This window comes from Flavobacterium poyangense (assembly GCF_011751075.1).
Taxonomy (GTDB): domain Bacteria; phylum Bacteroidota; class Bacteroidia; order Flavobacteriales; family Flavobacteriaceae; genus Flavobacterium; species Flavobacterium poyangense.
This window is the reverse complement of the sequence record NZ_JAALLN010000007.1, coordinates 57,672-173,014: the sequence shown is the minus strand read 5'-3', so window position 1 is coordinate 173,014 and position 115,343 is coordinate 57,672. Positions and strand designations below refer to the sequence as shown.

Here is a 115,343-nt window from a genome sequence, read left to right as displayed (position 1 = left end):
AATTCAAACTTAATCTTGACAACAATTTATATTTAATCTAAGTCTATGTTGAATAAAAATATGCTATTAGTCAGGTTTTCTTTTCTAGTACTGCCACAGATAGATTGGCAATTTAAGAAATTTAGCTCCACTCCTTCTCTTATAGCATTTATAAATATTTATTCATCAAAATTATTAAAATAATGACCTACATTCATTTTATAGTTAACCCAATTTCCGGAAGCGGAAAACACAATATCTCAACTCCGTTTCTGAAAAGTTGTTTTGATGAATTAAACTATCGCATTGAAGTAGATTTTAGTAAACATAAAAAACATGCAATTGCTCTGACCAAAAAAATTGTAGAAAACAATCCGGATTATGTTGTAGCCTGTGGCGGAGACGGAACTATCAATGAAGTAGCTTCCTGTCTTGTGGGAACAACTATAAAACTGGGCATTATACCTGTGGGATCCGGCAACGGACTTGCTTCTAACTTAAATATCCCTCGCGACGTAAAAACTGCCATACAGATTATAAAAGCAGGAAAACATATGGCAATGGATGTCGGTAAGGTCAATAACCACTATTTTTTCAGCAATATGGGAATTGGTATTGACTCGATGATTATCAAGAAATACGAACAATCCGGCAATAGAACTTTATTGGCGTACATTAAGGCCTCCCTACTTTCAAGTCTTGAGTTTAAACCAAAGGAATCTGTATTGTCTTATAATAACAAAATAATCCATACAAAACCATTTATGCTTTTTGTTTCCAATTCCAATGAAATGGGATATAACATGAGCCTAACCCCTACGGCAAGCCTTACAGATGGCTGGCTCGATCTTGTCGTAATTCCACAATTATCCTTTTGGAATAAAATCGCATTAGGCATTAGCGTGTTGCGAAACAAGATTCAGAATTTCAAAAAAGCCGAACACCATTTAATCAAGGACCTTATTGTTAAAGTACCTGAATCCATATTCCTTGATGCTCAGATAGATGGCGAAAGTTATAATCTTAAAACGAATGTTCTTACAATTTCACTAGTCGAAAATGGCTTAACTGTTCTTGTAAGTTAATATTTTACTTATTAAAATTTTATTTCTGTATTTACGGGTTAAAGTTTTATTAATATTTGCTCTCAATAAATTTTGCTTCACAGCATTTTTAAAATACATTTGTCAAAACATTAAATTAATTTAATCTAAATAAAATAAATATGAATATCAAAAATTTAGTTTTACTAGGCTCTTTTTCAGCTTTAATGCTAACGGCAGTTTCTTGCTCAAATGATGATGATAACAACACGCCACAAGAACAGACCATTGCCCCTTACACTGTACCTGCGACCTATACTTTTACAAGAGAAGGTGCTACATCAGTTGATTACTCAGGACAAACAGCTCGTCTCTTAATGCTTGATGAATTAGGTAATTATATCAAAAATGCCGGAACAAATGGAACAGTAGCTGATAAAACAATCTTATCTGAGATGTATGCAAACAAGAATGCGCGTTTTGCAACAGCAAGTTTAAATACGTCAGGAAAACAATTAAAAGACAAAACAGCAGCGTCAAAAGATTATTTTGTGCTTAACCAAGGTGGTGGTTCAAGTGCAGAGCAAGTTGCTGTACGTGAGGTATTCGAAAATTCATTTATTGATGCTCAGGCAGGAACGCAAGGTACTACTGCTGCGCCGGGTGTTGCGGGAGTTTATCTAGACGGAACAAGTAAGAGAGTATTTGCTGCAAACGGTATGGAACCACAACAACTTTTACTAAAAGGAATGATGGGAGCTTGTCTTTTAGATCAGATTCTTAACAATTATTTGAGTACAAACAAATTAGACGAGGCTTCAAACAAAGACAACAATACCAAAAAAGTTTTAGAGGCGGGTACTAAATATACTACAATGGAGCATGCCTGGGATGAGGCTTACGGATATGTGTACGGTGCAGACAACCTTACGGTTACTCCAAATGTCTTTAAATACTGGAGTACTTATATCAATCAGGTGAATGCTGATACTGATTTCAACAAAACAAAAGCGGCTATTGAGTTGGCTTTCAGAACCGGTAGAGCTGCAATTCTTGCCAATGATTATGCTGTACGTGATGCACAGATTGCTATCATCAAAACCAATTTATCCCTAATTCCGGCTGTACGTGCAGTTTACTATCTTCAGGATGGAAAAGCAAAATTAGCTGCAGGAGATAAAGGAGCAAAAGCACTACACTCTTTGTCTGAAGGTTATGGTTTTATCATGTGTTTACGTTATACAAACAAACCGGGCACTAACAATCCTTATTTTACTAAAGCAGAAGTTGATGCTATGTTGGTAAAACTATTGAGCGGTACAAACGGTTTATGGGATATTGACGGTTTATCTCCGAAATTAGATGAGCTTTCAACTCAAATTGCGACAAAATTTGGTTTTACTGTAGCACAGGCTTCAAAAGTAAACTAATTTTACATAAATTTGACTTTCAGTAAAATAGCTTGTCTATTGAAAATTTACGATTATGAAAAAAATAATTTTAATTCTAGGTCTTATTGTTGGTATTTATGCCTGTTCATCAGGTAATGATAATAATGATACTGATACAGGAGGAGGAAATAACTTCGACAGAACCGCAATGTTGACAAACTGGGCAGATAATATTATTATTCCGAGTTATACTAATTATCAGACAAAAGTAGCGACATTACAGACCGCAGCGACAGCTTTTAATACAACTCCAACCGATGCAAACCTTAAAATAGTTCGTGCTGCATGGTTAGATGCCTACAAAGCGTATCAATATACTGCAATTTACAATTTTGGTAAAGCCCTTGATATTAATTTTAATGCCATGAGCAATACCTACCCTGCAGATGCCGCTGGTATAAATGCTAATATTACCGGAACCTACAACCTTGATTTACTTTCACAATACAGCAGACAAGGTTTTCCGGGCTTGGATTATCTATTAAACGGTTTAGCGGCCGATGATGCCGGCATTCTTGTTTTTTATACCACAAATGCAAATGCAGCCAAGTATAAAAAGTATTTATCGGATGTTATTACCAAGCTAAAACAAAACAGCGACACTGTTCTTGCTTCATGGAAATCAGGGTATCGTGAAAGTTATATCAAAAACAGCAGTACGGCAGTTGGTTCGTCTATAGCTGAAACTACCAATAATTTTGTAAAGAATTTTGAAAAAGATGTCAGAAGCGGAAAATTGGGTATTCCTGCCGGGAAATTCTCTAACGGAACAACCTTTCCTGAAAAAGTAGAAGCCTATTACAAAAATGATGTTTCCAGAGACTTACTGAACATTGGAGTAAAAGCTTCGCAAGATTTTTTTAACGGTAAATATTTTGCTTCTGAAACAACCGGCCCGTCTCTAAAAGCGTATTTAGATTATGTAAATGCAACACGCGATGGAAAAAAATTAAGTGACATTATCAATACGCAGTTTGCTACCATTTTCACAACTAATCAGACCTTAAGTAACAGCTTATCGCAACAGGTTGTAAATGATAATACAAAAATGTTAACTGCTTATGATGCCCTACAAAAAAATGTAATCTACACCAAGTTAGATATGATGCAGGCATTGAATATTACAATTGACTATGTAGATGGTGATGGAGATTAAGTATGAGTAATTATATCCAAAACTATATTAATACAACAACTCAGGCCACAACGCTAGCTTTTTTCAGGCTAGCGTTTGGTTTAATGATGCTTTTCAGTCTACTCCGTTTTATGAGTTATGGTTGGGTCGAAAAATTTTATATCGAACCCTTATTTCATTTTACTTATTATGGATTCGAATGGGTAAAGTCTTTTGGTAAATTGACTTATTTACTGTTCTTTGGTGCTATAGTATCTGCCGCTTTTGTAGCTGTAGGCTTTCTGTATCGCTTCTCGGCAGTAGTTTTCTTTTTAAGCTTTACTTATATTGAGTTTATGGATAAGACTACCTATCTCAATCATTATTATTTTATTTCGATCGTTAGTTTCGTTTTGATTTTTCTTCCTGCAAATGCTACTTTTTCGGTAGATGCTTTTAGGAACTCTAAATTAGCTTTTGAAAAAATTCCGCGTTGGACGACCGATATTTTAAAACTTTTACTCGGAATTGTGTATTTCTATGCCGGTTTGGCTAAACTCAATTCAGATTGGCTTTTTAAGGCAATGCCGCTAAAAATATGGTTGCCAACCAATCATAATCTGCCACTGATTGGCAGTTTCTTAAACGAGAATTGGGTGCACTTTACCTTTAGCTGGACCGGAATGTTATACGATCTAAGTATTCCGTTTTTATTATTGTACAAACGCACTCGTATTTTTGCTTTTGTATTGGTGGTGGTATTTCATGTTTTGACTAAAATTTTGTTTCCAATTGGAGTATTTCCTTATGTCATGATTATCAGTTCTCTTATCTTTTTTGAAAGTAATTTTCATAAAAGAGTACTGGTTTTTCTAACAGGACTTTTTAAACTAGATTATACCGCTTTCGAAAATGGGAAAGATCAAAAGCCAACACAATCTGTTCTCTATAAAACGAAACTTGCTTTTCTGACGACTTTCCTGATTTTTCAATTAACATTTCCTTTTCGGTACCTTTTTTATCCTGGAGAGCTATTCTGGACCGAGGAAGGATTCCGTTTCTCCTGGCGTGTAATGCTGATGGAAAAAGCAGGTTATACTCAATTTAGGGTCACTGACAGTCTCACAAAAAAAACAATCCTGATCAACAACAGTCATTTTTTAACGGCTTTTCAGGAAAAACAAATGGCATTTCAACCGGATTTTATACTCGAATATGCCCATTTTCTACACGATTATTATCAAAAACAAGGTATTGTTAATCCCGAAGTCAGAGTAGACAGTTACGTCGCGCTCAACGGAAGATTAAGCAAACAATACATTGATCCCAATACAGATCTCGCAAAAGAATATGAATCATTCCGTGCCAAAACATGGATTTTACCTTTCAACGATGAAATTAAAGGACTTTAGCCTTATTATTGTACTGTTTTTTACGATAAGTAGCTTTGCTCAAACACAAATAACAGGAACTGTGACCGATCAAAATGGTGAGAAATTGCCTTATGTAGAGGTTTTTACCAATGTTAGTACTCAAAAAGTATATACCAATAAACAAGGGGATTTTGCATTGACAGTGCCAAATCCCGGAGACTATACTCTTGTATTTTACAAAGAAGACTACGCTGCTTTGGATGAAACTTTTAGTGCCCCCACCACTGCTGTTAAAATTGTTCTTCAAAAAATGACCAATCTTTCAGAAGTAGTAATACAGAAAGAAAAAGATAAAGTTTTTGCCTTGCGCAAACTAAAAGATATTGAAGAAACCGCCATTTATGCCGGAAAAAAAACAGAAGTAGTCGTTCTGGATAAAATAATCGCAAATAAAGCGGCCAATAATCCTCGTCAGGTCTATGCGCAAGTAGTTGGTCTTACCATTAATGAAAGTTCAGATGGAGGTTTGCAATTAAGCATTGGTGGTCGTGGATTAAATCCAAATAGAACGGCGAACTTTAATACCCGTCAGAACGATTATGACATTAGCGCAGATGTTTTGGGCTATCCTGAAAGTTATTATGCAACACCGACCGAGGCTTTGCAGGAAATTCAGATTGTACGTGGTGCAGCCTCTTTGCAATACGGAACACAATTTGGAGGTCTGGTAAATTTTATCATGAAAAGTCCGAGTGAAAAACCAATTGAATTTGTTACCCGAAACACAATCGGGTCTTATGGTTTGTTTACCAATTTTACAAGTTTGAGTGGGACAACCGGAAAATTCAGCTATTATACCTTTTATAATTACAAACAAGGGAATGGTTTTAGGCCTAATTCAGATTTTGACAGTAAAAACTTTTTTGCCAATTTAAACTATCAGTTTACGGACAACACTTCTTTGCATTTTGACTATACTTATTTTACTTATCTGGCTCAACAAGCAGGTGGATTAACTGATAAAATGTTTGCCGAGGATCCTGTACAAAGTAACAGAGCCCGAAATTGGTTTGGAGTAAACTGGAACTTATTTGCCTTGCGTTTCAAACATCATTTTAAACATGATGCTGACTTCTCACTGCAATTATTTGGTTTAGATGCCAGTAGAAAAACAGTAGGATTCCGTCCGAATCGTGTTTCACAACCCGATAAAGAAGGAACTGTCCGTGATTTAATTAAAGGCGATTTTGTGAACTGGGGCGCAGAAGCAAGGTATCTTCAAAAATATGAGATCAGTGGCAACTCAAGTGCTTTTCTAATTGGAGCCAAATACTACCAGTCCAAAAATACCGGTATTCAAGGCCCGGGAAGCTCCGGCAGCGATGCTAATTTTAATCTGGCAACAGCTGAGTTTCCGCTTTATGGCAGCCAATCTGATTATCGTTTTCCAAATTTAAATTATTCCCTATTTGGAGAAAATATATTCCGAATCTCCCCTAGTTTTTCTATTACACCGGGATTTAGAATTGAAAAAATAAAAACACAAGCAATCGGATCGTATCGAAGAATAAATCTTGATCTTGCCGGGAATGTCCTTTTGGATGAAACCAAATATGAAGATAATGTCAAAAACAGGGATTTTGTTTTATTTGGTGTCGGTTTAAGTTATAAACCGAAGAACAGTATTGAATTCTATGGTAATCTATCACAAAACTATCGTTCTATTACCTTCAATGATATCAGAACAGTTAATGCGGGTCAGGTAATTTCTCCTAGTATTACTGACGAGAAAGGATATACTTCAGATATTGGTATTCGTGGTAAGTACAAAAACATACTTAATTTTGACTCCAGTATTTATGGTTTGTATTATAATGATAAAATTGGGGAATATCCTGCTGATGTAAATAATACATACCTTCGTGTTCGAGACAATATTGGAACCGCCTTTACTTATGGTTTTGAAACCATGACAGATTGGAATCTAGCCAATACATTCCTGAATGAGAATCCAAATTGGTCGTGGAATGTTTTTGCCAATGTAGCCGTGACAAATTCAAAATATCTGAAATCAGAAGTACCGGGAGTCAAAGGTAATTCGGTAGAATTTGTTCCTCTTTTTAATATTAAAAGCGGAAGTGGAATCGGATACAAAAATTTTAAATCCAGTGTACAGATCACTTATGTCACTTCACAGTATACAGATGCCTTAAATTTACCAACGGGAGAGAATAATATAGGTGACGGTATTTCAGGTGAGATACCAGCCTATTTCGTAGCCGATTTTTCAAGCTCTTACAAATGGAGAAACTGGAAACTGGAAGCAGGAGTTACAAATTTTACAGACAGTAAATATTTTACCCGTCGTGCCACAGGTTATCCGGGTCCCGGAATTATCCCATCAGATACGAGAACATTTTATACTACTTTAGAGTTTAGATTTTAATAGGTTCGACACAAAAAAGCATCCGCAAGATCAGTTTGATTTTGCGGATGCTTTTTTATATGTGAAATGTTATTTGTGAAATGTGAGATGTAACTCCGGAAAATGGCAAATTTTGGATAATTTGACTTTTACTTAGCGACTGCACTAGAATTTTATAGCGTTTCTTTTAATTAATTCAAGTTGTGAGTCTAAAAAGATAAAAAGTTACAGCCAAAAGCGAGAAATGTTGATTTTTTAGTTAATTTAAATCAATTGCCTCCAATTTTAATTGGAGGAAAAGAATAGATCAATAAAAAAGAGGTTTTAGCCAAATTCTTTGAAAATTCGGCTAAAACCTTTGTCTCTTTCTGAATAAACAATCTCCATTTAAAACTGGAGGCAATTCAAAAAAAAAATACATTATTTACATTCGGATTAAAAGAAAATAAAGCGATTAACTAGCAAATGGAATTAATGACTTATTTAAGACTATTTTTTTTTTATTCAATAAGCAACTGAATTGATTATTTTATTAGCCATAGACGAAGAATTAGTTACTACAAAAAGAAATTTCACATTTCACATATAACATTTCACATATAACATCTCACTTCTTCACATCAGTATTACAATGAATTAATAAAGCTGAGAAGGTTTTCTCTTTCTGTTGCACTCAATTTCTTATACTTCTCTTTGGCCTTTTGCCCTTCTCCACCGTGCCATAGAATAGCTTCTTCTACATTTTTGGCTCTTCCGTCATGCAAGAGGTTAGTGTGTCCGTTTACTATTTTAATCAATCCGATTCCCCATAATGGCGGAGTTCTCCATTCTGATCCTGAAGCTTTAAAATCTGTAGCATTATCTGCTAAACCAGCTCCCATATCATGCAATAACAGGTCGGTATATGGTCGGATGGTCTGATTGCGCAAAATGGTTATTGGATGCGTGGTTCCGGTCTGAATTTTCGGAATGTGACAACTCGTACATCCAATAGTTTCAAAAGTTTTCTTGCCTTTTAATACGTTTTGATCGGTATAATTCCTTCTTGCCGGAACCGCTAAAGTACTGGAATAAAAAGCCATTCTGTCTAAATTACTGTCTGTGATTTCGGGAGTTCCACCGTTTGGTATCGTTGTTAAATCAACTCCTTTCGGCCCACTTTCGTTAGGAAATAGGCCCGAAGTAATTCCCATATCTCCCGATAAAGCAGCAGCAACCTGTTGTTTTACATTGGGCTGATTGGCTTTCCATCCAAAGCGACCTAGCTTAGTTGAATTGCTTACAACATCGTGTACATAGTTGGGTTTGCCCGAGATTCCGTCTCCATTGCTATCATTTTCATCAGCAAAACCTATAACTGTACTTTCAGAAATGGCTTCAAGCAATCCGAGACCAATTATCTGATTGGCGATTCTCGGTGAGATCTGTACAGCAGCCAATGGACCATATCCTAAATTAGTAATAGTGTACAACGGTTTTTGTAAAGTAACTACCGTACCATCATCAAAAGTTTCTTTTATGGGCTGATAACTAATTGTAAACTGTCCTTCTACTGTCTGCCCTAGAATAGCATGATCCTGTAATTGCGAACCGTAAACCGGATCAGGAAAACCAAGTCCGTTAGCATCTTGCCCCACAACTGAAAGACGAAAAAGCAATCCGGCTCTATCCTCTCCATCAAACAATGGTGGCCTGCCTCGTCCGTCTTTAAAATGACAACTTGAACAGGAATGTGCATTAAAAAAAGGACCTAAACCATCTCTGGCTGTAGTAGAGGAAGGTGCTGTAACCCAGCTTTGTCTGAAAAAGGAATTTCCGACACCAAAATCTGTTTGCTGATCAAAGGTAAGCGTTGGCATAAAAAAGCCAAAAGCCTCCTCACTGGTGTTAAAAACGGTTCCGACACCACCCGACAATTGCTCTCCTTCTTCTGCTGTTAAAGGAATGTAACTTTCTTCATCATCATTGTTATTATCACTACAACTGTGGAGTATAACACACACAATAACAAACCAATAAACTCTTAAATTCTTCATCTTATTTACAAAAAAGTGTTCTACAAAGGAACACTTTTTGTTTTAATTAATCCTTAAAATTGATTATCCGTTAACGATTACACCAATTTTTGCGGCTCCTGCCAATAAATTACTACCTAAATTTTGTAGTTGCTGAGCAGCAGTTTTTACTTTTGCTCCTTCTACTGATGTTGGTCCACCTGAAATCGCTAAATCAAACGGGATCTGAATAGCTCCTACTTTTGTAACTGATGCTGTTATCGAAGCTGCAGTATCATCATAAACCTTAGTATCTGTCTGTTTAACCAAATCTTCTAATGAAGGTCCGTCAATAGCTCCGTATTTGCCTAGGTATACATTGATAACACCTTGTGTGTTTAAAGCAATATCTCTGTGTGTATTATCGCTAAAACAAGAATGTTCGTCTTCCTGACTTGCATTTTCAACAGCAACAATCATACGCTCTACAGGCAATTCGGCACTAACCAGTGTAGTAATCCCCAAGTAGATATTTTTGATTGCATCATTTTCCGGCAAAGCCAAAAATTTAGTTCTGTAAACACCTCCTACTTTCCATTGTTGTACTAAATAATCCAGATTATCTGTTAATAGATCAGCACAAAATTTTAAATAATCAGCTCTACGGCCTTGATTTGTTGCTGTACCTCCGGCACCACTAATATAATCTGTGTAAGGTCTCTGTCCTGGTAAATTTGCAGAAGGAGCAGTTAAATCTTGCCCCCATAATAGGAATTCTATCGCATGGTATCCTACACTTACATTTAATTCGTCTTCATCTAAAGCATTTTCATCAGCAAGAATCTTTTTAGATAAAACCGGAAAATCAGTTGTATTGTTTATAATTCCGGAAGTCGGAGCTCCATCTACATAATCAATAAAATTTTCGTCTAATGGCCATGAATTCAAAAGTCCTTCCGGTCCGTTATCATCCCCGTCAATTGGTCCGTTTGCAAAACGAAAAGCTTCTGTAGTCCCGTAGCTTTCTCTTGATGTTTTCCATGCTTCCTTTGCTGCCGTAAAATTCGCAGCTGTCGGAGTAGCTGTAAAAGTTGTAATGGCAGTTTCTAAAAGTACAGCATCATCATATGCTTTTTTATAGTTTGCATATGCAATATCCGCATAATTTGCAATCACTTGCTTCTTGGTTACTGCAGGCGGATTATTAGTTGTATCTTCATTCTTATCATCATTACTGCTACAGGCAAAAAAAGTCAATCCGGCCATTAAACCTAAAGCGACTTTAGGATATACATTTTTCATATATTTTTATTTAGAATAGTTAAAATTAAGCAAATGTAAAAATAATTTTTATATAAAGACGAGTGACCGAAACTTTCTTAAGATATGCTTAATATCAAAGATTTAAGAGAGAAACCAGTCTAGGGTAAAAATTCCAAAGTTTAAAATCTAAATGTCACCCTGAGCGAAGTCGAGGGGCAAAATCTACACTCTACAATCTACACTCTACAATCTAAAATTACATCACGATTCCATAAAATCAATATATTCTGCTTTAAACATACTGTCAAAAAAAGTACTCATGTTTTCAGCGCTTCCGTGTAAGGTCCAGGTCAGATGTATTTTTTCGCCATCGCGAACTTGTCGTACCAATTTGTATTTAATTTTGAGCCTTTTCATCTCTTGCTCACAAAGCATAACGGCATTCGACTCTCTATGGCTGCGGATATAAAAACTTCGGGACTGATTAAGACGGTCAATTCGCTTTTGCAAAGAAGGCAATACAGCCAATATAAATAGAATAGACAAACTTGCGCAGGCTGAGGCAAAATAATAACCTGCTCCTATTCCCATACCTACTGCAGCCACTGTCCAAATAGTGGCAGCGGTTGTAATACCGCTAATGCGATTGTTACCGCGAAAGATGACTCCCGCACCTAAAAACCCGATACCGGTTACAATATTTGATGCGATACGATCCGGATTTCCTGCCCCACCAACTGCAATTGACATAATGGTAAAAAAACAGGCTCCGAACGAAATCATAATGGTGGTACGGAATCCGGCTACTTTACCTCGATATTCGCGTTCTGCGCCTACGAGTCCACCCCAAAGCAGCGCAAGAAAAAAACGTATTAAAATCTCAGTATCTAGACTCATTCTTTTTTCTTTTTAGTGGTGTGAATAAATTATTTCGTTGTGTGAAAACTGGGCGTTTTTTTTAACGCGGATGACGCGGGTTTACTTCGTAAATACGCGGGTAGAAACGGATTTTTTTTATTTTTTATTTGAATTGGAGATACTAACCTTGTACTAGTCATTTTGAAGCGGAACTAGCTTAGATTTATTTAGTTGTTGATCATTGGGTCCAGAGCAGTGTCTTTATTGCGTAAGTCTAAGCCTCCTTCGTATACTGATTTTAGGTTGCACAGATAAAAGTGCCAACCATTGGAACAACCTAATCTTAAAAACTTTTTGGAGTTGTCATCAATTGGAATGTTGTGCTGTTTTAATTCAACTATCGTATAATCATTTAATTCGCTTAACTTGACGTCTACCAAACATGTTCCTTCGAAGGTAAATTGCAATTGATCTTTTCCATTCGCTGACTTTACAGTTCCTGTCATGCTGTCATCATAAAGATACCACAGCCAATTGTACGTATTACCTTCAGTTCCATTTCTGTTTTTTTCTAATGCCTCATTAGCTTCGTTGAAAAAATCAGCCTCTTTGAGAAACCATTTTTCCAATTCACCCGACTTTGTCCAGGCATCATAGATAGTCGCCAGATCAGCTTTTATAGCGATTCTTTTTGTAAATGAAGTCCAATCAAAATTTTCCATATTCAACAAAAGTGTTAGTTGACTTTATATCCTATAAATTTACATTGCATGTTGTATAAAATTAAGTCTTTTTTTTGATATTCAATAAAAGTGGGCACATAGAATTTAGCTCCATAACTAAATAACAGACAAACATTTAGCATTGACATGTTTCATAAGTAATTTAAGTTTATCGCTGAAACGATTTTACTTTTACCTGTCAATGATGCACATATACAATCAATCAATTTCTTCAAAAACGGTAATTATTAATCAACTAACATTATTAGTTTCTTCCCTTTTGTTTGATTGTTTTCCATTAGTTGATGTGCAGTTTGTACGGTCTCTACACTTAGATTTCCCACTATATTTATTGCTGTCGGACTAATATCATTGTCTGCGATTTTATCAAAAAGAGTTTTTAAAGTATGTCCGTAATATTCAAACTTTTCCGGGCCGCTTTTTAAAGCTGGAGCATAGTTGGCAATGTTAATGATTGTTGTTGCTTTGTCAAACAATAGTTCTTTAGCATTTTCTGTAGTAAGGAAAGTTACATCGATATAAGTTCCAAAAACTGCAACAAGTTCTGCACATACTTCAGACATTTTTCCTCCAACCAAATCTATTACATATTCAAAATATTCATTTTCGATTCTAGCTTTTAATGTTGTGATAACATCTTCTTTTTTATAATCAATGATGGCATTTTCTTTCAGTCCAATATGTATTAAATGATCAAAACTTTCCTTGTTTCCTGAGGTGGTGTAAATATTTTTATTTCCGTTTGCTAATAGCAGTTTAATAAGAATTGTTCCCACTCCTCCTGCTCCACCTGCGATAAAAATTGGTTTCTCCTGTGGTATCGAAACTCTGTTGAAACATTGCAGAGCAGTCATTCCAACCATAGGTATTGCAGCAGCTTCTTCTAAACTGATGCCAATAGGATTTTTGGCAATTAATTTACCGGGAACGCTTATAAATTCTGTATAGGTTCCGCTTGAGGCTAAACTTCCTACATAAGCCGATACTTCATCTCCAATCTGAAATGAATTTACATTTTTACCCAATTGTACAATTACTCCCGACAGTTCGCGCCCTAAAATTGGTGATTTCAACAACTTGCTTTCAGTACCGCCTTGTCGCATTTGATAATCAATAGGATTGAAAGCTACTGCTCTGATTCTGATGAGCACTTCATCTTCTTTGATTTGGGGTTGTTCGATTTCCTTAAGTTCAAAATTTTCAACTCCGCCAGTTTTCTTTAATAGGATTGCATTCAATTTGTAGTCATTTTAAAATTATCATTAAATAAGAAATCAGATCATTAGTATTCTGAATGATACTGTACACACTATAAAAATCCCTCACAACGTTGCATAAAGCCAAATCTTTAAAAAGTTTGGCTAAAGTCATTCATTATTTTTTAATTCTTGTCCTCCAATTAAAATTGGAGGCAATTGATTTAAAGAAATTTAAAAAAGAGATCTTACAATTTCCAAATATTCGGAAAACAAATTTACTGAACCACTGCTTTGTTTTTTGCTCTTTTCAAACTAGCAACTTGAATTAATTACTAAAAATAAATATTATTCTTAGATGAAGTAGCTGTAATTAAAAACAAAAAACCATTTCAGAATAAAATCCTGAAATGGTTTTTGTTATCATAAAGATGTGTTTCTTAGTTTACACGCTTTACAGAAAGCTTATCTAAACAGAAATACGCTGCAGTATTCATTCCATAGGTAGCATGAGAATCTGTTGAAGCCATTTGGAAAACAAGATATTTCACATTTCCTAAGCTTTGAAGATCTGTTGTATTTACATTGATCCAACCAGTTGGCATCACTAATGATCCTCCGGTATAATTGGCTAATGAATGTACGATTGGGCTTGAAATCACTCCACTTGCGTTAACTCCATAAATTAACAATTCAAAATGATCACCAGAAACAAAAGCTCTTGCAAAACCATCTCCATAAAGACAACCATAATATGGCCATGGGTGCATGTTGATTTTTAAACCTTTAACTTGATAAGTTGCTGTATTTCCAATTTTAATCCAGTTAGAGAAACTAGCTTCGCTAAAAGTTGTACCTGCCGGATTCTTAGGATCTGTATAACTAGACCAGTATGCCAGGATAAAAGGATCTCCTGTTGTACCCGGAGTTCCGGCAGCAATTGTAGAGGCTGTACCGGAACCGCTTCCTGCCATAGTTCCCCATTGATTGGCTACCCAACCATTTGATCCTCCTGAACCTGCTCCAGATCCAAAATTGGTAATGTTATTTACATTTGATACGATAAAACCATCCCAGTAATTGTACCCTGATGACACCGCAGTGTGCGCAAATGTAAAAATGTCTACATTAAGTTTCGTGTTTGATACGTAGGTATTCTCCCAATATTTACCACCACTTGTTGTTGTACCGTTGGTCAATAAAGCACTTGTAAGATTAAGAGTTGTTGTGGTTCCTATTGCAGGATCTGTTACCGCTTTCTTTGCAGTTGAACTTGTATTGTATTTTACAGCATTTGTGCTGTCATTAATTAAGGTATCCTCTTCGTTGTTACAAGAAGAAAGCCCTAAAAGCAATCCTACGGTCAAAAAATAAACTACTTTTTTCATTGTTTATAAAAATTAAGGTTAATATTCGTGGTTAATTGTTTGAAAGCCTCTTAATATGAGGCTTTTATTATTTAATTCAAGTTGCTGAATGCTTACTTTATTTACTTGTAATTCAAATGCAATTAATGTTGGTTTAGTTAATGGCAACTTGATAAAGGCACAAAGGTTTTACCTGAACCTTCAAAGAGTTTGGCTAAAGCCATTTATCACTAATCAATTCTTTATCTCCAGTTAAAACTGGAGGCAATTGATTTACTACTTTTCACATCTTGCATTTCACATCTTACATCTTACATCTTACATTTCACAACTAGCAACATAAATTATTTGCTTGTTGTAAAGTTCAAATCTTCTGCCTCTTTAAAAGAATTGGTCAGCAAATCTAAAGCTCCGATTTCTACTAATGTTGGTACATACACTTTTACAAAATCGATTCCAGGTAAGTGTACTTTATTTCCATTACTGTCAACAGCCCAGCTGATATCGATTGAAGGATCTTTAATACCACCGTAGCCCCATTCAAAAGTGCCAACGTTAAATGTTTTACCTGAACCGTCACTTACATCTTTTACAGGTAGTGCTACTTTTGTTCCTTTCACTGTATACGAGTCGCCCATCCATTGCGGATAGTAATTGTTATATTCCCATCTTGCTGTTTTTGTGATAGTACCCGTTGCATTTTTATTGTCACTCCATTTAAGATATTCTTTATCAAACTGCCAATCTAAATTGCCTGCAACCGGTGCTTTTTCGGGATTAGGTTTGTGATAGGTAACGGCGTAATTTTTTACTGTTGAAGACTTGTTGTATTCGCTTCCGGCAATTTCATACCATTCATTTTCATCTGCAATTCCATTTTTGTTTGCGTCGTAGGCTACGTATACACTTACGGGAGTGAATTTCAGAGTTGAACTGCTGTTCATCTGAATCTTGAAATCACGTTTGCCATAGTTATTTATGACAGTATGGTCAAAACCTACAGTAATATAACCTCCAAAAGTACCTAGCGGAATTTCAGATTCTTCCTTAAGTTCTTCACGTACTCTTTCCAGTACTTCTGCTTTTGTTGTAAACTCATAGTTATCCATGCTGTAATTAGGAGAAGGCAAATAATCTATAAGGGTCAATGCTTTAGAAGTATATGTTTTGCCCGTTTCTGAAACTGTAACTTTGGTTGAAGCCTGTTTAGTAACTTTGCCCACCGTTACAGTCAAATCAACCGTATAACTGTCTGCCAAAGGAGCAATAAAAAGAAGGTTTTTTGTATCGCCAACAACTAAATCTTTAGTGACACCGGCTTTATCTGTTACTTTTAATGTCCATTTATATTGTGGAGTTAGCCCGTTGCTGTTTTCAATTGTAACTTCGGGATTTACCTCCACTGCTTTGTATCTCTCTGTGGTATAATCTGCTTTTAAGCTTAGTTTGATTGTAGGATCCTGAACCGGTTTTGGTTCTGAAGTTACAGGATCTGATTTTGGATCGTCGTTACTACAGCTGCAAAAGGCACTGAAAACCAACACATACAAACTATATTTTATATACTTTTTCATATCCTTATTCTTTTGCTTTTTCTTTTACTTTCTTTAAATTGTATTTTTTTAACAGGTGTAGATCGCCTGCTCCCGAGAATTTAGTCGCCATAGAAGACTGTTGAATGCATAACCCCATTGGCTCGCTCACACAGTTTACTACTTTTATAAAATCTATACCAGGAAGATTTACTTTGTTTCCTTTTTTATCTACTGCCCAATCAATGTCAATATCCGGATTTACTGCATTTACATATCCCCATTCAGGAACTGTGAAATCCCATAAAGTAGTTTGTGTAGGACGTACAGGCTTAAAATCAACATTTAATTTAGTTCCTTCAAAAACAGTTGTACCCTCTGCAATCCAGCTTGGATAATATTCTTTTTTAGTTTTTGCTCTTGGCAGGTAGTACGAATCGTTCTGGTTATTTTCGCATAATAAATGTTCACGATCTAAAAAAGGATCATTCGCGCCACTTACTACTACAGGTTTTCCTGCTGCGGGTCTATGATACGTTATTTTAAAATTCTTGATGGTATTTTCTTTAGCATGGTTACTTCCTATGATTTCAAACCATTCGTCCTCATCCGGTTTACCGTTTTTGTTGGTATCATAAGCAACATAAATAAGCCCGGGTGCCGGTGGATTTCCTTTATCGGTCAGCACCCCGCCATAGACTCTAAAATCTTTTTGTCCCGAAACATTTACAACTGTATGATCAAATCCCACTACAATTGATCCTCCAAATCCGCCCAGGTCTATTTGATAACCGACATTGGTTTCATTTATTCTTCCTAATGCAATTCGCATTACATCTGTTTTAGAGAAACCGACTGTGTACAGATCATTTGCAAACATGCCCGGTGCCGGATTAAAATCATAAATAGCAGTTATATAAGGATTGTAATTTTTGACTTCATTACTTACAGTAACAATCGTTTTTTTGCTTCCTTTTTTATCTCCTTCCTTAACGTTTACCGTAAATTCATAAGCACCTGCGTATACTGCAATAAATCTTAGGTCCTTAGCATTTCCAACAATCGAATCTGTTTTTTGGTTCACAGGATTTTTTGTCATTACCCACTCATAAGTTGGAGCATTTCCTTTCGCAGAAGCGCTAATATTTAACACATTAAACGCAGCTACCTCGTACTTTTCCTGAAGTGTAATAGCTATCGGGTTTATAACCTCTGCTTCAGCTTTGTCATTATCATTGCTACATCCTATGCATAGGAATGCAAAGGCAAGTAATAATAAATGGCTACCATTTTTTTTCATAATTTCTGATATAATAATTTTGGTTTATACTTTTTAATTAAGGTCTGGTCGGGATATTCTCTCCTAAAAGATGCAAATCTGAGGCACCCATTAATTCAGTAGAAGTCTCCCCTAACCATCCTGCCTGCTGATTAAGACCATTGTAAACTTTGACGAAATCAATTCCGGGAAGCTGAAACTTATTTCCGTTTTTATCAATCGTCCAATCAATGTCTATTCCCGAATCATTATCATTATTTGGCGCATTATCTGCATAACCGTATAAAAAGGCGTATTGAACAAAATAATTTCCTTTACCACTTTCGTCAACGGCGTTATCCGGCAATCTTGTCCCTTTGAAAGTGATTGACTCCTGATTTCTTAGCCATTTTGGCCAATAATCTAAAGAATGATTGTGAGCATTGTTTTGCACGAGATAACCACTTTTTCCTTGATTGTCTTTCCATAATATATATTCCATGTCCACAAAACCTACCGTTCCTGTAGTACCGCCCGGTACAGGTATTTTGTTTGGATCTGGTCTGTAATAGGTGATTTCGTAATTGTGAATCGTCTTTTTCATTTTGTGGCCTGCTCCTTCTATTTCGTACCATTCATCATCAGGCAATCCGTTTTTATTTTTATCGTAAGAAACCATTATGACTCCGGCTTCACTGCTTCCGCCACGCATCGTAACATCCGGATTTGGATTAGCATCTGCCCAGAAGGCATTCCCTAATATTCTAAAGTCACGTTTGCCTTTTACATTTACAATAGTATGATCAAACCCAAAAACAATGTAACCACCGAATGCGCCAAGTGAGAGCAGATCTCCGTTTTTCTTCGCCAGATAACTGTTGGCTCTGCCTAAAATCTTTTCAAAAGTATCTCCGTCATTGGCAGCCGGCAAATCGTTTATAAACTGGCCCGGAGCGGGTTTAAAATCAAATACTTTGGCTATGTAAGTTTTAAGTTCTTTGATTTCTTTACTGACCTTTACCATGATTTTTTGAGTCTGTACGATTCCTTTGTCCGTTATACTTACTGTTAATTCATAAAGACCAACTTCCGTTGCTGCAAACAAAGCTTCTTTGGCTGTACTATTGGCTAAAGCATAATTTTCTGATGGGGCGTTTGTAACACTCCAGCTATAAGTAGCTTCTGCACTAACACTTCCTTTTGATGTTACCGCAACTATCGCTGCTCTTTGCACTGTATATGCTGTATCTTCTTGTCCTCCATTCCCATTCTCGCCATTTTCGTCGCTCCCGGAGCAATTTATAAGCAACAGTATTGCCGGTAAAAGCAATAGCAATCGGAATTGTTTTAAATCTATTTTATACATAATTTATTGGTTTAGTTTTTTAATATAAAAGCAATATGTGCCGGAATGTTTCCTGCAGTGGTTTTCCATTTTAGTTTGCCCTCCGGTGTAAAACAGTAGATATATCCTGTCACCACATAATTCTGAGCGTCGGAAATGTATATTTCTTTGGTTTCGGGATTTACCTGAATTCCGTAAGGAATCATAATCTTTTTATCTGTTCCGTCTGTGATGATCTTGTCGCTGATTATCTTTTTGGTTCTGGTATCTAATACTCCGTAAGTTACTTTGTTGCTATTGGTGAGATAACTCCATGATACGCTATAGAAATAGAGCAAATCGTCTACGATGCACATTCCTGAAACCGGAATATCCAATTGCATTTTTTTCTCATCTGTTTTGGTATCTATGACAAAAAGATTTGATGGTGTATTGTAATAATCGCCTCGGGAACTCACATAAATATCGCCTCGATTGTCTATTTGCATACTCGAAAGGTTTATGCCTACGTCTATTTTCTTTATTTCGGTAAACGTTTCAAGATCAATTACAGACACAGTTCTGTCGTAATTAGGTACGCGATAGCCACCTGAATTGGCAACATACAACTTACCGTTGTGTACCACCATTTGCTCAGGCTGATACCCCACCTTTACTTTTCTTTTTATTTCTAATGTGGTAGTATCAATCTCGGCTACAAATCCAATCTCGGCATTAGGATCAATAGCTACAGGGCCCGAATAAGAACTCACATAAGCTTTATTTTTATAAAAAGCCATATAACGGCAATTGGGTACATCGATTTTTTTGATGCGTTTTGCGGTCCATTTTTCTATAACTTCGATTTTATTCGAGCAGTTTATCACGGCATAAACTTTATTACCGTATATCTTTATGTCATTTCCAACGTCTCCCAATTCTTTTACAACAGTAGGATTTCGCTCGGAATAAATATCGGTTGTATAATTTCCTGTCCTATAGTTAAAGACATCTATACTTGCCCGGTTCATTCCCATATTTCCTTCATTAAGCAGATAAAAACCTTCTATTTTGCCATCATTTCTTGGTGCAGCAACATTTTTATCTGAGGATAAAAAAATGGTTTCGTCTTCTCTGCAGGAAGTAAAAGCAAGAGAAATAAATAAACCTAGTACTACTTTGGTGAGGATTTGTTTCATAGCGCAATACTTATTATAAATTTAAACGTGCGTCCCGGCATAGGATAATTGTAGATCACTTCATACTGCTGATTGAAAGCATTGTTAACTTCTACGGTTCCTTTTATTTGGTAATTTTTAACTTTGAAAGATTTCTGCACTGCTAAATCGTGAGTATACCAAGGTTGTACCTCATTGACTTTTATGTTGTTTACATTTCCGTTAAAACGTTTTCCTACATAAACATAACTGTAGTTAAAATTCCATGATTCGTAATTTACGTTTAGTATTCCCGATCCGCTGTGCCAAGGAGTGTAGGGTATCTGATCTCCGTAAGATGAGATCTCTAAACCGGCAAATTTGGTATAATCTCTGCTCTCAGAATACGTGTAGGTCAGATTAGCAACTAAACTTAATTTATTAAAATGCGTGCCCATATTAAGTACAGACTCAATTCCTTTGCCTTTAACCTGTCCGATATTGGTCATCATCCAACGGAATAAATTTCCGGTAGGTGCTGCAACAATTTTGTCTTTGGTATTGGTGTAGTAGCCGTCAACCTGGATCGAAAAGGTGTCAAAAAAACCTTTTCCCACTGGTAACTTATAGGTAAAACCAAGATCATACTGATTCATATACTCGGGTCTTAAAGTACTTGAACCGACCATGGTGTAATACAAATCATTAAAAGTCGGCATTCGAAAAATGCGTTTAGCAAATGCTCTTAGATTAAAATCATGGTCTTTAAATGGAGTGTAACCCAAAAATAACGCGGGTGTAAATTCTGTTTTGTCCGGAGCTTTTGCGTTGTAACGTACCTCCTCCTGTACATGCGTGCCTACTACGCTCCCCAAAACTTTAAGCCCTCCAAGTCGGTACGAACTGGCGAGAGAAAATAAGGCGGTATAACGTTGCGGATAAGAAAATAAGGTTTGTATCCCCTTTCTTGTGGCGTTTAACCTGTTGTATTGCAAATCTGTAGACAACGAAACGTCCCATGTTGGTGTTATGCTATACATGTTAACAGCCGAAAAGTATATTTCCTGTTGGTAGTAACTATCATCAGATTGAGCACCTTCGGTAACAATTTCTCCTAGTATACTGGTTGTATCTCTGGCGACATAATGCGTAAAATCGTAAGCGTATTTTGCTCTTGCCTGAAATTTGTATTTCTCGGATACTTCTTTAACTAAAAAAGCCTGAGCAAAGAAATTCTTATCGTACTGCCTGAAACCGTCCTTAAACTTATTTGCTACAATAGCGCCGGGGGCTCCCCTCTCTGAATCATAATAATATACTTTGGCATCCCAGGAACCGTTATTGATCTTTCCGTAAAGACCTGATTCCAGTCTGAAGGCTTCAATATCACTATTTCGTCTGACAGCTGTAGTATCGTAAGCTAAAGTACCGTCCTGATTGTTTCTTTTGTATCTGTATTTATACTCTCCGTTGGACTTAATATATTCAGAACTTACACTCAAACTTACCTTGTCGCTCAACTTCTGTTCCCATCTGAATGACGGATCATTGTAGTTGATCGACATCGTTTTGTAACGTACTAAGACATTTGTTTTTTTTGATCCTTCAAAAACAGGTCTTTTGGTTCTTAAATAAATGGTAGAGGCTGCGGCAAAGTCTTTTGCTGATTGAAATATTTCGCTTTTTTGTCCATTGTACATGGTCAGCGATTCCATATCATCTAACGAATATTTTCCTAAATCAGTAACTCCGTTTTGTGCATTGCCTAATTGAATTCCATCATAAAAAACACCGACATGATGTGTTCCCATATTACGTACATCAACCGTTTTGAGGCCTCCAAGTCCGCCATAATCTTTGATTTGAGTTCCTGCAAAATACCGCAATGCATCGGCAACGTTATGACTTGCCAGATTTTCGAGTAATTTTCCCGAAAGTGTTTGTACGGGAATTACCTCCTGATAAGGTTTTGATTTTAGGACTACTTCCTTTAAAACCCTTAAACTGTCTTTCTTTACCTGAGCTTGAAGTAAAAAAGGAACCGATACTATAAAAAAGAATAAAAGCGTTTTTTTGGTATTATGCATCACTGATTTTATTAAAATAAACTTTCAGAGATGTAAACAATAAGAAGCAATAAGACATATTCCGGCTATAAAAATAGCAGGGAATATTCTTGTTCTTCAACTTTATACCACGAAAGTCTTAAACTATGTGATTATGGCAGGTCTCCTGACTTATTCCATCTTTAAAACAACCTTCCCATTCGCACAGCAAACAGTGGCATTAGTAACGTTTAAAGACTTATATAGAACTTACAGTAGCGGGTCTGCTCAGGATTTACACCTGATTCCCTTTTAACTATTCTCCAAAAAAACTTCGAAAAACAGACCAAAATCTGCGGCAAATATACAATTATCTTTATAATATTAAGAACTATTTAATACAATTGCTCTTACTCTAATAAAATAAAAGTATATTGTGATAAAAAAACTTGCCGCTAATTGCACGAATTTCCACGAATTGAATTTAAAAACTTAGCAATAATCTGTTTAATTCCTTAATCTGTGGCTAAAAAAGGTTGCCACAGATTTCACAGATTTAAAGGATTTTTTCTTTTGATTTATTAATACTATTGAATAATTAGATTCAGGTTAGCTTCTAGTAGAATCGAACAAAAACAAAAAAGCCGGAAATTTTAGTTTCCGGCTTTTAAATTTTTAGATTTTCAATTATTGAAATTTGGAATTTCAAATTTCAAATAATTGGAATTTAGTATTTAACTCCTTTTATCTGGTCTGATAATCATTCTCAAAGACTGATCTCTGGCAAAATAAGCTACCATCCAGTTCCAGAATGTGTTTAGCCTGTTTCGGTATGTGATAAGAGATATTAAATGTATAAACAACCAAATGATCCACGCAAGGAAACCTTTGAAATGCCATTTTGGACTTGGCAAATCTACCACAGCTTTCTTCTTTCCTATAATCGCCATAGAACCTTTGTCTTTGTAACCAAAAGCCTTAAGTGGTTTATTGTGAACCATTGCTTTAAAGTTTTTGGCTAAATTCAGTCCTTGTTGAATGGCTACCTGAGCCACTTGCGGGTGTCCGTCAGGAAAGTTTTTATCTCCTGCTAAAATAGCGGTATCGCCTATTGCATATACGTTTTCAAGACCATTGACTTTATTGTATTGATCTGTAGCCATACGCCTGCCTCGACCGTAACTTTCTTTTGGAATCCCTTCAAAAAGTTTGGCAGAAACACCGGCCGCCCAAATTAGATTTTTAGTCTGGATGGTTTCTCCGTTTTCAAAATGTACGGTGTCGTTAATATAATCAGTAACACGGCTGTTTAGTTTCACTACAACTCCCAGCTTAGTCAGAGCGTCTAACGTATCGTTTTGAGAGGCTACGCTCATTGGAGCGAGCAAAGCATCTCCACCGTCTACTAAGTACACATTACTGGCAGAGGTCTCTAATTCCGGATATTCTTTGAGCAGAATGCTTTTGCGCATTTCAGCAAACATTCCTGAAACTTCAACTCCTGTAGGTCCGCCACCGGCTACTACAATAGTCAGCAATTTTCGACGTTTTCTAATATCTTTGGTTATGGCTGCTTTCTCGAGGTTTTTAAGCAGCGTATTTCGCATCTCGATGGCATCATTTAAGGTTTTCATCGGAATCGCGTTTTTCATCACGTTTTCCATGCCAAAATAGCTTGTTTCGGCGCCTGTGGCAAAAACCAGATAATCGTAGCTCAATTCGCCATTGTTTAAGATTACCTTATTCTCGCCGGGAACTACAGAAACCAGTTCTCCTAAACGAAACTGAAGATTCTTTTTGCCTGCAAAAAATTTTCTATAGGGGTAACTTATACTGGACGGTTCTAAAAAAGCCGTTGCAACCTGATATATAAGTGGTGGAAAAAAATTGTAATTGTTCTTATCTACAAGTGTCACTTGAATTTGAGGTTGATTTACAAGTTCCTTTGCGAGATTTATACCTGCAAACCCACCTCCAATAATAACTATTCTCATATATATTGTTTTACGAATAAGATTATTTTCTTTTAAAAATCACCTTAAAAGTACAACATAATTAAGCAGCTACAAAGTCAACCTATCTTACTTTTTGAATTTTTTAACAGGTTTTTCAACTACATCGATTTTGTTCTGCAAAACATAATTGGCCAGCAATTTTTCGATTAGTTCATCTTTAGTCAAATGATGAAAAACAGTCTTTACTTTTGTTTTTAATTCAGCCGAAAGATCGTGATTAGGCTTTGTTTTGAAAATTTGTTTTGCCCATAACAGCGTATTGTTTTCTTCTAAACTTACAGCTGTCGGTTTTTTAAATTCAGTGAATTTTAAATCTAATTCTCTTTCAAAATCGGCAATTTCTATCACTTCCTCCTCTTGTAAAACCGTTAAAGAAAGCCCCTTTGCTCCTGCTCTCGCTGTTCTTCCGCTTCTGTGAACATAGGCTTCGTAAGTATCCGGTAAATGATAGTTAACAACATACGAAATCTCTTTCACATCTATTCCTCTGGCAGCCAAATCTGTAGCAACCAGAATATTAATATGGCCTTCACGAAATTGCTCCATAATTCTGTCACGAATTCCTTGTGACAAGCTACCGTGAAGCGCTCCCGAAGAAAAACGATTGATAGCGAGATTTTTAGCCAGTTTGTTTACTGCTGCCTTGGTTTTACAGAAAATAATTCCGCGTTCTCCTTCTTTAGAATTTAAAAAATGCATCAGCACATCCAATTTTTCAATCGGATCAACCACTATGTATTCGTGATCAATTCCCTGGTTACCAATGGTCTCCATGCTGGCGCTAATCTGAACTACATTTTTATTTAAATAGTTCTGTACTAATTGTTTTATTGTTCCCGGTAAAGTAGCCGAAAATAATAAGGTACGGTGCTTTTTAGGCAATTCAGCAATGATTTCATCTAAGCTTTCTTTAAGAATAGAAACCATTTCATCTGCTTCATCTAAAACCAAATACTGTGTTTGTTTTAAATCAACAGCTTTGCGTTGAATCAGGTCAATTAAACGTCCCGGAGTTGCTACGATAATGTGTGTAGGCTGCGAAAGACGTTCGATTTGTGGTTTTATTGGAATTCCACCGCAGGTAGCTGCAACAGAAAGATTTGGAATATGTTTTCCAAAGTCTTCTAAATTCTTAAAAATCTGATGTCCAAGTTCTCTTGTGGGTACCAAAATAACAGCCTGAACAATTGGAGACGCTGCATCAATCAATTGTAGCAATGGCAAGCCAAAAGCTGCCGTTTTTCCTGTTCCGGTTTTAGCTAAACCAACCAAATCATGAGTTTCAGCCAAAAGAAGCGGAATTGTCTTTTGCTGAATTTCTGTTGGTTCAACAATACTCAATTCACCTAATGCTTTTAATAAGGGTGCTGAAATTCCTAATTCTGAGAATGATTTAGACATATCTTTTATTTTAGATTTTAATCCCGATAATAATCGTGATTGATTTTATATTTTTTACTGAGTTTAAAATAAAATTTTGAAACTCTTTTAAATTATGAACCATTAAGGTTCTTAGTTTCATTAAGTTTTGAGCTTAATTTCTAAGTGCCTTAATGGTTTATTTTTCTGTTGCTTATGAAGCTTAAAGCTCTCGCGTTGCGCTTCGACTTCGCTCAGCGGGACAAACCCGGAACTTTAAAGTGTGAGATGTTAAATGTGAAATGTAAGATGTAAAACGTAAGTCTTTATAACAATTTACATTTCACATTTCACAACTTACATCTTACATCTTACATTCCCCTATTCTCAATCCGGCTCGTTCATGATTTTCTCACGGTATTTTTTACCGATTAACAAAACCATTTTTTGCTTGTAATCGTCTACCAGCCATTCGCGGTAATTCTTACTACATTGACTCAAACATTTTGCGTAACGTTTGATACGGCAATCGATATCATCGTCTAATTCTTTACCAAGAGCTTTGGCTTCCTGTAAAGTTTCAGTGTTATCGACACACATTGCGGCGTGTTGCTCTAACGATTTGTCTAATACTACTTTTGAACGTAAATTCTGTTTGATGATTAGTTTGTGCTCTTCATCAACATCAAAAGTCACATCGGCAGTTTTACTGAATTTCGCACGTAATTCCGGAGGCATGCTGTATTTAAAATACATTTCGATCTCTGTATCATCACGAAGGTTTTCCAGATAAAACTCAGGTGATTTAAAGATATGTTGCCAGTTTACAGGCTCACTCCATAAACCAAAACGGGCAGCATTATTACCCAAATCGATTACTGTGAACTCGTCTTTACCAGGTAATTTACGTGATCCACGACCAATCATCTGATAATATAAAGTTAATGATTTTGTCGCTCTGTTTAAGATAATAGTCTCTACAGTAGGCTCATCAAAACCTGTGGTTAAAATTCCAACCGAAGTTAAGATCGCATCCGGAGTCTTTTTGAACCATTGCAGAATATCTTTACGTTCTTCAGAACTACTTGTGTTATCAAGGTGTCTGATATCGTAACCTGCTTCTCTAAAAGTTTCATACACGTATAATGAGGTATGAATACCGTTATTGAAAATCAAGGTCTTTTTCCCTAAGGAACGTTCTGTATAGGCATGCAGAAGCTTCTCCTGCATCATGGTATTGGTATACAAATCATCTGACGATTTTACTGTATAATCTCCGTTAATACCCACTTTCAGAGACGTCAATCCTACATCGTAGCTATACGTAGTAGCGCGTGCCAAAAAACCTTTGTCAATCAATGAACTGATAGTGTCACCCACAATAAGTTCATTATAACTTTGGTGCATTGGTAATTTTATATTCGAACTCAAAGGTGTTGCTGTTACTCCAAGAATAAAAGCATTTTTGAATGAATTTAACAGTTTACGGAACGAATTGTAGTGCGCCTCATCAATAATCACTAACCCAATGTTGTCAAGGTGTAGCTTTTCGTCATTGATACGGTTTTTTAAAGTTTCAACCATAGCCACAAAACAAGAAAAATCGTTTTGATCGGGTAATTCTTTTACTTTACTGTTGATGATTTTATTTGAAACACCAAAGCCTTTCAGCATTTTTGAAGTTTGTTTGCAAAGCTCGATACGGTGAGTCAACACAACCACTTTTTTATCATTATTAGCCAAATAACGACGAACAATTTCAGAAAAAATTACTGTTTTTCCTCCACCGGTCGGTAATTGGTATAATAAATGATGTCGAGCCGGAGCATTGTCTAAACGATCAAAAATGGCATCGATATCACCTTGTTGGTATGCATAAAGTTCTTTTTTCTCTTCTCTTTCTATTTCTAAGGTGTTTTGAGACATTGTAATTTTTTGGATTTTTGCAAAAGTACATCTAAAAAACAGTTTTTCGTCCTATTTTAACTTAAAATAAATGTTTCTTTTTAATAAGATTTTTTATAGGAAGTGTATTTATTGGCCGATTTTCTCCAAAACTATCTCAAATTCATGGCTATTTGTCCATTTTTGTTGCATTGTTTCTTGATGAATAGAAATAATTCTATTCTTAAATTCATTCAAAATGCCATTGGAAATTACAAAATGAACAGCCTGTTCAAAGGAATTGAACATACTTTTACAAAACAATTCCTGCTTCACGGGACTTTGAGATGAATAGGTTTGTGCAATTTCAATATTATAAAGCATTACGTCAGCAATTACAAACGGGTCAACTCCCAATGCTATAAAGTGCTTGATATACTTTTGCGCCACTGAACGACGCATTTTTGCTTTTGGACTTCTTCTTGCTTGTGGCTTTTTTACAGGAAAGTACTCGTGCGAAATCTTAAGCTTACATTCCTGTAAAAGTTTGTCTTCTTTGGGGTTAAAAGCAAAGTCATAATACACTTTAACCGGAGCGAATTTCTCGTACAATTCGATAATTTGCTCCTCGAGTTGCTCTTTATTTAATTCTCCTAAATATTTTTTTAAATCACGTTTACTCATTATCAAAGTTTAAGATTGTAAAAGTAAATTACTTTTGGGTTTCATACTCATAATGCCGACGATAATACTTAATTTTGCTCCTATTAAACTCAAAAAATAATTACATGCTCAAGATTTTTAAGGTTACCGCAATTTTAGAAGGAATCTCTTTCCTAGTATTATTACTTAATATGCTTGTTTTCAAAACAAATAACCCTGAACTGTATCATATGATCGTACGTCCTTTGGGAATGGCTCATGGTGTATTGTTTATCGGGTATGTTGTTTTGGCTTTTTTATTGAAAAAATCTCAAAATTGGGATTTAAAAACTTTCGCTATTATTTTACTTGCTTCTTTTATTCCTTTTGGAACTTTTTATATTGAGAAAAAATATTTAGAGAACAATGCATAAACTTTTAGATAAAATATTTAATTCTTTATATCCTATTTTTAGAGATTGGGGAATGAGTCGCAACTTTGCGTCTTATGTCAGCCTGATTTTTAATATAGTTATTCTAATTGCATTAGCCTACATTATTTATTATATCGCCAAATTTGTTTTAGTCACGTTAACTGCTGTTTTCGCTCAACGTACCAAAACAAAATTTGATGATTACCTCATTCAGAATAAAACAACGCGATATACCGCTTATCTGATCCCGTTTTTCTTCATTTACAAAGCAGTTCCCGTAATCCTGGACAAATACGAATACTGGGAATCTATTTTTGGAAAAATTGTTGGTGTTTACATCACCCTACTTGCCTTATGGATTGTTCGAACAATCTTTAATTCCTTGCGCGATTACCTGAAACAAAAACCAGAATACAGCGATAAGCCAATTGACAGTTTCGTTCAGGTAATTATGGTTATCCTTTGGATTTTTGGTGTTGCTATTATTATTTCAAAATTATTTGGCATAAAACAAGGCGAATTACTAACTATACTAGGAACGCTTTCGGCCATAATCATCTTGATTTTCAGAGATACTATTTTAGGATTTGTATCGAGTGTTCAGGTAGCTATAAACGATATGGTTCGAATTGGCGACTGGATTACAATGGAAAAATTTGGCGCTGACGGTGATGTTATCGAAATTAACCTGACCACAGTAAAAGTTCGAAATTTTGACAACACCATAACCACAATTCCAACTTATGCCTTGAGTTCAGATTCTTTTCAGAACTGGCGTGGGATGCAAAAATCAGATGGAAGACGTATCAAAAGGCATGTTTTAATAAAAAGCAGCAGTATTCGTTTTCTGAATAATGAAGATCTCAATCAGATGAAAAAAGTACAACTGATTAGCTCTTACATCGATAGCAGACAGTCCGAAATTGAAAAATACAACGAACTGCGTGGTGTAGACAAAACCTTAGCCTTAAACGGTCGAAACATGACAAATCTTGGATTGTTCCGAAAGTATATCATGCAGTATTTAGTTACCCATCCTGGGCTGAATAAAGATATGCATATGATGTGTCGTCAGTTACAATCGACCGCGCATGGAGTTCCGTTAGAGATATACGCGTTCTCAAGCGATAAACGCTGGTCTAATTACGAATATATCATGTCTGACATTTTTGATCATGTCATGGCTTCTGTGGAATATTTTGATCTTGAAATCTTTGAACTCCCTTCTAAAATTGGGCGTTTCGATTGATCTTTTTTTTAAACCATATAAGTTATATAAGTTCATTTTAAGCTTTGCGTATATTTTTTTAAGGCTTTGCTTTGTATGCACTTATATAACTTATATGGTTTATTTTTTCTATTCAGATTGTACTTCTTCAAAAACAAATTCTGAGTTGCTGTAATCGATAGGTACGTCAGGAACAAAACAGGGAAGATTGAGATAGGTTCCTACTACTCCACTTCCTAAAAATAGCTTACCGTCCTTTTTAAGGAGTGCTAAAGGAACTCTTTTCCAACTGCCGCCAAAAGTTATATAATGATAATCTCCTCTCAGGGTCTCTCCTTTAATATCACCTCTTACATCTCCCGAGTCCTTCCCTATATTATAATGCAAAATTTCATATCGCCCGTAAAATCTCTTATTGTTTATATTTAAATGCAAGAGAGCGGTGTCTTTGTTGTTTACAGCCCGATACAAAACGCTCCTGTAAATATCTTTTTTTTCTTTAGAATTACAGGAAAGAAAAACAAAAACAACGGTTATCAGAGAAACAATTCCAGAGATTTTTATCATTATTGCCTTTTTGTGTTACAAACGATCTTTTACGAACTCAATTTGTGTTTTTCCATGCGCTAACGGCTTTCCGTTTTCGTCCAGATTAACCATTGTTGTGCTGTCAATTGTAATAATGATTTCACGTGTCATCATATTTCGCACAGCACATTTTAGAACCAAAGAAGTGGTTCCGAATTTAACCACATCTATTCCGATTTCAACAATATCACCTTGTTTAGCTGAACTCTTAAAATTGATTTCAGACATATGTTTGGTAACAACTCTCTGATTCTCCAACTGGATAATACTGTACAGCGCAAGTTCTTCATCGATCCATGCTAATAATTGTCCGCCAAATAAAGTTCCGTTAGGATTTAGATCTTCGGGCTTAACCCATTTTCTGGTGTGAAATCTCATATTTTTATAGTATAATAACAAAAATAGGTTTTTACTACGGAATTTTTTCTTTAATTTTAAAGAAAAAAATGACAGACAGAGACACTTTTTTAAAAGAATTCAGAGGAGAAACTTTAGGAACGGTAAGTGCTCAGTCTTCAGCAGATGAGCTGTTCCAAAATCAGACCATCAGACCGGTTTTAAAACTGCAAAACGATCTTTTTGTGGCTGTTTTTATCAATTATGTGAATAAAAACAAAGCTGATTTTTATTCATATACCGTTGAAAAAAAATTACAGACAATCGAAAACTCTATTCAAAAAGACATAAAATTCAGAAATTCCCTCAAAGGAATGGTCATTGCTCTTTTTACAGTAGAGGAATACAATACCTATATTCAGAATTCTTCAAGTCTGAATAAAAGGATGATGAATTTACTGATTGACCGCTTAAAAAGTCAAGTACAACTCTTTGAATTGCAATCGAATTAAGAGCTTAAATTACAGCCACGAATTGCACGAATTTACACGAATTGTTTTTTTTTGAAAATAGTACGTAATCTTTTTTAATCCATTTAATCTGTGGCAAAAAAATAGCCACAGATTTCACAGATTATAAGGATTTATTTTTCTTGTTTATAGTTGCCGTCACTAACAATAACACGCAGGGTTTAAAAAACAATTCGTGCAAATTCGCGAAATTAGTGGCAAGCTAACTTCTTCTACAAGTATCGCTCTTGAAAAACTTTTTGGTGATGCTTTTGATGCCCTATGATTACAAAACCAAGGGCGCGAACTGAAATTTGATTATTTGAAGCTGTTCCGATAGCTTTAAGCTGATTTTCAGACAGACTTTTGTAAAACAACAAATTAGCATGTCGTACCGCTGAAAGCTCGGTTAACAACTCTTGAATACTTCTTCCTGCAGCATTTGCATTAGCAGCATAATCGTTCTCCTCAAAACTTTGCAATGGCGTTTTGTCGAATCTTGCAAATCGCAGAGCACGGTAAGCAAAAATGCGTTCCGTATCAATAATATGCTGAATAATATCTTTGATTGTCCACTTACCTTCTGCGTAGCGATAGTCAAATTTATCCATTGGGATATTTTGCACAAATTTGATAAAATCATGAAGAGAAATCTCTAGTTCTTCAATCAGATTCACAGCTCCGGCTTCACGGATATAGGTTGTAAAACCACCTGAATATTCATTTTCTAATAATTCACCTGAATACATTTTCTATTTTTTTTTGTTATGATGTAAATTTACACTTTTCTTTTTAAGCTGAATTTCTGCTTGCATTAGTATTTCCGAAAAGAGATCTGGTGACAATTTTCTCGTACACCTTAATTAAATCGTCATTACCGCCATTTTCTTTATTCAATTCATTAATTCTTAACAAAGCATATTGCTGTATCGTCAATAATGGTAAAACGATACGCTCTCTTATCTGAATTGAAGCTATACCATCAGGATAGTTTTCCATAAGCGTTTTATGATCGGCAATTTTAAGCAAAAGACGTTTTGTTTCTACAAATTCATCATAAATGATTTGCCAGAAGTCGCCAAATTCAGGGTCTTTTCTCATATAAGCCGTCAATGGAAAAAATGATTTTGCCAGGGACATCATACTGTTTTCAAGAAGTGTTCTGAAAAATAAAGAATTGTGATACAAATCATATACTTTATCCCACTGATTTGTTTCTTCAAAATGCTTAAGGGCTGCTCCTACTCCGAAAAATCCGGGTACATTTTGCTTCAACTGACTCCACGATCCTACAAATGGAATCGCACGCAAATCTGCAAAATCCAATTGTTCTGATTTACTTCTTTTAGACGGGCGGCTTCCGATATTCGTTTTAGAATAATACTTTAAAGTACTCATCTTCTCCAGATACGGAATAAATTTTGGGTGATTCTTGAAACTAAGGTATTTGTTATATCCTAAATCTGCCAGTTGTGTCAGAATTTCAGTTTCCTCGGCACTTAGTTCATTTTTCTCTTTGCCAAAAACCTGATTTTCAACTCCGGCGCTTAACAGATTTTCAATATTGTAACGGCAAGAGTCCAAAGTTCCGAAATTCGAACTGATCGTCTGTCCCTGTATGGTGATCTGAATTTCGTTGTTTTCAATTTTTGGTCCCAAAGAAGCATAAAATTTATGTGTTTTTCCACCGCCACGTGCCGGAGGTCCACCACGACCATCAAAGAAAATAACTTTGACATCGTATTTTCTTGAAATCTCAGTTAAAGCAATCTTTGCCTGGTAAATACTCCAGTTAGCCATTAAATAACCACCGTCTTTTGTTCCGTCAGAGAAACCAAGCATAATAGTTTGCTTATTCCCTCTTGCCAGCAGATGTTTAGCGTACTCCGGATTGGTGTACAACTGCTCCATGATTTCATGTGCGTTCTGCAAATCATCAACAGATTCAAAAAGCGGGATAATATCTACTGAAGGATTCTCCCAATTATTTAAACGTATCATGGCAAAGGTTTCCATTACATTCAAAGCGCTTTCGTTATTACTAATGATATAACGATTGGCGCCCGACTCTCCATTTGCTTTTTGGATCGCTTTTATAGTTTGTACAGACTCCAAAGTTGATTTTGTAATTTCATCTTCAAAATCATCCGGATTTAACTCTCCTTTTACCTGAGACAGTACCACGATTTTTTCCTTTTCAGACAAATCAAAGTAATTAGCAGGGAATATTTTTGATCCTGTATTTAAATAATGATTAACGACATCTTTAAATACAGCATTGTGAATTTTACTATTCTGACGAATGTCTAAAGTTGCAAAATGGAATCCGAAAAGATTAATTTTTACTAAAAAAGCTTCCAGTTCATCCAAATACAACGACTGGTGTTTTTCTATAATTATACTTCTGATTTTATTCAGTTGTGCTAATAACTCCTCTAAAGTGATATAGATTTCACCTTTAGAATAAAAAACAGAACGATAAAGTTTATGTTCAAGTTCTGTTACCAAAGTATCTACACCTGCGAACGTTAACTTTCTTTTTAGTTTTCTCATTTCAACATAGTAACATTTCAAAATAGAAGTGCGCAAACGCTCTGCTACTTTTAAAGTAATTTCTGTTGTCACAAAAGGATTACCGTCACGGTCTCCTCCCGGCCAAAACCCAAGTTTGATTAATTGGTTTTGGATAGCTTCTCCTTGCAGGATATTCTTTTGCAAATAATGAACGATTTCGCCCGAAGTTTCGTAGAAAACATTTTCAAGATACCAGATCAAACTAACCGCTTCATCATAAGGATTTGGTTTTTCGTTCTGAATAAATGGCGTTTTTCCTAGCTGCGCCAAAAGCTGTTTGATTTTAAGCAAATCATTCAGTCGAATAGCTTCTGTTAAATCGTTTATAATTCCCAAAACCGGCCCAGGGTAAAACTGTGTCGGATGCGCGGTTAAAACTGTTCTGACGTTAAAATTTTCAAGAAATTCAATCAGTTCGTCGTCTTTTTCTTTGGCATCTGATCTTTCTTTGATGTCGCGAAGTGATCCACGACCTTCCATATTGTTTACTTCCGGAAAAGCAGCATCTTCAATGGCATCAAAAAGCACAATCTGACGCTCGATGTATTGAATAAATCGAAACATTAGATCGATTTTTTCGCTTTCAGAGGCATTATTCAAAAATTTATTAGAAAAGAAATCGAAAATTTCCTTTGGGGTTTCCTGTTTCTTAAAACCTGCCTCGCAAGTCTCTGTAAACAAAGGAAGTAAAACCCCCGTATTGTCAATAGAATCAAAAGGTAATGTTATAAAAACACTATTGTAAATGTGATATTTTGAGAGAACGTCCTGATTGAAACGTTCAATTTTTGGTAACGTGTACATAATTTAGTTGTAGTTGGTTGGTTAAGTAGTCATAAAAAAACCCCAAGAATAAACTTGAGGTTATATTTTTAGTATAGCATTCAAGAAAGTGTTACATATTTTTAAAAATAGTATGCATCAAACGCTTCTTATCGTTTATACTTTCTTCTAATGAAATCATTGTTTCTGTTCTGTAAACTCCTTCGATATCATCGATCATGAAGATTACTTCTTTTGCATGTTTTGTATCTTTTGCTCTTATTTTGCAAAAAATATTAAATTTACCTGTAGTAACTGATGCAACAGTTACGAATGGAATTTGGTTGATTCGCTCTAATACAAATTTAGTTTGTGAGGTGTTATTAAGAAATACACCCACATAAGCAATAAATGAATACCCTAATTTATCATAATCTAAGGCTAAAGAAGATCCCATTATTATCCCCGCGTCTTCCATTTTTTTTACCCTAACATGTACTGTTCCAGCAGATATCAATAGTTTTTTTGCAATGTCAGTAAACGGAACTCTCGTATTGTCTATTAACATATCTAAAATCTGGTGATCTACTTCATCTAAACGAAATTTACTCATAATTCTTTAATTAATATTACTAATTGCTATTACAAAGTATAAAAATATGCATAAAAAATAACAAATTCACATAAAAACTAAGTTTTTATCAACCCGTTAACAAATTTAATATTTTTATTTAAATAAAAATCTGCTTTTTGATTCAAATTCGGAAAATTATTAATGTCGTCTGAATAACTCGCTCCTTCCGCATCATATTCATAATGACCAAAATAATTCGCCAATTCACCTACTTCAACTATGTAGGCATTGAACTCAATCTTATTTCCAATCAATTCTTCTTTGTATTGTGCGACAAAATTCGTAATTATTTCAATACCATCATAATTTATTTTGACATTTTTATACATAAAATCATAAAAAACGACTTTATTTTGTGAAATATTCAAATAATCATAAATTCTATTAGCAACTAAATCGTTTTCGGAAAGTATTTTAAAACTTGAAAAAAGTGAGAAAAATAGGAACTTCCGCGTAATTTCGCGGCTGTAGTCGTTTCTATAGTGCCCTGCCTCAAATAAAATTGTTGGTACACCCAAAAATTGAAACGTATCTCCTATGCAATTAATGTTGAATGAATCGTCAAAACGACCAATTTGTCCGGGAATATATTCTTGTAAAACATCGTTTAACTCTGCGATCAGATTAATAGCCTTCAATCGGGTCGGATTTACTTCTCTTTCTTTGTTGTAAGAAGGTGCTAAAAAGGAAAGGGTCGCTGGTTTTCCTGTGTCTCCTGCGCCAAAAATAGTTCGCTGGTCGTGAAGATTAAAACAATAGTGAGGCTTAAATTGCTCAAATACCGATCTCAGGATAACACTTTCGGGTTGTGTTAGATTTTGAGAGTCTCGATTTAAATCTACTTTATTGGCATTTTCGCGTGTGTAGAGTGCTGCTCCGTCAGGATTTAAAATCGGAATACAATAAAAAGTAAATCTTTCAAGCATTTTCTGCGCAACAACAGACCCGTTGTTTAATACATTGATAAAATCAAAAAGCGCTTTCGTCGTAGTGCTTTCGTTTCCGTGCATTTGAGACCACAAATAAATCCGTGTCTCACCGGTTCCGATTTCATAACTGTATATAGGCTTGTCTAGAACAGACCTTCCAATAATCTTAACCTGATTGTTTGTATTAAGTTTGTCTAATAAAGGTTGAATGTGGTCTAAAGTTAGATAACGACCTTCTATGGTTTGTTCTTTATTTTGGGCAAATAGTTCTTCTAAATTCATAGTCTACTGATTAGTTTACAAAAGTAAATATCTTTATTTTTACAATTGTAACTAATTTATAAACGTCCAAATTTAGAAATGTAAACAAATTCTAAACCTTTGTTTACTTCTTCCACAGCAACCATAGTTATACTTGTTACTTGTCTTAAACAGACTACTTATTTGGCAATTTATCAATAACTTATCAATTGTTATTTATAGTAATAAAGTAAGTAAATAAACTTTTGTATCTTAATTTACAACTGTAAAATAGGTCTTCATCTTTCTTTTGATTACATTTGTAAATTGATAATCTCCTTATTATAATTTACAATGGTAAACATTGATGATTTTGTAAAAAGACTGGAAGTACTACTGGAGTACTACGGATTAAACGCCTCTGCATTTGCTGATAAAATTAGCGTGCAACGTTCCAGCATGTCGCACCTGCTTTCGGGAAGAAACAAACCAAGTCTTGATTTTGTACTAAAAATTTCAGACATTTTTCCGGATGTTGATCTGTACTGGATTCTAAAAGGCACAGGTAGTTTTCCTAAAAAAGAAAATGAACATCAAAACCATACCGTAGAAATTGTATCTGAAGTGCAAAAAACAAGTCCTCCTGTTTCACCAAACGAGAACCTTTATTTTGCAGACTTGTTTTCAGGCCTTCCATCTGATACTGATCACAAGGAAGAAAAAAGAGTGGTCAACGAGCCGAAAAATTCAAATTCAGATCTGAAAACAACTGATGAGATTGAAAAAATTATATTCTTTTACAAAAACGGGACATTTAAGACCTATATCCCGTAATTAAAAATTAGCTCGTATTTGAAAATTAATAAAAATAATTTTCATTTAAGCGATTCTCGCGTTACGCAAAAATCACAATGATTTAAAGTGTAAAACCGTTTTCAGGAATTTTACCTAAAACACCGTTGTAGTGTTTTTTCAGAACCTGTAAATCGGCTTCGTAATTTCCGGTTGGAAAAAAAGGAACTCCTAAATTCACTTCTTTTTTGCCCCAATCAAAAGCTACCGGTACAATCGGCACATTTGCTTTAAGAGCAATGTAATAAAAACCGCTTTTGATTTCCGTTACTTTTTTTCGGGTTCCTTCCGGAGCAATAGCCAAACGAAAAACTTCTTTACGATCAAAAATAGCTGCAATAGAATCTACTTTGTTAAGTCCGCCTGAGCGATCTATTGGCTCGCCACCAACATTTCTGAAGTAATACCCAAACGGAAACCGAAACAATTCCTTCTTCCCTACCCAATTCATTTGCAATCCGGAAATTCCTCTGGTGAAAATTCCTAAATAAAAATCATGATTGCTTGTATGTGGCATTACCATGAAGACGCATTTTTTCACCTCGGCATTTTCGATCCCTACTATCTTCCAGCCCATTAGCTTAAAAAAGATAAATTTATACAACTGTTTCTTCATTAATTTTTTTTATTTGAGACAAAATAAAAGATTTAAATGGTATTTTTGAGTAAAACGAGGACAAAAATGATTCAAAAAATAATCAGTTATCTGATTCCTATAAAAATATTTAAAAAAAAATCTACCCGAAGCAAAATAATCGAAGTTACCTGGACCAATGGAGAACTGGTCTTAGATTCTGAAAACACCAATTACTCCTATGGAAGCTTGCAACGCATATTAAGATATGGTTTAAGAAATATCGGTTACGAAACCATTCTTAAAATGAACCATATTTTGGTACTGGGAGTTGCCGGAGGAAGCGTTATTAAAACTTTAATTGATGAAATTGTGTACAAAGGAAAAATTACCGGTGTCGAAATTGACCCTGACATGATTCAGATTGCCAATGACTACTTTAATCTTAATCAAATCACACAACTTGAGATTGTTATAGATGATGCTTTCGAGTTTGTCTTAAAAACAAAAGACAAATACAACCTTATTATTATTGATGTTTTTGAAGATATAAAAATGCCTAACTTTTTATTTGAAAGCTTTTTCAGTAACAGAATCTGCTCCCTTTTACAAGATCGTGGATTTGTACTTTTTAATACTATGATTTTAGACGAAGCACATAATGTAAGAAATAGGAAGTACATTTCAGAAATAAATACTAAATTGTTTACCTCAAAAATGTTACCACGAATTGAAGTTCATAACGAATTAATAATCATCGAAAAAGTCGCCTAATTTACCTTATGAAAACCTTAGTCTCTATTTTAAAAGCCTTACCTCCCACAAAAGTTATCGACGCACGTATTGATTTTTCAAAGTATATTCCTTTAGATTTATCAGTAACTAATAAAGAGCTGGTTAAACACAAGCCTTCCAACTCTGAAGAAATTGAAGGTTTTATTTCAAATTATCTCAAAAGAAACAATGCCGAAATCGCATTCGGCGGCTATATTGAAGGACGAAATCTGTATCAAAGAAGCAGTATCTTTAAAGATGGTTCAAATCCGGAGCGCAACATACATATCGGACTGGATTTATGGGGAAAAGTCGAAACAAAAATCATCGCTCCTCTTGACGGAAAAATTCACAGTTTTAAAAATAATATTGGTTTGGGTGATTATGGCCCCACAATTATTATGGAACATGAGGTTGAAAATGAAAAGTTTTATACTTTATACGGACATTTATCGTTAGAAAGTATAAAAAACCTTACCGTTGGGGACATTTTCAAAAAAGGAGACTATTTAGCTACTTTTGGAAATTCGGCAGTTAATGGTGATTATGCGCCGCATTTGCATTTTCAGATTATAAACAATATTGAAAATCACGCTGGTGATTATCCCGGAGTTTGCAACATAAACGATTTAAATTTCTACATAGAAAATTGCCCCGACCCTAACTTATTATTAAAAATAACATAAATAGTTATGAAGAAAGCAATATTGATTATATGTTTGTCCTTATTAGTTGGATGTAAATCTAAAACGATCAGGAGAGATACCGAAGATTTAAAGATCGCAAAAGTTGGAGCTTCTGAAATCAATTCCAACCAGCAGAAAAAAGCATACGATTTAGGAAAAAGGGTTTTAGAAACCTGCAACACCTCTAGATTTAAGCCTTTCAACGAAACTGAAGTTACCAAATCGGTAATGGAAAACACAACTGAAGAACGCTTGACTAAAACATGTCAGCGTTTCAGGCAGTATTACGGAAGTTTTGTTGATTTAAAATTAGATGGCGTTTACAAAGCCAAACGAGAAGTTATTTATCGCTACCGTGCCTTGTACACCAAAAAAGTAGCCAACAAAGAACTTCGTGTTTTTGTAAATGAAGAAAACTTAATCTCTGCTATAAAATCAATGGATTGGGAAGAAAACTTTGAGTCTAAATTAAACGATTAAAAAATATAGCATGAATTTTAAATTGCCCTTTTTTGTGTTGCTGTTTATCTCAGTCTTTGCAAATGCTCAGGAAACTATGACAGTGAATGGTTCAAAACCTTTTCCGGCTACACAAGATTATACTTTTATCTGTGAAAAATATGCCTATACCGGCGAAACAAAAGTTCAGGTTGCCAAAACAGAAAAGGGCGGGATTTTAAAATTGTCGATTGCAACCGCTAATGAAAAATCAAGAATTTCGGGCGGTGTTTATGTAGATTTAGCGAATGGCGATGTTATTCCGTGTGTGGACAAAAACGTAAAAGAATCAGCAGAAGGTAAAACAACTTCGTACTATTACTTTACACCTGCAGAAATGCTTAAATTGAAGAAAACAGATATAAAATCTATACGGTTTATAATTGCTGGCGGTTCTGATGTTTTTGGAAATCAGACCGGACATTTTACAACAGTAAATAAAATGGCTTACTTTTCTACTGCATTTGATACTTCCAAAAAATCGTATGATACAGCAAAAGAAATTAGCGTTTTGTAAATAGGATTTAGTAAAATAAGTCTTATATTTATGAACTAATTGTATTAAAAAAAATGAATTCAAACGAAAACTTAATTATTAAGTTCTATACTGCTTTCGGAAATGCTGACTATAAGACAATGAGTGAATGTTATCATCCAAAAGTACATTTCATTGACCCTGCCTTTGGTTTGCTAAAAGAAGAACAAGTTTCTAAAATGTGGGAAATGTTGCTTTCAAGAAGCAAAGGGAATATTAAAATTGAGTTTTCAAATATAAAAACAGATGAATTCTCCGGTTCTGCCAATTGGATTGCTACTTATAATTTTAGCAAAACAAATAGAACCGTAGTGAATAAAATAGCCGCTGAATTTATTTTTCAGGATGGTTTAATCATCAAACACACTGACAATTTTGATGTTTGGAAATGGTCTAAACAGGCCTTTGGTATTGTGGGTGTTTTATTGGGTTGGACCGGTTTTTTTCAGGACAAAATAAAAAAACAGGCCTTGTTATCTCTCAAAAAGTTTCAGGAATCCAAATAAATTAATTAAATTGTGGGTTTCAAAATTCACAATAGCTAAAAATTATTTTGAACTTCATTTAATATACCTCTCTTTTTTTAAAGTTTTTATTTCTTGTTGCGACTTGATATCAAGTTAATTGTGTTTTTAATCTTAATTAGTAATTATGAAAGAAACTGTACACAAGAAATTAAATCAATTACAAGCAACAGCCATTTGCGGAAATGACATTAGCTCTTCCTGTTTATACGTATCGGCATTAACCATCTTGTATGCGGGACAGTTTGCGTGGATTTCGTTATTAATTGTAGCGGTTGTTTTATTTCTTTTCAGACGGATTTATGGTGAAGTTGTAGGTGCGATTCCTTTAAACGGAGGTGCTTATAATGTCTTATTAAACACATCAACTAAACGATTAGCCTCTCTGGCTGCTACATTGACTGTTTTGTCGTACATGGCAACCGCTGTTATCTCGGCATCAGAAGGAATGCATTATTTGCACGGAATATTTGACAATGTCAATACTATTAGTGCAACCATTATTGTTTTGGTTCTATTTACAGGGCTTGCGATATTGGGAATCGGAGAATCTGCCTTTGTAGCTGTAATCATATTTATAACACATCTGGTTACTTTAAGTTTACTGGTTCTGGCATCGTTGTGGTTTATTCTCAATAATGGTTTAGAAACCTTCCATCTCAATTGGCAAACACCTATAGCGCACGGAAACATAAAAACCGCCCTTTTTCTGGGCTTTTCGGCGGCAATGTTAGGGATTTCGGGTTTTGAAAGTTCTGCTAATTTTGTGGAAGAGCAGCAATCCGGCATTTTTCCTAAGACCTTAAGAAATATGTGGGCCATTGTAAGTTTCTTTAATCCTGTAATTGCACTTTTATTAATAAGCATCATTCCGCTGGCAGAAGTTGGCTCTAACAAAGAATCGCTTCTGACCTATTTGGGACAAACAACCGGAGGTTCATGGCTTGCCTGGCTGATCTCAATTGATGCTGTATTGGTTTTATGTGGCGCTGTTCTAACCTCTTTTGTTGGGGCTTCAGGCTTATTAAATCGAATGACTTTAGACCGTATTCTTCCGAATTATTTCCTTAAACAAAACAAAAGGGGTTCCCATTACCGAATCGTAATTAGTTTTTTAATTCTCTGCCTGTCTGTTTTATTTGTGACAAACGGGCATTTAGAGTCATTGGCCGGTGTTTATACCTTTTCCTTTCTGGCAGTTATGGCGCTATTTGGAATTGGAAATTTACTGCTAAAATTTAAACGAAGAAAACTGCCAAGGCCCGAACGTGCACGCGGAATTGTAGTAGTAATTGCAGTTTCCAGTATTATTGCCGCATTTGTTGGCAATATGCAATTAAACATCAATTCGTTCTATACTTTCTTAAAATACATGGTTCCCTCCTTACTGTTTATTGGGATCATGCTTAATCGTATCTTCCTGATTAGGGTTCTAATTGAAGGTTTAGAGTACTTCTATCAACCATTAAGAAAAATGGTCATCATAAGCAACCGTTATCTGCATAAAATGAGTTTAAAAATCAACTCGCAGGAATTTGTTTTTTTTACCAAAGGCGATGACGTTGCTATTCTGAACCGCGTACTACAATATGTGGAAGGAAATGAAACAACCAAAAAACTTAAAATTGTTCATATTACAAATGGAGCGTCCGGTAATGAGGCTTTAAGAAAAGACCTCGAGGTATTGGATCGTGCCTATGATGAAATTGATATTGAATACCTGGAAATAGAAGGTGTTTTTGGTCCTGAACTTATAGACGAGCTGTCTCAGAAATGGAAAATCCCAAAGAACTTCATGTTTATAGGTTCTCCGGGAAATAAATTCTCTTATCGTGTCTCCGACTTAGGTGGAGTTCGTTTAATAATGTAGAAAAAAAAATTAAATAAAATTTTAGATAAAATTTAAATAACAAACCTGTCGGGTTTCAAAAACCCGACAGGTTTAATTTTTATTTTAAAATATTTTTTATAATTTATATTACGATTTAAACCATCCTGCAACTAATTCGTCTTCAAAAGAAGTGGCGTCTTTATGAATAAATTCATTCGTATTTTTATTATAAGAATAGTCTAGAGCCCATGTTTTGTGATTTTCTGCCATTTCTTTAATGCTTTTACAAACAAAAGCAATCTCTTCATCAGTTGTAGTTGGGTGAATAGACATTCTGATCCATCCCGGTTTTTTGATTAAATCACCAATGGTAATTTCATTGACTAGTTTATTAGAAGTCTCCTGATCTACGTGCAATAAAAAGTGTCCGTAGGTACCGGCGCAACTGCATCCTCCTCTGGTTTGAATTCCGAATCTGTCATTCAATAATTTCACTCCAAGGTTAAAATGAAGATCTTCAACAAAAAAAGAAACAACACCTAAGCGGTTTTTATGTTGTCCTGCTAATATTTTTATATTTGAAACAGCATCCAGTTCATTAAACACGAAGTCAACAATTTCATGTTCGCGTTGCAAAATGTTCTCGATTCCCATTTCTTCTTTGAGCTCAATAGCTAAAGCCGTTTTGATTACTTGCAGAAAGCCCGGAGTTCCTCCATCTTCACGATCTTCAATATTATCGATATATTTATGTTCTCCCCAAGGGTTTGTCCAACTTACGGTTCCTCCTCCCGGGCAATCCGGAATCATATTATTGTATAGCTTTTTATTAAAAATCAAAACACCTGATGTTCCGGGTCCTCCTAAAAATTTATGCGGCGAAAAGAAAATGGCATCTAAGTAAGATTCCGGATCTTTTGGATGCATGTCAATCTCTACATAAGGTCCTGAACAGGCAAAATCTACAAAACAAACTCCATTGTGCTGGTGCATCAATTTTGCTGCTTCATGAAATGGTGTTTTTAAACCTGTAACATTAGAACATGACGTTATCGAAGCTATTTTTATAGTTCTATCCTTATATTTCTCGAGTAATTGCTCTAAATTATCCAGACAAAAAAGTCCCTTCTCGCAAGATGGAATAATTTCTACATCGGCAATCGTCTCTAACCAAGAGGTTTGGTTAGAATGATGCTCCATATGAGATATAAAAACAATCGGTCTTTTCTCGGCAGGAATAACGGTACAATCTTTTAAATTTTCAGGGATTTTTAAACCTAAAATACGTTGAAATTTATTAACAACACCTGTCATTCCAGTCCCGTCTGTAATCAGAACATCGTCCTGATTGGCATTTGTATGACGTTTTATGATATTTCTGGCATGATGGTACGCTTTTGTCATGGCAGTACCTGACACTGTTGTTTCGGTATGCGTATTGGCAACAAAAGGGCCAAATTCATTCAAAAGTTTCTCTTCTATTGGACGATAGAGTCTACCGCTGGCTGTCCAATCGGTATAAATGATTTGTTTTTTGCCGTATGGAGAAGTAAATTCCTGGTCAACACCAACAATATGCTTTCTAAAATCCTGAAAATATGTCTCTAAACTGATGGTACTATTTTTGCTATTCATTACTGTGCCTGTATTTGATTGCAAATATATTGCTTTTTTATAGAACTGAGAATTTATCAATTATAAACTTCATTCATTAGATAACCTTTTAGTATCTTTAACTAAATAGTCTTTTTTATAAAAAATTATCATAATATTCTATCGGATTAATAGGGCAATAAGAACTTAAACTATACTATTTTATGGAAAATTTATCAGTGGCAACTTTTGGAGGTGGATGTTTTTGGTGTATTGAGGCTGTAATTCAACGTTTGAAGGGAATCGAGACCTTGAAATCAGGATATTCAGATGGTTTTATTAAAAATCCGCCCTACCGCGAAGTTTGTACCGGAAGAACAGGACATGCCGAAGTGATACAGGTCACCTTTAATCCTGACATAATTTCATACCATGACTTAATAACAATATTTATGACCAGTCACGATCCCACGACACTAAACCGTCAGGGAGGCGATAGCGGAACACAATATCGTTCGATCATTTTATATCATGATGAGACCCAAAAAGAAATCGCAGAACAGGTTTTTGAAGAAGTTAAACCTGTATATGCTGATCCGATTGTAACACAACTAAAGCCTTTTGAAGTGTTTTATGAGGCCGAAGATTACCATCAGAATTACTATAACAACAATCAGGAAGCGGGTTATTGCCAGGTAGTGATTGATCCGAAAGTTCGAAAATTAAGAAAAATATACGCTGACAAATTAGTCGATTAATACCCTTTTTGCCGCAAATTGAAGCGATTTTAATGAATTTATATTCGATCTATAAAGAATTCCGATAGAATAAAAAAAAATCCCTCTAATCACTTTAATCTGTGGTAAAAAATAGATAACACCAGAATGAAAAATTTAAAAATAAACAACAGATTTACAGCAGAATTACCCGCAGATCCTAACGAAACCAATGAAGTTCGTCAGGTTTCTAATGCGCTTTTTTCATATGTAAATCCAACAAAGCCCTCTCATCCAACATTAATTCATGCTTCAGAATCTGTAGCTGAATTGGTAGGGATTGCTAAGAATAAGATACAATCTGAATCTTTTTTAAACGTTTTTTCAGGAAAGGAGATCCTTCCTAAAACCCGTCCTTATGCCATGTGTTACGCAGGGCATCAATTTGGGAACTGGGCAGGCCAATTGGGTGACGGTCGAGCCATAAACTTAACCGAAGTAGAACATAACAACGCTTTTTTTACGCTTCAGCTAAAAGGAGCAGGAAAAACGCCTTACTCCAGAACTGCTGATGGTCTGGCAGTCTTACGTTCTTCTATCAGAGAATATTTATGTGCCGAGGCTATGCATCATTTAGGTGTACCCACTACCCGATCGCTTTCTTTAATGCTTTCCGGTGATGAAGTTTTGCGCGACATTTTATACAACGGAAATCCGGCATTCGAAAAAGGTGCTATTGTTTGTCGTGTAGCTCCTTCCTTCATTCGTTTTGGAAGTTTTGAAATGTTAACTTCAAGAAACGAGCTGAAAAATTTAAAACAATTTACAGATTACACCATCAAACATTACTTTCCTGAAATTAACGGAGAGCCTAAAGAACAGTATTTACAATTCTTTAAAAAAGTAGCTGACACCACCCGTGAAATGATTTTACATTGGCAAAGAGTCGGTTTTGTTCACGGAGTAATGAATACGGATAATATGTCTATTCACGGAATTACTATTGATTATGGCCCATATGGTTGGTTAGAAAACTATGATCCAAACTGGACACCCAATACAACAGACAGTCAATACAGAAGATATCGTTTTGGAAACCAACCGCAAATTGCCCAGTGGAATTTGTATCAATTGGCCAATGCGCTTTATCCGCTTATCAATGAAGCAAAACCTTTAGAAGATATTTTAGAATCATTTATTAACGATTTTGATTCTGATTATAAAAACATGTTTTTAAGCAAAATAGGGCTATTTACTTTAACTGAAACTAACAGTGGATTAATTACAAATTTAGAAGCTAATTTGCAATTGTCTGAAACTGATATGACGCTCTTTTTTAGAAATTTAAGTCGTATAAAAAAAGACGATACTGTTGAAAATGCAATTACAAAAATTCAGGATGCCTTTTATGTTCCGGAAGAAATTACCAATAATGTATTAGAAAATTGGACAACCTGGTTTGCGTTGTATCTAAAAAGATTAAGTGAAGAAACGCTTTCGGATGAGGATCGAGCAGCAAAAATGAATCGTGTCAATCCGAAGTATGTCTTACGAAATTATATGGCTCAATTGTGTATTGATGCTGCAGATCAGGGGGATTATTCTTTGGTTGATGAATTGTATTCCTTACTTCAAACGCCATACGACGAACAACCGGAAATGGAAAAATGGTTTGCAAAAAGACCGGATTGGGCGCGTTCTAAAGTTGGGTGCTCTATGCTATCTTGTAGTTCTTAATGTTTTTTTGCCGCGAATTTCACTAATTTTCACTAATTTTTTTACTTGTAATACTTGATTTTGCCACAGATTAAAAGGATTTAATGGATTAATCTTTTAGTCTGTGGTAATTTTTGCTATGAATTTTCTAAAAACCTTGGTGACCTTTTCTTTTTTAACCGCAAAGGGCGCAAAGATTTACGCAAGGTTCGCAAATATAAAATATGTTTTTTTAGGTAAAGCTTTACGGACTCCTATGTTTGTGTAGACTTTTTTTCACGCAGATTTAGCAGATTGCTTTATCGAGCTACTAAAAAATATCTGCTAAATCTGCGTGCATAAAACGAATTTTTTGCAACTTCGCAACTTTGCAAAAACTTTGCGAATCTTGCGTTTAAAATAAGCTGATTTGTGAAAATTCGTGAAATTTGTGTTAACCTTACTTTACTCCGTAGTAATATAATCCACAATCATGCTGGCATGAATGCGTGAGTTCTCAATGAACCATTTGTGAGTGTGCATTCCTCCACAGACCACTCCGGCAAGGAATAGACCTTTTACATTGGTTTCCATGGTTTCGGGATTATACGTTGGAGTTCTTAGCTCATCGTCTGACAATTGAATTCCAGCTTTTTCCAGAAAACTCAAATCCGGTTTATAACCCGTTAAGGCTAAAACAAAATCATTCTCAATGGTTACTGTTCCGTTTGGTGTTTCAATTTTGACTATATCCTCCTGAATATCGATAATATTCGATTCAAAATAAGCTTTGATACTTCCCTCACTAATGCGGTTTTCGATATCCGGTTTAACCCAATATTTTACCCGATTATTGATTTCGTTTTTACGGATTACCATCGTCACATTAGCTCCTTTTCGCCAACATTCCAATGCCGCATCTACAGAAGAGTTATTAGCGCCGACAACAAGAATATTTCTGAAAGCATATTCATGTGCTTCTTTGTAATAATGACGTACTTTGGACAACTCCTCTCCTTTTACATTCATCTTTATTGGAAGATCATAAAAACCGGTTGCAATAATGACATTTTTCGATTGATATATTCTCTTGTCTGTACTGATTTTAAACAATTCATTCTCTTCTTTTACTATTTCGGTAACTCTTTCAAATAGATGAATAGAAAAATTAAAATACCGGTGGATATTTCGATAGTATTCCAAAGCTTCCTGACGACCCGGTTTTGGAGCTAAACAATTAAAAGGAATCCCTCCAATCTCCAGTCTTTCTGCGGTAGAGAAAAAAGTCATGTACAAGGGATAGTTGAAGATACTATTTACAATTGCCCCTTTTTCGATGATTAAATAGTGTAAGTTTTTCTTTTGGGCTTCAATAGCACAGGCTAAACCAATCGGACCGCCTCCTACAATAATCAAATCGTAATGTTCTGTCATAAAGCAATTACTTTTCCCAGTTTTTAAACGGATTTTTACTCAAATAGGCATTGTAATACCTCGGATCGTTAGTTACTTCCTCTCCTAGCCAGTCCGGTTTTTCAAAAGAATCAGTTTCGGACTTTAATTCGATTTCAGCCATTACCAATCCTTCATTGTCTCCGTAAAATTCATCCACTTCAAAAACATGATTACCTGCTTTTATTTCAAAACGGGTTTTCTCAATTTTACCTTTTTCACATAGTTTGAGTAACTCCTCAGCTTCCTCAATCGGAATTTCATTTTCCCATTCAAAACGAGACATCCCGCCTTGATGACCTATACCTTTAATGGTAATAAATCCTCTTTGACCTTTAATCCTAACACGAACTGTTCTCTCCGGAATTGAACTTAAGTATCCCTGAGCAATTTTATTTTGAGTAAAAGCCTGTTCTTTAAAATCATCTGATTTTACAAGAAACTTTCTTTCGATTTCGATCATTTTAATGTTTCAATTAATTTTCAATGCAAGTTACTTAATTTAACTCGTAGGATGTAATTATTTTTTGACACATAGAGATATAACTATCTCCACAATCTGCCACCCGAGCAATAGCGAACTGACGAAGCAAATCTGCGTGAGAAATTTTGCTGCTCTATATATTTATCATAATTAATACCAATTCCTTGCAACAACTTAATTCAATATCGGAATTGAAAATACATAAACTCATTATTTCGGTCGATATTTCATAACTCCCTCATAATCAAAATAAAAACATTAAAATAACTGATTATTAATGTATTACGTATTATTTTTTTGGTTAAATTTGATTGAACCTTAACTTCATACTTATGTCTAAAAAAGCACTTTACCTATTAGGCATTGCAATAACCATTATTCTAGGTACTTTTTTGTACTTGAAATTTTGCTGCAATTGTACGAAACCTGAAACAATTGATCCTATCGAAAAACCAATTGTGACGACTCCGAACGCTTCTCTTGTTCCTTTTGTTTTAAACGGTTCAGGAATTGATTATCAAACCACTGAGAATATCAAATTCCTTAAAAATAATGCTGCCGCACTCGTCCCCATTGGTGATTCTGTAAATATTGGAATTGAAAAACTAAAGGCATTTTTAATTTCAAATCCAAAACAAAAAATAACCATAACAGGTTATGCTACAAACGACGAAACCAATACTACCAAATTTGAAAATCTTGGTATAGCCAGAGCGAATGATGTTAAAAATTATTTTGTCTCTAAAGGTTTAGCAGGGTCTCAGCTTGACACTAAAGGTGAAATTATTGAAAAATGGCAATCCAATGCGGATACTTTGTTTGGACCGATATCGTATAAATTTGAGGCTGTGGATACCACTACTGTCGCAAATGACGAATGGAGTCTTTTAAAAGAAAAAATCAATGCTACGCCTTTAACGCTTCATTTTAGCACCAGTAAATCCCGAAATATATTAAATGCTGACGATAAGCAAAAAGTAGCAGATATCGCCAAATACACCCAGCACGAAAAAGAGGCGGTAATTTTAATTGTCGGTCATTCTGATAATGTAGGAAATCGCGATTCTAATGTTGCTTTAGCACAAAAAAGAGCTGACTTTTCTAAAAATTACCTGACTAAGAATGGTATCAAGACACAAATCGAAACAGAATCAAAAGGGCCTGACGAACCAATTGGCGATAACAGTACCCGTGAAGGTAAAGCATCAAACAGAAGAACTGTAATTACAATAAAATAATTAATCAAAACATACGATCATGAATATACCTTGTATCTTAATACCTGTGCTAGTTGGGTTAATCTGTGGAATTTTAGGTTACTTACTAGGAAAAATGAACTCAAAAAGTGATGATTCGCTAGCTTTGTCTTTACAAGCTGATCTGGATGCCTGCAAAGCCAATACTAAGAATCTAAATGCCCGTATTTCTACTCTCGAAGCCGAACTGGCCGCTAAACCAACTATCAACTCAACAGCACAATCATTTGCAGCTACTGCACCTGTATTGTTATTTGACAAGGATCTGGCGGCAACTGTTTTTGGAAAAAAAATAAAAGAAAACGATCTTAAAATTGTAGAGGGAATCGGACCGAAAATTGAAGTCCTGTTTAATAATGCCGGAATCAAAACCTGGCAGGAACTGTCGGCAGCATCAACTGAGAAATTACAAGCAATCTTAGACGAAGCGGGTGAAAATTATGCCATTCATAATCCCGGCAGCTGGTCCAAACAAGCTTTGCTGGCGTATCAGGGAAAATGGCAGGAATTAAAAGACTGGCAAGATAGTCATATTGGAGGAAAAGAATAAACTGAATCTTTCTTAGCGAAAGAAAAAATTATCACATAGCTGCGTTTTTAAGCTTCAGAGTAGCGACATATTTATAGTAAATATTTTCAACGTAACGGGAGCTCCAGAGGAGCGGCTATATACTGGACGTACCGCTCCTCTGGAGGTTAATATCATTATTTAAAATTCTATCTATAAATATAACGCCCTTCTAGGGCTGTCATTTCATCATAAACAGGCACATTTAGAATAAGACAAAGTCAATCATGACTCAGATTTGGGACTCTTACTTCCGAATTTGCCTTTTTACGTTTTTAAAGCTATTTTTCTATGTGTTAGAGAAAATTACAACCCGATTAAAACCGAATTTTGAATAACCGAAAAAAAACTGGCCGAAAACCAGTTTTTTTTATGCTTTGTCAAAAAAATCAGATGACCAGTCCTTAGCCTTATTGTACCATAATTGACCGTCAGAAACTTCAAGAGGACAATCAAAATTATTGGTATATAACGCACCGGTTCCCAAACCTTGTGGCATTTCTGAGTTTTGCAAAAACGTCCATTGTGAGATTGCGTTTAGTCCAATATTACTTTCTAAAGCTGATGTTATCCACCAGCCAATATGGTAACGATTTGCTAAATCAATCCACTCTTTAGTTCCTCTAAAACCGCCAATAAAACTTGGTTTAAGAATAATGTATTGTGGTTTGATGCTTTGTAGCAGCTTTTCTTTTTCTTCTGCTGAAAACACGCCTATCAGTTCTTCGTCCAGAGCAATTGGAAAGGGTGATTCTTTACATAAATCAGCCATAGCTATAGCGTTTCCCTTCTTAATGGGCTGCTCAATGCTATGTAGTTGAAATTTATCAAGCTGCTCTAGTTTATCTAAAGCTTCACTTAATGCAAAAGCACCATTGGCATCAACTCTGATTTCGATTTGTTCTGCAGAAAAATGACTTCGAATAAACTGCAACAACTCTAATTCTTTTTCAAAATCAATGGCTCCTATTTTAAGTTTTATGCATTTAAAGCCGTCAGCCAGTTTTTCTTCAATTTGCTGCTTCATAAAAGACGGTTCACCCATCCAAACCAGTCCGTTTATCGGTATTGACTTTGTGTTATTGGTAAAATCAGAAGGGAATAACACGTATGGATTATCGCTTTTAAGCGACAAAAATGCCATTTCTATACCGAATTGTATGGAGGGAAATTCCAGTAAAGCTTCCCAAAGTTTTGTTTCGCCCAAGTGAATATTTTGGCAAGCCCAACTTAATTTTTCTTCATAATCCTCACGATCGTCAGCGCTAAGGCCTCTTAAAATTCCGCACTCCCCGATTCCTTTTTTACCGTTTTCTTCCAAAACAATAAACCAGGTTTCTTTTTCGGTCATAATACCTCTTGAGGTTCCTGACGGACGTTTGAACTCGAGCATGTATTTGTGGTAGGTGGCTTTCAATACTGTGTGTGTTTTAAACCATATAAGTTATGTGAGTTCATTTTACTGTTGCGGAAAATTTACCTTGTATCTTCTTATATGGTGATTTTTTAGTGATTAAAAGGCTTTTAAATCTTGGCTTTTAAATGCTGTTACTGCTTCAAATGTTAGCCAAAAGCCAAGCTTGTATTTTCTTATATCACTTATATGTTTCATTTTTTTTAATGCTCTAAGAGTTTTAAAATCCTGTCGTAATCTTCAGATTTAATACCGGCTTTCTGGAAAGAAGCAAAATCTAATTTTGTTCTGTCTGTCCAGCTTAGACTGTCTGTTACATTCTGATTCTGATACTTCTTGTAGATCGCTTTTGCTGCACTGTAATCGTCGCTCAAAAGATATACGTGTGCAAGATTAAGTTTTACCAATAGCTCTGTATCGTCTACTTTTTCGCCTTCTTTCAGGAACTTAACCGCCTTTGCGTACTGTTTTGTCAAAATATAGCAGTATCCAATTGAGGCATAATCTAATGCAGTTGCTTTTCCATCATTGATTATAGTACTTAATTTTGGAATAGCTTCATTGTACTTTTGTTGTTTGATTAAAGAAGCAATCTGTTTGTGTAAATCATTGTATACGTTTTTAGAAATAGCGACGTCATTAAAACAGGCAGCTCCAAAGTCTTTATATACTTTACTTCTTTCGATCGGCAACAGCTTTTGAAATTCAGAATAGCGATATTGCTTCATTATTTTATTCAGAATACAAACGCAAAAATCATCCGAATTGGCCATTTTCTGAGCCATTGTAGAGGTTTTGCATGAACTGATAATTTCATTTTTATTGTCCTGATTCCAACCGCGATTGAGTTTTGTGTCGACCCAAGGCACCACTTCTAAAACTACTTTTTGACTTAAAATCCAATTTTTACTTTCAAAACCAAACCAGATTGTAGTCGTATTTTCTTTTAAGCAAGAGGATTTGTCTAAGGAAAGACGTTTTGCGTCTTTGCTAACCGGCTGTACCTGTGCGAAACAGGCGGTACTCGTTTTCCCATCAGTTACATACTTTTTTGCGTTTTCATTTGAAGTAAAAATGGAATAGGTACATTGATCATCACCGGAAATTTTTGACATTAAAAAAACGGCACCTGCTGAGCCTTGTCCGATTCCGTAAGGATCCGGTATGGCTTTTAGCAACGAAACCAAACTATTTGCCATTTCTTGATTTTTGTCTAAAAGTGTAATTCTGTATACTACTTCGGTAGTTCCAACTGGGAAATCTTCTGTGTTTACCGTGAATCGATCACCGGCAGAAACTAAAAATTCTTTTGTGGTTGCTCTCTCTTTGTCCCAATATCCGTCTTTTTGCGCGTAGATATTGCTAAAAAAGCACCCTAAAACAACCAACACTATTTTTTTTAAAGTCATCATCTTAAGCATTTTGCTTACTGGTATTAATCATATCCTGAATTCTATTCTCTGCTTCTGTTTTTGTAATCCCTTCGTAAAAATCTTTAACAAAAGGATGGTCATACTCTTTATGCGGGAAAATTACCGGTCTGTTATTTCCTCTTTGAGTTACTACAGTTGTCGGAACACTTTCTGAAAAAGTATAGCCTTTTAAACCATTGCTCAGCCACCCAAAATACTGCGTTTCATGTTCCTTGTTGTCAAAATTATCCAAATAATCCTGAAAACTTTTTTCGCTTAGAGAAACCCAAAGCCCGTATTCCAAATCTTCGCAATGATCATTGACCTCTTGAAATAACACGCAACGTATAAATCTGCCCACATGATCGGGACGTTTAATAACGCAAAAATCTTCATCAATTAAAGCGATTTCATCTTTCTCGTTGTCAGAAAGCCATGAATAATTATCGGGTGAAATATAGGTGAGTGCCGGCCAACCTTCGTGTTGTTCTCCACAACATTCACATGTGTATTTTGTACTATCCATTTATTATTTTAATTGAATAAATATGCTTGCTGCAATTACTTTCGATCGGGTTGTAAAAATTATTATTAACATATAGAAACATAGGTTTTACTTTTGAAAAAAAATTCAAAAAAGAAGCTCATTTCTGTCACATAGTCAAATTATGAGGTCTTCGACTTCGCTAAGACTGACAATTGAAATTTTAAATGAATGAAGACTACGTCTTTTTTATCAAAACTATGTCTCTATGTGTTTATTAAATTAATTCAAGTTTTTAATTAAAAAAGAAAAAAATCACTTTTAAAAGACGATATCAATTGCCTCCAGTTTTAACTGGAGGTAAGAATTGATTAGTGATAAAGAGGCTTTAGCCCAATCTTTTGAAGCTTCGGCTAAAGCCTTTGTAGCTTTCTAAAATAGCTCCAGTTAAAACTGGAGGCAATTCAAATAAAACTTCCCTTATTTGTCTTCTGAATGCAATTAAACAAAATAATCAACTAGTAACTTGAATTAATAATACCCAACGGGTTTGAATAAATTTTCGATTGTGATTTTTTGTACTTACAAATGATAAGTAATACTATCTTTTACAATTCGATTGATTCTCCGATTTCAAGGAGCATTAAATCTTTGCCTTTACCGAAGAATTTGCGAATCGCTTCTTCGTGATCGATTTCAATATAACCGAACGTATCAAAATGATAACCCAAAATTTTATCGCATTCTACAAAGTCTGATGCAATTATGGCGTCCTCTACATCCATCGTGAAATTATTTCCGATTGGAAGTATTGCCAAATCCAATTTGGTTCGTAGCGGAATTAATTTCATGTCCATTGTAAGTGCAGTATCTCCGGCGATATAGATGTTTTTATGCTCGCCTTCAATTACAAAACCTCCGGGATTTCCACCATTACTTCTATCCGGAAAAGAACTCGAATGAATAGCACTCACATATTTTACTTTACCGAAATCAAACTTCCAGCTTCCTCCGTGATTCATCGGATGGGCTGTAAAACCTAATTTGGAATAATAATCTGTTATTTCTGCATTCGAAACAATAACTGCATTGGTTCGTTTAGCAATAGCTTCAACATCTAAAACGTGATCGCCATGTGCGTGTGTTAAGAGTATATAATCAGCTTTTAAGGTATTGATGTCAATATTTGATGCTTGCGGATTAGCGCTAATAAAAGGATCAACAATGATGTGCTTTCCTCCGACTTCAATTCCTAAAGATGCATGCCCGTAAAAAGTAATTTTCATTTTTGTAAACGTTTTAAATTGAACTTCTTTTATCTTCCTCCTAAGAAGAGATTAACGATAATGTCTGAAATTAAAGAAATCATACACACCGTCAATAAAATTGAAAGAAGGAATGTACTCAATGCCAATTTCTTCAATTCCGGATCTAATAATTTAGGTTCCTGATTTTTAGCAACTGTAATCAAATGTTTTGTTAAAGGTATATAAGCCAGCAAAAACAAATACTGATCAAAACGATAATCGCTTAAAACAGCAAAAGCCACCACTAGAATCATTGCTGTCACAATCAATGCAAAATGATACTTTTTGGCTTTTTTACCTCCCATTTGAACTACAATAGTATTCTTACCTGATTTTCGATCTGATTCTTCATCACGCATATTGTTCAGGTTTAAAACTCCGACACTCAACAAACCAATTGAAACAGCCGGCAGAATCAAAAGCGGATCTACTTCTTTAGAATACAAAAAATTAACCCCTAGCGTACTTACTAATCCGAAAAAGACAAAAACAAATACATCACCAAAACCTTTGTATCCATATGCCGAATTTCCTACTGTGTAACGAATAGCTGAAGCTATAGCAGCAATTCCCAGTAAAAGAAAAAAGATCGAATATCCAAAATTCGACTCACCAAAAGCAAAATAAATTAAAGTAATAGCAGATAATAAAGTTAAAATTGAAGTAATTATGATCGCTTTTTTCATTTCCTGAGGTGTAATAACACCACTCTGAATCGCTCTTTTCGGACCTACCCTATCTTCATTGTCCGTACCTTTTACTCCATCGCCATAATCGTTTGCGAAGTTGGATAAAACCTGTAAACCAAGTGTTGTTAAAAGTGCAAAACCTAAAATTTTCCAACTAAATACTTCTGTTGGTGTATTTATGGTTTCGGTTGGGTTGGATAGCGCATAAATACTTCCAACTATAATTCCGGAAACTGATAATGGCAACGTGCGTAATCTTGCGGCTTCAATCCAATGTTTCATTCTTATTTAATTTTAGATTTTTGAGTTTAGATTTTAGATTCTTAACTCAAATCATTTTTTTGTTTAACATTTCAGATTATAGATTGTGACTGAGGCAATATTTTAAGACTTAAAAAATCAACAATCTAAAATCTACAATATCTTTAGGGAAGCCACTTGTTTTCTCCGAAATTTGGTTTTCTTTTTTCAAGAAAAGCATTTCTTCCCTCTTTTGCTTCTTCGGTCATATAAGCCAAACGGGTTGCTTCTCCGGCAAAAACCTGCTGTCCTACCATTCCATCGTCTGTTAGATTCATGGCGAATTTTAGCATTTTTATAGAGGTTGGCGATTTTTGAAGGATTTCCTGTGCCCATTCATAAGCGGTATCTTCCAGTTCGTCATGCGGAATAACTGCATTTACCATTCCCATATCCATTGCTTCCTGAGCAGAGTAATTACGTCCTAAAAAGAAAATCTCACGCGCTTTTTTCTGTCCTACCATTTTGGCCAGATACGCCGATCCGTAACCGCCGTCAAAACTGGTTACATCGGCATCGGTTTGTTTAAAAATAGCATGTTCTTTACTTGCCAGAGTCATATCACAAACGACATGCAAACTATGTCCCCCACCAACAGCCCAGCCCGGAACAACGGCAATAACAACTTTTGGCATGAAACGAATCAAACGTTGTACTTCCAGAATATTCAAACGGTGCTGACCATCTTCGCCTACATACCCCTGATGTCCGCGAGCATTCTGATCTCCTCCGCTACAAAAAGAATACACTCCGTCTTTAGTCGATGGTCCTTCTGCAGAAAGTAAGACTACTCCAATCGAAGTATCCTCTTGTGCGTCGTAAAAAGCCTGGTATAATTCTGAAGTTGTCTTTGGGCGAAAAGCGTTTCTAACATTTGGTCTGTTGAAAGCAATTCTTGCAACTCCATTGCATTTTTTATAGGTTATATCTTCAAATTCTCTGGCAGTTATCCAATCCATTTCTATTTGTTTAATTTTAATAATTTATAGTGTAAAAATAAACCATTTTTACATTTTTACCTACACTATTTGTTTTTTGGTGTTGAGCAAAACACGTAGTAAATATTACCAATTGGTATTTACTTACAAAAAATAACACTATTTAACATTTGTTTTAAAAAAAAATAATTAATTTTACACCCTTATAATCAGCAAGATACATTTTATTTTGTTATTATTTGATTGATTTTCTTTCACTGATTTATTAACCTAAAAAATGACTTTTTTTTGAGAAAATTTAAAAATTTTGTCGCTCGTTTTTTTAGGGTTTTTGTTAGTAAACCTTTAATTAATGAGCAAATGATTTTTGCATTTGTTAAAACTTCAAGGAGGAAATAGTAACACCTAAGGTTAAATGCTGGAAATGTATATTCGTTAGTACAAAAATGAATACGAAAAGAGGAAAAAATACTAATACCCTACTTTCCAAAAGTTATTCTATACAACCAATGGCTGAGCCGTGAATTTGATTTTTTGCTTTTAAGATAAATGTATTGATTGTTTAAAGACATACCCGATAAAAGAGTAATTTCTAAAATTTGTAAAGCTATTAATCTTTTAAAGGATTCGAATTATTTTATTTCTGTTTTTTTTTAATTACAATTTTTTTTAAAACTAGAATAAAAAAGAGAAAGGCTACTTGTAATGGGTAGCCTTTCTTGTTGTTTAACTATCAGAATAAAGTAAAATCATGTATCAGGCTTAAAAGTTGGAAATCATAATTGGATTATTTTATTTGAAAAGTGAATTTTCACTGTCAATATACATAAATTCATCTTTCTGGCTACACGCTACTACCACTAAGTAAGACATCTTACCGATTCTGCCAACTCTTGATTTAAAAACCGATTCATACCTAAGAGCTTATAACTTCTAAAACCTTAGAATAATTTTTAACTATATTTGACATCGATATCGATTGTTTCTCGGTTTCAAAATATTGATTTACATAATACTAACTAATATTTGATCATTTTCATTTACTTCAAATAATTTCACCCAACGGGTTACAATAACAAAACTCTATCTATAAAATACAGGAATTATCAAACATTGTATAGGAAAACAAATAGAATACTCCCAGATTAACAACATCACTATTCTTTAATAAATTTCTTATTAGTATTCTTTAGTCTAATGATATATAATCCTTTATAAAGAGAACTCACATCAATCTTCCCTTTACGGGTTCTTCCGGCCTGCGTCATCTCTCCCATTACATCAAAAATTACATATTCTTCGATGTCAATACCGGAAATATTCAAAACGTCCTTTACAGGATTAGGGTATATAATACTATTTTTCAGTTCTTTAGTTTCTATTCCTGAAGCCTCTCTCTTACTCCTGTCTGTTTTACCGGGTCTTAAATCTCTAACGGTAATATTAAGGTCTATATTAATAGCGGCATCCGTCGATCTTTGAGTAGTATATAATTCAGGATAATCATTTCTAATAGAATTTCTCATTACTTTAACCTGGCCCGGGGTGAACATAAATTGGCAATTACTATAATCCATTATATTTTCTATTAATCTTCTATGTCCTCCGCATTGAATAGGAGCGATACAGTTTTTATAGAATTGCGTTCCACTTTGTTCCGCAGGAGGGGTATCGCTGATTTTATCATTTGGACCATTACAGCCACCTTCAAAAATATGCTTCAGTCTAAAATAATGCCCTAACTCGTGAGCGGGTGAAAGTTTTTTTTGAAGCTCAGGTGAAATGTCTAAATCTGCCGGGATATTATAACTTAAAAGTGTAAAAACCTTAGTTATGCTATTTTTCTTATCATTTGCTATCAAAGTAAGTCCACTAGCAAAACTACTATATTTTGGTGGGATTAATTTAGACACATACTTGATGAATATCTCACGTTTACTAATACTCCTTACATCGATTTCGCCATCTACTCCGTGATTTATTATGTTAGCTGAATCATAGCCCTCCTTTAATCCTTTACGGATGGTGATAGCAATATCTTTGAAAATTATTCTTGCATTACCAACTTTCGCACCCGACACCACTGCTTCATCCGACAGCATCATACCTGTTTTGGCTGTATACACTTTATTAGCCCAATCAAATGCTTTTCTTACCATATCTTTATAAAAACTAGCCGGATTATTGTCTTCCGGAGCCTCCAGGACTTCTATATTTACTTTTTTGATGACAAAATAAGGATACTCTTTTTGTATTATGCTCTTCAAATTTTCGTTATCTGCTACAGCAGGAACACGTATATCGTACAGGGTAGCGTCCTTTACTGTAATTTTTATCACGACAGGCTGGTTTTCTAACTGTATCAGTTTATCATCATCTATTTCCAAAGAGCAGGAAGAACGTACAAGGCTAAAAGCCCTAAGCCAGTTCCAAACCATGCCTCCACAGTTTATCGTAAGAGCACTCAATGATCTGGCGCCCAATGTTTTTATATCATCAGTAGGGACCTTACGAGAGTGCATGCCACGATCCCAGTATAGGTAATCCACCTCTTTTGTTGTTTTAGAAAATGCATTTGGGGAGCTTTGAGTGATTTCTACATTATAGATCGGTCTGGTTACAAATGTCTTATCATCATCTGTCGCTAGCTGCAACCCTCCCTCCCTCTTGCTGTCGTAGGCATGCGCCTCTATTTTGATGTAACCTCCGGGTTTATCTATGGTTCCTTTAATACCGCTCAAGTAGCTGTTACGACGGTTGTAAAGTCCTTTGTAGTATATGGTCAGCAAATCAGACTCACTGTTATTGTCTGTTTTGGGATTTACAGACCAAAATACCTTCTCTCCAACTACCTTTATGTTGTTATTCGGATAGCTTACAACGCCACTACCTTCTGTTTTTTGGGCAGACATAAAGCCTGAAAAACAAACTATAAAACCTAAAATGATATTTTTCTTTTTCATAATTCAATCCGATTAAATTCTACAATCATTAATAAGTATGACTTCTTTATGTTACCAAAAAAATAAATCAAATTCCAGGTATTATTTATTTTTTATGCTGTTTGCCTTCTTTTTCAAGAACTTCTATCTTTCTGCTCAATACCTCAATTTTTTTACTCTGATCCGTAATTTTCTTATTTTGATCAATGATATGGAGTAGCAGCTCTTCAACATTCTGTAAAAGACCTTCATTAAAAACATGTATTTTATATCCCTTTTCTTTTACTTCTTTCTCCGAAACTATACCTGGAAGGTGTTTGTTTTCTTTAACATAACTCTCTAAAGCATTTAAATCCATTTTCTTATAATCACCTTCAAAAACAGAATCTTTCCAATAGGGTTTCGGAATGATATTTAAATCTGCTGCCAAAATTTGTTTTTCAACAAAAAGGGAACAATCTTCTTTAAGGTCATTTGATATTTCCGGATGCGATTCTATAACCTTAGAACTTCCAATGTAAGTCATCCCTCCAACTGTTAAAGCGGCTCCGTTTACCGGATTACCTGCATTTATTGCAACCTGCGCCAGGTCATTAGCTCCTCCGTAATCCATGATAAGGTTCTTTGCATTGATCGCTACCGCATCGGTATGATCACCTATCTCTATCTTATTGCCCGTAGTAGAGGTAATATACAATCCGTCTTGATCTCCATTACTTTGTATGTAAGATCTCTTGTCATCTACAAAGAACATTAGATTATGCCCGATATCATTTCTATCATACATGTTTTGTACAGAAATAATCCCATGCATTGATAATGTATAAAGAGGTACATCAAAAATACTATACTTGACAAGACTCATCATTAAATTATTAATTTTGTTACTGGCTCCATTTGCCCACCAACTAAAATTATTCGAGGCTCTAGGTTTAGTAGCGTCACCTAGTATGAAAGCCAAATTGGTATGGGGAAGAGATGTACGGTCAAGTCTAGTGCTCGAAGAAATAAATTGTCTATAAGTCTCACCTCCGTCATGAGTAATACCCTCCTGACTGTAACTCGTCGTTGATAATAAAAATAGTATAATAAAAAAAATGCATTTGAATACTAACTGTTTTTGATCATTTTTTACTAAAGAATTTAAATTTTTCATAATTACTAGTTTTAATTGATTTAACATTTTTATTCTGAAATTTACTCCATGCTCATTCTCCTAAATAGTTCTAAAAATCAGTTTTATCAAAAACTTACTTTATAGTTGAGGATACGGATAGTTGCTGTTTTTTCATTTGCAGTACTATATTTCGATTCGTATTCTAAACGGATGAAGTGTGTCTCATCAAAGAAAATCGGAACTATTCTCTATAAAATTTGTTATCAAATATCAAGGTTGTAATTAATTATCTTCCAATTTGATGTTAAAGGTTAATAACTTAAAAAAATAAGTAAATTTATGTTAAAAACACAAGCAAACAAGGCAAAAGCATATAAGCGTAAGTACGTACTTAATAAGTGGCAAAATACTTGAATCAAAGATACTTATTAGTTTTTTCCTACAAATAAAATATACTTTTGTTGTTACCTGCTCCAATGAATGAAATGATTCATTATCAAACCATTCTTTATGTTCTTTTATTGAGTTTTCACATGAATTGTTTCCTGTTATTGGCGAAAATTAAAGTATCCTTCATACTCTGTACTATCTGCTTTTTCCAGATAACAAAACTTTGTTTCATAAAAAAAACCAAATTCCAATACTGTTATGGAATTTGGTTTTTTTTTGTGAAGCTAACTTAGAGCCGTCTAATTATCCTTTATCAGATAAATTCCGTCTTCTTTGATTTCGATGAGTTTTTCTTTGTATAAAGCTCCGATTGCTTTTTTAAACGTTTTTTTACTCATTTTCAAAACCGTTTTAATATCCTCAGGATGCGAATTATCGTTCAGACGCAAGAATCCGCGATTTGCTCTTAATTCGTCCAATATTTTATCTGCGTTGGGCTCAATGCTCTGATACCCTTGCGCTTGCAAAGCAACATCTATTTTGTTGTCAGGACGAATGTTTTTAATAAAACCACGCATTCTGTCTCCTGTTCTTATGGCGTCATCGTATACTTCATCCTTATACAACAATCCTTTGTGTCTTTCGTTGATAATCACATTGATACCAATTTCAGTAATATGCGAAACGATCAAATCTACTTCCTCTCCTTTTTCAACTGTTAAAGAGTCATTGCTTAAAAACTGATTCGTTTTGCTTGAAGCTACCAAACGATTGGTTTTTTTATCCATATAAAGGTAAACCAAGTATCGTTTCCCTTTTTCCATTGGACGAGCCTGCTCTTTAAACGGAACCAATATGTCTTTTTCCATTCCCCAGTCCATAAAGGCTCCTACTTGATTGATGTAATTCACTCTTAAAAGAGAAAACTCATTCAATAAAATATAAGGCTCTAGTGTAGTGGCGACCGGGCGCTGCTCATGATCTAAATAAACGAAAACAATCAGCTCTTCGCCTATTTCAAATTCATTTGGAACGTATTTATTGGGTAATAATATATCGTGAATTCCTTCAGGGTCTTTTTCGGGATTCCCTAAAAATAAACCTACTTTGGTATCACGTAGTATGGTAAGTGTGTTGTATTTTCCTATTTCAATCATATTCTTGCGGTTCCGGACTCTTAAGTCGCCAGGTTTCTAAGCTGCAAATGTACGAAGTTTGAAAATGGTACGCAGAAAAAATATTTCATAAAAAATAGCGCCTTTTTGGGTGTGTTTTGCGGGACGTATTTGGACACGTATTGGACGGGTTCGCTATTGCGAAGACGCGGATAAAAACGGATTTTTTATTATTGCAGCAGGAATCGCAATATTTTTCTTCTTGTGTGTACGTTTAAAAATGGCAAGACCGAAAGAATTATCCGTAGAAAAATCAGAAATACACATCTATAAATAATTTCACACGAATTGTAACTGAAAAAATAAATTTACAAAGGTTTGAATGCAACTTTATTTCTTTGAGTAATTTAGCAGAATTAAGGTTACGTTATCCACACATCATACAACAGACTATTTTTCGCACTATTAACCAAGTTTCTAAACAATGACGGAAAAACATAAAATAAAGGCAGTGATTTTTGATATGGATGGTGTTTTAATTGATTCTGAGCCTCTTTGGCAAAGAGCTGAATTTGAAGTTTTCTCTTCGTTGGGAGTTACGGTTACAAAAGAAATGGCGATCCTTACAAAAACAATGACCACTGCCGAAGTTGCAAAATTCTGGCACGAAAAATTTCCATGGACAGCTAGTACTCTTGAAGCGACCGAACAACAAGTGGTGGCAAAAGTAACCGAGCTAATCATAAAAGAAGGTTTGGTTATTTCGGGTATAAAAACCTATATTGAAACACTTAAGTCGGAAGGATTTAAGATTGGTTTGGCAACAAATTCTCCGGCAAGCATTATACCTGTTGTACTTGACAAACTCAATATAACACATTTATTTGATTGTGTTTCTTCTTCGGAGGATGAAAAAAATGGAAAACCTGATCCTGCAGTGTACTTAACCACTTCGAAAAAACTAGGCATTGCTCCTGTCAATTGTATTGCTATTGAAGATTCATTTTCCGGAATTAAGGCAGCAAAAAGTGCGGGTATGCTAGCCATAGCTTTTACAAATGACAATAACAACGGAGTTGATACCAGTCTTGCGGATTTTGTTATAGATAACTTTAATACGGAGCTTGAGAAAAAAGAAAAGCTTTATTCTTTTTCTTAGTTCATTTGTTTAGTTATCAAAGCTACAATGCAACGTATAAAAAAGCCTAAAATGTTAATATTTGCTTCTATATCAGCTTATTTTCTTATAATTCTCCGATCAAGTATAAAATTATTATATTTACTTTTTAGCCAACTCAATTGCGTTGCACGAATAATTAAATCCCGCAGCGTTTGGCCGATCAATTATAAGCAGTCAAGATGGAAAATAACACCGTAGCAACAGCACCGATATCTCTGGATACCAATACAATATCGAAAAAACATATAAAAAAAGCAGATTTACTACCTAATCCGCAATCTCAGTTGGATACTCAGGAAATGAAGGAAACCCCTATTGACGATTCCAGCATTCTTTTTAGAGATTTGACGGATGCTGTCAGCAAAAAAGAAAGTATTATCCGATTAATTGACAAGTTAAATGTCGAAACTAATCTCAGATACCAGAAAACAGAAGAAGATACCTATTGTAATGTGTATTCTTATGACTATTGCTATTTTAATAAAGTATACCTCCCAACGGTTTGGTGGACGGCTGAATCTCTCGAAAAATTAAAACAGGGACAGGATGTCGAGGCTATATTTGAAGAAACTGTCGACCGTATTTATTCCAGTGCCCTGCACGATTGGTTTCCGGAATGGGGAATTGATTTTGGCTGGCAAAAAATCGATACTGTCGATGAAATTCAGAACAAAGTAAATACTGAAGGCGGTATTGGAATAATTTGTGCCAAAAGAAGAGAAAAAGGACTTTCGGGGCATATTGTCCCTGTTGTCCCTGAAACCGACCTGCACAAAGCGTATCGTGAAAATGGTGTAGTCGTTTATCCCCTGCAATCACAGGCCGGGAAGTCAAATTACAACTACTTTTCGGAGATTAGAAAAGATTGGTGGAACGATGAATTATACTCCTCCTATGTGCTTTATTATCACCCTTAGCAGAAAAAAATAGACTTCTTTATCTAAACCATCAAAAAATTATTGATTATCAATGAATTAACTGCTTGGAAATATCAAAATAAAAAACTAATTTCGCAGCTCGGAAAAAATAAAAATAGCCAAAGTTGCAACTACGCTATTCATCTGTTTAAATTATTGATATAAAAGCAATTAGTAACGGTAGTAATTTTATAACCTCACTATAAAATTTTACTTTTTATAAGCCTTTCATTCGATACAGCTGTAAAATTTCTAAAACTAAAAAATATAATTCTGTAATTTTAAAAGTAAAGCAATACTTTTTTAATGGATATTACAACTTCTGTTTAATCCGTTAAGACTTCTTGTGCCTGATTTTAAATTGATTTGAGTTTTATTTTGAAGTACCAAACAATGCTTCTAAAAATATAATTAACCATAAAAAAAGACAATTAGTATAAATGAAAGACAATCAGACACAAAAATATTATTGGGGAATAGGATTAGAAAACGAAACCTATATGCAATTTGAAGAATCCCTAATAGTTACTGGTGAATTTATACAAGAAAAGATTGGCTTTGAGAAATACAGTATTGACTATAGAAAATGCTACAAGCCGGAAAGCTTAGCTCCTGTATTAAAAAGGGCTTTTGGTACAACTGAAAACTATAAAGTAAGCCGAATGATCAACAGTCATTCGCTTGAAAAACTGGATAAAAACTATCAGCACAAAACATTATCGGCTGTAAAAGCATTGGCCGGTGCTCCGGAATCGGGTGCTACACCTCCACAACCACTTGCAAACCCCGATTATCTTGGAAAATCGATTATGGAGCTTTTCCTTGAGGCGCAACCCTACAACATTCAAAGTATGATCAGTCAGAGAAACAAAACGATGGGGTCTGTTCATTTTGATGGCGATTCTATAGAATTTGTGACTAAATATTTTGAAAATCGAACCGTAGTTGATTCGTGCAGGGAATTAAAAGCTACTAAAAAGTTATTTATAGATAAAATCAATGAGTCTTCTGTGTTAAACGGAAAGCTAAATTTCCCGGAGTACAACAATGGACTTAATATGTTTATGACCAATCAGGAAAACCTGGTTTTGTTTAATAATGGTACTTATCATTTTCATATTACTTTGCCAACTTTAACAGAAGACAGTAGAATTACAGATTATACAGATTTTGAAAAAACACATGGCAATGCTATTTATTTATTACAATGGTTTGAGCCGTTTTTTATCGCTACCCTTGGCAGTCCGGACATTATGGGCGTAATAAGTGACAAATACGATTTGGACAAAAAGTTTACTTTAGGTTCGATGAGAAATGCGATGTCCCGTTATATTGGTGTTGGAACTTATCATAAAACAATGCCAAAAGGTAAAATTTTAACCTATAACGTTGATAATTTCAGAAAACTGCTAAAGTTTAAAAAAGAAGATAATGTCTGGTGGCGCGATCAGATCGAAGCTGAAATGGAGTATGAAATGCTTTCGGAAATTGGTCTTGATTTTAATCAGGAGAAGATGTACCAAAGTGGTTTTGAATTCAGAAGTTTTGACGAATTTCCTGCGAAATATCTTGATGATGTACTTTTTTCTATTATTCTAATCTGTGAGCATTCTTTAAATCTTCCTGATGTTCAATGGGGTCACGACAGTAAGGCCTGGAACAATTTAGTATACAGAAGCTTAAAGATGGGGTATTTAACCGAAATCAACGAAGATGAAAAGAAGGAGGTTTTAGAGTTATTACAACTATTAAATCCGTCAGACAGTAATTACAATATGCTAAAAGAGGAATTTGAAGCAATCGTACTGTTGGATGAATTTTTCTTTAAAATTCTTACTGTTTTGCATGACAAGTACAAAGACAATAATATTTGTCTGGATGCGATGTACGGACAAAAAACAACGGTTCCGCCAACATGGGACAACTTTAATAAATACCAAACCGAAAGACATTTGCAGCAAATAGGTTCTTTCTGTGATAATTAAAACTTTTTAACCAACGGCCAAATCCAATTATGAATTTGGCCGTTGGTTTTTATTTCCGTGAAATCTAAGCTATATTTATGGCTCTTGCTTTAATCGCAAGGTTTACAGCTTTTTTTTTATAAAGGACGCTGATTTTACTCGCGAAGTCGCAAAATCGCAAAGTTTCTTTTAAAGTTCCGAGTAAGAGCGAAACTGCATGCTAAGACTTTCTATCATTGTAATTTTTATGTTTTCCGAGTATTTTTTCACGCAGATTTAGAGGGTTATGCTGATATTTTTATTTTGTGATCAAACAATCTGATTAATCTGCAAAATCTGCGTGAGGGACTTTGTAGCTCCTTGTGGGGTAATTCAACTGGACCTTAAATGGAAAGCAGTCCTTTATAATACCCTTCTACATCTTTCCAGTGATAATACGGTGCTATATCTGTCTTTATAGTCGGAACCAGGATTTCTTTTTCATTAAGAAAGAATTTTACCAATATGTCATCTGATTTACGCTTTCTAAAAAACATCATTTGTATATTTCCTGACATTGGTGCTATCTTAAAATTATTCCATGCTTCGTAGTACGTATTAGGATCGGACACGCTGTTGTAGCTTCCGTCTAAATGAAGTAACATTGCCAGTGTAATTAAATTACCATCATGGGCAAAACGAAGAGTAGCGCCTTTGCCTTTGGATGCAATCATTGTGTTCGCGCTTTCAATGATATTTTTTAAGGTCGGCTTCTGATTCTCAAACATGATCCCGTTGTTGACTGCGGCATTCGCATCGCTCACGTATTGACGATAATTGGTGGTTTGCCATAAATCAAACAGTTCTTGTTTTTCGAACAAATCATAAAAAGTGAGCTTTGTTTCTATATTCTGCATTCCTCCTGCGATGGCGAATAATTTTTTCATCATGGTAGCGGCATCGATTTTTTTTGACACATAGTCCGCATCTGAGAATAACGACTTTACCAAACGATCAGGGTTCGTGTGTCTATTTTCGAATTCGAGGAACTCTTTTTTCCAGGTATCTTTAGCAGCTTTAAAAGCAGTTGCTTCGGGTGTATTGTAGTTTAGATACCGCTGCCATTTTATACCGGCATTGCGCGTAATCTGTAACTTGGGATTAATTTCTTTTAGTCTTTCACAAAAAGCATCCATACTCAGTACAACACGCACTACTGTTGTGGCGCTAGCTTCTATTTGAGCATCTTTTGCAAAGATTTTTGGGTACTGTTGGTACATACGTTCTGCAATTCCTCTTTGCTCTTTTTGTCCTAGTGGAGCGAGGTCTCCTCCGCGAAATTCAACTTCTTTCCAAAGCAGTTGCAAGCGTTTTAGAACATCGACGCCTAAGCTTGTGAGTGCCTTGTTTTTATTGGCTTCTTCAAATAAATCTAATGCCTCTTTATATTCTGCATCACTTGTCAAATAACGAGAGCCATGACGTCCAAAATGGCTGATATAAAACGCTTGATACCCTTTTGGCAACGCTGTGGGTGCGATAATATTTTGGGCGGGATAAGCATAATGTACTCCGGCAGTTTTCTCCGGACTGTCATATAGCTCTTGTTGGATGGTTTGAGCCAAAATGAGGGAAAGGTTTGTGAACGTAAATAATAAGGACAGTCGGATTTTTTTCATTTCGGTTTTTAGTTATGGCAAAGCAAATATATTCTAAATATCAGAAAATAGCTGCTGATCGTTGGAATATAAACTAACTGGGGGTTTGGACGCTGATGTAACGGATTCACTATCGTGAAAACGCGGATAAACGCGGATTTTTTTATTTTTATGGCCGGATAGTTTGTTTTGTGCTTGTCGTACTAGGCGTATTTTTTTAGCTTAGCGAAAATAGCATTCTACTACCATAATGGTTGTTCCTTAATAAAATGACTTTAAATAGTAAATGGGTACTAAAAAAGAATCCCATTAATCTGTGAGATCTATGGCAAAACGAAAAAAACTGCCACAGATTTCACAGATTAATGAGATTTACTTTGGGTTGGTTATAAAGTTATTTTGGTCTTGGTTTATTCTTATTTTAAAATGAATTGCAAACAGTAAAAGAAAAGTATTTTTCATAGTATTTAATTTATATTTCAAAATTAAGCACTTTAAAAAAAGGAGACTGTCACCTACTTTACATTTGGAATAAGATAGCAATTGAAATTAGAAAAGTTACTTGTTTCTTGTTGATGACAGGTATTGCAGAAGGCTAATTATTCTTGCGACTAAAACAGGTATTTCTACTTTAAACCGAAAACTTTAAAAATGCTATTTTTGAATTCACCGTAAATCTGTTTCAAACCATAGTATTGAAACTATCTCATCATTCTACGGATTATTTATGCGCTGAGAAATTAGTTTTCAAATAAAGCAACTTTAAAACTACAAATCCATAAACTGTTATAAAATATGCCCTGGACTATTCTTGAAAAACTATGGGAGCGCACTCTGAATCCTTCCGGTTCTTCTATTGCAAATAGCACACAAAGCTGGAACAACGAAATTAAAACCTTATATCAATTAGGTATCAGTATGGAAGACACTATACAATTCCTGTACTTTGAAAAACCTGATTTCGAAACATTCAAAAAATGGATCAATGCCAATCAAAAGAAGGAAACTATTGAACTTGAAGAGACTGCAAACAAGGTTCTTTCTGAAGAAGATTTACAATTTTGGAATCAAAATGGCTATGTCATTGTAAAAAATGCGATCTCAAAAAAAGATTGTGAAGAGACACAGCAAGCTATTTGGGAATTCTTAAAAATGGATCCCAACAATAAAGAAACCTGGTACATAAGACATGAAAACCAAAAGGGATTAATGCTTAATTTTTCGGATCACGAAACATTAAACAGGAACCGATTTTCTCCCAGAATTAAAAAGGCATATGAGCAACTTTACAATACAACCAAAATATACAAAACCATTGATAAGGTAAGTTTTAATCCGCCGGAAACGGAAGATTTTACTTTTCTGGGAAGTCCTCTTCATTGGGATACTAATTTAAAGCAACCCATCCCGTTTGGACTTCAGGGGCTACTCTACCTCACCGATTGCGGCCCTGATGATGGTGCTTTTCATTGTGTACCGGGTTTTCATAATAAAATTGATAATTGGCTTGCTGCTCTCAAACCCAACGAAAATCCAAGAGAGAAAGCCACTACGACATTGCAACCTAAACCCATTAGCGCTAACGCAGGCGATTTTATTATATGGAACAATACATTGCCTCACTGCGCTACTGCAAACAAAGGAAAAAGTCCAAGAATGGTACAATATCTTACGTATTTTCCGGATGATTTCACTACTCATGAGGAGTGGATTTAGCTTTTTAATTAGTTCCGATTGCTAGTTAATTACTCTGTTTAATTGCAATCTAAATACAAATAACCTTAGTTTTATTTGAATTGCTTCCGTTTTTACCGGAGGTTATTTCGAAAGGCTCAGAGACTATAGTCTGACTCTAAAAGCTTCGGCTAATGCCTCTTTGTTATTAATCAATTCTTAATCTCCAGTTAAAGCTAGAGGCAATTGATGTAGGTTTATCAAAACTTAAAAAAAAGGTATTCCTTTACTTAAATAAAGAGGGCATCACCATAGCTGGAAAGACGAACTAACTCTTTACAAAACTTCCGGACATCCTGATGGTTTTAGATGTTAATTTCCAAAAAAAAGCAGTTTCGAATCTGAACAATAATCCCAAAACTGTATACTTCTTCACAATTTTTTCCATCGCTTTAGAATTAATTTATGTTAATTTTTTCTTAAAACAAAGCTTCACTATTCATTCTTTGCATTTCACTAAACAATTGATTAGAAATAGTTAAAGCTACTGCAATTCATTGTTTTAATGAAGTAACACATTTAACATTTTGACAGTATTTTATTAAACATGTAAAAAAAAGACTATCAATACTATTTTAATTATTATTTTTACACAGTCTAAATAAAGATAGTAGGCGGGTTATTCTCCTACAATACAAATTGAAATGAAAAACAATACACTTCCAAATTTCATAAAAAAAGCAACTCTAACCGCTTTTGTACTATTGCGTGTAAGTCTGACACAGGCGCAAAATAGAACAGCTATAAGCGGTTTAATTCAGCATAACGGCAATCCTGTTTCAGAAGCTCTTATTGAACTACTACCAACCGGTAAGTCTACTACATCAGACGCTAATGGATCTTTTTCGTTTTCAGAACTAGCCAATGGTGTTTATACTATCAAGATTGCTACTATCGGTTTTAAGGACTATTTTCAACAAATTACAGTAAATGGCCAGCATCTTAAGCCATTACACATCAAAATGGAGACAGCAATTGATTTAAAAGAAGTCAATGTAGTTAGTTCAAAAACAAAAAGCAATCCGGAAAGTTTAATCAATGCAAAATACAGCGCGATGCCGGTAACGGTTATCGACCGCAGAACCATTGAACTTATGGGAAGTCGAAGACTGGACGAAATCTTAAAAGAACAGACCGGAATAGCTATTGTCAACAATATTGGCGGGGGTGCGCGATCAGTGGGGGTGCAAATGCAAGGCTTTGGAAGCGAGTACATTATTGTACTCATTGACGGACAGCCTATGGTCGGTCGTAACAACGGTAATTTTGATCTTTCGCGAATCAGTGTTTCTAATATTGAGCGCATCGAAATCATAAAAGGGGCCTCCTCCAGTCTGTACGGAAGTGAAGCACTAGGCGGCACCATAAACATCATTACCAGAAATGGTGTTGTCGATCCTCAGTTGCAAGCAGGTATCAGCTATGGCAGTCTGAATATTATTGATGCTACTTTGGAAGGAGAAACTCCCTTCCTGAAAAACAAAGCTACCGCAAATATGGCGGCTAATTATTATAGAACCGATGGCTTTAATACCAACTCCAAATACATCAAAGGCACCACTTCTCCGCCCTACGAGAATTACAGTTTACAGGGAAGATCACGTTATGAATTGAATAAAAACAGCTTTCTAAACTTAAGCGGTCGTTATGGACTACGTCGTTCTTATATGCAGAAAGATTTTGGTTTGGGTCATGTATCCGGAGATTATCAGGACGAACAGGATGTCAATCTTTCACTTTCTCTTGATCATCGCTTTAATCCAAGTCTTAAAAGTAATACTCGATATTACCTTACCTATTACACTGCTGATATGAGTGTTGCCTGGCAGCAGAGTAATACTACTGCAAGTCAGGATGTCTTCAAACAGACCTTACATCGCTTTGAACAACAATTTTCATATAGCACTACGAACGCCTATCAAATTGTAGGTGGAATTGGTGGCAGCCTTGAAAACATGAACGATGATGCCTTAACAAATGTAAATGCATTAAACACATTCTTTTCGTATGTTCAGGGAGAATGGACGCCTTTTGCAAAGATAAAAGCTGTTGGTGGTTTGCGATACGATCATACCAATAATTTTGGAGGCAGGATCAATCCAAGTTTTGGTCTACAGTACTATATCACACCCAAAATAACTTTTAAAGCGGGGATTGGTACCGGGTTTAAAGCTCCGGATTTCAAGACCAACTATCTGGTTTTTTATAACTCAACAGGCAACTATCTTGTTATTGGTAACGCTGTTCTGGTCCCAACATTAAAGCAATTGCAGCAGGATGGACAAGTAAGCGAAATCAGACAATACATCCTAAATCAGGCAGCAGGAAATCTACAGGCAGAAAAAAGTACCTCGTACAATACCGGACTGACTATGGAGCTTTCAAAAGGCTTCAAGGCAGAAGGAAATGTATTCTATCATAAAATTACCAATCAAATCAATAGCATACAGGTTGCAACCGGAAGTAATAACCGTATTATTTATACCTATCAAAACTTACCTGAAGCGGTCAATAAAGGATTTGAACTTTCTTTTAAGGCTACTCCAATAAAAAACATGGAAATAAGCGCAGGGTATCAATACTTAATTGCTAAAGATCTCAGCGTAAAGGACAGTATCAGCGCAGGAAAATGGCCTTACAGTCAAAATATACATGATCCGGCAACCGGAAATTCCTATAAACCAAGACCGTCAGACTATTGGGGAATAGAAAACCGTTCTCGTCATATGGCCAATGCAACACTATTTTACAACCATGCTCCATGGAAACTTAATGCCAATATCAGAGTAAATTTTAGAGGTAAATATCCTTTTGGAGATCGCAACGGAAACCAGTTTATAGACAAGTATGACATTTTTGTGAAAGACTACTGGCTCACCAATGCCAGTCTCGAAAAACAATTGCTAAAAGACCATTTACGAATCAGACTCACCGCCGATAATATTTTTGATTATACAGATCCCTTGATGCCGGGACAACCGGGGCGAATCATTTTGGCTGGTATAACCTACCGTTTCTTTAAAGAACAATAAATTAATCCAACAACCTTAAATACAATTATAATGATAACAACTCAAACTATAAAAAAGTGTTCTTTCGCACTTCTAATGGTCTCCATCCTGAGTCTCACCTCCTGCAGCAGCAATGAAGAAAACGCCGCTTCTTCACTTGAAGATGGCAAAAGCATCATAATTACAGACCTTGCCGGAGATACCGGAGCTGCAATGGGTGATGGTACCAAAGGGAAAGAAAACAGAGGCTTTCATGCGTTTCTTTTTCGCTTCAGCGACCAAAAGCAAATCTGGTTACACACTAAAGCAGATTCTTTAAAATTTATGAAAACAAATGACTGGGATATCGCTTTTACAGGACCGTACAATAGCGAAGTCTATATCAATAATGCCAAATACACTTACAATCCCGGTTTTGACGGACCGGCAAAAAATACAGCAGTTGTCTTGATCAACGAAGCCTACCAAAATGTAGATAAAGCACCTGCCGATGCTGATTTTAACAACAGCGACATTACTAAAATAGGATGGGCATCCTCAGCAAGTTCACTTGGCTGGTTCTACTACAGCCTCAGCACTCACATCATGCAGGCGATACCAAATCGTACCTACGCCATCAGACTGCCGGACGGCAAATATGCAAAATTGCAGCTTATAAACGCCTATAAAGGTAATCCTCCTGCCGTGACTGATCTTAACTGGCCTGCCCCCTATTTTACCTTCAAGTACTATGTGCAAAATGACGGTAGCAAAAATTTAAACACAAAATAATAAGTCATGAAAAAAATTGAAATTCCAGTAAAGAAATTCACAAAAAGCATATTAACACTTTTCCTGATCACTTCTTTGTTTGCTGCTTGCTCTTCTGATGAAGCCAAAACAGAAACGCCGGGAAAAGAAACCGGTGGAAATCCGGGAACACCAACCAATAATGCCCTATTTTATAAAGTAACACGTGTAAAAAACTATCAGGGAAGTACTTCAGATTCAAATCCTACCGCTCCTTCGGCAACTTTATATTACAGCCTTGAAGAAAACAAAGCTGTAGACGGGTCTTTTGTAAAAACACGAAAATGGGATTTGGCCTTTGGTGGTCTTTATGCCAGTTTTTTATCCGGAAATAATGGCAGTGATACCAAAAACAACGGGTTTCAGGCAGGTGGTTCCGGCGGAATTACTATAGTAGCAAAACACTTTGATCAAGTCGTTGATATACCAGCAGACAGTCAGTTTAAGACCGGTGTCGACCTTATTGGTACAGATGATTCGGGTGCATTTGGCAACGGGATTGGTTGGTATCTGTATGATTTTGGTGGTGATGTTTTAGGTAAAAATGATCCGAAAAAGGCGCATGTAGCTTATGCACTTGGAGAATCGCTTACGACGACTAAAGGAACTGTCATCCCTGCAAGAACCGTGATCCTTAAAACTGCAAATGGTAATTATGCTAAAGTTAAAATGATCTCGGTGTATAAAGATGTCTACAATCCGGCTGACTGGTTTAAAGATACTCCTCATATGTACTATACGTTTGACTATGTCTTAGTACCAGCGGGAAGCACCAAATTTGAAATTAAATAAGCAATAAAAACACTATGAAAACCAAAATTACCCCATTTAAGAAAATTTTATTTTTAAAGTCTTTTGCCTTGCTCGTACTACTAACTGCCTGCAACAGTGAAGAAGAGCGTTGGACCGATGTTAAAGGAGAAACTAAAACCGAGATTATTACCGATCTTGACGCCAGACGAATTGTGTCTTTTCGTGTTACCAATCCTGGCGAAGCCCAAGCCATACATAGTGCAGTAAATAATCTTGAAAAAACCATTACAGTATACCTCCCGGCCTATTATGAATATCAATATTTGGAAGCAGCAATAACACTCCCGGAAAAAACAACTATTTCACCGGCTGCCACTGAGTTAATTCCTGTTTTTAGTAAAGCTCCTACCACCTATACTACAAAAGCAGCAGATGGTTCAACTGCAGTATATACGGTCAAAATTATTGTCCAACAACCTAAACTTATCATAGAAGAAGTGTCTGATGGTTCGCCTGATTTTACAATCAACACTAATGCTTCAGTACTTATCAATGGAGAAAATTTCCTCCCGTCGTATCAGGTAACAAAACTATTTGTAGTGGATGCCCAAGGAAACAAAAAATGGCAAATGAAACAATATAATGACGGACTGGATATTGGAAGTTATTATGCGAATTACGTTTTCATCGATAACATCAACAATTTGCCAACACTTCAGCCCGATACCGATTACTGGTTTATGATGGAAAGTTATCAAATGTCAAAAACAATGAAACTTCCGTTCAGGATAACCAATTAAAACTTTTTAAAACAAAAAATGCCTGTCCTTACTGCAAGTGGTGCTAAAAAGAGCCAAATAACCCTATTTAAATTTAAATATTATGAAAAAAATAATCTTTTCACTTATAGCATTGGCTGCTATTTCACTTACATCTTGTAGCTCTGACGAACAAACTGCCGAAATACAATCGCAAGCAAATACAAAGAAACAAACTACTAGTAAAACGTCTAAAATTGCTGCCCTTTGCACGGTTACTAACGCAAGTGTTACCGTTAACAGAACTGCAGCGCCTTCCTCAACTTATACTAACTGGACTCCTGTTGCCGCTACAATCGGTGGAGTGAATGTGCAATGGGAAGGTATCTATGGTGGTTCTATACGCCCTGTAGGTAACACAGGTAAATGGTACGTAGGTACAGTAGCTTTAAACCAAACTTGTGCTAACTGGGATACCTGGAACGCTAATATTTCGGTTAAAAATGTTTCGACAAATGTGGGTACTTCTCCGGCTGATCCATACAATGTATTAGGATACAACGGAACTATTTCAGGATTTAACTATGGATTAGGGTATTACTCTTATAATATCATCACTCATGTTATGACACCTTCAAGAGCAATTGTAATCTGGAAAACAAATTCAGGAACTAATTCACAATCTGTTACAAGCCCATCTACAGCAACAGAAGCTTATTTGGTTAAAGTAACTGGAATTACTCCGGGATCTTCAAATAGTGTAGTAAATTATAACTGGACACAAGTAAAATAATTAATAACAATGTAAAAAACATGGGCTCCTAGAATAGGTAATGAAAACCGCAATAAAAGCTGACCTGCGATCCATTGCGTTCTTTATCTAAATTATTCACCCATGGCTAAAAAACGGTTCCATTACGTTACCGCAAGCATTGTAAGTACAGGCATTTAAAAAAATAAATACAGTCTTAACAATACGCTGTAAAATTACTAAAATAATTTACAAATTAAATATACAATACCATCATGAGTAAAAGAAACACTGTCGATTTCCTTCTGCGTAGGACTGCGGCACTTTTTTCAGTACTATTATTTCTCTCTTGTGACACCGAATATGTTGATAAGGTAAACAACATCCCCGGCGATGTCATAAAGGTTCCGGGATATAACCAAATTGAGTCTTTTATCATAAAAGATGCAGAAAACAACCCTGTAAGTGCTGCTATAACAGAAAGTAGTATCGTAATTACCTGGAGCAATCATATGGTACTTCCGGAAACGATTAAACCTGAAATTATCCTTGGTCAGGAAGCTGTAATTGCTCCCGCATCGGGTGCAGAAATCCCTTTCAAAGACGGTGCTGTCTTTACGGTGACCTCTAAAGCAGGAACAAAAAAACAGTATACGCTTAAAATAGATCTAAGACAAAAACAACCCCGACCATGGACTATAAGCAGCGGAGAAGTTTTATACAAAGGAGATTTGCAACAACGCACTAATAATGGCTTTCAGGATAACATAGACAATTTATGGCTGAGCTTAAAAGACACTAAAGTTTATTTTGTTTCTGCTACTAACCAGACAGAATATGTTGCAGAAACCGTATATGTTGGCAAAGGAACAGGTACTGCACCCTATCTCAATTACGGAGTATATTATTTTCTACCTGAGAATATGCCTTTAGGATTTTATGAGTTAAGAATAAAAAATGGAGCTTATATTCTGCAAAACGCTAGTGTTGAGAACAGATTTAAAGTTGAAATTGCCGAACCCGAATACTTTAAAACCGAAAGATATGGTTTTCCCGCCACAAAAAAAACCGGGGAAACTTTAGAAATCAGAGGAGGACTTTTAAATACCATAACTGCTGCAACGCTTTATAATACTGCTAATTCCGCTGTAACCTATCCATTAGAAATTGTAAGCCTTACTTCTTACAAAGTAGTCTTAAAGATTCCCGCCAATGTACCTGCCGGTTCTTACAATAGAATACGTTATACGACAGGAGAAGATAATTTAGACATCTACAGTCCTGTAACCATTAACTAAACGTCCACAAAATATTTGATAAAATCCTTTAGTCTGTAGAATGGCTAAAGGATTTTTTATTTTTAATTCTGGTGAAGTCCCATTATCACGCAGAAATGCAAAATTTTAAGCGGTAATCTTGTCATTTCGAGGTACGAGAAATCACACTCGAGAATCCGTGCAGTATGTTGCTAATCTTTGTCGAGTTACTGGTGTGACTCCTCCTTCGTCGGAGTGACAACAAAATGGGTGTAATTCCTCATTCGGAATGACAGTACTGGGCCTATAGCTTATGGCTAAGAGTTTTTTTGTCCTTTTGAACCTAGCTTCGTTTTTAAGGTTTCTTTTGCTTAAATAAAACCTAAAACAACCCTCTAGAATACCATTTTGCTCTCCCTATTCTGCTTTTTAAACTTTACTATTTATAAGCAATTTAAGCACCTTTTTACTAATTATAAATTAAGTTCTAACGCTTATGAATCTTCTTTATTAATTCATACTCAATAGTAATTATTTTGTAAAAAGCATCAACAACTTCAAGGAAGAGCCTTTTATCATGAGTACAACAGAAACCATAAACAGTAACTTCACCGTATACGGTATTGATATTTCGAGATATCAAGGTAATGAAATCCGTTTTCTCAATAAACAAACCAACGAACTCAGCTTTGTCATCTGTAAAGCAACAGAAGGAATAACGTATGCTGACCCCAATTTTAAAAGCAATTGGAGTGCCATTCGATCAAAAGGTTATGTGCGTGGGGCTTATCATTTTTATCATTGCAATGACGATCCTGTAGAGCAAGCCGCTAATTATCTGGAAGTAACAGGTTTAATTTCAGATACTGACTTACCTCCTATTGTGGATTTTGAAGGAGTAAGTATTGATCCGGGAATTAACGCAGCAGATATTCAGCCTAACTTACTACAATTCTTAACGTTATTGCAGCAAAAAACGGGTAGGAAACCCATTTTATACACCACTAACAATACCGCAAATAAGTACCTGACGAATCCTGAATTTGCCAATTTCTATTTATGGATAGCCGATTATAGTGAAACCTTGACATTGCCAACAATTTGGGAATCAAAAGGCTGGACTTTATGGCAAAAAACAAGCGGTTATAAATTATACAATCAGTTAAATGATTATGATGTTTTTAATGGGGATGCTAATGCTTTTTCAGAATTTATCCTCTCCAGCAAAACCGGTTAAACGTATCGTTTTTAATTTAAAGAAAACTACAGTTCTACCGTTTTCCATTTCCCGGTTCTAAAAACAAGGACACTGCTGGTCGCCAACACAATCTCTGAGATCAAAATAGCAATAAATATTCCTTTTGGCCCCCATTCGTAATAAGTGCCCAGCAAATAAGATAATGGAAGCTGAATCATATAAAACATAAGAATATAAAGCAGAGTTACCGTATTAACGCTACCCGCTGCATTTAAAGCACGGGAAATTACCATCGTATAACCAAAGAAAAAGTAAGCAATAGCCATGTATTGCAGATAGGTACTCGCGTAAGAAAGAATTTCTGCATCATGCGTAAAAAAACCTGCCAGTACTTTGGCATAAAACAATAAGAAAATAGCAATCAGTCCGAGGAAACACATGTTAAAGGTTCCCGTTTTCCATACTGAGGCTTCTGCCCTTTCCGGTTGTTTTGCTCCAAGGTTTTGACCTGTTAACACTCCCGCGGCATTAGCAATACCATAAGCCGGTAAAACACTAAACATAATGATGCGATTGGCAATGATATAACCTGCCAGTACATTTTCGCCGAGTTTTGCTACAATAACAATCATTAAAAAACGGCTTGAAGAAGGTACCAGATTCTGAATCATCCCGGCAGTTGCGAGTTTTAGAATACGCTTCATCAACGCAGGAACCATAATAAGTTGTCGTTTTCCTATACTGATTGTGGTATTGTTTCTAAAAAGATACCACAATTGATAAGCTACACTAAAGGCATTAGCAATTACCATAGCCACCGCAGCTCCAAGTAAACCCAGTTTAGGAAATGGTCCTAATCCGAAAATCAATACGGCACACAATAAACCATTCAAAATGTTTGAAAATGCAAGCGTTCTCATAGCCATAGAAGCATCACCTGATCCTCTGAAAACCCCGTTAATCAAGATACGCATAATCATAAAGATTAATCCTGCAAACATGGTTTTAGAAAAAGCATTTCCATAGTTAACCAAATGTTCCGATCCGCCGGCAAAACGCATAATCTCCTGATTGAAAATTACGGCTAAAAAACTACAAATAACCGAAAGAAAAATCCCAAGATAGATAACCTGCATCGCTGTCTGTCCTGCTCTTCGGGGCTTCTTTTCTCCTACTCTTCTTGAAATCATTGCAGTTGCTGCAATACTCAACCCCATCGCCACAGATTGAATAAGAATCACTACAGAATTGGTAATTCCAACCACAGTAATGGCATTTTCGCCAAGGCTGCTTACGAAAAGAAGATCTACTAAAACAAATAGAGATTCCATACTAAGCTCTAACATAGTAGGTACTGATAATAGAAAGGTAGCTCTATTGACACTTCCTGAAGTAAAGTTCTTTTCAGTTCCTTGCAATGCAATCCTGAATAAAGAAGCTATTGAACGTATTTTTACTAACACAATTATGGGTTTAAAAGAGAAATATTAATTTTTTTTGTTGGTTGAAACTGTCTATGGCATTTGAAGTGCCAAAACGAGATCATCCTATCTTTTTTTAAAGGCAAGAATCTTTTTTGCACAGGAAGTTATGAAATACAAGTTTTTCTTGAAATAAATAGACCTAATTCCTTTATTTTTATACTTATACAATATAATTCCAAGTTTTTAAGATACTTTAAAACCGATTTACTAAATAAACCTGGAAACCTTGCTGTCTATTGCTGTTCTTCTTTTTGTTACAGAAAGTGCCGAAGCTTCCGGGTAGCCGATATAAAAAATCCCTAAGGATTGCTCATTAGCTTCCAAGCCAAAGCTTTTTACATATTCTACAGCAGACCCACTTGAATCCCAATAGGAACCCAATTCAAATGAAGTGGCGCTAATAGCCATGTTTTGCACGGCACAGGAAACAGCAGCTATTTCTTCCCATTCCGGAATAGTGACCTTGGTACTTTTAGAAAGAATCACACCAATCAAACAAGCTGCATTGAGTGGATAATTTTTGAGATAATTATACTTTGCGGCTCTTTTATCTGCATCGGCGATTTCTTCATAGAGATACTTGTAATACTCTACCATATAGTCTCCGTATTTTTCAAGTTGACTTCCGGTAAGAACAATAAACCTCCAGGGTTCAGTCATTTTATGGGTAGGTGCCCATGTTGCGTTGGTTAATATCTCATTCAATACGGCTTCGGGAAGACTACCTCCTGTATAAGAATCTGCGTAAATGCTTTTCCTGGCACGAATTATTTGGGTTGCCACTTCAGACAAGGAGCCAATTTCACTTTTTTCCATCAAGTTTGTAAGGATTAAAACAATAATTAGGTGAATTAAGTACGAAAAATATGCAAATATATTTTGCTATTTAAAATTATTATAAATAGCTTTGCTGTGCAAATTTATTATTTATAATTAGAATAAATAAGAATAAAGCAAATGTATGTAGTAATTTTCATAAAAACAACAGAAATCTGCTTATCTCAGAAATAAAAAAACTAGCTCAATTAACTCAAAAATCTACCAATTGTATCCGTATGGGAGATAAAACCAATCGCTCCCAACCAGCAACAGTGGCGGTCACCATTTAAATGTTGTCCTTAGATATCAACTGTTAAATCGCTTAAAAATCCCTTTTCTGATCTCAAAAGATCACCACAGAAGAGTCAATTATATTCATTAAACCACACTACAATGCAAGAAAAATCTAAAATACAAAGACACGAAAATGGTCAATTAAATCCTGAGCTTGTCGCAGCACACCTTCAACCTGAAATATGGGAAAAAGTCAACAGGCTACACCTTAGAAAAATGTTATGTGAATTCTCGCATGAATTACTACTTACTCCACAATTGAAAAGTACTCAAGCTGCAGGAGGAATCTATAGCCTTTCCACCGCCGATGGGCAAACGGTCTATGCATTTCAAGCGCAATTGCTTGCTTTAGACCATTGGCATATTACTACAGACTCAATTACAAAAACAACAAACGGACTGGTACAACCTCTTGATGCCATAGCTTTTCTACTTGAATTTACTGAAGAATTAGGTTTTACCGATACAAGTCTGCCTACCTATCTCGAAGAAGTAATCAGTTGTTTATATGGTAGTGCTTATATGCAAACCAATAGCCAGCTTACAGCCAAAGATTTGACAACAGCAAGTTATGCTGATGTTGAACATGCCATGACAGCCGGACACCCTTGTTTTATAGCCAACAGTGCCAGAATTGGCTTTGATGCAGTCGATTATCAAAATTATAGTCCTGAAGCTGCAAAACCACTTTCATTGGTTTGGGTCGCAGGTCATAAAAAACACACTGAATTTACCAGTATCCCTCCCCTTAGTTACCATCAGGTGATGGAACAGGAATTAGATAGTGACCTAAAAACATCATTTGACTTGTTGCTTACAGAAAAAGAACTCGATCCGCAAGATTATATTTATTTCCCTATACATCCCTGGCAATGGCACAATAAATTGGTTTACTTATTTGCTCCCGATATTGCCACTTCAAAACTAGTTTGTTTAGGTGATAGTAAAGATTTATACATGCCACAACAATCGGTACGTACCTTTTTTAACGTAAGTGATAACAAAAGATTTTATGTTAAATCTGCGCTTTCCATTCTGAATATGGGCTTTATGAGAGGACTATCTCCTTATTATATGCGAACAAACCCACCAATTAGTGCATGGGTAGCCGATCTTGTCGAAAATGATGCTTATCTACAGAAAAAAGGGTTCACTACATTAAAAGAGATTGCTACTGTAGGCTACACTAATACGTACATTGAAGAAGCTATAAAAATAGATTCTCCGTATAAAAAAATGTTATCTACGCTTTGGAGAGAGAGCCCAATGGACAAAATAGCAAACGGAGAGCGCCTGATGACTATGGCGGCTTTGCTTCATATTGACACAGAAGGAAATTCACTACTGGCAGAATTAATTAAATCCTCTCCTTTGGATGCAAAAGGATGGCTTCAAAGTTATTTGCAAGCTTATCTTAGTCCGCTTTTACACTGTTTTTATTACCATGATATGCGCTTTATGCCACATGGTGAAAATCTAATTTTAGTATTCCGCGATAATGTTCCTGTAAGAGCCATTATGAAAGATATTGGTGAAGAAGTTGCTATTGTAAATCAGGAAAAAGAGTTACCGGAAGCGGTAAAACGAATCATCATCAACGTTCCTGAAGATCTTAAACTCTTATCTATTTTCACACAAATATTTGACTCTTTCTTCCGATTCTTAAATCACGTATTGGTAGAACACGTTAATCTGCCTGAGGAAGATTTCTGGAGTCTGGTAGCGGAATGCATCACAGAATATCAATCAGAATATCCTGAGTTGGAAGATAAATTCAGAAAGTACGATTTATTTGATTCAGAAATTATCAAAACCTGCTCTAACAGATTGCAAATGCAAAACAGCACGAAGATGCTTGATGCTACCAATCCGTTCAAGAATCAAAAATTTGCCGGCACCTTAAAAAATCCGCTTTCCATCTATCAGACCAAATTAATCTAGTCCTTCTTTAAAAACTATAATACGTAAAAACCATGAATATAGATACGCTGATCTCCCCTACACAAGCATCCAAACATTTAGAAAAGTCAGTTTGGGACAAAGTAACCCGTTTGCATCTTAGAAAAATACTTGCCGAATTCTCACATGAACGCCTTGTAATTCCTAAGTTGATTGAAAACAAAGACGGTTGGGGAATCTATCAACTAAGCAGTGCGGATCAAAAAAATATTTATCAATTTAATGCTAAAATACTGGCTTTAAACCACTGGTATATTGATACAGATTCCATTGAAAAAATAACTGAAGGTGAAACAGCTGCATTAGATGCACTTAGTTTTATCATTGAATTTAAAACCGAACTGGGTATTCCTGAGGAATCTTTACCTGTCTACTTAGAAGAAGTATGCAGCACCTTGGCCGGAAGTGCTTATCTGAATTATTATGGCAAACCAAACTCAAAAGAACTTTTAGAAGTTGGTTACCAGCAAACAGAATCTACTATGACGGGGCATCCTCGTTTCATTGCTAATAACGGAAGAATAGGTTTTACATCAAGTGATCACCGCGAATATGCTCCCGAAGCTGCTGCACCTTTTTCTTTGGTATGGCTTGCCGGACATCGCTCAACTGCTGTATTTACGGCAGAAAAGCCTTTAGATTATGATAAAGTAATGTTACAGGAATTGGGTGAAGAAACCTTGAAGAACTTTAACAATCAATTGTTGGAAAAAGGACTAAATCCTCAAGATTACTTTTATATGCCGGTACATCCGTGGCAATGGTTTAACAAATTGGCCAATATATTTTCAGCAGATATCGCCACTCACCGATTGGTTTGTATGGGGTATAATGAAGATAAATACCAGCCGCAACAATCTATACGAACTTTCTATAACATCACAAATCCGGAAAAATTCTATGTTAAGACAGCCATTTCGGTGTTAAACATGGGGTATGTTCGTGGCTTGTCTCCTAAATTTATGTTGTCTAACCCGCCAATCAATGAGTGGATTTACAACCTTGTGAAAGAGGATGATTACTTACAATCAAAAGGCTTTATCATTCTTAGAGAAATTGCCAGCTTGAGTTTTGCGCATCAATATTATGAAACAGCAATCCCGGGTGATACTCCTTACAAAAAAATGTTTGCTTGTTTATGGAGAGAAAGCCCGGCTGATAAAATCTCAGGCAACCAACGTTTAATCACTATGGCGGCATTGCTTCATATTGATAATGATGGTAAAGCATACCTTCCGGAGTTGATACAGGCATCCGGTTTAACAACTGCTAATTGGTTAAGACAATACTTTAGCTGTTATTTAAGTCCGTTATTACATTGTTTTTATAAATGGGACATGGTCTTCATGCCTCATGGAGAAAACTTAATCCTAATTCTGGAAGATCATAAAGTAGTAAATGCCATTATGAAAGATATTGGTGAAGAAGTTTCATTAATCAATACCAGCTTAGAGATTCCTGAAGTAGCTCTAAGGCTTACCACTACCGTTCCGGATGAGCGTAAAACATTGCCTTTGTTTACACAGGTGTTCGATTCTATCTTCCGATTCATCTCTGCCATACTTGTAGAACATGCCGATTTTCCTGAAGAAGAGTTTTGGAAACTTGTGGCAGAATGCATCTTAGATTATCAAGCTGCTCATCCTGAATTCAGTGAATCATTCAAGAAATTTGATTTGTTTGTTAATGAATTCAGTCCGGATGCTTTAAACAAATTGCAATTGAATAATAACAGGCAATTGAGAAACCGAGCTAATCCTTTTCAGGACTTGCCTTATATCGGTATTGTAAAAAATCCGGTCACACCTTTTTACACTAATTAATAAAAAATAAATTTCGTGAATTATTTAACATCATTAAACAGATACATCCCCATACTATTTATTACTGCTGCGTTCCTGTTATCCTCCTTAAATATGCATGCACAGCAAAGTCAAACCGGAACCATTAAAGGTAAGGTTATGACGGAAGACGGAAAAAAAGTGCTTTATGGCACTGTTAACTTAAATGGAAAATACAGCGTAAAAATTGATAAGGACGGTTGGTATATGTTTGATAAGCTTACCTCAAAATCGAATACCATTACGGCAAATATCATGGGATTAGCTCCACAGACCAAAACGGTAACCCTTAATACAGGAGAAGAAATTATACTTGATTTTACGCTTACCGCCGATGCAGAATCTCTCAATGAAGTATTTATTGTTGGAAGTAAATATACTATCTCCAAAAAGAAGAAAAGTGAATATGTGTCAAGACTTCCGCTTAAAAACCTTGAAAACCCACAAGTTTATAGCGTAGTAGACAAGGAACTTATCAAAGAGCAGATGGCTTTAACAGTCGAAGAATCTTTCAGAAATGTTCCTGGAGCGGCACCTGCAAAAACCGGAGCTGGTATGCCTTCTTTTTTCTCAAGAGGTTTTCAAACCAGTGAAAATTTCCGTAACGGAATGGCGACTTACCTCCGCACAGGTGTTGATCTTGCTGCTGTAGAACGTGTAGAAACCTACAAAGGTCCAAGTTCTACTCTTTTCGGAGCGCAAATGACCTCTTTTGGAGGAATTGTGAATTATGTAACCAAAAGACCGTATGATCATTTTGGAGGTGAAATTGGGTACACCATGGGTAGTTGGGATTTAAGCCGTATGACATTAGACATAAATACCCCGATTAAAGATGCTGAAGGTTTATTGGTAAGACTAAACATAGCCCGCCAGACCGAAAGCACCTTTCAGGATCAGGGTAATACTGCTACATTGCTTATTGCACCAAGTATTACGTATCAGGTATCAGATCGTTTAAAATTTACGTTGAATGCTGATTTTCAAAGTGTGCAAGGCGTTACTCCTGCCGGATGGATGGTTTCTCCAACATTGGGTCTAAACAGTTTTAAAGATCTTAATCTGGATTACCGTATCTCACTTAACGATAACTCTCTCGTAAGCAAACAAGGTTCTACCAATGTCTTACTTGATGCCGAATACAAAATTTCTGACCAATGGACTTCGCAATCCCGATATGCTTACGGTTCTGGTAATTATGATGACCTTTATATCTTTGATTTCATCTGGCAAAATAAATCGAGTGTAGATCGTATATTGAGAACATTTACAGATGAAAAGACCGTTCGAAAAAATTTCCAGCAAAACTTTACCGGAGATTTTAAAATCGGAAACTTTAGAAACAGACTTGTAGTAGGTTTTGATTATTTATCCAGCTCCAGAAGCACCCGCTATGACGGACTTGGATATGGTGGTAAAGTATTTGAACCTGCAAACCTCGATAATCTTAGCTTAACTCCAATCATCCGAATGGAAGATGTTGAAGCAGTTCTCTCTAAGAGAAATACAGGTCAGAATCAGACAAAAGAATCTACCTATAGTGTTTATGCTTCTGATGTTTTTAATGTTACAGATCAGCTTCTAGTGATGGCCAGTTTACGTGTAGATCGTTATATTGGTGATGGAACGACAAATACAAAATCTCGTGCCACTACAGGAAACTACAATCAAACAGCACTCTCGCCGAAATTTGGTCTGGTGTATCAGATTGTAGAAGACAAGGTATCTCTTTTTGGTAATTACATGAATGGTTTTAAAAACGTAGGCAGCAGACTTCAACCCGATGGAGAAGTTTCCGTTTTTAAACCTCAGAAAGCAGCACAGTTAGAAGGTGGTGTTAAGCTAGATTTATCCGACAAAATCAATGCAACTGTGAGTTACTACCAAATTGATGTCACTAACACTTTAAGGAATGAAATGAGAGGTACACAAACCTTTGTTGTTCAGGACGGAACACAGAAAAGTAAAGGACTTGAAATAGAAATTATAGGAAGACCTTTTTCAGGTTTCAATTATGTAGCTAGTTATGGTTATAATGATAACGAATTTACTAAATCGGCAGCAAATGTATTGGGAAAAAGAGCAGCAGGTACTCCCAAAAATGTAGTTAATCTTTGGGCAAGTTATACTATTGTTAGCGGTAAAGCACAGGGATTAGGATTGGGTATAGGAAATTCTTATGTTTCAGATTCTTTTATTGACAATACAAACGCCTTCACGCTAGACTCTTATAATCTACTTGATGCGACCCTGTTTTATAACCGCCCGAAGTATAGAATTGGTATTAAAGCCAATAACATACTAGATGAACAATACTGGGTAAGTGACGGCTACTACGCACGTCCGCAAAAACCAGCCAATTTTATGATCAACTTTACCTATAAATTTTAAGTAGATGGAAAATATCGATCAGCGTACTTTCCAAGCCCATAGAATGCTATTGGGGATAGTTATGACCTTTGCTATTCTGGATCATACCCGATTGTTTTTTCATTATTGGAACACCAATCCGGCAGATCTGGGTCATACTACCTTCTTTCTGTTCTTTACACGATTTATATCCCATTATTTTGCGCCCACCGTTTTTTTTATAGCCGGTATTGAATTATTTCACTGGATGGGCAAAAGAACAAAAACACAAAATATATGGCGTTTATTCCGATTAGGTAGTATGCTGATCCTTATTGAAATTTTTATAAACAATTTCTTGTATACGTTTGATCCATTTTATCGTACGATTGGTGTTTTTATAATTGGTTCATTAGGTTTGTGCTTCTATTTTATGGCGGGTTTGCAATACTTGAGCAGAAATCTAATCTTATTAATTAGTTTAGTTATTATAATCGGCCATCATCTATTAGATAGTATACAAATGAAAGGAGATTCGCCAACAGCTATCTTCTGGTATTTGATTCATCAACAAAAATTTATACCTCATGATGGGCGTTTGTACATCGTCAATTATACCTTGCTTCCCTGGCTAGGTGTTTTATTACTGGGTTATTTTTGGGGATTCTTCTGCAGATCCGGAAGTTCTCCTACACTTCGAAAAAAAGTGCTGTTGTACAGTGGTTTTATCCTCATAGGAGTATTTGTCTTATTGCGTGGCTTAAACGGGTACGGAGAATCGATCCCATGGAAAACCGGAGATTCTGCTCTCATCAGCGTATTATCATTTTTTAATCTTACGAAGTACCCCGCTTCACTGGATTTTCTGGCGATTACACTAGGTCCGATTTTTTTGTTTTTAGCGTATGCCGAAAATTGGAAAAACAGAGTTGCTAATTTCTTTTTTACTTTAGGTCAAATTCCTTTGTTTACCTATCTGTTCAGTACCCTTATTATTCATTTAGCAGCTATGCTTTGGTTGTACTTTAACGGAAAACCATTTAAAGCAATGGTCATTACAACGGCTTCGTATAGTGACAAAAGTCCATTGGTTAATTATGGCTACTCTTTGGTTACAGTTTATATTTTATGGATTGCATTTGTACTGATTTGCTACTTTTCTATAAAAAAAGTAAAACAGCTAAAATAAATACTAAATACAAAATTTAAAAGTACCTAAAAGGCTTTAGCCGGACCAGCAAAAGTTCGGCTAAAGCCTTTTTGTAATTAATCAATTCTTTACCTCCAGCTCAAGCTGGAGGCAATTAATAAAGGCTATTTAAATAATTTACTACAGAGAGAATCTTCCTTTGTATTTATGAATACTCAGGTTCATCAATAGCCTCCTGCTTTAGCTGGAGGGTTAAATTTGGAACGCTCTTAAGGCTTTAGCCGAATAATCAAAGTAATAGGCTAAAGCATTCTTTGTCAGCATGACTCACTAAGATATTATATTAAGGTCTGTGTCTCTTCGTGTTTTCTTTGTGAATCTCTGTGAAATAAAAACTAAGATAACCGAATCGTTTCTTTAGAACAAAAAAATGAAAATCACATCCGTCGATGTAAAGAACTATTTTTTTAATTCAAGTTAAAGTTGCATATTCGTAACAAATACGAAAAGAATGGATGATTATTTAATTGGGATTGGTAAACGAATAAAAGACATTCGCAAGAACAATAAAAAAACAATTAGTACAGTTGCCAATGCGGCTGAAGTTAGTAATGGATTAATATCACGTATTGAAAACGGAAGAACCATTCCTTCCCTTCCTGTTTTATTAAATATCATAAATGCTTTAGAGATTGAAGTTTCAGCCTTTTTTGAAGGAATGCCTAAGCCCTCGGGACAAAATTATATTGTATCCCGTGCTGAAGAAAATTCGATTATTGAAAAAGAAGATGATGCAAAAGGTTTTGCCTACCAATATATTTTTGGTAAGCAGCTTTCTTCTATTGGCTTTGAGGCTGTTTTATTAGAGGTAAAACCAAACTCACAAAGAGAAAAAGTAGAAACTGATGCTTACGAATACAAATACATGCTTTCGGGAGAATGTGTTTATATCATTGGTGATGATGAAGTACTGATTAAAGAGGGAGATTCGATCTTTTTTGATGGTAGAATTCCTCATGTGCCAGTCAACAGAAGTGCGTCAACTGCTAAAATGCTGGTCTTGTACTTCTTTTTTAATACACAACGAGATTAAATAAGCGCGCTGGGTTTTTAACCGCAAGGTGCGCAAAGGTTTTATGCAAGGTTCGCAAAGATTAAAAAACAGTTTTGCGTATAGCTTTGCGAACCTTGCGTACAATACGAATAAAAATCCTTGCGCACCTTGCGGTTAAAAAGCCGCACACATATTGTTCATCAAGATCTGAATCAACCAGTTTAAAGGATTAAAACTGCAAATACAAATATTCCTAGCACCGCAACCATTATTAAAGCGATTTCAACCGCTTCGTCAAAAGTGATGTCATGCTTAATTGCTTTTTTCTTTGTAACATATTTTATAGCTTCAACACTTACACCAAGCGCTTTTGCTATCTCGACAAGTTTACTTTCCTCTATGGTCTTCTCTTTTTCTATAGCTGATATTACTTCTAGGTTCGTTCCTAAAGCCTGAGCCAGTGCTTTCTTCTTTATGTCTTTTAGTTTGCGTATGCGGCTTATTTTTTGTCCTATATGTTTTGTTTTTTCTACTGTGTCCATAAGTCAAATGATAATTAAGAAAATTCGCAATAGATAGAAAGTAGATTTATGATATATAACGAATTAAAAAAAAGTTACACATTGTATAATCTGCTCGATCTTTTATCGCAACAAAGTAAAAATATGTTTTTTCTTACGTATTTTTATATGAAATTAGAAGCACTTTATAAATGTAGAAGAAAAGCCTAAAGTCGTACCATCCTAATACTTATGCCAACTCCTTAAAAGCAAAAACTCCTCCTTTACCTGAAATAAAGGAAGAGTTTAAAAAAAACAAACACAAAATATTACGAGCCCTTGAACGTAATCAAAATATCAGGTCTTCGACTCCGCTCAGGCAGACAAATGAAATTTTAAAAAAGTGAAACGTCTTTTTCCTTTTTCAAAAATTTGTTTCTATCTCTTAAAGAATACATATATTTAATAACTTATAAGAGTATGGCTCTCAACTCATTCAGATTTTCCAGAATATAAGTTGGATTCGCTTTCTGAATTTGCTCACGAGTCTGCGCTCCTGTCAAAACTCCGGCGGTCATGCCGCAATTGGCACTTTTTCCTTCCTCAATATCTATGGCTGAATCACCCACTTTTAAAACATTTTGCGGATCTTTTACTGCCATAAGCTCCATCGCTTTTAGAATCATATCACCATCAGGGCGTCCGTTTTTAACGTCATTGGCTGTCACTAAGGCGTCAATCGTTACTCCTACCTTCCATCCCAATTTATCGAGTAATTTATGGGCTGTGACAGTATCATAGCCCGTATTTAAAACCACTTTTATTTGATTGGCCTGTAAGTCTTTAAAGAGATTCTCTGTACCTTCAAAAGTCTTTACTTCCAATTCGTTATAGGCTTTTTCTAAGGCAATTTTAAAATTTGCGAAGGCCTTGTCTGCTACATTTCCGATATTTGTTACACTTGTACAAGCTGTTAAAACATCTGTGATGGCCTGATGCTTTTCTTTGCCGGCACCGTGTTTTAAAACATCCTCCAAAGACACCATAATCCCTTCTTCATTTATTACTTTTTGCACTGTCTTGTATACTACATTCCCTTCGTCAACAGTTGTTCCGGCCATATCAAAGACCACCAGTTCTATTCTTTGTTTCATTATTATACATTAAAAATTTTAGTAATATTTTCTTTTGAAAAGCCGGCACTACCCGTCATTCCTTTTCCTCCGATTCCTGTAATGATGTGAATGTTTTCTCCGACTGTATGTTCAAAAACATCTTTTGTTTTGCATTGCGAATAGGTTCCGAACCATCTGTTTTGAATCTCGTAAGTCGGCAAATCGATAATTTTCTTTGCTTCCTGTATCATAAAATTATCGATATCCATATCCAGATTAAAACCCAAATCGTCACTGTTTGCAGCAGGAGCGTATTGATGGGAATCTCCCAAAATCACAGAGCCATCCATTGCCTGTTTGAACAAAATATGAACGCCCCATTTTTTCTCTAAAGAATCAGCATTTTCTTTAGACTTAATTTCTTTAAACGAAGGACATTCATAAAAAGCTTCATAACGTCTGATCGATAGTCCTGTCAAAATAGAACCGTCCAGTTTATAATTGGCTTGCGGTTTGGTTTGCAACATTTGCAATTTTGACACTTCAATATCACTGTTAAAAAACAATTCCGGATACAGCGTTTTAAACTCGCTACCATTACAAATAATCACTTTTTTGGCTCTAAAAATTTCGTTAGCGGCACTTTGTAATGTTACGCCGTCATTGCTGTTTTCACAGTTCACAATCGCGGTATTGGTCATTAATTCCAGACCTAAAAATTGTTGCATATACTCCTGAAGTCTGTAAATCATTGTTCTTGGTTCTACCGTCACTTCATCGGGAAAAAACAAACCTGCTTTTACATAATCAGAGCGTAAACCCTGATACTTGCTCAAACATTCCTGTTTGGTCAACAAATTGGATTGATAATCATTGGTTTTATTAATTTGTGCCAACTCTTCTATAAGCTGTACTTCTTCGTCGTTGGAAGCCAAATATACAGAGCCATTTTGTCTGATTGAGATATCAAACTGACTTTGAATTTCTTTGTAAATCAACAAACTTTCTCTTCCGTAAGTTTGCCATTTTGAATCCATTCCGGATGGGACCACTTGTCCGAAATTCTGAATGGTGGCGCTTTTAGGCATTTTATCTTTTTCGATAAGTGCTACTTTTAATCCTTTTTTTAAAGCGTGAAAAGCATGAAAAGTTCCTAAAACTCCCCCTCCCACAACAATTAAATCATAGTTTGTTTTCATTTTAAACTAAATTATTTTTTAACTCATCAGCACTGTTTTGCAATACATCTAATGGGTTATATTCAACATTTTCCTTTTTCTTCTTGTTCTTTTTTTTAATAAGGTACAGCATAGATCCAACACTTACTAACACCCCCATAGCAGCCACTATATAAGCTCCGTCTATAAAAAAGCTCAGCCACGACAAAGTTGATTGTCCAAAATTTTTATACAACAATACCGAAACACTTCCCAGATAACCAAAGGCATCGGCCAGATAAATTAAAAATCCCGCATTTCCTTTTATTCTAAAAGCTGCAATAAACCTATCGAAGAAAAGACTGTTAAAAGGTACGTAACAAATGTACAATCCAAAGCCTGAAACTACCATCCAGTAGTAGGGACCTATATTTCCCGAATGGAATAAAATAGTAGAAAAACCTATTGAAAGCGAACCTATTATCAATAATACATGATAGAAAAACAAGGCCTTCATATTGTCTCTGAAATAAAAAGCAGTGCCCAAAACCATTAGCACAATCACAGCCACAATTACTTCTGAACTGGCATAAACAGCTGTATCTCCTTTATATCCAATACTATCCCATAATTCCCTTGCAAAATTGTCTCTAAAATCTCTAAAAGCAGTTAGGTAGGTATAAAACAAAATCCAAAGCGTAATGGGAAATAAAAACTTTAAAACTACTTTTCTACGATCGCTTTTAGTCATAGGAATCCGTTCGGATCGTAAGGCAATATCTTCGGCGGTTGGCTTTGGAATTCTTTCCAGCAACCAGGCAAAAAACAATAAGGGCGGTATAAACAATAAACCCGTTATCGCTGGCATCCAGAATTGAGAAAAACCCCAGGATTCCATTACAAAGAAACCAGTTGACTTCACTACTCCGCTTGAAACAATAAAACTGGTGCTTAAAGCTACTCCCAATATTTCAGTGAATTTTCTTCCTTCCAAATACGAAAAAACAATTCCCCAAATCATCCCTAACGGAATCCCATTGATAAACATACATAAAATGTTGTACGGTTTTGGAACGATCGCAAAAAGAACTAAAGCAGTCTCTGCAATGCCTATTAACCCCAACAGATAAAACACTCTGTTTTTAGCTTTTAGCTCTGAAATGACTTTTATACCAATAAATTTTGAAAGTACATACCCCAAAACCTGGGCGATAATCAGTAGAATTTTATAATCAATATGAAATACTTCCAGTCCTTCAAAAGTGGCAACGCTGAATGGTTTTCTAAAAGCATACATGCAAAAGTATGCTCCGAAAGCAGCCAATGAAGCCGTCAATACAAAAGGAATATCTGACTTTTTCTTATTCATTTCTATTCTTTTTTCAGAATCGGTAAAGCGGTTCCTTTCATTTCAGTATCTTTTATTTTGCTGTCTAAAAGCTGCAAAACAGTGGGCGCGATTTGATTACTGTACAATTGCTCCTTTGATCTTGCTTCTCCTAAAACGGAAACTCCATTCCCAAAAACAACCAACCAAACCTGGTCTGCTCCATTTATCTTCGAACCATGACTTCTCCAGGTATCTAATGGCTCTGAGCCACGACCGTGATCGGTTGAAATGATAAAAATGGTATTGTTTTTATAGAAAGGATCATTCTGAGTAAAATTCCAAAGGTCCTTTATCAATCCGTCTGTGGTGTGAGCCGAATTTAAATAGGCCTGATAATTTCCATCGTGTGCAAAATCATCCGTTTCTCCGTAAGAAATGTAAACCAATTCCGGGTGCTCTTTCTTCATGTATTCTAAAGCATAATTGGATGTAAAGGCATCAAATCGAACAGAATCCCACGGAGAAGGTACTTTTGCTTGCAATTCATTTAAAAAAGTCTCCCTTGGAGAAAGATTCTTCCCTTTAGCCTCCTCAAAACCTGCATTGACAGGAATTCCCGAACGTTCTTCGTTTACAATAAAAGGAAATACATCCCAGCTTCCGAAAGCTGCAACTTTGCCTTTGTACTTAGACAGTTTGTTTATTTTTTCTAAAACTGTTGTATTGGGATTATTGAACTTATCGTTGCTTTTGATTCTTACATCATCTGCAGCACCGGTTAGTATTTCATTGTAACCCGGATAAGAAAACCACATTGTATTAGTCAAGTTTACATTACTCCCCAAATTTCTATTTCCGTGCAATTGCCCCATTTTGGTTACTTCGTTCCAGAAAAATGGCATTAATGCTGTTCTTCGCTCTTCCGGTGTAGCTCTCCAGAATTTTTGTTTTAAATGGGTGGTGTCTTCTACATATTTCTTTTCGGACACTAATTTCTGATCTGCTCCGGTAAACAATTCCTGCCAACGGAAACCGTCTAAAGTGATCAATACTACTTTTGGATTATTCTTGATTTCTTTTTGTTGCGCGTTACCACTAAAAAAGCTTAGAAAAGCAACACTTGAAATTATAATTGATTTTTTCATTTTATTTATTTTGAAACTTTTAATACTGTTTGTATTTTTAAACTAATGGAGTAAATTCTAAAAAAAATTGCTCACTCTTACTCTTGAAGTATTTCTCGCAAAGTCGCGGAGCCGCAAAGTTTTTTATGCTCGCAGATTTTGCAGATATTTTTTTCTATAATTCCGATAAAAACAATCTCAATAAATCTCCTACCCGAGCGATAGCAAACAGGCGAAGCAAATCTACGTGAAAACTAACCTTGGCGCCTTTGCGACTTTGCGAGATTTTTTATGCCCTACTCTATTTAATAAGCCACATAACGGCATTGATATCATCTGTTCCGCCGTACTGATTCTTTAAAGCCGCATTAACATTTAAAGAATTGGTTTCGAATTCGCTTTGCGGATACTTCCAACGCATTGGGATTCTGCCACCATTCTTGTTAGACGGTCCAACATCAAATTTCGGAATGCCTGTTCTTCTGTAATTGAAATACGATTCTCTTTCTGAATTTTGGAAAAAGGCCACATACTTCTGAGTTAAAATCTGCTCCAAACCTGTAGCATTATTCCCTTTGTAAGCTACATTAACCTGATTTAAAAAGGTTGTGATCTCGGTAGCAGAAACACCATAAAAGTCCATTGAAGCTTTAATTCCCTGATTGTAATAAACTGCCGCATCACCGTTTACCCATCCTCTGTTGATCGCTTCTGCAATTACAAATTGCTGTTCTGCGTAACCGATTAAAATGTAGGCTTCGCCAATATAATTACTGTAATATCTCTTTTCATTCGGATAAGATAATTTTCCCTGATCTGAGGCAACCTGCATAGAACCCTGCTCGTCTCCGGTATTAGCAGCTACGTACGCATTAAGATTCAGAGGATCATTCGCATTAAAGTAAAAAGAAGCAGGATCGGCCACTTTGTAAATTCTTGGATCGTTATTTTCTTTCAGGATATTCAAATAGGTACCTCCCATAATATTCCTGTTTCGGTTAAAACCGTAATTACCGGGATTAAACTTATAGTTATTACCTGTTTCGTCAGAGAAATAGCGAGTCATATTATCTTTAATTCCTTCCATTAGAGGATATTTAGAAGGATTGCTTATCATTTTATTAAACTGATTGGCAACATCCAGTTCTCCTGTTTTTTTACTTAAACTGATTAGTACTCTCAAATGAAAAGCATTGATTGTTTTTTGCCATTTGTCTAAATCTCCTTTAAATAAAAAATCTCCCTGAACAGCTGCTGTTCCAATTTCTGCTTTTGCTACTGTGATTTGATCGTTTGCAGCATCTAAAAGCCTTAGAACCTCTGTGTATACCTCTTTTTGTGTATCGTATTTTGGTTTTGTAATCGGGTTGTTGTTTTTAGCCTGTAAAGCTTCAGACATTGGAATATCCCCCATTCTTTTAGACATATAATCTAAAAAGTAAGCATTGAAGAATTTTGCCAGCGCTCCATATTTGTTTTTTGAGTCTAATTTTCCTGCTTCTTTTTCCATGGCCTGAACATTAGACAACGTGGTGTAACGCAATGATGCCGCACCCCAATTGTAATCCTGATCTCCATAATAATCAAATGATATCGCCCAAAATTGGTTGTCTCTTTGTGCTTCTGACCACGGACCTTCATCATCTACATTATTCATGACTCTTAAAACCTCTGTCAATAACATAGAAGGTGGAACGCTCGTCGCACGATTCGGATCATCGGCAAGATCCTCAAAGTTGGTGCAACCTCCTAGCATAAAAACCATTGCAATAATTAGTATGCTTTTATAATGTTGTATTGTTTTCATTTTTGTTTATTGTTAAAATTTAAGGTCTAAGTTGATCCCGTAACTTTTTACTGTTGGGGTTTGCAGTGGCGAAGCACTTTCGTCTAAAAACTGATCTAAGTCGATATTTTTATTTTTTGAGAAGTAAAACAAGTCACGTCCGATTAGTGAAATGGAAGCTGCGCTCATGAATGATTTTTTCAAAAAAGAACTTGGCATATTGTAAGTAAGACTTACTTCTCTCAGCTTAAAGAATGTCTTGTCTATAATATTAGCAGCATAATTACCATGATAAGATTTTGCATAATCCTGATAGAACATTTTAGTGGTGTTTGGTGCAAAAGTTCTGGTATCTGAAATCACTTGTCCCTGACCATCTGTTATCAATTGTCCGCTTGTAATCACTACAGCATCGGTCACATATGATTTTATTCCTTTTACATCATTCGCTCTTTCCGGAGTATTACTGTCGGCATGTCTTCCACTCTGCCACATTTTCTGATTCACATAATTCTCGATTTTCCCACCATATCGACCATCAAAGGTGAAGTTTAAAGCCAGGTTTTTATAACTCAGATTATTAGTGATTCCCATTGACCAATCCGGGGCCTTATAACCTACTTTAGTCTGATAGGAATTAACCAACGGCTTTCCGTCTTTACCCACAATTAACTTACCGTCATTGGTTCTCATAAAGTCATTGATATAAAAAGCATCAACTCTGTCGCCAATTTTAATTAATCCATTGTTTTGAATACCGGCATACACCTCTTTTAAGTATTCTCTGTATGTAGACCAGTTCACATTGAAATCCCAATTGAAATTGGTGCTTTTCACTGCTTTCACAAATAAAGCTACCTCAATACCTTTTGTCTGAGTAGTAATACCATTTTGCTTGCTTCCCTGAAAACCTGTCGTTTCAGAATATTTTAAGTCAAAAATTTGTGGGCCATTCGTATTTTGATAATAGGTAACATCAAAACCAAATCTGTTTTTAAACATTCTGGTTTCTATACCCACTTCTTTTGAAGAGTTAAAAGCAGGTTCTAATTTTGCATTGTTCAAAATTTCACCAAGATAAGCTGCATTGTAAGTTGTTCCGCCGATTGTAAACGGATCTCTTAATCGATATGTGTCCAGATTGCTGTAGATATCTAGCGAACCACCTACTTTAGCATATGAAGTCCTGATTTTTAAAAAATCAACTAAAGGAATGTCTATAATTTCACTTAAAACAGCACTTAAACCAACTGATGGATAGAAAAACGTATTGTTTTGTTCGGGTAGTCTCGAATCCGTATCAAACCTTCCTGTAGCTCCTAGAAACAAAAACGATTTATAAGACAAGTCCATCGATCCGTACCAACTGTTTGTCTCAAAATGACTGTTGTAACTTGTTGGCTGCATTGGTGTCTGGGTGTTACTTAAAGTATACAATCCAGGTATTTTTAAATAATTGGTGGAAGCGACAGAATTTCTGTACTTATCGATATTAATGTTAGCTCCTACTGTTGCTTTAACTTCAAAATCGTTGATTATTTTATCGTAATTCAACATAAAATCAGAGTAACTTTTGAACCTGTAGTCGTACATCTCTTTGTAATCTCCTTCTGCTTTTTCTCTTCCATATGTAGACATGGAGTAAGGAAATTTTTCATTTTGAAACAAATTACTCACCACCATATTGGTTCTAATCAATGCAGAGAAATTGTCATTGAATTTGTGGTTGATGCTTATCTGTCCCGAGTAATCATTCTTGTAGTATCCTTTTAACCATTCATAGGCCATAAAATAGGGATTGTTGTATCGGGTATATTCGAAGTTTTTTTGTTGAATGCCTTCTTTTCCTTTTTGCCAGTAGTCTCTTAAATCTCTAATGTCATAATCAGCTCCACCCCAAATCAACATATTGTAGATATAGCTGTTAGGTCCGTATTGTACGTTTGGATTATTTGGAGAAGTTTGGAAATTAAAGTTTGAACTGGCATCAACCCATGTTTTTTCACTTAGATTGTATCTCCCGCTTAAATTGAAATTGTAGATATTCAATTTTGTATTCGGATTAATTCCGTCCTGATAGGTTTTAGACAATGAAAAACGAATATTTCCTTTGTCAAAATTAGAAGACAATGATAAATTACTGGTTGATAGTAAACCATCTTCCATAAAATTATCAAAGTTATTGGCACCTCTTGCCAACCACGGAGTTGCAATTAGTTTTCCATTCGCATCACGTGGGCTATCATATTGTGTGATGAGCTGTCCTTCGAACTTTGGCCCCCATTGATCATAATCGGCATCGTTGATTCCTCCTCCTTTACCATCGACAAAAGCATAGTTTCCATAAGAACCCGGTCCATAAGCATTTTGCGTTTTAGGAACAGCATTGTAGCCTCCCTGAATCATCGAATTATGATTGAATTCAACCACAAATCCTTTTTTATTGCTTGCGCCCCTTTTAGTGGTAATCTGAATAGCACCATTTCCACCTACCGAACCGTAAAGTGCTGCCGCATTTGATCCCTTCAAAACATTGATACTTTCGATATCGTCAGGGCTAATATTCCATGTATCTGTTCCTAAGGGTACACCGTCTACTACAACCAGTGGACTTTTACCCCTCAAATACATTTTCGGACTGGCAAAAAATTCAGCAGAAGAAGCGACAACTAAACCCGAAACTTTTCCCGAAAGCGATTTCATCACATTCGCATCTCTTCCCTTGGTTAGATCTCCTTCAACCTCCTGAACAGAGTAACTCAATTTTTTCTTTTCCTTTTTAATCCCTAAAGCGGTTATTACTACTTCATCTAATTTCTGAGAATCCGGATTTAAAGTAATCACTGCCGAAGTTTTGCCTGCAGTATTAAAATTAACCTGTACATATCCTAAAAAAGAGATTTCCAGAACTTCACTACTTTTTTGTAGTTTCATTTCAAAATTACCATCCATATCTGCATTTACAGCCGTGGTGGTTCCTTTTATAAGAACAGTGGCGCTAGGTAATGGCTGACCAAGTTCATCAATCACTTTTCCTTTAAAAGTGCTTGTCTGAGCAACAATTAATGATGTTGAGAACATCACTAATACAATCATTAACGTTTTTAAGTTTTTCATTTGGTTAATCAAATAGTTACTATTAGTAAATTTTTACAGCGCAAATGTTGAAATTATTTTACTATTGGTAAACTTTTTGATTTTAAGAAATCCTTAACAAGCTTTTATGATTTTGTCAATTTAATGTTAATGTTGCAAACTTTGTGATTTGTCTTAACCGCAAAGTCCGCAAGGATTTTTGTGTGGTGCGTTATTATTTTTCTCGCAAAGTCGCTAAGTCGCTAAGTTTTTTTTAAGTTATAGCTTAAACTGAGTCTAAAACTTTGCGCTTTTGCGACTTTGCGTGAGAATCTATCCGCAAGAACAAAAAAATCCCTTTAATCTGTGCAATCTGTGGTTATTTTATTCACCACAAATTTTAGAGATTAAAAGGATTTATTATAGTTTTCCGGCGATGCAAAGCCGTAACTGCCTTATTTTAGATGGCCTGTAAAGCTTTGTAATAATCTTCACGAGTACAAAACTCGAGATGTGCTTTTTTATGAGGCAGATCAAGTATTGTTTGGAACACAAAGCCCGCTTTTCTGTTCAGTGCATGAATTTTATGATTACGCGCATCCGGTTCTACAACAACACGTTGGCTGGAGGCATCGCAAAAAATAAAGTCCAATATTACGGTAAAGATCGACCAGGTAAATTTGTTTACCGGTATTTCTAAAGGTGCTACTAAAATGTGCATGCCTCTATCCCCTTTCTCTACTTTATAATAGTCTCCAATACTATCTGTCTCGGGGTTGTAACATTCTAATAAAAAGGAAACATCCCCGTTAAAAATGCCCATATAAACATCCGTTTTTTCAAGGATTTCGCGGTACGAATCACGTACCTGTTCTAAAGAGAATCCATTCATTCCCCAGTACACCGCATATTCGCGATTTACCCAATCATGCAGCAAAGGCATATCAGCTTCCAAATCTATCGGACGAAGCTCAAAAACACCTGTCCCGGGAATTGTTTTGACAAAAACAATATCGGTAACAGCTTTATTTTCAGTATAAATTATTTTATCAGTACTCATTTGTTGTGGAATTAGGCTAACCCGTCGGAGCATTTATTTTTTAACACATAGAAACATAGTTTTTAAAACGAAAAAAGGCGTTTCACTTATTTAAAATCATCATAGTCCACCTATTTGATAGAAATCTGTTTCTTTTTTTATGCTCATTTTTACAAGTGAAACCTATCTTTCTATGTGTCAAGTATAATTTTGCTATCCGAATGAAACGAATTGACAAAGTAAATGCACTCAACGGCTTAAGTTATTATTTTATTAAACAGTAGTATTGGATTTTGCAATTCCCTTTGAATTTGTGTCAAAGCAATTAAAATTCCCATACTTTAAATCTACTTTTATGGTCTTGAAATTAAGCGATTTCTTCAAAAACGCCGGACTCTACCAGCTCCGATGCTCCAACTCCAAATTCCTGAAAAGCGATCTTCGTTTCTACTGCATAATGCTCAACCCCTGTCATTTCTCTGATAATATAAGAGTTACGGTAACAAACCATTCCTAAATCGGGAGTCACAAATCCGTGCGTATGCAATTCTGCATTCTGAACAAAAATTTCTCCTCCGTTTTTATCGATACTGTAATTTCTGTTGGCATCATAACGCCCTTTATCGTCCCATTGGATTCTGGAGGTTATTCCTTCTATAAAACGAGGCATTTTATAACCATATCCTGTCGCCAGAACCAATGCACCAGTTACATGACGGTATTTCTTATCCTGCTCAACCTGATGCAATTCCAGTTCAAAAGATTCGTTGTTTTCGTCATAATCTGCTTTGATACAGGCGGCATTTGTTCTCAAATTCACGTCGATATCTGCAATAACTTTTTTGGCATAAATGGTGTCAAAAATAGTTTCGATTAAATCTTTGTTGATTCCTTTGTAAAGCAGCTTCTGATCTTTTAGCAGGTAATCTCTTTTCTCTGCCGGAAGACTATAAAAATAATCTACATATTCCGGAGAAGTCATTTCCAACGTCAATTTACTGTAATCCATTGGGAAGAAACGGGACGAACGTGTAATCCAGTTAAGCTGGTATCCGTAAACATCTATTTCCTGCAATAAATCATTAAATACTTCGGCAGCACTTTGTCCGCTTCCTAAAACGGTAATCGCCTTTTGTTTTTGTAAGGCTTCTTTACTTTGCACATAAGCCGATGAATGAATTGCTTTTCCTCTCAGTGATTCACATGATTTAGGAATATGTGGTGCAGTCCCAGTTCCTAAAACAAGTTTTTTAGTTTTATAAAAAGTGACGGTGTCCGTTTTAGTGCAAACTGTTTGCACCAAATAAACAGAAAGATTTTCATCATATTCAATTGCTGAAACTTCCGTATTAAAAAATACATTTGGCAATTTTTTAATCGCCCATTGGCAATACTGATTGTATTCGTTTCTTAACAGTAAAAAGTTTTCACGAATATAGAACGAGTACATTTTCCCCTGCTCTTTAATATAATTCAAAAAACTAAATGGGCTAGTCGGATCAGCAAGAGTTACTAAATCTGCCAGAAAAGGAATCTGAAGTGTGGTGTCCTGCAAAAGCATCCCCGGATGCCAGTTAAACGATTCATTTTTATCAAAAAACAAACCATCCAGATTTTCAATTGGTGCCGTAAGGCAAGCCAGGCTCAGATTAAAAGGTCCAACACCAACAGCTATAAAGTCATATATTTTATTTTCCATAAGGGGTATTAATTTATCAATGTATATTCCTGACCGTGAGAAACGATTAAAGCAATGATTTCTTCAATATCGGTCGGGGTTGTAAGCGGGTTTAATAAGGTAAATTTCAAGAATACTTCGTTGTAGACTTTTGTACTTGTAATAATGGCTTTTCCTTCGTTAAAAATAGCCTTGCGGATGTAGCTGTTTAAACCGCAATACGATCCTTCGTCCGTTTTCCAAGGCGTGTAACGGAATACAACTGTGCTGATTTCCGGCTGATGAATCACCTCAAAATCATCTCTGTTTCTCATTAAGTTCGCTGTAAAAAGAGCATTGTCGATAGCTTTTTCCATGTAGGTACTTAATCCTTCAGTTCCAATTATTCTCAAGGTAAACCACAATTTCAAGGCATCAAATCTACGGGTAGTCTGTATTGATTTTTTAACCATGTTTGGAATCCCTTCTTCTTCCTGTTCTTTAGAGTTCAGGTAATCTGCGTGGTATTTTATATAATCTACATAAGATTTGTCTCTCATGAAAAAACCACTTGAACTTACCGGCTGGTAAAAAGTTTTGTGATAATCGATCGTAACCGAATCTGAAAGCTCAATTCCCGTCAGTTTGTTTTTATGTTTTTCGCTAATTAATAATCCGCCACCATAGGCAGCATCAACGTGAAACCATAATTTATTCTCTTTTGATATGGCTGCAATTTCAGTTAAAGGATCAATTGAACCAAAGTCTGTAGTTCCCGCAGTACCAACAATAGCGATTGGAATATTTCCAAGATCTTTCTGCTGCTGAATTACCTTTTTAAGTGCCTGGGCATTCATTCTAAAATCAGTGTCAACCGCTACAGGAACAACAGCATTCTGTCCTAATCCTAATAAACTTAAATTCTTTTTTAAACTAAAGTGACTTACTTCAGAACATAAGACTTTGAATTTTGAAGCATCAGCAGGAAGTCCATCCATTTTAGGATCCATATTGTAATGCTTTTTTACATAATGGTCTCTTGCCAAAAGCAGTCCCATTAAATTCGACTGCGTTCCTCCACTTGTAAAAATTCCATCGGCTCTTTCCGGGTAACCCAGTTTTTCTATGGTCCATTCTATCAGTTTCAGTTCGATAAAAGTTCCTCCTGTACTTTGGTCCCAGGTATCCATTGACGAATTTAAAGAAGATATAAAAGCTTCTGCGACCAATGTAGGGGTTAAAATCGGACAATTTAAATGCGCTATATATTTTGGATCGTGAAAATGAATACAATCATTCAGATAAATATCTTTAAGTTCGTCTAAAACATATTCTAAACTTTTTCCCTGATCATTGTCTTCAAGTGCTATTGCATCTATCTTTTCTTTAATTGTTGCTATACTTGTACCTGTAAAAGGTGTGTCTCTGCTCTCTAAATGATTTGCAATTAATTTAATCGCTTTTTTCATGCTCTTTTTGTAAAGAGAAATGGCTTTTTTATTATTAGAAAAAATATGTTTGTCATGGTTCTTTTCTAATACCTTTTTTAACTGAATTGTTCTTATTTGCTGTCTTGCTTCCATTGGTTTGTTTTATTTAGATTCATTCTAAAGAATAGTTTTTAGCAAAAGTATAGCCCATGAAAAATAAAGTCAATACTATACCAATAGTAAATAAAACTACACAAAGAAGGTACGAAGTCTACTACATTTGTAGTACGAAATAAGTACTAAAATTTTTATAATTAAGATTAAAATTATATAATTTTTCTGTCAATAGCATATAAAATAAGCTCTGGGGTGGTATGCCTCCCTGTTTTTTTCATAATATTTTTCCGATGTGTTCTAAAGGTGTGAATACTGATAAAAAGGTCAGAAGCGATACTTTTTCCATCATTACCCCTTGCAATCTGCTTTAAGATTTCAGACTCTCTAAAGGTTAATTTCTCTTTCACATCAGAGGTCGGTACAACGAGCACATCAACCAGTGCGTTTAAAGTTTTTGGACAGAGGTAACGCTCCCCATTTTCGATCTTATATAAAGCATCAAAAATCGTTTGTTCATGACAATCTTTAGAAATAAATCCATTAACATCGTCTTGTAAGAAACTTTTTATTGTTTGTTTATTTTTAAAGTAGGATAAAATAATGATCTTGCACTTCGGGAATTTGGTACGCAACTGTCTGAAATCATCTTCGTAAAATAAAAAGATGTTATTGGGATCTATGATCAAACACTCCACTGTATTTTTATCCAAATAACTAAACATCAATTCTTTAGAACTAACCACCGTTAAACTAGCTTTTTTAACTAGCTTTTTTAAGGTATGCCTCAATCCGATTATATGTAGGTTTTCAGAATCAGCAATCAGAAAATTTTTCATTTGTGATATTTATTTAGAATTGGTCTAAACAAAAATAATAAATAATTTTTATATAACTGTATTAAATTATTTGCACATATGTTAAAAAAAGAAAGAAACTAAGCACAAAATAAAACCTACTCCAATTAAACAAATTATAGTTATGATAAAAGATACTCTTCCCCACTTTCTACTGTTCACTGCCTGTAACTAATCTAAATAAACATTAAATTTGCGCACAAAACTGTACTAACCTAATAAAGATGTTAAAGTGAAGAATTGAAAGATTCAATTGATACACTATATCTTCCAAGCAAAAATGCATGAATAAAAAACTAAAAAAAAACATTGGCTGGTTGCACCTGTGGCTGGGTCTTGGCTCCGGGCTTATCGTATTTATTGTTGCATTAACGGGTAGTTTACTTGTTTTTGAAAAAGAAATAGATCAGTTCCTAAACCCTGAATTTTATACCGTTAGTACTACTGGGGCTTCTAAAAAGACATTGGATTATTGTACGGATGTTTTAGAAAAAGAGTATTCGATAAAAAAGATAAGCCGTATTAGTACCTATAATGATCCATTGCGCACCATTGTGATTGTAGGAAAAAACAAAGACAAAGAAGTCCAAATTTTTTCTATGGATCCCTACACAGGAAAAGTGCTTGGAACTGTACTGCAAAAAAAGAGGTTTTATTCTATTGTTTTATCCCTACATCGACAATTACTGCTTGATGATGTTGGAGAAATTATTACAGGGGTTTCTTGTCTGATTTTTGTTTTCATGCTGATTTCCGGTCTTGTACTTTGGTGGCCTAAAAAAATAAAAAATCTAAAACAACGATTGACCGTTAAATGGAGTGCTTCTTTTAAAAGAGTGAACTGGGACTTTCACTCTACTTTTGGTTTTTACAGTTTTCTATTCCTTCTGATTATTGCATTGACAGGGTTAACATGGTCTTTTAAATGGTTCGAAAGCGGTATGTATTTTCTAGCTGACGGTACAATAAAAAAAGCTTCTCCAAAAGTAGAAAACCCAACTAAGATTGATCCTAAGCTGGATCAGACTACCTTTTATCAAAACCTATATCGAAAAACTGACAGTATTTTTCCATACAAAGGAAATATTCAGATCAGAATGCCGGCCGATACCATAAACAGCATATTGGTATTGAAAGAGCATGTTGATATCAGTATTCCTAATCAGTCCAGTGCTGTCTATTTTGATAAATATACGGGTGAAAATATTGAAATAAGACCCTACGAGTCTTTTAGTAACGGAGACCGCTTAAAACGTCTTATGTATCCTATTCACACGGGAAGTATTTATGGGTATCCAACTAAGATAATTGCATTTCTAGTAACTCTTTTTGCTCTGACATTACCTATTTCGGGTTTAATTATCTGGTTAGGGAGGAAGAAAAAATAGGTTCTTTTACCAGACAAAGTCTGAACTAAGAGCCTGAAAACCTAAAGTATCTTTGACCTTTTATTATTCTGAATGTGCATAATGAATTCCTTTGCGGAGTTTCTTGTGCGATTCCTCATTCTTCGGAATTGTAAAGGACGCTCGATATGTCATTTCGACTTTAGGAGACCCGAGCGATAGCGAATAGACGAAGTAAATCACACCAGTAATTCGACAAAGATTGGCGACATACTGTGTGGAGTTTCGAGTGTGATTCCTCATTCTTCGGAATGACAAAAATGGCGTTTATATGTTTTGTGAAATATAGCACTTAAACTCTAAAACCTCACAACCCATAACTCATAACTCACATCTCACCCCACTCAATTCTGCGGTTAAACTGAACTTCAAAACAAAATATAAAACTTCAATTATGTTTGAGTTTTTTAATATCAGTTTCTAAACAACTAAAAAATAAAAGGGAACAAAAAATGGTGGGTAAAATACTTTTCTTCTCATATGCATTTACGTATAAAAATTTTCTCTTTCAAAAAAATTAAGTATAGGTTTTTACTGTTTTGCTTAATTTATTGCTCCTCAAATTACAAACAGATAGGAAATATAATTTATTCGAATCGAAACAAGATTTGAGCAGTTGACTATTAAAACCTTCTCTTTTAAAGCATATTGTATTTCAGATATAAACTATGGTTCTTCATTTATAAATTACCCACTAGTTTTCTTATTTATGAATCCTAACTATGTTTTATTAATTTAAAATAAATCAAATGAAAACAATTCTTTATTTAACAATTTTAATTGTGACAGCAGGATCAATTAAAGCCCAAAATTTTAAAAATGAATTTCATGTGGGATACAGTGACGGATTTACTCTTTCAATGTTTGACATGATTGGAAGTAAGCTTCCATCAAGCCTTCTATTGGGCGGTATTACAGGAGAAAAAGTAAAATCAACATCCGAATCTTCTTTCGGGTTAATAGAGGCCGGCTACAAATATCAAATCACTAAGAAAATTAAATTGGGGCTTACTATTGCATACCAAAGATACAGTGCAAAACTAATTACAGAAAAAACATCAGAATTTATAAAGCAAGAATCTAATTATACCCTATTCCTGCCTAATTTCAATTATTCTTATATCAAAACACCACTACTCGACTTTTACGGATCTGCTAGTGCCGGAGTACTGCTTTCAATCGACAAATATACCCATTACAAGAAGTCAGCACCAACCAACCAAGTAGATTTTGCCTGGCAGATTAGCCCTTTAGGATTGCGTGTCGGGAAAAGAATAGGTGGTTTTGTCGAAGCTGGCTTTGGATTAAAAGGTTTTGTAACCGTAGGTGCTAATTGTACCTTTTAAACAAATTAAGCATGATTTATCATTTCCAATAAAGAAGCGTACTATTTTTATATTCTGCAAATAGTAAAACAACAAATGGTTTGGACATTGTTCAAACCATTTGTTGTTTTTAAGCTACAATGCTTGCTGTTACTTCTCAAATTTGACGGGAATAAAATCTCTTTCCTTAATTTGTGTCTCCGATCAAACTTTTTTCGAGCCGGAAGCTTTGATTTTTATTCCTTTATCCAATCGCGTAACCGTGATATCAAAATCTTGTTCGAAGGCATATATCTTTCGCAAACTTATCGTTGTGTACAATTTAAGTAAACACGAAACAAACCGAACCTACTAAAGCTATAGATCAACTGTCTCTATCTATTCAACTCTTTCTCTGTATGACGACAAAGTCCATAATAAACACATCTATACATTACAACCATACAATTATAAAATCTTGAATAACTAATCTAATTATTCCCATTTAATTTAATCCCTATAACCTTAAATAAATTTAAATAAATGAAAACAATTCTTTGTACAGTAATTCTGTTTCTCGCAGTAGAATCAAGTAAAGCTCAGGATTTCAAAAGTCAAATTCATGTGGGACATAGTGATGGATATGTTCTTAAAAAAGGAAGTTCATTATCAAAAGTTCTATCTTCAAAGTTTATAAGCAACTTTGCGGAAGAAAAAGTAAAATCGACCTCCAGTTCTACCTTTGGGATGGTAGAGGCTGGTTATAAGTATCAAATCAAAGAGAAATTTAAACTCGGAATTGATTTTGCCTACCAAAGTTACAGCGCAACGTTGCTTACAGAAAAAACATCGAGATCTATAAAACAAAAGTGTGATTTCATTGTATTTCTACCCAATTTAAGTTACAACTATGGAAAAGCAGGATTATTCGAGTTGTACGGCTCTGTTGGTGTCGGTGCAAGATTAACAAATGAAAAACTAACAGAAAAAGCAATCCAAAAGTCAGCAACAGACAATAGAATAGATTTAGCCTGGCACGCAATCCCTATTGGATTTAGACGAGAAGGAAAAAGAATAGGTGGCTATTGCGAAGCCGGTTTTGGAGTCAAAGGTTTTGTGACCGGAGGTGTTTATTATAAAATTTAAATACCCTTAGCATTTTTTTTAAGTCACAAACGTAAAATAATAAAGGGTCTGGACAAAATGTTCAAACCCTTTATTATTTTAAAGTCACAATACTTACCGTTATTTCTCGAATTTTATAGGAATAGCATCTCCTTCTTTAACTACTTTCTCCAACCAAACTTTTTTCGGACCGGAAACTTTGACTTTTATTCCTTTATTCACTCGCGTTACCGTGATATCAAACTCTTGTTCGAAAGCATGTATCTTTCGCAAACTCATCGTTGACCAGGATTTAGGAAGACGCGGAATAAAATCAAAACTGTTTAATCCAACCGGACGAATGCCAAATAATCCTTCTGTAAAAACCCTGCAATATAAGCCGCTTTCTGCCGAAAGATGACGTTGGTTTCCTTCGGGATAAGCCTCTACCGGATAAGGGACATGGTCTCCCAGTAGACGCCTTTGAGAATAATAATGTAAAAAATCGATTGCTTTATCGGTTTCACCTGCTGCCAAAACACCTCTTAAGGCGTACAATGTTGATCGATCCCAAAATGTTTTGTCTCCGGCTGCGCTGGCAAGCCCGTCAGGAGTCCATAATTTAGGAGAAAACAGTGCGTCTATGGTTCCTTTCTTACGCTCAAAAATACCCATGGTCAGCGGTGTACAGATCCAGGCCCTCAAAATCTTATTTTCTTTGTAATATTTATAGGTTTGAAACCCTTCGACTTCAGCACCAAAGTACTTCTCAATCGCTTTTTTCAAATCTTCCGACTGACGTTTATACTCTTGCAATTGCCTGCTGTTTTTCCCTAAACTTTGTCCCAAATAAACCGCCGAATTTAAAGCATCATAATATAAAGACGATGTATTCAGATTCGCTTTTCCGGCAGGAAATCGACCTTCTAATTCATCAGAATCCGAATTTACAACCCCATCTGAATTTAATTTTAAACGACAATATTCTAAACACCATTCGATTAAAGGCCACAATTGCTCAGCCTCCTTGACGTTTCCTGTGCTAAGTGCATAACGTCCGGCGCCGTACGCAATCATAGCAGCATCGCCACGATCACCTGCACCATCCCAAATGTCTGTTCCCTCTGCCACAATCGAACTTGGAATCGGTTTGTACTCTTTATTCATAAATTTAGCAAAAAGCAAATAGGCATTCAAAGAAGCTTTATTTCCATAATCATATCCCAGATATGGAAAAAAAGGACCAATATACTCAGCCTGATCATTTGCCCATATGGCCGCATAGTAAGATTCTCCGCCGGGGCCGTGCATTGGCCCTCCTTTTGTTTCAAAAATACTTTCGGCCGCTCTCAATTTTGCAAATTCAAATTCGGTATTCAATATCGGATCAGGAGTTTCTAATATTAATTTACCCGCCAATTGACGAACCAGTTCTAAACGATTCCTGAGTTCGGCTTCAATGTCTAATTCCGCTACCGTCTCATTTTTTTTCCCCGCACTATAAAAAACAGAGAAACTGATTGTGTCATTGGGTTGCAGTTTAAAAGTGCCGTCATTAAAGATACTTGCTGTTACTGTATAACTGCCTTCTGTTCCTTTACTCGCGTCTGAGGTATACTCAAAATGACTCTTTGGAATTTCTACTTCGCAACTTTCTTTTCCTGTATTCCTGATAGTATACTTTTCGCAATACACAGGCAAAGCGGTTGACGGGAAATAACGACGGGTTAATTCCAACGAATGATCTGCTTTACTTTTTACCAATAAAGTACCGTCGATGCTCACAGATTCTACTTTTTCGTTGGCGATTGGTTTCTGGTTCACCAGAACAAACCGCATCGCATCCTGAGCAAATTGACGCGTAAAACTGGCATGGGTATTGTTCGGAATCGTTCTTAACATAGGCCATACTAAACTACGGCTGCTATTAAAAGAGCCGTCGGCTCCCACTCCATAGCGGATTACGGCTGAGATTTTTCTACCACTCATTTCAATATGATCATGGTGTGGAATTTTATCTTTTATCTGCCACGTAATTGATCCGTTTTGCTCAATTCCCCATCGGCTATTCTCTTGCGAAAACGACTTGGAGGTTACTGCAACTAAAATAACAGCAAAAAAGATTCTTCGGCTATTACTGAATAAATTCTTCATTAAATTGATTTTAAATTTTATTAAAGAGCACTTTTACTTAATCGATACATAAGCACACCGTGAGGTTCTATGGTTGCTTTGAGCTCTTTGGCTGTGGTCCCGGCATTTTTCTTGCTCCAAAGATCTAAAAGGTTATAAGTACTATTTTTATCCAACGTATAAGCAAAAATATCATCTGTAATTTTTTCTTTGCTCCAGTCAAAACTAATGGTCTTCGCCTGAATATTGCGGTTTACAAAACATACTGCCCAATCCCCATTTTTGAGAGGTTTGAACCAAACTTGTAATCCGTCTTTGTCCAGATATCTGAATCCCTGAATCCCTAACGGATCCTGATTGACTGCTAAAATCTCCTTATTGGTTAGTATTTCTATTGTTTCCTTACTCATTTTTCTAACATCATTACCCGCGATTAATGGAGATGCCATGATGCTCCAAAGCGAGAAATGTGCTTTGTCTTCATTATAAGTCATTCCATTACCAACTTCCAGCATATCAGGATCGTTCCAGTGACCCGGTCCTGAATACTTACGAAGATTAGACTGTAAATCTGCAATGTGCATCACACTTAGTGAATTCCAGGTTCCTTCATCGTGAACGGAATCAAAAATTTGATAAATATCTTCCGTCGTTCTCCACAACTGTCCTACTCCTTTTCCCCATTCCCAAGGTTTATTTACCCCCCATTCGCAAATACTGAATACAATTGGTCTTCCGGTTTTTTGCAAGGCATCGCTCATAGTGGTATAAGCTTCTTTGGCATTTATACCTGCTGTATTACACCAATCGTATTTTAAGAAATCAATATCCCAGGCAGCATAGTTTCTTGCATCCTGATATTCGTAACCGCGTGTTCCCGGATATTTTTGACAAGTCAAAGTTCCTGCACAATTGTACATCCCAAATTTTAATCCCTTGGAGTGTACATAATCGGCAACAAACTTCATTCCGCGTGGGAACTTTTTAGGATCCGGAACTAAATTTCCCTGACTATCTCTTTCCATAGCCATCCAGCCGTCATCTAAAACCAAATAGACATATCCGGCATCGCGCATTCCCGTAGAAACAAGGGCATCTGCCGTTTCCATTATCATTTTCTCATCGATATTGGTATGAAAGGTATTCCAACTGTTCCATCCCATTGGTGGTGTTAATGCCAAATCTTCGACTTTTTGTGCGTGTAATTGTGTACCGCAAAATGCAATACTGATAAGAGCCAGTTTTATTGTTCTAAAATTCTTCATTTTTTTGTTTGTGTTTGCTTTATAAATAATTAAAAAACAAACCCAACTTTTTATTTCTAAAAAGCGGGTTTGTACCAGAATTGACATTATGCTTTTATGCATAATGCCTTTCACTAATTAAAACCCCTTAATTATATCCTGGATTTTGAACAAGACTTGTTCTATTCATTTCTGTTCTTGGAATGGGCAATAAATAATGCTGTGGTTTAAACACCCTATCCTGTACCTTAGTGTAGGTATACGTTTTAGTACCGTTGTTATTCTTGGTGATCACTACTCCCATCAACGGTTTGTTTTCTGTTACTTCAGCGATTTTCCAGCGACGTACATCGTAGTAACGGTGTCCTTCAAGACACAATTCGACTTGTCTTTCGTTTTGGATTTTATTCTCTAAAGCTGTTCCTGACAGTGCAGGCAAATCATTGTTTATCCCTGCACGTTTTCTAATCAGATTCAGGTATTGCAAAGCGGTAGCTTCGTTACCTGTTCTAAATTCAGCCTCAGCATAGTTCAGATAAATCTCTGCCAGACGCGAAATTATATAAGGTTTATTGGTTTGAGTTTGCGTATTGTAATTAAACGTAGTATCACAATATTTACGGAATGTATAACGGGTTGCACTATTGTTCCAAGTATCCCAGCCTTGCGGAGAATCTAATCCTCCTTCATAAAACTCTGCTATGTTTGAATGTCCCGCATTGTAACGGTCCTGGCAAAAGGCAGGGTTACCATACGAACGCCCATCATAAACAATATCTTTATAAAAACGCGGGTCTCTGTTTTTATATGGTTTTTGAGGATCATATCCCGATGTTGGGTCTGTTATATCTTTACCGTCAGCTGTTCCAAAGGCATCTACCAGATTCTGGCTTGGAGCAAAAGATGCCCAGCCATGAAAACCACTTGGAGAATTAAACATTTCAACTCCGTTAAAAGCACTCCATTGTGGTACTTTACTGGATAAACGAACGGCAATTATCTCTGAATTGTTGGTCGTAAATAAATCTGCATAATTTCCGGTATACAATTGAAATACATTCAGATCGATTACGGCTTTGGCAGCATCGGATGCTTTTTTCCATTTTGTTACATCATTCGAAGGATTCCATTGCGGGCTTGCCGCGTAAAGCAGTGCTCTTGATTTCAAGGCTAAAGCTGCAGCTTTAGTAATTCTTCCAAAATTGGCTCCATTCTGGTTCAAAGGCAATAATGTGGCTGCTTTATCCAGTTCGTCCGAAACAAAAGCAACACATGACTCATAAGAACTGCGATCGACATTAAAATTACTGTTCAGATTAAAAGGCTCTTTAATTAAAGGCACTCCGCCATAATCACGAATTAATTTAAAATAGGCATAGGCTCTCAGAAAAGTCCCTTCTCCTTTTAAACGATCTCTCCATTGCGCATCCCCCGGAACATTATCGATTTTAGAAAGCAAAATATTGCAGTTTTGAATAATGGCATAGGTTGGCGCCCAGATATCAAATTCATTCATATTATCCGGTGTTAGCGCACCGGAATTGATGATAGAAGAATTGTAATCATTAAATTTATTGTACGCTTCATCACAAGAAGCAGACAGTGCCCAAGTGCGATTTGTAGTCGTATCCCAGTTGTGTTGTGAGGTTGGGAGTACATTATACAAATTGTTCACAAAGGCTTCTGTCAGCTTTAAATCATTCCATACAGACGCATCTGTATAAGAATCTAAAGGAACTTTGTCTAAAACATCGTCACTACAAGACCAGAATAGTCCATTGATCATCAGAAAAACGATCAGTACTATTTTATTTTTTATACTTATTATTTCAAAATTTTTCATACTTATTTCTTTAACTATTTTATTATAATCCGATATTTAATCCAAATCTGTAAATACGTACCTGTGGATAATTAATCCCGGTAGTATTATTCGTTTCAGGATCGACATTATATTTTTTCATTTTATCAATAGAGAACAAATTAGAACCTCCCACATAAAATCTCACGTTGGTAACCCCTAGTTTGTCCAGCATATTTTTTGGCAGCACATACGATACTTCTAAAGATTTTAAGCGAAGAAATGAGGCGTCTTTCAACCAGAAATCGGCCGCGACATTATTTCTGCTGTCGGTACTGTTGAATGCTCTAGGATAAGGTGCATTTGGATTTTCTGCTGTATACCTGCCCTCATACAACCAGGTTGGCGGGGCAATTATAGAACCTTGTGCCTGAGGAAGTATCATTTGTTTGGCCATAGCTTGTCCGGCCCAAAGCATATCTAAAGCAAATCCTTTGTATTGGCATCCCATTGGAATACCATACACGATTTTTGGCGTAGCAGATTGAGGGATTCTTACCTTATCGTTGCTTGTGATACTACCATCGTTGTCGATATCTTTTAACCAAAGATCGCCGGGAGCCGCTCCTTCTAAATGCGGAGAACCGTCTACATCTGCCTGAGTGCGGTAAATTCCGTTTGTTTTATAAACCAACCAGGAATCAATTGCTTCTCCGGTAGATCTTTGCCATTCGGGAATATTAGGGGATTCGTCACGAAAAATAACTTTGCTTTTTGCATAGGTAAAATTAACTCCTACATTGTACTTGAAATCTGTAGTGCCACCGGAATAACTAACGGCTATGTCAACCCCATGGTTTTGTGATTTCCCAATGTTTTCAGGAGGAAGTACCAAGCCTGTATATTGAGGAACCGATGCATTTCGCGGAGCCAAAATATCGCTTCTTACATAATGAAAGTAATCAAAACCAAATTTTAATTTATTGTCTAAGAAAGAAGCGTCAAAACCAATGTCCTTTGTGTCTTGATTTTCCCAGGTAATATTAGGATTTGGTGTTGAGGAAAGGAATAAATTACTCGCTTGGATATAATCTCCAAAATACACATTGTACGCCTGAATCGTGTTCAATTGATAACGAGTCATAAACAAATACTGTGCAATGGCATCGTTACCCATTTTACCCCATGATGCTCTAATCTTAAGCTGATCTACTATTTTGATATTTTCTTTAAAAAAATCTTCATTAGATATTTTCCAACCTAAGGATAGTGCCGGAAACATTCCCCAACGATTATCAGTAGGAAAATTAAATGATCCGTTGTAACGAGCCGAAACTTCTGCAAAGTATTTGCTGTCATAATTATAGGCCACTCTGCCTAAATAGCTTTCTCTTCCGTCCTGATATTCAAATCCATTTGCATCCTGGGCTACGGTACTTCCTGTAAAAATCTGATCTAGCTGATCGCTTAACAAATCTCTTCTGTAAGCGGTTGTTCTTTTGTTTACATTGGTCGTTTGCTCATACCCTAAAAAAGCATTTACTTCGTGTTTGTCAAACTGTCTGTCGTAGGCTACTTTGAAGAAATAGGTATTTTCATTAGACAAAAACTCATCTTGCGTTACACTTGAAATCGCGGTACTTGCTTTTTGATTGTTGTAACTGTCTGTATTTTTATCATACGAATATGCATCCCAGGGCTTTGTAAATCTCTTTTCGCTTCGCAAAGTATAATCAAAAGCCCCATAACCACTTACAGAAAACCCTTTTGTGATATAAGGCATTTTCAATTCAAATCCGATTTTTGGATTCAGAATCAAATTTTGGATTTTATCATATCCTGCTGCCGAAGAAGTCATAATAACCGG

Annotated in this window: 90 protein-coding genes and 1 riboswitch (1 of these 91 only partly in view); of the genes, 38 read left to right on the top strand and 52 right to left on the bottom strand. The window is 35.6% G+C overall.

What is annotated here, in order from left to right:
• The first annotated feature begins 182 nt into the window (after window positions 1–182).
• The 5 genes from G3A47_RS13510 (at window position 183) to G3A47_RS13490 (ending at window position 7,406) form a co-directional block, all read left to right on the top strand.
• Window positions 183–1,064, top strand: coding sequence for a diacylglycerol/lipid kinase family protein (locus G3A47_RS13510; protein WP_166923154.1), 882 nt, complete (start codon window positions 183–185; stop codon window positions 1,062–1,064).
• A 140-nt stretch (window positions 1,065–1,204) separates the two neighbouring features.
• Window positions 1,205–2,452 (top strand): DUF4856 domain-containing protein, encoded by a 1,248-nt coding sequence (locus tag G3A47_RS13505; protein ID WP_166923153.1) that lies wholly within the window; start codon window positions 1,205–1,207, stop codon window positions 2,450–2,452.
• 55 nt (window positions 2,453–2,507) lie between these two features.
• Window positions 2,508–3,629, top strand: a complete 1,122-nt coding sequence (locus G3A47_RS13500; RefSeq protein ID WP_166923151.1) for an imelysin family protein — start codon at window positions 2,508–2,510, stop codon at window positions 3,627–3,629.
• A gap of 2 nt (window positions 3,630–3,631) precedes the next feature.
• Entirely contained in the window at window positions 3,632–4,999 is a 1,368-nt protein-coding gene (locus tag G3A47_RS13495) for an HTTM domain-containing protein (protein ID WP_166923150.1), read from the top strand.
• Window positions 4,980–7,406: a TonB-dependent receptor domain-containing protein gene (locus G3A47_RS13490; RefSeq protein ID WP_166923148.1), complete on the top strand. Its 2,427-nt coding sequence runs from the start codon at window positions 4,980–4,982 to the stop codon at window positions 7,404–7,406. The genes G3A47_RS13495 and G3A47_RS13490 overlap by 20 nt, the downstream gene beginning before the upstream one ends.
• 605 nt (window positions 7,407–8,011) lie before the next feature.
• Here the strand turns inward: G3A47_RS13490 and G3A47_RS13485 are convergent.
• The 15 genes from G3A47_RS13485 to G3A47_RS13415 all read right to left on the bottom strand — a co-directional run bounded on the left by G3A47_RS13485 (window position 8,012) and on the right by G3A47_RS13415 (window position 28,064).
• Window positions 8,012–9,421, bottom strand: a complete 1,410-nt coding sequence (locus G3A47_RS13485; RefSeq protein WP_166923147.1) for a di-heme oxidoreductase family protein — start codon at window positions 9,419–9,421, stop codon at window positions 8,012–8,014.
• 63 nt (window positions 9,422–9,484) lie between these two features.
• Window positions 9,485–10,681, bottom strand: coding sequence for an imelysin family protein (locus G3A47_RS13480; RefSeq protein WP_166923145.1), 1,197 nt, complete (start codon window positions 10,679–10,681; stop codon window positions 9,485–9,487).
• 222 nt (window positions 10,682–10,903) lie between these two features.
• Entirely contained in the window at window positions 10,904–11,539 is a 636-nt protein-coding gene (locus G3A47_RS13475; protein WP_166923144.1) for an MgtC/SapB family protein, read from the bottom strand.
• 188 nt (window positions 11,540–11,727) lie between these two features.
• A complete protein-coding gene (locus tag G3A47_RS13470) occupies window positions 11,728–12,222 on the bottom strand; it encodes an SRPBCC family protein (protein WP_166923143.1) in 495 nt (164 codons plus the stop codon).
• Between the two features lie 248 nt (window positions 12,223–12,470).
• On the bottom strand, window positions 12,471–13,481 hold the full coding sequence (locus G3A47_RS13465; RefSeq protein WP_166923142.1) for a quinone oxidoreductase family protein: 1,011 nt from the start codon (window positions 13,479–13,481) through the stop codon (window positions 12,471–12,473).
• Between the two features lie 398 nt (window positions 13,482–13,879).
• The gene (locus G3A47_RS13460) at window positions 13,880–14,827 is read right to left on the bottom strand and encodes a DUF4465 domain-containing protein (RefSeq protein ID WP_166923141.1); all 948 of its coding nucleotides are present in this window, start codon (window positions 14,825–14,827) and stop codon (window positions 13,880–13,882) included.
• Window positions 14,828–15,150: 323 nt separating this feature from the next.
• Window positions 15,151–16,380 carry a hypothetical protein gene (locus G3A47_RS13455; RefSeq protein ID WP_166923140.1) on the bottom strand — a complete coding sequence of 410 codons (1,230 nt, stop codon included), beginning with the start codon at window positions 16,378–16,380 and terminating at the stop codon, window positions 15,151–15,153.
• 4 nt (window positions 16,381–16,384) lie between these two features.
• Window positions 16,385–17,638, bottom strand: a complete 1,254-nt coding sequence (locus tag G3A47_RS13450) for a hypothetical protein (protein WP_166923139.1) — start codon at window positions 17,636–17,638, stop codon at window positions 16,385–16,387.
• 37 nt (window positions 17,639–17,675) lie between these two features.
• A complete protein-coding gene (locus G3A47_RS13445; protein WP_166923138.1) occupies window positions 17,676–18,962 on the bottom strand; it encodes a cell surface protein in 1,287 nt (428 codons plus the stop codon).
• Between the two features lie 11 nt (window positions 18,963–18,973).
• On the bottom strand, window positions 18,974–20,119 hold the full coding sequence (locus G3A47_RS13440) for a DUF5074 domain-containing protein (RefSeq protein WP_166923136.1): 1,146 nt from the start codon (window positions 20,117–20,119) through the stop codon (window positions 18,974–18,976).
• Complete coding sequence (locus tag G3A47_RS13435) at window positions 20,116–22,164, bottom strand: TonB-dependent receptor (protein WP_166923134.1); 2,049 nt, start codon at window positions 22,162–22,164, stop codon at window positions 20,116–20,118. The genes G3A47_RS13440 and G3A47_RS13435 overlap by 4 nt, the downstream gene beginning before the upstream one ends.
• Before the next feature lie 118 nt (window positions 22,165–22,282).
• A riboswitch (cobalamin riboswitch) is annotated at window positions 22,283–22,488 on the bottom strand.
• A gap of 368 nt (window positions 22,489–22,856) precedes the next feature.
• On the bottom strand, window positions 22,857–24,116 hold the full coding sequence (locus tag G3A47_RS13430) for an NAD(P)/FAD-dependent oxidoreductase (protein WP_166923132.1): 1,260 nt from the start codon (window positions 24,114–24,116) through the stop codon (window positions 22,857–22,859).
• 87 nt (window positions 24,117–24,203) lie between these two features.
• Entirely contained in the window at window positions 24,204–25,538 is a 1,335-nt protein-coding gene (locus G3A47_RS13425; RefSeq protein WP_166923130.1) for a DEAD/DEAH box helicase, read from the bottom strand.
• Window positions 25,539–25,883: 345 nt separating this feature from the next.
• On the bottom strand, window positions 25,884–27,422 hold the full coding sequence (locus G3A47_RS13420; protein ID WP_166923128.1) for a DEAD/DEAH box helicase: 1,539 nt from the start codon (window positions 27,420–27,422) through the stop codon (window positions 25,884–25,886).
• A 108-nt stretch (window positions 27,423–27,530) separates the two neighbouring features.
• Window positions 27,531–28,064, bottom strand: a complete 534-nt coding sequence (locus tag G3A47_RS13415; RefSeq protein ID WP_166923126.1) for a DUF6155 family protein — start codon at window positions 28,062–28,064, stop codon at window positions 27,531–27,533.
• 104 nt (window positions 28,065–28,168) lie between these two features.
• On the opposite strand from G3A47_RS13415, the gene G3A47_RS13410 reads away from it, so the two are divergent.
• On the top strand, window positions 28,169–28,456 hold the full coding sequence (locus G3A47_RS13410; protein ID WP_166923124.1) for a DUF3817 domain-containing protein: 288 nt from the start codon (window positions 28,169–28,171) through the stop codon (window positions 28,454–28,456).
• Window positions 28,449–29,705: a mechanosensitive ion channel family protein gene (locus G3A47_RS13405; protein WP_166923122.1), complete on the top strand. Its 1,257-nt coding sequence runs from the start codon at window positions 28,449–28,451 to the stop codon at window positions 29,703–29,705. The genes G3A47_RS13410 and G3A47_RS13405 overlap by 8 nt, the downstream gene beginning before the upstream one ends.
• Before the next feature lie 108 nt (window positions 29,706–29,813).
• Here G3A47_RS13405 and G3A47_RS13400 read toward each other — a convergent pair whose 3' ends face one another.
• Both G3A47_RS13400 and G3A47_RS13395 read right to left on the bottom strand, forming a co-directional pair.
• A complete protein-coding gene (locus G3A47_RS13400) occupies window positions 29,814–30,251 on the bottom strand; it encodes a hypothetical protein (protein ID WP_166923114.1) in 438 nt (145 codons plus the stop codon).
• Window positions 30,252–30,266: 15 nt separating this feature from the next.
• Entirely contained in the window at window positions 30,267–30,650 is a 384-nt protein-coding gene (locus G3A47_RS13395) for an acyl-CoA thioesterase (protein WP_166923112.1), read from the bottom strand.
• 68 nt (window positions 30,651–30,718) lie between these two features.
• On the opposite strand from G3A47_RS13395, the gene G3A47_RS13390 reads away from it, so the two are divergent.
• Window positions 30,719–31,120, top strand: coding sequence for a glyoxalase (locus G3A47_RS13390; protein ID WP_166923110.1), 402 nt, complete (start codon window positions 30,719–30,721; stop codon window positions 31,118–31,120).
• Window positions 31,121–31,350: 230 nt separating this feature from the next.
• Here G3A47_RS13390 and G3A47_RS13385 read toward each other — a convergent pair whose 3' ends face one another.
• The 4 genes from G3A47_RS13385 to G3A47_RS13370 all read right to left on the bottom strand — a co-directional run bounded on the left by G3A47_RS13385 (window position 31,351) and on the right by G3A47_RS13370 (window position 36,298).
• Window positions 31,351–31,866: a DinB family protein gene (locus G3A47_RS13385; protein ID WP_166923108.1), complete on the bottom strand. Its 516-nt coding sequence runs from the start codon at window positions 31,864–31,866 to the stop codon at window positions 31,351–31,353.
• Between the two features lie 43 nt (window positions 31,867–31,909).
• Window positions 31,910–34,495 carry a phosphoenolpyruvate carboxylase gene (locus G3A47_RS13380; protein WP_166923106.1) on the bottom strand — a complete coding sequence of 862 codons (2,586 nt, stop codon included), beginning with the start codon at window positions 34,493–34,495 and terminating at the stop codon, window positions 31,910–31,912.
• A 91-nt stretch (window positions 34,496–34,586) separates the two neighbouring features.
• Window positions 34,587–35,066, bottom strand: a complete 480-nt coding sequence (locus tag G3A47_RS13375; RefSeq protein ID WP_007805990.1) for an Lrp/AsnC family transcriptional regulator — start codon at window positions 35,064–35,066, stop codon at window positions 34,587–34,589.
• 77 nt (window positions 35,067–35,143) lie between these two features.
• Entirely contained in the window at window positions 35,144–36,298 is a 1,155-nt protein-coding gene (locus G3A47_RS13370; protein ID WP_166923104.1) for a M14 family metallopeptidase, read from the bottom strand.
• 312 nt (window positions 36,299–36,610) lie between these two features.
• Here G3A47_RS13370 and G3A47_RS13365 point away from each other — a divergent pair, with 312 nt between their 5' ends.
• The gene (locus tag G3A47_RS13365; protein WP_166923103.1) at window positions 36,611–37,090 is read left to right on the top strand and encodes a helix-turn-helix transcriptional regulator; all 480 of its coding nucleotides are present in this window, start codon (window positions 36,611–36,613) and stop codon (window positions 37,088–37,090) included.
• 82 nt (window positions 37,091–37,172) lie between these two features.
• Here G3A47_RS13365 and G3A47_RS13360 read toward each other — a convergent pair whose 3' ends face one another.
• On the bottom strand, window positions 37,173–37,724 hold the full coding sequence (locus G3A47_RS13360) for a 1-acyl-sn-glycerol-3-phosphate acyltransferase (protein WP_166923102.1): 552 nt from the start codon (window positions 37,722–37,724) through the stop codon (window positions 37,173–37,175).
• A 66-nt stretch (window positions 37,725–37,790) separates the two neighbouring features.
• Here G3A47_RS13360 and G3A47_RS13355 point away from each other — a divergent pair, with 66 nt between their 5' ends.
• The 6 genes from G3A47_RS13355 (at window position 37,791) to G3A47_RS13330 (ending at window position 42,569) form a co-directional block, all read left to right on the top strand.
• On the top strand, window positions 37,791–38,456 hold the full coding sequence (locus tag G3A47_RS13355) for a spermidine synthase (RefSeq protein WP_166923101.1): 666 nt from the start codon (window positions 37,791–37,793) through the stop codon (window positions 38,454–38,456).
• Window positions 38,457–38,464: 8 nt separating this feature from the next.
• Complete coding sequence (locus G3A47_RS13350) at window positions 38,465–39,142, top strand: peptidoglycan DD-metalloendopeptidase family protein (RefSeq protein ID WP_166923100.1); 678 nt, start codon at window positions 38,465–38,467, stop codon at window positions 39,140–39,142.
• A gap of 6 nt (window positions 39,143–39,148) precedes the next feature.
• On the top strand, window positions 39,149–39,622 hold the full coding sequence (locus tag G3A47_RS13345) for a hypothetical protein (RefSeq protein ID WP_166923099.1): 474 nt from the start codon (window positions 39,149–39,151) through the stop codon (window positions 39,620–39,622).
• Between the two features lie 10 nt (window positions 39,623–39,632).
• Entirely contained in the window at window positions 39,633–40,157 is a 525-nt protein-coding gene (locus G3A47_RS13340) for a hypothetical protein (RefSeq protein ID WP_166923098.1), read from the top strand.
• Between the two features lie 53 nt (window positions 40,158–40,210).
• A complete protein-coding gene (locus G3A47_RS13335; RefSeq protein WP_166923097.1) occupies window positions 40,211–40,681 on the top strand; it encodes a nuclear transport factor 2 family protein in 471 nt (156 codons plus the stop codon).
• A 145-nt stretch (window positions 40,682–40,826) separates the two neighbouring features.
• Entirely contained in the window at window positions 40,827–42,569 is a 1,743-nt protein-coding gene (locus G3A47_RS13330; protein ID WP_166923096.1) for an APC family permease, read from the top strand.
• Between the two features lie 108 nt (window positions 42,570–42,677).
• Here the strand turns inward: G3A47_RS13330 and G3A47_RS13325 are convergent, their stop codons facing one another.
• Window positions 42,678–44,165: an aminotransferase class V-fold PLP-dependent enzyme gene (locus tag G3A47_RS13325; protein WP_166923094.1), complete on the bottom strand. Its 1,488-nt coding sequence runs from the start codon at window positions 44,163–44,165 to the stop codon at window positions 42,678–42,680.
• A gap of 182 nt (window positions 44,166–44,347) precedes the next feature.
• On the opposite strand from G3A47_RS13325, the gene msrA reads away from it, so the two are divergent.
• Together msrA and G3A47_RS13315 are read left to right on the top strand one after the other, a co-directional pair.
• Window positions 44,348–44,881, top strand: a complete 534-nt coding sequence (gene msrA / locus G3A47_RS13320; RefSeq protein WP_166923092.1) for a peptide-methionine (S)-S-oxide reductase MsrA — start codon at window positions 44,348–44,350, stop codon at window positions 44,879–44,881.
• Window positions 44,882–45,007: 126 nt separating this feature from the next.
• Entirely contained in the window at window positions 45,008–46,576 is a 1,569-nt protein-coding gene (locus G3A47_RS13315) for a protein adenylyltransferase SelO (protein WP_166923090.1), read from the top strand.
• 423 nt (window positions 46,577–46,999) lie between these two features.
• On the opposite strand, the gene G3A47_RS13310 is transcribed toward G3A47_RS13315, so the two are convergent.
• Window positions 47,000–47,968: a YpdA family putative bacillithiol disulfide reductase gene (locus tag G3A47_RS13310; protein ID WP_166923088.1), complete on the bottom strand. Its 969-nt coding sequence runs from the start codon at window positions 47,966–47,968 to the stop codon at window positions 47,000–47,002.
• Window positions 47,969–47,975: 7 nt separating this feature from the next.
• Window positions 47,976–48,449, bottom strand: a complete 474-nt coding sequence (locus G3A47_RS13305) for a CYTH domain-containing protein (protein ID WP_166923086.1) — start codon at window positions 48,447–48,449, stop codon at window positions 47,976–47,978.
• A gap of 353 nt (window positions 48,450–48,802) precedes the next feature.
• Between G3A47_RS13305 and G3A47_RS13300 the strand changes: the two genes are divergently transcribed.
• Entirely contained in the window at window positions 48,803–49,708 is a 906-nt protein-coding gene (locus tag G3A47_RS13300; protein ID WP_166923084.1) for an OmpA family protein, read from the top strand.
• Window positions 49,709–49,727: 19 nt separating this feature from the next.
• On the top strand, window positions 49,728–50,276 hold the full coding sequence (locus G3A47_RS13295) for a hypothetical protein (protein WP_166923082.1): 549 nt from the start codon (window positions 49,728–49,730) through the stop codon (window positions 50,274–50,276).
• Between the two features lie 388 nt (window positions 50,277–50,664).
• Here G3A47_RS13295 and G3A47_RS13290 read toward each other — a convergent pair whose 3' ends face one another.
• The 9 genes from G3A47_RS13290 to G3A47_RS13250 form a co-directional block, all read right to left on the bottom strand.
• Complete coding sequence (locus G3A47_RS13290; RefSeq protein WP_166923080.1) at window positions 50,665–51,711, bottom strand: o-succinylbenzoate synthase; 1,047 nt, start codon at window positions 51,709–51,711, stop codon at window positions 50,665–50,667.
• A gap of 200 nt (window positions 51,712–51,911) precedes the next feature.
• The gene (locus tag G3A47_RS13285) at window positions 51,912–53,120 is read right to left on the bottom strand and encodes a tetratricopeptide repeat protein (RefSeq protein ID WP_306783636.1); all 1,209 of its coding nucleotides are present in this window, start codon (window positions 53,118–53,120) and stop codon (window positions 51,912–51,914) included.
• 1 nt (window position 53,121) lies between these two features.
• Window positions 53,122–53,646, bottom strand: a complete 525-nt coding sequence (locus G3A47_RS13280) for a DUF2199 domain-containing protein (RefSeq protein WP_166923078.1) — start codon at window positions 53,644–53,646, stop codon at window positions 53,122–53,124.
• Between the two features lie 566 nt (window positions 53,647–54,212).
• Window positions 54,213–54,890: a metal-dependent hydrolase gene (locus G3A47_RS13275; RefSeq protein ID WP_166923076.1), complete on the bottom strand. Its 678-nt coding sequence runs from the start codon at window positions 54,888–54,890 to the stop codon at window positions 54,213–54,215.
• A gap of 29 nt (window positions 54,891–54,919) precedes the next feature.
• The gene (gene menA / locus G3A47_RS13270; RefSeq protein WP_166923074.1) at window positions 54,920–55,882 is read right to left on the bottom strand and encodes a 1,4-dihydroxy-2-naphthoate octaprenyltransferase; all 963 of its coding nucleotides are present in this window, start codon (window positions 55,880–55,882) and stop codon (window positions 54,920–54,922) included.
• 143 nt (window positions 55,883–56,025) lie between these two features.
• A complete protein-coding gene (locus G3A47_RS13265; protein WP_035681238.1) occupies window positions 56,026–56,859 on the bottom strand; it encodes a 1,4-dihydroxy-2-naphthoyl-CoA synthase in 834 nt (277 codons plus the stop codon).
• A gap of 1,136 nt (window positions 56,860–57,995) precedes the next feature.
• Window positions 57,996–59,801 carry a zinc-dependent metalloprotease gene (locus G3A47_RS13260; RefSeq protein WP_166923072.1) on the bottom strand — a complete coding sequence of 602 codons (1,806 nt, stop codon included), beginning with the start codon at window positions 59,799–59,801 and terminating at the stop codon, window positions 57,996–57,998.
• An 85-nt stretch (window positions 59,802–59,886) separates the two neighbouring features.
• Entirely contained in the window at window positions 59,887–60,936 is a 1,050-nt protein-coding gene (locus tag G3A47_RS13255; protein WP_166923064.1) for a hypothetical protein, read from the bottom strand.
• A 650-nt stretch (window positions 60,937–61,586) separates the two neighbouring features.
• Entirely contained in the window at window positions 61,587–62,444 is an 858-nt protein-coding gene (locus tag G3A47_RS13250; protein WP_166923062.1) for a CvfB family protein, read from the bottom strand.
• A 442-nt stretch (window positions 62,445–62,886) separates the two neighbouring features.
• Here G3A47_RS13250 and hxpB point away from each other — a divergent pair, with 442 nt between their 5' ends.
• The 3 genes from hxpB to G3A47_RS13235 all read left to right on the top strand — a co-directional run bounded on the left by hxpB (window position 62,887) and on the right by G3A47_RS13235 (window position 66,484).
• Window positions 62,887–63,561: a hexitol phosphatase HxpB gene (gene hxpB / locus G3A47_RS13245; RefSeq protein ID WP_166923060.1), complete on the top strand. Its 675-nt coding sequence runs from the start codon at window positions 62,887–62,889 to the stop codon at window positions 63,559–63,561.
• Window positions 63,562–63,761: 200 nt separating this feature from the next.
• The gene (locus G3A47_RS13240; protein WP_166923058.1) at window positions 63,762–64,499 is read left to right on the top strand and encodes a hypothetical protein; all 738 of its coding nucleotides are present in this window, start codon (window positions 63,762–63,764) and stop codon (window positions 64,497–64,499) included.
• 440 nt (window positions 64,500–64,939) lie between these two features.
• Window positions 64,940–66,484, top strand: a complete 1,545-nt coding sequence (locus G3A47_RS13235) for a hypothetical protein (RefSeq protein ID WP_166923056.1) — start codon at window positions 64,940–64,942, stop codon at window positions 66,482–66,484.
• Between the two features lie 362 nt (window positions 66,485–66,846).
• On the opposite strand, the gene G3A47_RS13230 is transcribed toward G3A47_RS13235, so the two are convergent.
• Window positions 66,847–68,121, bottom strand: a complete 1,275-nt coding sequence (locus G3A47_RS13230; RefSeq protein WP_166923054.1) for a histidine phosphatase family protein — start codon at window positions 68,119–68,121, stop codon at window positions 66,847–66,849.
• Between the two features lie 774 nt (window positions 68,122–68,895).
• Between G3A47_RS13230 and G3A47_RS13225 the strand changes: the two genes are divergently transcribed.
• From G3A47_RS13225 to G3A47_RS13190, 8 genes are all read left to right on the top strand, one after another.
• Window positions 68,896–69,816: a phytanoyl-CoA dioxygenase family protein gene (locus tag G3A47_RS13225; protein ID WP_166923052.1), complete on the top strand. Its 921-nt coding sequence runs from the start codon at window positions 68,896–68,898 to the stop codon at window positions 69,814–69,816.
• A gap of 662 nt (window positions 69,817–70,478) precedes the next feature.
• Entirely contained in the window at window positions 70,479–72,866 is a 2,388-nt protein-coding gene (locus G3A47_RS13220; RefSeq protein ID WP_166923050.1) for a TonB-dependent receptor, read from the top strand.
• A 30-nt stretch (window positions 72,867–72,896) separates the two neighbouring features.
• Window positions 72,897–73,616, top strand: coding sequence for an HmuY family protein (locus tag G3A47_RS13215; protein ID WP_166923048.1), 720 nt, complete (start codon window positions 72,897–72,899; stop codon window positions 73,614–73,616).
• A gap of 6 nt (window positions 73,617–73,622) precedes the next feature.
• Complete coding sequence (locus G3A47_RS13210) at window positions 73,623–74,426, top strand: HmuY family protein (protein ID WP_166923046.1); 804 nt, start codon at window positions 73,623–73,625, stop codon at window positions 74,424–74,426.
• Between the two features lie 14 nt (window positions 74,427–74,440).
• Window positions 74,441–75,187, top strand: coding sequence for a hypothetical protein (locus G3A47_RS13205; RefSeq protein ID WP_166923044.1), 747 nt, complete (start codon window positions 74,441–74,443; stop codon window positions 75,185–75,187).
• Window positions 75,188–75,269: 82 nt separating this feature from the next.
• Window positions 75,270–75,938 (top strand): hypothetical protein, encoded by a 669-nt coding sequence (locus tag G3A47_RS13200; protein WP_166923042.1) that lies wholly within the window; start codon window positions 75,270–75,272, stop codon window positions 75,936–75,938.
• A 233-nt stretch (window positions 75,939–76,171) separates the two neighbouring features.
• Window positions 76,172–77,194 (top strand): hypothetical protein, encoded by a 1,023-nt coding sequence (locus G3A47_RS13195; protein ID WP_166923040.1) that lies wholly within the window; start codon window positions 76,172–76,174, stop codon window positions 77,192–77,194.
• 535 nt (window positions 77,195–77,729) lie between these two features.
• A complete protein-coding gene (locus G3A47_RS13190) occupies window positions 77,730–78,389 on the top strand; it encodes a glycoside hydrolase family 25 protein (protein WP_166923038.1) in 660 nt (219 codons plus the stop codon).
• Window positions 78,390–78,415: 26 nt separating this feature from the next.
• Here G3A47_RS13190 and G3A47_RS13185 read toward each other — a convergent pair whose 3' ends face one another.
• Both G3A47_RS13185 and G3A47_RS13180 read right to left on the bottom strand, forming a co-directional pair.
• Complete coding sequence (locus G3A47_RS13185) at window positions 78,416–79,813, bottom strand: MATE family efflux transporter (RefSeq protein ID WP_243860455.1); 1,398 nt, start codon at window positions 79,811–79,813, stop codon at window positions 78,416–78,418.
• 228 nt (window positions 79,814–80,041) lie between these two features.
• On the bottom strand, window positions 80,042–80,650 hold the full coding sequence (locus G3A47_RS13180) for a nitroreductase family protein (RefSeq protein ID WP_166923036.1): 609 nt from the start codon (window positions 80,648–80,650) through the stop codon (window positions 80,042–80,044).
• A gap of 396 nt (window positions 80,651–81,046) precedes the next feature.
• Between G3A47_RS13180 and G3A47_RS13175 the strand changes: the two genes are divergently transcribed.
• From G3A47_RS13175 to G3A47_RS13155, 5 genes are all read left to right on the top strand, one after another.
• Window positions 81,047–82,888, top strand: a complete 1,842-nt coding sequence (locus G3A47_RS13175; protein ID WP_166923034.1) for an IucA/IucC family protein — start codon at window positions 81,047–81,049, stop codon at window positions 82,886–82,888.
• 32 nt (window positions 82,889–82,920) lie between these two features.
• Window positions 82,921–84,729, top strand: coding sequence for an IucA/IucC family protein (locus tag G3A47_RS13170; protein ID WP_166923032.1), 1,809 nt, complete (start codon window positions 82,921–82,923; stop codon window positions 84,727–84,729).
• A gap of 15 nt (window positions 84,730–84,744) precedes the next feature.
• Window positions 84,745–87,138: a TonB-dependent receptor gene (locus G3A47_RS13165; protein ID WP_166923030.1), complete on the top strand. Its 2,394-nt coding sequence runs from the start codon at window positions 84,745–84,747 to the stop codon at window positions 87,136–87,138.
• A 4-nt stretch (window positions 87,139–87,142) separates the two neighbouring features.
• Window positions 87,143–88,285, top strand: coding sequence for a hypothetical protein (locus G3A47_RS13160; protein WP_166923028.1), 1,143 nt, complete (start codon window positions 87,143–87,145; stop codon window positions 88,283–88,285).
• 472 nt (window positions 88,286–88,757) lie between these two features.
• Window positions 88,758–89,339 (top strand): helix-turn-helix domain-containing protein, encoded by a 582-nt coding sequence (locus G3A47_RS13155; protein WP_166923026.1) that lies wholly within the window; start codon window positions 88,758–88,760, stop codon window positions 89,337–89,339.
• A gap of 182 nt (window positions 89,340–89,521) precedes the next feature.
• Here the strand turns inward: G3A47_RS13155 and G3A47_RS13150 are convergent, their stop codons facing one another.
• From G3A47_RS13150 to G3A47_RS13100, 11 genes are all read right to left on the bottom strand, one after another.
• Complete coding sequence (locus G3A47_RS13150) at window positions 89,522–89,842, bottom strand: helix-turn-helix domain-containing protein (RefSeq protein ID WP_166923024.1); 321 nt, start codon at window positions 89,840–89,842, stop codon at window positions 89,522–89,524.
• 428 nt (window positions 89,843–90,270) lie between these two features.
• Window positions 90,271–90,954, bottom strand: coding sequence for a phosphonatase-like hydrolase (locus tag G3A47_RS13145; RefSeq protein ID WP_166923022.1), 684 nt, complete (start codon window positions 90,952–90,954; stop codon window positions 90,271–90,273).
• A gap of 2 nt (window positions 90,955–90,956) precedes the next feature.
• Complete coding sequence (locus G3A47_RS13140) at window positions 90,957–92,114, bottom strand: TIGR03364 family FAD-dependent oxidoreductase (RefSeq protein WP_166923020.1); 1,158 nt, start codon at window positions 92,112–92,114, stop codon at window positions 90,957–90,959.
• Between the two features lies 1 nt (window position 92,115).
• Window positions 92,116–93,441, bottom strand: coding sequence for a DUF5690 family protein (locus G3A47_RS13135; protein WP_243860453.1), 1,326 nt, complete (start codon window positions 93,439–93,441; stop codon window positions 92,116–92,118).
• 2 nt (window positions 93,442–93,443) lie between these two features.
• Window positions 93,444–94,547 (bottom strand): sulfatase-like hydrolase/transferase, encoded by a 1,104-nt coding sequence (locus G3A47_RS13130; RefSeq protein ID WP_166923018.1) that lies wholly within the window; start codon window positions 94,545–94,547, stop codon window positions 93,444–93,446.
• Window positions 94,548–94,827: 280 nt separating this feature from the next.
• Complete coding sequence (locus tag G3A47_RS13125; protein ID WP_166923016.1) at window positions 94,828–96,333, bottom strand: SusD/RagB family nutrient-binding outer membrane lipoprotein; 1,506 nt, start codon at window positions 96,331–96,333, stop codon at window positions 94,828–94,830.
• A gap of 12 nt (window positions 96,334–96,345) precedes the next feature.
• A complete protein-coding gene (locus G3A47_RS13120; protein ID WP_166923014.1) occupies window positions 96,346–99,429 on the bottom strand; it encodes a SusC/RagA family TonB-linked outer membrane protein in 3,084 nt (1,027 codons plus the stop codon).
• A gap of 418 nt (window positions 99,430–99,847) precedes the next feature.
• Entirely contained in the window at window positions 99,848–100,447 is a 600-nt protein-coding gene (locus G3A47_RS13115) for a GNAT family N-acetyltransferase (protein WP_166923012.1), read from the bottom strand.
• Between the two features lie 346 nt (window positions 100,448–100,793).
• Window positions 100,794–102,125 carry a lysine N(6)-hydroxylase/L-ornithine N(5)-oxygenase family protein gene (locus tag G3A47_RS13110; RefSeq protein WP_208328366.1) on the bottom strand — a complete coding sequence of 444 codons (1,332 nt, stop codon included), beginning with the start codon at window positions 102,123–102,125 and terminating at the stop codon, window positions 100,794–100,796.
• Window positions 102,126–102,133: 8 nt separating this feature from the next.
• Entirely contained in the window at window positions 102,134–103,666 is a 1,533-nt protein-coding gene (locus G3A47_RS13105; RefSeq protein WP_166923009.1) for a pyridoxal phosphate-dependent decarboxylase family protein, read from the bottom strand.
• A 173-nt stretch (window positions 103,667–103,839) separates the two neighbouring features.
• Window positions 103,840–104,466: a response regulator transcription factor gene (locus G3A47_RS13100; RefSeq protein WP_166923007.1), complete on the bottom strand. Its 627-nt coding sequence runs from the start codon at window positions 104,464–104,466 to the stop codon at window positions 103,840–103,842.
• Window positions 104,467–104,768: 302 nt separating this feature from the next.
• Between G3A47_RS13100 and G3A47_RS13095 the strand changes: the two genes are divergently transcribed.
• From G3A47_RS13095 to G3A47_RS13085, 3 genes are all read left to right on the top strand, one after another.
• Window positions 104,769–105,872, top strand: coding sequence for a PepSY-associated TM helix domain-containing protein (locus G3A47_RS13095; RefSeq protein WP_166923005.1), 1,104 nt, complete (start codon window positions 104,769–104,771; stop codon window positions 105,870–105,872).
• A 767-nt stretch (window positions 105,873–106,639) separates the two neighbouring features.
• On the top strand, window positions 106,640–107,236 hold the full coding sequence (locus tag G3A47_RS13090; RefSeq protein ID WP_166923003.1) for a hypothetical protein: 597 nt from the start codon (window positions 106,640–106,642) through the stop codon (window positions 107,234–107,236).
• 501 nt (window positions 107,237–107,737) lie between these two features.
• On the top strand, window positions 107,738–108,340 hold the full coding sequence (locus G3A47_RS13085; protein WP_166923001.1) for a hypothetical protein: 603 nt from the start codon (window positions 107,738–107,740) through the stop codon (window positions 108,338–108,340).
• A 99-nt stretch (window positions 108,341–108,439) separates the two neighbouring features.
• Here the strand turns inward: G3A47_RS13085 and G3A47_RS13080 are convergent, their stop codons facing one another.
• From G3A47_RS13080 to G3A47_RS13065, 4 genes are all read right to left on the bottom strand, one after another.
• Window positions 108,440–110,452, bottom strand: a complete 2,013-nt coding sequence (locus G3A47_RS13080) for a glucosidase family protein (RefSeq protein ID WP_166922999.1) — start codon at window positions 110,450–110,452, stop codon at window positions 108,440–108,442.
• Between the two features lie 20 nt (window positions 110,453–110,472).
• Window positions 110,473–111,696, bottom strand: a complete 1,224-nt coding sequence (locus G3A47_RS13075; RefSeq protein WP_166922997.1) for a glycoside hydrolase family 27 protein — start codon at window positions 111,694–111,696, stop codon at window positions 110,473–110,475.
• A gap of 127 nt (window positions 111,697–111,823) precedes the next feature.
• A complete protein-coding gene (locus G3A47_RS13070; protein ID WP_166922995.1) occupies window positions 111,824–113,518 on the bottom strand; it encodes a RagB/SusD family nutrient uptake outer membrane protein in 1,695 nt (564 codons plus the stop codon).
• Between the two features lie 22 nt (window positions 113,519–113,540).
• Window positions 113,541–115,343: the 3' portion of a TonB-dependent receptor gene (locus tag G3A47_RS13065; protein ID WP_166922993.1), read on the bottom strand. The gene runs 1,506 nt beyond the window's last position; 1,803 of the gene's 3,309 nt are visible here — the last part of the coding sequence; its start codon lies off the right edge, out of view; the stop codon is at window positions 113,541–113,543.

Excerpts from the sequence above, each read along its gene's own strand:
- G3A47_RS13510 (WP_166923154.1), top strand. The coding sequence starts at position 183 with ATGACCTACATTCATTTTATAGTTAACCCAATTTCCGGAAGCGGAAAA.
- G3A47_RS13505 (WP_166923153.1), top strand. The coding sequence starts at position 1,205 with ATGAATATCAAAAATTTAGTTTTACTAGGCTCTTTTTCAGCTTTAATG.
- G3A47_RS13500 (WP_166923151.1), top strand. The coding sequence starts at position 2,508 with ATGAAAAAAATAATTTTAATTCTAGGTCTTATTGTTGGTATTTATGCC.
- G3A47_RS13495 (WP_166923150.1), top strand. The coding sequence starts at position 3,632 with ATGAGTAATTATATCCAAAACTATATTAATACAACAACTCAGGCCACA.
- G3A47_RS13490 (WP_166923148.1), top strand. The coding sequence starts at position 4,980 with ATGAAATTAAAGGACTTTAGCCTTATTATTGTACTGTTTTTTACGATA.
- G3A47_RS13485 (WP_166923147.1), bottom strand. The coding sequence starts at position 9,421 with ATGAAGAATTTAAGAGTTTATTGGTTTGTTATTGTGTGTGTTATACTC.
- G3A47_RS13480 (WP_166923145.1), bottom strand. The coding sequence starts at position 10,681 with ATGAAAAATGTATATCCTAAAGTCGCTTTAGGTTTAATGGCCGGATTG.
- G3A47_RS13475 (WP_166923144.1), bottom strand. The coding sequence starts at position 11,539 with ATGAGTCTAGATACTGAGATTTTAATACGTTTTTTTCTTGCGCTGCTT.
- G3A47_RS13470 (WP_166923143.1), bottom strand. The coding sequence starts at position 12,222 with ATGGAAAATTTTGATTGGACTTCATTTACAAAAAGAATCGCTATAAAA.
- G3A47_RS13460 (WP_166923141.1), bottom strand. The coding sequence starts at position 14,827 with ATGAAAAAAGTAGTTTATTTTTTGACCGTAGGATTGCTTTTAGGGCTT.
- G3A47_RS13455 (WP_166923140.1), bottom strand. The coding sequence starts at position 16,380 with ATGAAAAAGTATATAAAATATAGTTTGTATGTGTTGGTTTTCAGTGCC.
- G3A47_RS13450 (WP_166923139.1), bottom strand. The coding sequence starts at position 17,638 with ATGAAAAAAAATGGTAGCCATTTATTATTACTTGCCTTTGCATTCCTA.
- G3A47_RS13445 (WP_166923138.1), bottom strand. The coding sequence starts at position 18,962 with ATGTATAAAATAGATTTAAAACAATTCCGATTGCTATTGCTTTTACCG.
- G3A47_RS13440 (WP_166923136.1), bottom strand. The coding sequence starts at position 20,119 with ATGAAACAAATCCTCACCAAAGTAGTACTAGGTTTATTTATTTCTCTT.
- G3A47_RS13435 (WP_166923134.1), bottom strand. The coding sequence starts at position 22,164 with ATGCATAATACCAAAAAAACGCTTTTATTCTTTTTTATAGTATCGGTT.
- G3A47_RS13430 (WP_166923132.1), bottom strand. The coding sequence starts at position 24,116 with ATGAGAATAGTTATTATTGGAGGTGGGTTTGCAGGTATAAATCTCGCA.
- G3A47_RS13425 (WP_166923130.1), bottom strand. The coding sequence starts at position 25,538 with ATGTCTAAATCATTCTCAGAATTAGGAATTTCAGCACCCTTATTAAAA.
- G3A47_RS13420 (WP_166923128.1), bottom strand. The coding sequence starts at position 27,422 with ATGTCTCAAAACACCTTAGAAATAGAAAGAGAAGAGAAAAAAGAACTT.
- G3A47_RS13415 (WP_166923126.1), bottom strand. The coding sequence starts at position 28,064 with ATGAGTAAACGTGATTTAAAAAAATATTTAGGAGAATTAAATAAAGAG.
- G3A47_RS13410 (WP_166923124.1), top strand. The coding sequence starts at position 28,169 with ATGCTCAAGATTTTTAAGGTTACCGCAATTTTAGAAGGAATCTCTTTC.
- G3A47_RS13405 (WP_166923122.1), top strand. The coding sequence starts at position 28,449 with ATGCATAAACTTTTAGATAAAATATTTAATTCTTTATATCCTATTTTT.
- G3A47_RS13400 (WP_166923114.1), bottom strand. The coding sequence starts at position 30,251 with ATGATAAAAATCTCTGGAATTGTTTCTCTGATAACCGTTGTTTTTGTT.
- G3A47_RS13395 (WP_166923112.1), bottom strand. The coding sequence starts at position 30,650 with ATGAGATTTCACACCAGAAAATGGGTTAAGCCCGAAGATCTAAATCCT.
- G3A47_RS13390 (WP_166923110.1), top strand. The coding sequence starts at position 30,719 with ATGACAGACAGAGACACTTTTTTAAAAGAATTCAGAGGAGAAACTTTA.
- G3A47_RS13385 (WP_166923108.1), bottom strand. The coding sequence starts at position 31,866 with ATGTATTCAGGTGAATTATTAGAAAATGAATATTCAGGTGGTTTTACA.
- G3A47_RS13380 (WP_166923106.1), bottom strand. The coding sequence starts at position 34,495 with ATGTACACGTTACCAAAAATTGAACGTTTCAATCAGGACGTTCTCTCA.
- G3A47_RS13375 (WP_007805990.1), bottom strand. The coding sequence starts at position 35,066 with ATGAGTAAATTTCGTTTAGATGAAGTAGATCACCAGATTTTAGATATG.
- G3A47_RS13370 (WP_166923104.1), bottom strand. The coding sequence starts at position 36,298 with ATGAATTTAGAAGAACTATTTGCCCAAAATAAAGAACAAACCATAGAA.
- G3A47_RS13365 (WP_166923103.1), top strand. The coding sequence starts at position 36,611 with ATGGTAAACATTGATGATTTTGTAAAAAGACTGGAAGTACTACTGGAG.
- G3A47_RS13360 (WP_166923102.1), bottom strand. The coding sequence starts at position 37,724 with ATGAAGAAACAGTTGTATAAATTTATCTTTTTTAAGCTAATGGGCTGG.
- G3A47_RS13355 (WP_166923101.1), top strand. The coding sequence starts at position 37,791 with ATGATTCAAAAAATAATCAGTTATCTGATTCCTATAAAAATATTTAAA.
- G3A47_RS13350 (WP_166923100.1), top strand. The coding sequence starts at position 38,465 with ATGAAAACCTTAGTCTCTATTTTAAAAGCCTTACCTCCCACAAAAGTT.
- G3A47_RS13345 (WP_166923099.1), top strand. The coding sequence starts at position 39,149 with ATGAAGAAAGCAATATTGATTATATGTTTGTCCTTATTAGTTGGATGT.
- G3A47_RS13340 (WP_166923098.1), top strand. The coding sequence starts at position 39,633 with ATGAATTTTAAATTGCCCTTTTTTGTGTTGCTGTTTATCTCAGTCTTT.
- G3A47_RS13335 (WP_166923097.1), top strand. The coding sequence starts at position 40,211 with ATGAATTCAAACGAAAACTTAATTATTAAGTTCTATACTGCTTTCGGA.
- G3A47_RS13330 (WP_166923096.1), top strand. The coding sequence starts at position 40,827 with ATGAAAGAAACTGTACACAAGAAATTAAATCAATTACAAGCAACAGCC.
- G3A47_RS13325 (WP_166923094.1), bottom strand. The coding sequence starts at position 44,165 with ATGAATAGCAAAAATAGTACCATCAGTTTAGAGACATATTTTCAGGAT.
- msrA (WP_166923092.1), top strand. The coding sequence starts at position 44,348 with ATGGAAAATTTATCAGTGGCAACTTTTGGAGGTGGATGTTTTTGGTGT.
- G3A47_RS13315 (WP_166923090.1), top strand. The coding sequence starts at position 45,008 with ATGAAAAATTTAAAAATAAACAACAGATTTACAGCAGAATTACCCGCA.
- G3A47_RS13310 (WP_166923088.1), bottom strand. The coding sequence starts at position 47,968 with ATGACAGAACATTACGATTTGATTATTGTAGGAGGCGGTCCGATTGGT.
- G3A47_RS13305 (WP_166923086.1), bottom strand. The coding sequence starts at position 48,449 with ATGATCGAAATCGAAAGAAAGTTTCTTGTAAAATCAGATGATTTTAAA.
- G3A47_RS13300 (WP_166923084.1), top strand. The coding sequence starts at position 48,803 with ATGTCTAAAAAAGCACTTTACCTATTAGGCATTGCAATAACCATTATT.
- G3A47_RS13295 (WP_166923082.1), top strand. The coding sequence starts at position 49,728 with ATGAATATACCTTGTATCTTAATACCTGTGCTAGTTGGGTTAATCTGT.
- G3A47_RS13285 (WP_306783636.1), bottom strand. The coding sequence starts at position 53,120 with ATGATGACTTTAAAAAAAATAGTGTTGGTTGTTTTAGGGTGCTTTTTT.
- G3A47_RS13280 (WP_166923078.1), bottom strand. The coding sequence starts at position 53,646 with ATGGATAGTACAAAATACACATGTGAATGTTGTGGAGAACAACACGAA.
- G3A47_RS13275 (WP_166923076.1), bottom strand. The coding sequence starts at position 54,890 with ATGAAAATTACTTTTTACGGGCATGCATCTTTAGGAATTGAAGTCGGA.
- menA (WP_166923074.1), bottom strand. The coding sequence starts at position 55,882 with ATGAAACATTGGATTGAAGCCGCAAGATTACGCACGTTGCCATTATCA.
- G3A47_RS13265 (WP_035681238.1), bottom strand. The coding sequence starts at position 56,859 with ATGGATTGGATAACTGCCAGAGAATTTGAAGATATAACCTATAAAAAA.
- G3A47_RS13260 (WP_166923072.1), bottom strand. The coding sequence starts at position 59,801 with ATGAAAAAGAAAAATATCATTTTAGGTTTTATAGTTTGTTTTTCAGGC.
- G3A47_RS13255 (WP_166923064.1), bottom strand. The coding sequence starts at position 60,936 with ATGAAAAATTTAAATTCTTTAGTAAAAAATGATCAAAAACAGTTAGTA.
- G3A47_RS13250 (WP_166923062.1), bottom strand. The coding sequence starts at position 62,444 with ATGATTGAAATAGGAAAATACAACACACTTACCATACTACGTGATACC.
- hxpB (WP_166923060.1), top strand. The coding sequence starts at position 62,887 with ATGACGGAAAAACATAAAATAAAGGCAGTGATTTTTGATATGGATGGT.
- G3A47_RS13240 (WP_166923058.1), top strand. The coding sequence starts at position 63,762 with ATGGAAAATAACACCGTAGCAACAGCACCGATATCTCTGGATACCAAT.
- G3A47_RS13235 (WP_166923056.1), top strand. The coding sequence starts at position 64,940 with ATGAAAGACAATCAGACACAAAAATATTATTGGGGAATAGGATTAGAA.
- G3A47_RS13230 (WP_166923054.1), bottom strand. The coding sequence starts at position 68,121 with ATGAAAAAAATCCGACTGTCCTTATTATTTACGTTCACAAACCTTTCC.
- G3A47_RS13225 (WP_166923052.1), top strand. The coding sequence starts at position 68,896 with ATGCCCTGGACTATTCTTGAAAAACTATGGGAGCGCACTCTGAATCCT.
- G3A47_RS13220 (WP_166923050.1), top strand. The coding sequence starts at position 70,479 with ATGAAAAACAATACACTTCCAAATTTCATAAAAAAAGCAACTCTAACC.
- G3A47_RS13215 (WP_166923048.1), top strand. The coding sequence starts at position 72,897 with ATGATAACAACTCAAACTATAAAAAAGTGTTCTTTCGCACTTCTAATG.
- G3A47_RS13210 (WP_166923046.1), top strand. The coding sequence starts at position 73,623 with ATGAAAAAAATTGAAATTCCAGTAAAGAAATTCACAAAAAGCATATTA.
- G3A47_RS13205 (WP_166923044.1), top strand. The coding sequence starts at position 74,441 with ATGAAAACCAAAATTACCCCATTTAAGAAAATTTTATTTTTAAAGTCT.
- G3A47_RS13200 (WP_166923042.1), top strand. The coding sequence starts at position 75,270 with ATGAAAAAAATAATCTTTTCACTTATAGCATTGGCTGCTATTTCACTT.
- G3A47_RS13195 (WP_166923040.1), top strand. The coding sequence starts at position 76,172 with ATGAGTAAAAGAAACACTGTCGATTTCCTTCTGCGTAGGACTGCGGCA.
- G3A47_RS13190 (WP_166923038.1), top strand. The coding sequence starts at position 77,730 with ATGAGTACAACAGAAACCATAAACAGTAACTTCACCGTATACGGTATT.
- G3A47_RS13180 (WP_166923036.1), bottom strand. The coding sequence starts at position 80,650 with ATGGAAAAAAGTGAAATTGGCTCCTTGTCTGAAGTGGCAACCCAAATA.
- G3A47_RS13175 (WP_166923034.1), top strand. The coding sequence starts at position 81,047 with ATGCAAGAAAAATCTAAAATACAAAGACACGAAAATGGTCAATTAAAT.
- G3A47_RS13170 (WP_166923032.1), top strand. The coding sequence starts at position 82,921 with ATGAATATAGATACGCTGATCTCCCCTACACAAGCATCCAAACATTTA.
- G3A47_RS13160 (WP_166923028.1), top strand. The coding sequence starts at position 87,143 with ATGGAAAATATCGATCAGCGTACTTTCCAAGCCCATAGAATGCTATTG.
- G3A47_RS13155 (WP_166923026.1), top strand. The coding sequence starts at position 88,758 with ATGGATGATTATTTAATTGGGATTGGTAAACGAATAAAAGACATTCGC.
- G3A47_RS13150 (WP_166923024.1), bottom strand. The coding sequence starts at position 89,842 with ATGGACACAGTAGAAAAAACAAAACATATAGGACAAAAAATAAGCCGC.
- G3A47_RS13145 (WP_166923022.1), bottom strand. The coding sequence starts at position 90,954 with ATGAAACAAAGAATAGAACTGGTGGTCTTTGATATGGCCGGAACAACT.
- G3A47_RS13140 (WP_166923020.1), bottom strand. The coding sequence starts at position 92,114 with ATGAAAACAAACTATGATTTAATTGTTGTGGGAGGGGGAGTTTTAGGA.
- G3A47_RS13135 (WP_243860453.1), bottom strand. The coding sequence starts at position 93,441 with ATGAATAAGAAAAAGTCAGATATTCCTTTTGTATTGACGGCTTCATTG.
- G3A47_RS13130 (WP_166923018.1), bottom strand. The coding sequence starts at position 94,547 with ATGAAAAAATCAATTATAATTTCAAGTGTTGCTTTTCTAAGCTTTTTT.
- G3A47_RS13125 (WP_166923016.1), bottom strand. The coding sequence starts at position 96,333 with ATGAAAACAATACAACATTATAAAAGCATACTAATTATTGCAATGGTT.
- G3A47_RS13120 (WP_166923014.1), bottom strand. The coding sequence starts at position 99,429 with ATGAAAAACTTAAAAACGTTAATGATTGTATTAGTGATGTTCTCAACA.
- G3A47_RS13115 (WP_166923012.1), bottom strand. The coding sequence starts at position 100,447 with ATGAGTACTGATAAAATAATTTATACTGAAAATAAAGCTGTTACCGAT.
- G3A47_RS13110 (WP_208328366.1), bottom strand. The coding sequence starts at position 102,125 with ATGGAAAATAAAATATATGACTTTATAGCTGTTGGTGTTGGACCTTTT.
- G3A47_RS13105 (WP_166923009.1), bottom strand. The coding sequence starts at position 103,666 with ATGGAAGCAAGACAGCAAATAAGAACAATTCAGTTAAAAAAGGTATTA.
- G3A47_RS13100 (WP_166923007.1), bottom strand. The coding sequence starts at position 104,466 with ATGAAAAATTTTCTGATTGCTGATTCTGAAAACCTACATATAATCGGA.
- G3A47_RS13095 (WP_166923005.1), top strand. The coding sequence starts at position 104,769 with ATGAATAAAAAACTAAAAAAAAACATTGGCTGGTTGCACCTGTGGCTG.
- G3A47_RS13090 (WP_166923003.1), top strand. The coding sequence starts at position 106,640 with ATGAAAACAATTCTTTATTTAACAATTTTAATTGTGACAGCAGGATCA.
- G3A47_RS13085 (WP_166923001.1), top strand. The coding sequence starts at position 107,738 with ATGAAAACAATTCTTTGTACAGTAATTCTGTTTCTCGCAGTAGAATCA.
- G3A47_RS13080 (WP_166922999.1), bottom strand. The coding sequence starts at position 110,452 with ATGAAGAATTTATTCAGTAATAGCCGAAGAATCTTTTTTGCTGTTATT.
- G3A47_RS13075 (WP_166922997.1), bottom strand. The coding sequence starts at position 111,696 with ATGAAGAATTTTAGAACAATAAAACTGGCTCTTATCAGTATTGCATTT.
- G3A47_RS13070 (WP_166922995.1), bottom strand. The coding sequence starts at position 113,518 with ATGAAAAATTTTGAAATAATAAGTATAAAAAATAAAATAGTACTGATC.